Origin of the sequence: Streptomyces sp. NBC_00996, assembly GCF_045162675.1 — a bacterium.
GTDB lineage: Bacteria > Actinomycetota > Actinomycetes > Streptomycetales > Streptomycetaceae > Streptomyces.
This window is the reverse complement of the sequence record NZ_CP108723.1, coordinates 7327303-7442645: the sequence shown is the minus strand read 5'-3', so window position 1 is coordinate 7442645 and position 115343 is coordinate 7327303. Positions and strand designations below refer to the sequence as shown.

The 115343-nt window shown below is 69.6% G+C and carries 105 protein-coding genes, 1 tRNA gene and 8 pseudogenes (2 of these 114 only partly in view); 53 read left to right on the top strand and 61 right to left on the bottom strand.

Annotation, left to right across the window (positions count from 1 at the left end; genetic code table 11):
- The 4 genes from OG390_RS35020 to OG390_RS35005 all read right to left on the bottom strand — a co-directional run.
- Positions 1–1018, bottom strand: the 5' portion of a protein-coding gene (locus OG390_RS35020; RefSeq protein ID WP_406178031.1) for a homoserine dehydrogenase. Its footprint begins 281 nt before the window's first position; the window shows 1018 of its 1299 coding nt (coding positions 1–1018); it begins with the start codon at positions 1016–1018; the stop codon falls past the left edge of the window.
- Positions 1019–1240: 222 nt separating this feature from the next.
- Positions 1241–2632: a diaminopimelate decarboxylase gene (lysA, locus tag OG390_RS35015; RefSeq protein WP_406173433.1), complete on the bottom strand. Its 1392-nt coding sequence runs from the start codon at positions 2630–2632 to the stop codon at positions 1241–1243.
- Between the two features lie 7 nt (positions 2633–2639).
- The gene (gene nrtL / locus OG390_RS35010; protein WP_406173431.1) at positions 2640–3617 is read right to left on the bottom strand and encodes an ArgS-related anticodon-binding protein NrtL; all 978 of its coding nucleotides are present in this window, start codon (positions 3615–3617) and stop codon (positions 2640–2642) included.
- A 399-nt stretch (positions 3618–4016) separates the two neighbouring features.
- Entirely contained in the window at positions 4017–4508 is a 492-nt protein-coding gene (locus OG390_RS35005) for a response regulator (RefSeq protein WP_406173429.1), read from the bottom strand.
- A gap of 290 nt (positions 4509–4798) precedes the next feature.
- On the opposite strand from OG390_RS35005, the gene OG390_RS35000 reads away from it, so the two are divergent.
- A tRNA-Arg gene (locus OG390_RS35000) sits at positions 4799–4870 on the top strand.
- 345 nt (positions 4871–5215) lie between these two features.
- On the opposite strand, the gene OG390_RS34995 is transcribed toward OG390_RS35000, so the two are convergent.
- From OG390_RS34995 to OG390_RS34975, 5 genes are all read right to left on the bottom strand, one after another.
- Entirely contained in the window at positions 5216–5908 is a 693-nt protein-coding gene (locus OG390_RS34995) for a hypothetical protein (RefSeq protein WP_406173427.1), read from the bottom strand.
- 267 nt (positions 5909–6175) lie between these two features.
- Positions 6176–6727, bottom strand: coding sequence for a hypothetical protein (locus OG390_RS34990; RefSeq protein WP_406173425.1), 552 nt, complete (start codon positions 6725–6727; stop codon positions 6176–6178).
- A 359-nt stretch (positions 6728–7086) separates the two neighbouring features.
- Complete coding sequence (locus OG390_RS34985) at positions 7087–8463, bottom strand: IS1380 family transposase (RefSeq protein WP_406173423.1); 1377 nt, start codon at positions 8461–8463, stop codon at positions 7087–7089.
- Positions 8464–8998: 535 nt separating this feature from the next.
- Positions 8999–9457: a restriction endonuclease gene (locus tag OG390_RS34980; RefSeq protein ID WP_406173422.1), complete on the bottom strand. Its 459-nt coding sequence runs from the start codon at positions 9455–9457 to the stop codon at positions 8999–9001.
- Between the two features lie 189 nt (positions 9458–9646).
- A complete protein-coding gene (locus OG390_RS34975) occupies positions 9647–9946 on the bottom strand; it encodes a hypothetical protein (protein ID WP_406173420.1) in 300 nt (99 codons plus the stop codon).
- 546 nt (positions 9947–10492) lie between these two features.
- Between OG390_RS34975 and OG390_RS34970 the strand changes: the two genes are divergently transcribed.
- From OG390_RS34970 to OG390_RS34950, 5 genes are all read left to right on the top strand, one after another.
- Entirely contained in the window at positions 10493–11149 is a 657-nt protein-coding gene (locus tag OG390_RS34970; RefSeq protein ID WP_406173418.1) for a hypothetical protein, read from the top strand.
- A gap of 212 nt (positions 11150–11361) precedes the next feature.
- Positions 11362–11634, top strand: a complete 273-nt coding sequence (locus OG390_RS34965; protein ID WP_406173417.1) for a hypothetical protein — start codon at positions 11362–11364, stop codon at positions 11632–11634.
- Between the two features lie 689 nt (positions 11635–12323).
- Positions 12324–12767, top strand: coding sequence for a hypothetical protein (locus tag OG390_RS34960; RefSeq protein WP_406173415.1), 444 nt, complete (start codon positions 12324–12326; stop codon positions 12765–12767).
- 132 nt (positions 12768–12899) lie between these two features.
- The gene (locus OG390_RS34955; protein ID WP_406173413.1) at positions 12900–13532 is read left to right on the top strand and encodes a hypothetical protein; all 633 of its coding nucleotides are present in this window, start codon (positions 12900–12902) and stop codon (positions 13530–13532) included.
- A 218-nt stretch (positions 13533–13750) separates the two neighbouring features.
- Positions 13751–15217, top strand: coding sequence for an ISAs1 family transposase (locus tag OG390_RS34950; protein WP_406173411.1), 1467 nt, complete (start codon positions 13751–13753; stop codon positions 15215–15217).
- Between the two features lie 288 nt (positions 15218–15505).
- Here OG390_RS34950 and OG390_RS34945 read toward each other — a convergent pair whose 3' ends face one another.
- From OG390_RS34945 to OG390_RS34935, 3 genes are read right to left on the bottom strand one after another with little or no spacing between them, the layout of a single operon-like run.
- On the bottom strand, positions 15506–15826 hold the full coding sequence (locus OG390_RS34945) for a hypothetical protein (RefSeq protein ID WP_406173409.1): 321 nt from the start codon (positions 15824–15826) through the stop codon (positions 15506–15508).
- A gap of 4 nt (positions 15827–15830) precedes the next feature.
- On the bottom strand, positions 15831–16151 hold the full coding sequence (locus OG390_RS34940; RefSeq protein WP_406173407.1) for a hypothetical protein: 321 nt from the start codon (positions 16149–16151) through the stop codon (positions 15831–15833).
- Positions 16141–16701 (bottom strand): bifunctional DNA primase/polymerase, encoded by a 561-nt coding sequence (locus tag OG390_RS34935; protein WP_406173405.1) that lies wholly within the window; start codon positions 16699–16701, stop codon positions 16141–16143. The genes OG390_RS34940 and OG390_RS34935 overlap by 11 nt, the downstream gene beginning before the upstream one ends.
- Positions 16702–17106: 405 nt before the next feature.
- On the opposite strand from OG390_RS34935, the gene OG390_RS34930 reads away from it, so the two are divergent.
- Positions 17107–18354: a hypothetical protein gene (locus tag OG390_RS34930; protein ID WP_406173403.1), complete on the top strand. Its 1248-nt coding sequence runs from the start codon at positions 17107–17109 to the stop codon at positions 18352–18354.
- A 9-nt stretch (positions 18355–18363) separates the two neighbouring features.
- On the opposite strand, the gene OG390_RS34925 is transcribed toward OG390_RS34930, so the two are convergent.
- The 3 genes and pseudogenes from OG390_RS34925 to OG390_RS34915 all read right to left on the bottom strand — a co-directional run.
- Complete coding sequence (locus OG390_RS34925; protein ID WP_406173401.1) at positions 18364–19293, bottom strand: phosphotransferase family protein; 930 nt, start codon at positions 19291–19293, stop codon at positions 18364–18366.
- A 757-nt stretch (positions 19294–20050) separates the two neighbouring features.
- Positions 20051–20815 carry a hypothetical protein gene (locus OG390_RS34920; protein WP_406173399.1) on the bottom strand — a complete coding sequence of 255 codons (765 nt, stop codon included), beginning with the start codon at positions 20813–20815 and terminating at the stop codon, positions 20051–20053.
- A 494-nt stretch (positions 20816–21309) separates the two neighbouring features.
- Positions 21310–21405: pseudogene (locus tag OG390_RS34915) on the bottom strand (transposase); the annotation flags it as partial.
- 53 nt (positions 21406–21458) lie between these two features.
- Between OG390_RS34915 and OG390_RS34910 the strand changes: the two are divergent.
- Positions 21459–21599, top strand: a pseudogene (locus OG390_RS34910) (IS110 family transposase); the annotation flags it as partial.
- A gap of 158 nt (positions 21600–21757) precedes the next feature.
- Here the strand turns inward: OG390_RS34910 and OG390_RS34905 are convergent.
- The gene (locus OG390_RS34905) at positions 21758–21967 is read right to left on the bottom strand and encodes a hypothetical protein (protein WP_406173397.1); all 210 of its coding nucleotides are present in this window, start codon (positions 21965–21967) and stop codon (positions 21758–21760) included.
- An 811-nt stretch (positions 21968–22778) separates the two neighbouring features.
- On the opposite strand from OG390_RS34905, the gene OG390_RS34900 reads away from it, so the two are divergent.
- A complete protein-coding gene (locus OG390_RS34900; RefSeq protein WP_406173395.1) occupies positions 22779–23957 on the top strand; it encodes a CapA family protein in 1179 nt (392 codons plus the stop codon).
- Positions 23958–24437: 480 nt separating this feature from the next.
- The gene (locus tag OG390_RS34895) at positions 24438–25352 is read left to right on the top strand and encodes an epoxide hydrolase N-terminal domain-containing protein (RefSeq protein ID WP_406173393.1); all 915 of its coding nucleotides are present in this window, start codon (positions 24438–24440) and stop codon (positions 25350–25352) included.
- Positions 25353–25758: 406 nt separating this feature from the next.
- Here the strand turns inward: OG390_RS34895 and OG390_RS34890 are convergent, their stop codons facing one another.
- A complete protein-coding gene (locus tag OG390_RS34890) occupies positions 25759–27663 on the bottom strand; it encodes a glycoside hydrolase family 15 protein (protein WP_406173391.1) in 1905 nt (634 codons plus the stop codon).
- A gap of 779 nt (positions 27664–28442) precedes the next feature.
- On the opposite strand from OG390_RS34890, the pseudogene OG390_RS34885 reads away from it, so the two are divergent.
- Positions 28443–28700: pseudogene (locus OG390_RS34885) on the top strand (hypothetical protein); the annotation flags it as partial.
- Between the two features lie 115 nt (positions 28701–28815).
- Here the strand turns inward: OG390_RS34885 and OG390_RS34880 are convergent.
- A pseudogene (locus tag OG390_RS34880) lies at positions 28816–29477 on the bottom strand (MFS transporter); the annotation flags it as partial.
- Between OG390_RS34880 and OG390_RS34875 the strand changes: the two are divergent.
- Positions 29478–29684: pseudogene (locus OG390_RS34875) on the top strand (beta-ketoacyl-ACP synthase); the annotation flags it as partial.
- Between the two features lie 128 nt (positions 29685–29812).
- Here the strand turns inward: OG390_RS34875 and OG390_RS34870 are convergent.
- Positions 29813–30910, bottom strand: coding sequence for a Ku protein (locus tag OG390_RS34870; protein ID WP_406173389.1), 1098 nt, complete (start codon positions 30908–30910; stop codon positions 29813–29815).
- Positions 30911–31092: 182 nt separating this feature from the next.
- Here OG390_RS34870 and OG390_RS34865 point away from each other — a divergent pair, with 182 nt between their 5' ends.
- The 3 genes from OG390_RS34865 to ligD are packed head-to-tail and all read left to right on the top strand — an operon-like array spanning position 31093 to position 32590.
- A complete protein-coding gene (locus OG390_RS34865) occupies positions 31093–31584 on the top strand; it encodes an SgcJ/EcaC family oxidoreductase (protein ID WP_406173387.1) in 492 nt (163 codons plus the stop codon).
- Positions 31585–31586: 2 nt separating this feature from the next.
- The gene (locus OG390_RS34860; RefSeq protein WP_406173385.1) at positions 31587–31712 is read left to right on the top strand and encodes a hypothetical protein; all 126 of its coding nucleotides are present in this window, start codon (positions 31587–31589) and stop codon (positions 31710–31712) included.
- Positions 31709–32590, top strand: coding sequence for a non-homologous end-joining DNA ligase (gene ligD / locus OG390_RS34855; RefSeq protein ID WP_406173383.1), 882 nt, complete (start codon positions 31709–31711; stop codon positions 32588–32590). Before OG390_RS34860 ends, ligD begins: the two co-directional genes overlap by 4 nt.
- A gap of 157 nt (positions 32591–32747) precedes the next feature.
- Here the strand turns inward: ligD and OG390_RS34850 are convergent, their stop codons facing one another.
- Positions 32748–33551 (bottom strand): NERD domain-containing protein, encoded by an 804-nt coding sequence (locus tag OG390_RS34850; RefSeq protein ID WP_406173381.1) that lies wholly within the window; start codon positions 33549–33551, stop codon positions 32748–32750.
- A gap of 105 nt (positions 33552–33656) precedes the next feature.
- Between OG390_RS34850 and OG390_RS34845 the strand changes: the two genes are divergently transcribed.
- The 8 genes and pseudogenes from OG390_RS34845 (at position 33657) to OG390_RS34810 (ending at position 40712) form a co-directional block, all read left to right on the top strand.
- A complete protein-coding gene (locus OG390_RS34845) occupies positions 33657–34166 on the top strand; it encodes a dual specificity protein phosphatase family protein (protein ID WP_406173379.1) in 510 nt (169 codons plus the stop codon).
- Positions 34167–34246: 80 nt separating this feature from the next.
- A pseudogene (locus tag OG390_RS34840) lies at positions 34247–34393 on the top strand (class F sortase); the annotation flags it as partial.
- A 39-nt stretch (positions 34394–34432) separates the two neighbouring features.
- Positions 34433–35191, top strand: coding sequence for a hypothetical protein (locus tag OG390_RS34835; RefSeq protein ID WP_406173377.1), 759 nt, complete (start codon positions 34433–34435; stop codon positions 35189–35191).
- Positions 35188–36468, top strand: a complete 1281-nt coding sequence (locus OG390_RS34830) for an ATP-binding protein (RefSeq protein ID WP_406173376.1) — start codon at positions 35188–35190, stop codon at positions 36466–36468. The genes OG390_RS34835 and OG390_RS34830 overlap by 4 nt, the downstream gene beginning before the upstream one ends.
- A 165-nt stretch (positions 36469–36633) precedes the next feature.
- A complete protein-coding gene (locus tag OG390_RS34825; protein ID WP_406173374.1) occupies positions 36634–37092 on the top strand; it encodes an SH3 domain-containing protein in 459 nt (152 codons plus the stop codon).
- A gap of 95 nt (positions 37093–37187) precedes the next feature.
- Positions 37188–38555: an FtsW/RodA/SpoVE family cell cycle protein gene (locus OG390_RS34820; protein WP_406173372.1), complete on the top strand. Its 1368-nt coding sequence runs from the start codon at positions 37188–37190 to the stop codon at positions 38553–38555.
- Between the two features lie 19 nt (positions 38556–38574).
- Positions 38575–40032 (top strand): penicillin-binding transpeptidase domain-containing protein, encoded by a 1458-nt coding sequence (locus tag OG390_RS34815; RefSeq protein ID WP_406173370.1) that lies wholly within the window; start codon positions 38575–38577, stop codon positions 40030–40032.
- A 215-nt stretch (positions 40033–40247) separates the two neighbouring features.
- Positions 40248–40712 carry a DUF3291 domain-containing protein gene (locus OG390_RS34810; protein WP_406173368.1) on the top strand — a complete coding sequence of 155 codons (465 nt, stop codon included), beginning with the start codon at positions 40248–40250 and terminating at the stop codon, positions 40710–40712.
- Positions 40713–41103: 391 nt separating this feature from the next.
- Here OG390_RS34810 and OG390_RS34805 read toward each other — a convergent pair whose 3' ends face one another.
- The gene (locus tag OG390_RS34805; protein ID WP_406173367.1) at positions 41104–42213 is read right to left on the bottom strand and encodes a ferritin-like domain-containing protein; all 1110 of its coding nucleotides are present in this window, start codon (positions 42211–42213) and stop codon (positions 41104–41106) included.
- 138 nt (positions 42214–42351) lie between these two features.
- Between OG390_RS34805 and OG390_RS34800 the strand changes: the two genes are divergently transcribed.
- The 5 genes from OG390_RS34800 (at position 42352) to OG390_RS34780 (ending at position 46563) form a co-directional block, all read left to right on the top strand.
- Positions 42352–43287, top strand: coding sequence for a diiron oxygenase (locus OG390_RS34800; RefSeq protein ID WP_406173365.1), 936 nt, complete (start codon positions 42352–42354; stop codon positions 43285–43287).
- A gap of 192 nt (positions 43288–43479) precedes the next feature.
- A complete protein-coding gene (locus tag OG390_RS34795; RefSeq protein ID WP_406173363.1) occupies positions 43480–44205 on the top strand; it encodes a TetR/AcrR family transcriptional regulator in 726 nt (241 codons plus the stop codon).
- 34 nt (positions 44206–44239) lie between these two features.
- Entirely contained in the window at positions 44240–44557 is a 318-nt protein-coding gene (locus OG390_RS34790) for a hypothetical protein (RefSeq protein WP_406173361.1), read from the top strand.
- Positions 44558–44659: 102 nt separating this feature from the next.
- Entirely contained in the window at positions 44660–45811 is a 1152-nt protein-coding gene (locus OG390_RS34785) for a C40 family peptidase (RefSeq protein ID WP_406173359.1), read from the top strand.
- 116 nt (positions 45812–45927) lie between these two features.
- A complete protein-coding gene (locus tag OG390_RS34780; RefSeq protein ID WP_406173358.1) occupies positions 45928–46563 on the top strand; it encodes a DUF1345 domain-containing protein in 636 nt (211 codons plus the stop codon).
- A 31-nt stretch (positions 46564–46594) separates the two neighbouring features.
- Here OG390_RS34780 and OG390_RS34775 read toward each other — a convergent pair whose 3' ends face one another.
- From OG390_RS34775 to OG390_RS34750, 6 genes are all read right to left on the bottom strand, one after another.
- Complete coding sequence (locus OG390_RS34775; protein WP_406173356.1) at positions 46595–47530, bottom strand: Dyp-type peroxidase; 936 nt, start codon at positions 47528–47530, stop codon at positions 46595–46597.
- Positions 47531–47738: 208 nt separating this feature from the next.
- On the bottom strand, positions 47739–48992 hold the full coding sequence (locus OG390_RS34770; protein ID WP_406173354.1) for a styrene monooxygenase/indole monooxygenase family protein: 1254 nt from the start codon (positions 48990–48992) through the stop codon (positions 47739–47741).
- Between the two features lie 24 nt (positions 48993–49016).
- A complete protein-coding gene (locus OG390_RS34765; protein WP_406173352.1) occupies positions 49017–49655 on the bottom strand; it encodes a GTP-binding protein in 639 nt (212 codons plus the stop codon).
- Positions 49636–50040 carry a DUF742 domain-containing protein gene (locus OG390_RS34760; protein WP_406173350.1) on the bottom strand — a complete coding sequence of 135 codons (405 nt, stop codon included), beginning with the start codon at positions 50038–50040 and terminating at the stop codon, positions 49636–49638. Before OG390_RS34760 ends, OG390_RS34765 begins: the two co-directional genes overlap by 20 nt.
- The gene (locus tag OG390_RS34755) at positions 50037–50540 is read right to left on the bottom strand and encodes a roadblock/LC7 domain-containing protein (protein WP_399081734.1); all 504 of its coding nucleotides are present in this window, start codon (positions 50538–50540) and stop codon (positions 50037–50039) included. The genes OG390_RS34760 and OG390_RS34755 overlap by 4 nt, the downstream gene beginning before the upstream one ends.
- Positions 50537–53515 carry a nitrate- and nitrite sensing domain-containing protein gene (locus OG390_RS34750; protein WP_406173349.1) on the bottom strand — a complete coding sequence of 993 codons (2979 nt, stop codon included), beginning with the start codon at positions 53513–53515 and terminating at the stop codon, positions 50537–50539. The genes OG390_RS34755 and OG390_RS34750 overlap by 4 nt, the downstream gene beginning before the upstream one ends.
- 371 nt (positions 53516–53886) lie before the next feature.
- Here OG390_RS34750 and OG390_RS34745 point away from each other — a divergent pair, with 371 nt between their 5' ends.
- Positions 53887–54675, top strand: coding sequence for a protein phosphatase 2C domain-containing protein (locus OG390_RS34745; protein ID WP_406173347.1), 789 nt, complete (start codon positions 53887–53889; stop codon positions 54673–54675).
- A 46-nt stretch (positions 54676–54721) separates the two neighbouring features.
- Here OG390_RS34745 and OG390_RS34740 read toward each other — a convergent pair.
- Both OG390_RS34740 and OG390_RS34735 read right to left on the bottom strand, forming a co-directional pair.
- Positions 54722–54835: pseudogene (locus OG390_RS34740) on the bottom strand (IS481 family transposase); the annotation flags it as partial.
- A gap of 98 nt (positions 54836–54933) precedes the next feature.
- Positions 54934–55431 (bottom strand): MarR family winged helix-turn-helix transcriptional regulator, encoded by a 498-nt coding sequence (locus tag OG390_RS34735; protein ID WP_399081740.1) that lies wholly within the window; start codon positions 55429–55431, stop codon positions 54934–54936.
- Between the two features lie 282 nt (positions 55432–55713).
- Here OG390_RS34735 and OG390_RS34730 point away from each other — a divergent pair, with 282 nt between their 5' ends.
- The gene (locus tag OG390_RS34730) at positions 55714–56538 is read left to right on the top strand and encodes a lysozyme (protein ID WP_406173345.1); all 825 of its coding nucleotides are present in this window, start codon (positions 55714–55716) and stop codon (positions 56536–56538) included.
- Positions 56539–56624: 86 nt separating this feature from the next.
- Here OG390_RS34730 and lon read toward each other — a convergent pair whose 3' ends face one another.
- Positions 56625–59042, bottom strand: a complete 2418-nt coding sequence (gene lon / locus OG390_RS34725; RefSeq protein WP_406173343.1) for an endopeptidase La — start codon at positions 59040–59042, stop codon at positions 56625–56627.
- 221 nt (positions 59043–59263) lie between these two features.
- Between lon and OG390_RS34720 the strand changes: the two genes are divergently transcribed.
- The gene (locus tag OG390_RS34720) at positions 59264–60160 is read left to right on the top strand and encodes a hypothetical protein (RefSeq protein ID WP_406173341.1); all 897 of its coding nucleotides are present in this window, start codon (positions 59264–59266) and stop codon (positions 60158–60160) included.
- Between the two features lie 658 nt (positions 60161–60818).
- On the opposite strand, the gene OG390_RS34715 is transcribed toward OG390_RS34720, so the two are convergent.
- Both OG390_RS34715 and OG390_RS34710 read right to left on the bottom strand, forming a co-directional pair.
- The gene (locus OG390_RS34715) at positions 60819–61913 is read right to left on the bottom strand and encodes a rhomboid-like protein (protein WP_406173340.1); all 1095 of its coding nucleotides are present in this window, start codon (positions 61911–61913) and stop codon (positions 60819–60821) included.
- Between the two features lie 81 nt (positions 61914–61994).
- The gene (locus OG390_RS34710) at positions 61995–62432 is read right to left on the bottom strand and encodes a hypothetical protein (RefSeq protein WP_406173338.1); all 438 of its coding nucleotides are present in this window, start codon (positions 62430–62432) and stop codon (positions 61995–61997) included.
- A 47-nt stretch (positions 62433–62479) separates the two neighbouring features.
- On the opposite strand from OG390_RS34710, the gene OG390_RS34705 reads away from it, so the two are divergent.
- The 4 genes from OG390_RS34705 to OG390_RS34690 all read left to right on the top strand — a co-directional run bounded on the left by OG390_RS34705 (position 62480) and on the right by OG390_RS34690 (position 69264).
- A complete protein-coding gene (locus tag OG390_RS34705; RefSeq protein ID WP_406178029.1) occupies positions 62480–63157 on the top strand; it encodes a spermidine synthase in 678 nt (225 codons plus the stop codon).
- A 113-nt stretch (positions 63158–63270) separates the two neighbouring features.
- Complete coding sequence (locus tag OG390_RS34700; RefSeq protein ID WP_054236710.1) at positions 63271–64008, top strand: response regulator transcription factor; 738 nt, start codon at positions 63271–63273, stop codon at positions 64006–64008.
- 40 nt (positions 64009–64048) lie between these two features.
- Entirely contained in the window at positions 64049–65179 is a 1131-nt protein-coding gene (locus tag OG390_RS34695; RefSeq protein ID WP_406173335.1) for an ATP-binding protein, read from the top strand.
- A 302-nt stretch (positions 65180–65481) separates the two neighbouring features.
- Positions 65482–69264 (top strand): multifunctional oxoglutarate decarboxylase/oxoglutarate dehydrogenase thiamine pyrophosphate-binding subunit/dihydrolipoyllysine-residue succinyltransferase subunit, encoded by a 3783-nt coding sequence (locus OG390_RS34690; protein WP_406173333.1) that lies wholly within the window; start codon positions 65482–65484, stop codon positions 69262–69264.
- Positions 69265–69356: 92 nt separating this feature from the next.
- Here the strand turns inward: OG390_RS34690 and OG390_RS34685 are convergent, their stop codons facing one another.
- From OG390_RS34685 to OG390_RS34645, 9 genes are all read right to left on the bottom strand, one after another.
- Positions 69357–69863, bottom strand: coding sequence for a hypothetical protein (locus OG390_RS34685; protein ID WP_406173332.1), 507 nt, complete (start codon positions 69861–69863; stop codon positions 69357–69359).
- A gap of 19 nt (positions 69864–69882) precedes the next feature.
- Positions 69883–72894: an FxSxx-COOH system tetratricopeptide repeat protein gene (fxsT, locus tag OG390_RS34680; protein ID WP_406173330.1), complete on the bottom strand. Its 3012-nt coding sequence runs from the start codon at positions 72892–72894 to the stop codon at positions 69883–69885.
- Positions 72895–73151: 257 nt separating this feature from the next.
- Positions 73152–74987, bottom strand: a complete 1836-nt coding sequence (locus OG390_RS34675; protein ID WP_406173328.1) for an aKG-HExxH-type peptide beta-hydroxylase — start codon at positions 74985–74987, stop codon at positions 73152–73154.
- Positions 74984–76159 carry an FxsB family cyclophane-forming radical SAM/SPASM peptide maturase gene (locus OG390_RS34670; protein ID WP_406178027.1) on the bottom strand — a complete coding sequence of 392 codons (1176 nt, stop codon included), beginning with the start codon at positions 76157–76159 and terminating at the stop codon, positions 74984–74986. Before OG390_RS34670 ends, OG390_RS34675 begins: the two co-directional genes overlap by 4 nt.
- A 241-nt stretch (positions 76160–76400) precedes the next feature.
- Positions 76401–76613, bottom strand: a complete 213-nt coding sequence (fxsA, locus tag OG390_RS34665) for an FxSxx-COOH cyclophane-containing RiPP peptide (RefSeq protein WP_406173326.1) — start codon at positions 76611–76613, stop codon at positions 76401–76403.
- An 89-nt stretch (positions 76614–76702) separates the two neighbouring features.
- Positions 76703–80077 (bottom strand): SAV_2336 N-terminal domain-related protein, encoded by a 3375-nt coding sequence (locus OG390_RS34660; protein WP_406173324.1) that lies wholly within the window; start codon positions 80075–80077, stop codon positions 76703–76705.
- Positions 80078–80083: 6 nt separating this feature from the next.
- Positions 80084–81112 (bottom strand): AAA family ATPase, encoded by a 1029-nt coding sequence (locus OG390_RS34655; RefSeq protein ID WP_406173322.1) that lies wholly within the window; start codon positions 81110–81112, stop codon positions 80084–80086.
- 187 nt (positions 81113–81299) lie between these two features.
- Positions 81300–83414 (bottom strand): trypsin-like peptidase domain-containing protein, encoded by a 2115-nt coding sequence (locus OG390_RS34650; protein WP_406173320.1) that lies wholly within the window; start codon positions 83412–83414, stop codon positions 81300–81302.
- Positions 83411–83959, bottom strand: a complete 549-nt coding sequence (locus OG390_RS34645; RefSeq protein WP_406173318.1) for a CU044_2847 family protein — start codon at positions 83957–83959, stop codon at positions 83411–83413. The genes OG390_RS34650 and OG390_RS34645 overlap by 4 nt, the downstream gene beginning before the upstream one ends.
- 152 nt (positions 83960–84111) lie before the next feature.
- Here OG390_RS34645 and OG390_RS34640 point away from each other — a divergent pair, with 152 nt between their 5' ends.
- Positions 84112–84294, top strand: a complete 183-nt coding sequence (locus OG390_RS34640; protein WP_005312030.1) for a DUF6104 family protein — start codon at positions 84112–84114, stop codon at positions 84292–84294.
- Between the two features lie 181 nt (positions 84295–84475).
- Here OG390_RS34640 and OG390_RS34635 read toward each other — a convergent pair whose 3' ends face one another.
- On the bottom strand, positions 84476–85303 hold the full coding sequence (locus tag OG390_RS34635; protein WP_406173316.1) for a hypothetical protein: 828 nt from the start codon (positions 85301–85303) through the stop codon (positions 84476–84478).
- 162 nt (positions 85304–85465) lie between these two features.
- Between OG390_RS34635 and OG390_RS34630 the strand changes: the two genes are divergently transcribed.
- Entirely contained in the window at positions 85466–86413 is a 948-nt protein-coding gene (locus tag OG390_RS34630) for a DUF4097 family beta strand repeat-containing protein (protein ID WP_406173314.1), read from the top strand.
- 1 nt (position 86414) lies between these two features.
- A complete protein-coding gene (locus OG390_RS34625; RefSeq protein ID WP_406173313.1) occupies positions 86415–87485 on the top strand; it encodes a helix-turn-helix transcriptional regulator in 1071 nt (356 codons plus the stop codon).
- A gap of 127 nt (positions 87486–87612) precedes the next feature.
- Here the strand turns inward: OG390_RS34625 and OG390_RS34620 are convergent, their stop codons facing one another.
- The 4 genes from OG390_RS34620 to OG390_RS34605 form a co-directional block, all read right to left on the bottom strand.
- On the bottom strand, positions 87613–88185 hold the full coding sequence (locus tag OG390_RS34620) for a Clp protease N-terminal domain-containing protein (RefSeq protein WP_406173311.1): 573 nt from the start codon (positions 88183–88185) through the stop codon (positions 87613–87615).
- Positions 88185–88394: a helix-turn-helix domain-containing protein gene (locus tag OG390_RS34615; protein WP_406173309.1), complete on the bottom strand. Its 210-nt coding sequence runs from the start codon at positions 88392–88394 to the stop codon at positions 88185–88187. The genes OG390_RS34620 and OG390_RS34615 overlap by 1 nt, the downstream gene beginning before the upstream one ends.
- Before the next feature lie 125 nt (positions 88395–88519).
- Positions 88520–89485, bottom strand: a complete 966-nt coding sequence (locus OG390_RS34610) for a zinc-binding dehydrogenase (RefSeq protein ID WP_406173307.1) — start codon at positions 89483–89485, stop codon at positions 88520–88522.
- 336 nt (positions 89486–89821) lie between these two features.
- A complete protein-coding gene (locus OG390_RS34605) occupies positions 89822–91045 on the bottom strand; it encodes an NADP-dependent malic enzyme (protein WP_406173305.1) in 1224 nt (407 codons plus the stop codon).
- Positions 91046–91583: 538 nt separating this feature from the next.
- Here OG390_RS34605 and OG390_RS34600 point away from each other — a divergent pair.
- Genes OG390_RS34600 through OG390_RS34590 form a run of 3 tightly spaced genes read left to right on the top strand, consistent with a single transcriptional unit; the run spans position 91584 to position 94308 of the window.
- Positions 91584–92540, top strand: a complete 957-nt coding sequence (locus OG390_RS34600) for an ABC transporter substrate-binding protein (RefSeq protein WP_406173303.1) — start codon at positions 91584–91586, stop codon at positions 92538–92540.
- A gap of 38 nt (positions 92541–92578) precedes the next feature.
- On the top strand, positions 92579–93517 hold the full coding sequence (locus tag OG390_RS34595) for an amino acid ABC transporter permease (RefSeq protein WP_406173301.1): 939 nt from the start codon (positions 92579–92581) through the stop codon (positions 93515–93517).
- Between the two features lie 38 nt (positions 93518–93555).
- Positions 93556–94308, top strand: a complete 753-nt coding sequence (locus OG390_RS34590) for an amino acid ABC transporter ATP-binding protein (RefSeq protein WP_406178025.1) — start codon at positions 93556–93558, stop codon at positions 94306–94308.
- Between the two features lie 69 nt (positions 94309–94377).
- Here the strand turns inward: OG390_RS34590 and OG390_RS34585 are convergent, their stop codons facing one another.
- The 3 genes and pseudogenes from OG390_RS34585 to OG390_RS34575 all read right to left on the bottom strand — a co-directional run bounded on the left by OG390_RS34585 (position 94378) and on the right by OG390_RS34575 (position 96868).
- The gene (locus tag OG390_RS34585; RefSeq protein WP_406173299.1) at positions 94378–94887 is read right to left on the bottom strand and encodes a hypothetical protein; all 510 of its coding nucleotides are present in this window, start codon (positions 94885–94887) and stop codon (positions 94378–94380) included.
- 86 nt (positions 94888–94973) lie between these two features.
- A pseudogene (locus tag OG390_RS34580) lies at positions 94974–95093 on the bottom strand (amino acid ABC transporter permease); the annotation flags it as partial.
- An 83-nt stretch (positions 95094–95176) separates the two neighbouring features.
- Entirely contained in the window at positions 95177–96868 is a 1692-nt protein-coding gene (locus OG390_RS34575; RefSeq protein WP_406173297.1) for a recombinase family protein, read from the bottom strand.
- A 175-nt stretch (positions 96869–97043) separates the two neighbouring features.
- On the opposite strand from OG390_RS34575, the gene OG390_RS34570 reads away from it, so the two are divergent.
- Complete coding sequence (locus OG390_RS34570) at positions 97044–97673, top strand: CGNR zinc finger domain-containing protein (RefSeq protein WP_406173295.1); 630 nt, start codon at positions 97044–97046, stop codon at positions 97671–97673.
- Here OG390_RS34570 and sodX read toward each other — a convergent pair.
- Positions 97577–98011: a nickel-type superoxide dismutase maturation protease gene (gene sodX / locus OG390_RS34565; protein ID WP_399081917.1), complete on the bottom strand. Its 435-nt coding sequence runs from the start codon at positions 98009–98011 to the stop codon at positions 97577–97579. The genes OG390_RS34570 and sodX overlap by 97 nt on opposite strands.
- Before the next feature lie 145 nt (positions 98012–98156).
- On the opposite strand from sodX, the gene sodN reads away from it, so the two are divergent.
- Positions 98157–98552, top strand: coding sequence for a superoxide dismutase, Ni (gene sodN, locus OG390_RS34560; protein WP_037937753.1), 396 nt, complete (start codon positions 98157–98159; stop codon positions 98550–98552).
- A gap of 176 nt (positions 98553–98728) precedes the next feature.
- Here the strand turns inward: sodN and OG390_RS34555 are convergent, their stop codons facing one another.
- Positions 98729–99004 (bottom strand): hypothetical protein, encoded by a 276-nt coding sequence (locus tag OG390_RS34555; protein ID WP_406173293.1) that lies wholly within the window; start codon positions 99002–99004, stop codon positions 98729–98731.
- Complete coding sequence (locus tag OG390_RS34550; protein ID WP_406173291.1) at positions 98974–99237, bottom strand: hypothetical protein; 264 nt, start codon at positions 99235–99237, stop codon at positions 98974–98976. The genes OG390_RS34555 and OG390_RS34550 overlap by 31 nt, the downstream gene beginning before the upstream one ends.
- Positions 99238–99342: 105 nt before the next feature.
- Between OG390_RS34550 and OG390_RS34545 the strand changes: the two genes are divergently transcribed.
- The 6 genes from OG390_RS34545 (at position 99343) to OG390_RS34520 (ending at position 102603) form a co-directional block, all read left to right on the top strand.
- Entirely contained in the window at positions 99343–99768 is a 426-nt protein-coding gene (locus OG390_RS34545) for a helix-turn-helix transcriptional regulator (protein WP_406173289.1), read from the top strand.
- Between the two features lie 272 nt (positions 99769–100040).
- Entirely contained in the window at positions 100041–100457 is a 417-nt protein-coding gene (locus OG390_RS34540; RefSeq protein WP_399081803.1) for a VOC family protein, read from the top strand.
- The gene (locus OG390_RS34535; RefSeq protein ID WP_406173287.1) at positions 100450–100686 is read left to right on the top strand and encodes a hypothetical protein; all 237 of its coding nucleotides are present in this window, start codon (positions 100450–100452) and stop codon (positions 100684–100686) included. The genes OG390_RS34540 and OG390_RS34535 overlap by 8 nt, the downstream gene beginning before the upstream one ends.
- Positions 100670–100945, top strand: a complete 276-nt coding sequence (locus tag OG390_RS34530; RefSeq protein ID WP_406173285.1) for a hypothetical protein — start codon at positions 100670–100672, stop codon at positions 100943–100945. The genes OG390_RS34535 and OG390_RS34530 overlap by 17 nt, the downstream gene beginning before the upstream one ends.
- A 21-nt stretch (positions 100946–100966) precedes the next feature.
- Complete coding sequence (locus tag OG390_RS34525) at positions 100967–101839, top strand: hypothetical protein (RefSeq protein ID WP_406173283.1); 873 nt, start codon at positions 100967–100969, stop codon at positions 101837–101839.
- Positions 101836–102603 carry a VOC family protein gene (locus OG390_RS34520; protein ID WP_406173281.1) on the top strand — a complete coding sequence of 256 codons (768 nt, stop codon included), beginning with the start codon at positions 101836–101838 and terminating at the stop codon, positions 102601–102603. The genes OG390_RS34525 and OG390_RS34520 overlap by 4 nt, the downstream gene beginning before the upstream one ends.
- Here the strand turns inward: OG390_RS34520 and OG390_RS34515 are convergent.
- From OG390_RS34515 to OG390_RS34500, 4 genes are all read right to left on the bottom strand, one after another.
- The gene (locus OG390_RS34515; RefSeq protein ID WP_406173279.1) at positions 102543–102839 is read right to left on the bottom strand and encodes a hypothetical protein; all 297 of its coding nucleotides are present in this window, start codon (positions 102837–102839) and stop codon (positions 102543–102545) included. The two genes, OG390_RS34520 and OG390_RS34515, sit on opposite strands and share 61 nt — an antisense overlap.
- 72 nt (positions 102840–102911) lie before the next feature.
- Positions 102912–104138 carry an RNA polymerase sigma factor gene (locus OG390_RS34510; protein WP_406173277.1) on the bottom strand — a complete coding sequence of 409 codons (1227 nt, stop codon included), beginning with the start codon at positions 104136–104138 and terminating at the stop codon, positions 102912–102914.
- A gap of 5 nt (positions 104139–104143) precedes the next feature.
- Positions 104144–104557, bottom strand: coding sequence for a YciI family protein (locus OG390_RS34505; protein WP_399081815.1), 414 nt, complete (start codon positions 104555–104557; stop codon positions 104144–104146).
- Between the two features lie 320 nt (positions 104558–104877).
- Complete coding sequence (locus OG390_RS34500) at positions 104878–105465, bottom strand: dihydrofolate reductase family protein (RefSeq protein ID WP_406173275.1); 588 nt, start codon at positions 105463–105465, stop codon at positions 104878–104880.
- A gap of 100 nt (positions 105466–105565) precedes the next feature.
- Here OG390_RS34500 and OG390_RS34495 point away from each other — a divergent pair, with 100 nt between their 5' ends.
- Entirely contained in the window at positions 105566–106156 is a 591-nt protein-coding gene (locus OG390_RS34495) for a TetR/AcrR family transcriptional regulator (RefSeq protein WP_406173274.1), read from the top strand.
- Between the two features lie 18 nt (positions 106157–106174).
- Here OG390_RS34495 and OG390_RS34490 read toward each other — a convergent pair whose 3' ends face one another.
- From OG390_RS34490 to OG390_RS34475, 4 genes are all read right to left on the bottom strand, one after another.
- Positions 106175–106777: a GNAT family N-acetyltransferase gene (locus OG390_RS34490; protein WP_406173272.1), complete on the bottom strand. Its 603-nt coding sequence runs from the start codon at positions 106775–106777 to the stop codon at positions 106175–106177.
- Between the two features lie 738 nt (positions 106778–107515).
- A complete protein-coding gene (locus OG390_RS34485) occupies positions 107516–107833 on the bottom strand; it encodes a hypothetical protein (RefSeq protein ID WP_406173270.1) in 318 nt (105 codons plus the stop codon).
- 914 nt (positions 107834–108747) lie between these two features.
- Entirely contained in the window at positions 108748–109857 is a 1110-nt protein-coding gene (locus OG390_RS34480) for a family 2 encapsulin nanocompartment cargo protein polyprenyl transferase (RefSeq protein WP_406173269.1), read from the bottom strand.
- A gap of 153 nt (positions 109858–110010) precedes the next feature.
- Complete coding sequence (locus tag OG390_RS34475; RefSeq protein WP_406173267.1) at positions 110011–111417, bottom strand: family 2B encapsulin nanocompartment shell protein; 1407 nt, start codon at positions 111415–111417, stop codon at positions 110011–110013.
- 189 nt (positions 111418–111606) lie between these two features.
- On the opposite strand from OG390_RS34475, the gene OG390_RS34470 reads away from it, so the two are divergent.
- The 3 genes from OG390_RS34470 to OG390_RS34460 all read left to right on the top strand — a co-directional run bounded on the left by OG390_RS34470 (position 111607) and on the right by OG390_RS34460 (position 113558).
- Positions 111607–111840, top strand: coding sequence for a hypothetical protein (locus tag OG390_RS34470; protein WP_406173265.1), 234 nt, complete (start codon positions 111607–111609; stop codon positions 111838–111840).
- Positions 111841–111977: 137 nt separating this feature from the next.
- The gene (locus tag OG390_RS34465) at positions 111978–112568 is read left to right on the top strand and encodes an N-acetylmuramoyl-L-alanine amidase (protein WP_406173264.1); all 591 of its coding nucleotides are present in this window, start codon (positions 111978–111980) and stop codon (positions 112566–112568) included.
- A 36-nt stretch (positions 112569–112604) separates the two neighbouring features.
- The gene (locus tag OG390_RS34460) at positions 112605–113558 is read left to right on the top strand and encodes a 1-aminocyclopropane-1-carboxylate deaminase/D-cysteine desulfhydrase (RefSeq protein WP_406173262.1); all 954 of its coding nucleotides are present in this window, start codon (positions 112605–112607) and stop codon (positions 113556–113558) included.
- A 313-nt stretch (positions 113559–113871) separates the two neighbouring features.
- Here OG390_RS34460 and OG390_RS34455 read toward each other — a convergent pair whose 3' ends face one another.
- Positions 113872–115343: the 3' portion of a Na+/H+ antiporter gene (locus OG390_RS34455; protein ID WP_406173260.1), read on the bottom strand. The gene runs 124 nt beyond the window's last position; only the last 1472 of its 1596 coding nucleotides appear in the window; the start codon falls outside the window, past its right edge; its stop codon occupies positions 113872–113874.

The window sequence follows — 115343 nt, the reverse complement described above, 5'->3', positions numbered from 1 at the left end:
GCAGCTGGGTGTACGCGGAGTCGCCGGGCCCGGTCGCACCGCTGAGCTTGTTGCGGCAGACGGCGACGAGGTCGCCGAGGACGGCGGAGGCCGTCGGGGAGCCGCCGGCGCCCGGCCCGTAGAACATGAGCTGCCCGGCGGCATCCGACTCCACGAACACGGCGTTGTACGCGCCGCGCACAGAGGCGAGCGGGTGGCTCAGCGGAATCATCGCCGGGTGCACGCGCGCCGTGACCGAGCCCCCGTCGGCGGCCCGCTCACAGATGGCGAGCAGCTTGATGGTGCAGCCCATCTCCTTCGCCGAGGCGAAGTCGGCGGAGGTGACCTCGCTCATGCCCTCGCGGTAGACGTCGTCGAGGCGCACGCGTGTGTGGAAGGCCATTCCGGCCAGGATCGCGGCCTTGGCGGCGGCGTCGAAGCCTTCGACGTCGGCGGTCGGGTCGGCCTCGGCGTATCCCAGGGCGGTGGCCTCGTCGAGGGCCTCCTGATAGCCGGCCCCCGTGGAGTCCATCTTGTCCAGGATGAAGTTCGTCGTCCCGTTGACGATGCCCATCACGCGGTTGATCTTGTCGCCCGCCAGGGATTCGCGCAGCGGCCTGAGCAGCGGGATGGCACCGGCGACGGCGGCCTCGTAGTAGAGGTCCTTGTCGTTCTCCACCGCTGCCGCGTGCAGCGCGGCCCCGTCCTGGGCGAGCAGCGCCTTGTTGGCGGAGACCACGGAGGCGCCGTGCTCGAAGGCGGTGGTGATGAGGGAGCGGGCGGGCTCGATGCCGCCGATGACCTCGATGACGACGTCGATGTCGCCGCGTTTGACGAGGGCGGTGGCGTCGGTGGTGATGAGGTCGGCCGGAATGCCCTCGCGGACCCTGGAGGGCCGCCGGACGGCGACACCGGCCAGCTCGACGGGGGCTCCGATGCGCGCGGCGAGGTCATCGGCGTGCGTCGTCATGATGCGCGCCACCTCTGAGCCGACAACCCCACAGCCCAGCAGCGCCACCTTCAGCGGACGCGTACGCATCATCCGACCTCGTTTCCTCATACCGTCTTCGGTTGGACCAGTCTCACTCACCGGACGGGAGTTTCTATGCCTCGTCCGGATCGTGAGATGTCTATTTCATTTTTCCAGGGGAGACGCGCAGGAGATCTTTCGTCGCCCCTGGGGCTTCTTCGAGCCCGCGTCGGGGGCTTGTTCGAGCCCGCCTCCGGGGGGCTGCTTCCAGCCCCCCGCAAAGGGCTTGTTTCAGCCGACGTCGAGACGCAGGAGATCCTCCTCCGTCTCACGGCGGACGATGACCCGGGCCTCGCCGTCGTTGACGGCGACGACGGGCGGACGCAGCGCGTGGTTGTAGTTGCTGGCCATCGAGCGGCAGTACGCACCGGTCGCCGGAACCGCGATGAGGTCGCCGGCGGCCAGGTCGGCGGGCAGGAAGGCGTCCTTCACCACGATGTCGCCGCTCTCGCAGTGCTTGCCGACGACGCGGACGAGCATGGGCTCGGCATCGGACGTACGCGACACCAGGGCGACGCTGTACTCGGCGTCGTACAGAGCGGTACGGATGTTGTCCGACATGCCGCCGTCCACGGAGACGTACGTGCGCAGCCCGTCGAGCGGCTTGATGGTGCCGACTTCGTACAGGGTGAAGGCGGTCGGGCCCACGATGGCGCGCCCGGGCTCCACGGAGATCCGAGGCGTCCCCAGCTTGGCGGCTTCGCACTCACGCGTGACGATCTCGCTGAGGGCCTTGGCGATCTCGTGCGGCTCACGCGGATCGTCGTCACTCGTGTACGCGATGCCCAGACCGCCGCCGAGGTCGATCTCGGGCAGCTCGACACCGTGCTCGTCACGGATGGCGGCGAGCAATGACACCACACGCCGGGCGGCGACCTCGAAGCCGGCCATGTCGAAGATCTGCGACCCGATGTGCGAGTGAATCCCCACGAGCTCCAGCCCGTCGAGGGCGAGCGCCCGCCGTACGGCCTCCGCGGCCTGGCCGTCGGCCAGCGCGATCCCGAACTTCTGGTCTTCGTGGGCGGTGGCGATGAACTCGTGCGTGTGAGCCTCGACGCCGACGGTCACACGGATCTGCACGCGCTGCCGCTTGCCCAGGGACTGGGCGATGTGGGCGACGCGGACGATCTCCTGGAAGGAGTCGAGCACGATGCGCCCGACGCCCACCTCGATGGCCGTACGAATCTCGACTTCGGACTTGTTGTTGCCGTGGAAGGCGATGCGGTCGGCGGGCATCCCGGCGGACAGGGCGGTGGCGAGCTCACCACCGGAACACACATCCAGGTTGAGGCCTTCGTCGTGCAGCCAGCGCACGATGGCGCGCGACAGGAACGCCTTGCCGGCGTAGAAGACGTCGGCGTCGTGCCCGAAGGCGGTACGCCAGGCGCGCGCCCGGGCACGGAAGTCGGCCTCGTCGACGAAGTAGGCGGGAGTGCCGAACTCCTCGGCGAGCCGGGTGACTTCAATCCCTCCGACACTGACCACACCGTCCTGGTCACGGGTGACGGTGTGCGCCCAGACCTTCGGGTCGAGGGCGTTGAGGTCGGCGGGCGGGGCAGTGTAGTGGCCCTCCGGGAGGACGTCGGCGTGACGGGGCCCGGCGGGGTGTGCGGAACGGCTCATTCTTCTCTCACAGATAGTCAGGGGCACTGATGCCGAGCAGGGACAGGCCGCCGGCCAGCACCGTCCCGGCGGCTTCGGCGAGCGCGAGCCGGGCGCGGTGGGCGGCCGAGGGTTTCTCGTCGCCGAGCGGCAGCACGGTGTGCTGGTGGGCGAGGAAGGCGTCGGCGGTGACGACCAGGTGCCGGGCGAGCCGGTCGGGCGTGCGCTGGGTGGCGGCGACGCGCAGGGCGTGCGGGTACTCGGCGAGGGCGCCGACGAGATCGAGGGGCTCGCTCTCATGGCGTACGTCACTGGGGTCGCCGACGTATCCGAGCGCGTCGGCATTGCGGCGCAGGGCCCGGGTGCGGGCGTGGGCGTACCGGATGCGGAAGAGAGGATTGCTCTCGCGCTGAACGAGGTGGTCGGCGCTGATCCGGGGCCGGTCGTGGGGTGCGGGGTGCAGCAGAGCCCAGCGGGCGGCGTCGGGCCCGAGCGGCGCGGGGTCCTCCGGCGCCGGCACGGGCCGCAGATTCACCGGCTCGGCGTGCCGCACCTCGGCGCGGCCGCCCTGGCCGGCGACGATCCGCACCAGGGTGTCGGCGACGACCTCGGCCCGGGTGTCGTACGGCACACGCAGCTCGACGACCTGCCCGGCGAGCGCGTCACCGTGCCCGTACGACGGCCCCTGCCGCAGGACGTCTGCCACAAGGGCGGCGGACGCCCCGCCGCCGAGGCGGATGTTCAAGAACCCGGATCCGGTGATCGCGACGTCCGCAACACCGGGGGCGCCGCTGATGTGCGGCCGCAGGATCTCGGCGACCTGCAGGGGCGACCGCCCGGCCGGACGCGCCAGCTGAAGGGCGATGTTCGTGGCGTAATCCCCACACCCACCCGGCCCCGGCAACGTGACCACGGCCCGTGCAGGCACGGGAACACTCAGCTCCCCCGCGTCGACAGCACGACGCACCGCGCACAGCACGGTACGGGAGAGCTCGACGGGGGTCACGGGACAAGCGTAGGGGAGGAGGGGGGTGGGTAGGCGACTCGGTTTGGGGGACGGTCCGGGATACGGACGGGCCGGAACCGCCGGGTGGTGACACACCGGCGTGTGCGCTCTGTGACGGGCGGGGGGGGCGGGGCGGGGGTGGTGCGGGGGGTGGTGCGGGGGGGGTGGTGGGGTGCGGGGCTGAGCGGTGGGTGTATCGCTCGGCGCGTGGTGGGCGCCGCTCGGCGCTGGGGCCGGTGCGGGGTCGGTGACCGTTGTATCCGTTCTGGATGGCCGTACTGGATGGTCGTGCTCGTCCGCGCCGGTCATTCGCACCCGTCAGGGAGCGTCGGCGGCGCCGGTCATACACGCCTGTCGGGGATACGGGCCGTCCCCGACAGCGACAGTCATGCGCGCCCGTCAGTTACCGGCGCGTCCGGCGCGCTCGGTTTCCTCGACTCCGGCGGTGGCCCCGAAGGCGTCCTCGAACGACGGCGAGCCGTCCTCACCACCGCCCCCCGCACTACCCCCACGCCCCCGCCGCTCCAACAACTGGCGTACGAGCCGTACGAGTTCGGCAGGTTCGAAAGGCTTGGCGAGAAAGGCGTCGACACCCACGCCCAGCCCGCTCTCGACCTCGTGCTGAGTGCAGGCACTCACGATCGCGAGGGGAAGATTTCGGGTAAGGGGATCGGCACGGAGCCGAGCGGCGGTCCGCAGCCCGTCCAGCCGAGGCATCACCACATCGAGGGTCACGACATCGGGCCGCACCTGATGCACGATGTCCAGGCACTCGGCACCGTCGGCCGCGGTCACGACCTCGAGACCCTCCAGTTCGAGGTTGACCCTGATCAGCTGCCGGATGACCTTGTTGTCGTCCACAACAAGCACCCGACCGGACGCGCCTGGCACAACTCGAGAGTAGGTCCGCGCCCACCGCCGCGTCCGGGTTTTCCCCACTTCCGCCCCGTGCGGGGGTCAGGTTCCCACCCGCGTGGGGGGCACGTACTGGCTCGGCCCGCGCCGCCATCACCACCCCACCCGCGCCCCGCCACCACTCCGCCCGGACCAGGCCCTCACCCCGCGAACAGACCCACCGTCCCCTCCCGAGAACCCCACCCCGCCCCACCAAAACCCGTGGCAATCACCCCCGAAAGAGCTGGTAGGGTTCTACCCGTCGCCGCGAACACCGCGCCCGACACGCCCCCGTAGCTCAGGGGATAGAGCAACGGCCTCCGGAGCCGTGTGCGCAGGTTCGAATCCTGCCGGGGGCACTTCGCCTCAACCAGCACAATGATGCGGTTGACCAGCGCAGATGCCTAACACGAAGAGCGGGACCCAGTCTCACTGGGTCCCGCTCTTTCTCGTTGTTGCGCACTGGTCGCGTGTGAGTGGCGTGTGAGCCAACAGACGATGCGTGCAAGCTGCTCGACGGCGGGCCGCCGCCGACCATGCCGTTGAGTGCCGCCCTGAGATCCCAGCCTGCTGGCCGACGCCGACAACGGTTTCAGCTACCAGCCACCCGCCGCCTCTGTCTGCCAGACGGCTCCATCTTCCACCCCACCGGTCGCGGAACCTGCTACTGGCAACGGGGCATGTCCAACTGACGCGATCCCCAATCAGTCGGCCTGGCCCCGCCACTCCGCTTCCCTTACGTAGCAGCCTGAATATTCACTGGAGGACATAGCCTTGGGCATGTCATTGCGCCAATAAAAGATGTCCTCCCGACTTGCTCCGCCGCGGATTTCATCAACGGCTTTCTTCGAAATAATCAGGCAGAAATTCTTGGTCAGCGAGCTGTGATTCCCTGATCGACTCAGTTGAAGTGATCCCTCATACCGGCCGGGCTGGAAGCTCCAGCCGTCGGCCTGGAACAAGAAGGTCGGCTGCTGAGGTTTGTCCTGACTGACGAGGAATGGGGCGGGATCACCAGACCATCTATACGAGATCCATTCAGCAGCGGGGTCGAAGTTCCATGTGCCGACCTCTTTCCAGTAGAAAACCGGTCTTTTCGAAGAGGAAATCGAGCCGACGGGAGTCAGCTGGAAACGCGCGTCACGGATAACCTCGACATCCTGGGTCTTGACTCTGGTGGACACTGTCGGCTGAAGATAGAAATGGGTGTCCTTGCCCACCAGTCCAATGCGCATGAGATGAGGCAGCGCCGCATCGATTTCAGATTTCTTTTGAAGTTCTGCGAAGTTATACAGTGAAAAGGCTAGGGCTGCTACACCCGCGGCTGTAGCAGCCCATTTGTGCACGGCGTCGAAACGACTCCTCCGGGACGTCGTCGCGTCATCGCTGTCGACCATGCTCTTACCTTGGCCAAGATCGCAGCCCTCAACCCGTTGCACTGCTCCATATGGCCAGCAAAATCAACACCGGCCAGTGCGTTCACTCGTCCTGCAACGCGGTACATGCTGCCAGCACCGCCGCAAGGTGCTGCGCCTGCGCACCTCAGTCGCAGGGAGCGCCCCGAGGGTCCCGCCCGTCACGACGGGCGGGGCAGGGGGTGGCGTCGTCAGATCAGACCTGCCCCACCTCAAGCGGCGTCGGTGCCAGCAGAGCGATCGGACGGGTTAGGCCATCCATCCCATAGCCATCTCGATCCTCCTGTTGTTCTCAGCCTCGCTGTCGTCGATGCAGCCCGCGTATCGGCGGTGGATGACCTCCGGTGAGTTGCCGGCGCGCCGGGCCACTTCAGCCACCGGGAGGCCTGCGCGGAGCCAGTTCGTGATGCACGTGGCGCGCAGGTCGTAGGGTTTCCGGCCCACGTGCGAGTCCACCTTGTTCGGCGGAAGCGCCAGCGGTCTTGCTTCCTGCCACACTCGCCAGTAGCTGGACGTACCGAGCAGATCTCCCCGTTCGTTGGGGAAGAGCCGCCCGTCCTTAGCCGTACCGAACTTCTTTAGGTGCGCTTGGATCATCGCCACCAGGACGGGCGGAATCGGTACCGGCGGGTCCGTGCCAGGCTCCCGTGACTTCAGCCCCCGCTTATCGTGGCGCTCACCTGAGTCGGTCCATTTCTTGCCGGAGATAGGACGCGTCTCCCAGAGTGTGAGGGTCCCCCATCCCTTTTCAGGGAGATGGCAGTCAGACAGCCGGAGCCCGACCACTTCGGCCGGACGCATCGCTGCGTACAGGATGCAGCCGAAGAAAGCGCCAGACGCCTCCCCCGGTTACGGTGCACCGAGCCGACATATGAGACGGCCGTAAGGAGTTGCCTCCCCTGCACTTCGTTGACCAGAACCCGCGGGTTCACGGCATCGCTCCCACTGGAGGTGGGCCGTTTCAACCCGGCGAGCGGATTTGCGTCTAGCCTCGATCATTCATGAGGGTCCGTCAGCTTGCTGACGGACCCTTTGTGGTGAGTGTCGGTGGGGATTTTCGGAGTCTGGGTAGGTTGAGTGCCCGGCTGTCGCGTCGGGTGGGCGCCGGGTTCCACGGCTCCGGTGGGCTGGTGCCGCTCGCAGGGATGGGAAAGTGCTGGTCAGCCGGGGTTCGGGAGGGCGTGGAGCCGGTCCAGGGCGTCGTTGATCACGTCGGTCCAGGGCCAGTGCCTGGCGAGGCGGAGGTATCGGCGGCGGCCGGTGGTGACGAGCTGGGCGGCGGTGGAGAACAACCGAAGCCGCAGGCGGCGGGGCTCCCAGAGCCGGGCGGTGCTGGTGAGGGCGAGCAGGGGCATCCAGGCCAGCAGGTCGAGGGCGATCTGCACGATCTCCAGCCAGATCTGGTTCTGCGCGGCGTCGTGGAGGGGGAGGTTGCGCAGGCCGGTGGCTCGGGCGGCACGGATGCGGTCCTCGGCCCGGGCGCGCTGGCGGTGGCGCAGTTCGAGGGCGGCGATCGCACCGTCGGCCGTGTTGGTGGCGAAGCAGGTCAACCGCATGCCGTCGGCGTCGGTGAAGCGCAACTGGGCGCCGGGGTGCGGGCGTTCCTTGCGCACGATCAGCCGCAGCCCGTTCGGCCAGCCCGTCAGGCAGTCGCCGGCGAGTTCGGCGACCCAGGCGCCGTCGCGGATGTCGCCGTCGGGCTCGACGGCAGGCGTCCAGGCCGAGGCCGGGACCTTCAAGACGGCCTGGTGGATGGCGTCGGTGATGGTCATCCCGACCGAGTACGACAGCCACCGCCCGCGCCGGGTGAGCCAGGCGACGAACTCGTGGGTGCCGCCGCCGGAGTCGGTGCGGATCAGCGTCTGGCGCCCCCGTCGGAGGTGTTTCGGCAGCTGGGCCAGGGCCAGTTTCGTGGCCTCGATGTGGTCGGCGGCGGTGTTGGAGCCTGCGTTGCCGGGCCGCAGCAGGCCCACGACCGGCTCGCCGGACCCGCCGCGGCCGTGGTCGACGAACCCCATCAGCGGATGGTGCCCGAAGGTCTTCTTCCAGGTCGCGGCGGCGTCCTGCTTCTCGGAGTGCGCGATGACGAGGACGCCGTCGATGTCCACGATCACCTGGCCGCCCGCGTCCGGCGCCGCCTGGCCGGCCAACTTCCAGACGTGTTCGCGTACTTCGGCGCGGGCCGTGCGCAGTGCGGTCAGGGCCCGCTTCCCGCCCCGGGCGAGCGTGTCGATGAGTCGGGAGACCGTCGGGTCGGAGGCTACCGGCCCGAACACAGCGGGCTCCGCCCGCAGCATGCCCGCATCGGCCAGGCAGTCCCCGCCCAGCGCGACCGCGAGGGCGACGTCCAGGAGGACCTTCCCCGGGTCGTGGACGGCCCGCTGCTTGCGCCACGGGGCGAGTGCCGCCGATATCGCCACATCCAGGCCGGTCTTGCGGACCGTCTCGACCAGCAGCACCGCACCGGCCTGCGAAACCACTCCGCGACCGCCGCCCTCGACGCGGACCCGCGGGTAGGACCCGATACGCTTCTTCACCTGGAAAGTGCCTCCGACGGTGGCGGGAACAAGGACCTCAGCAATCCTCATTCTCGCTGGTCAGAGGCACTTTCTGCTTTCGCGATCACCAGTCGGACAGCCCACCTCATGAAAGCGCGAGGCTAGTACTACAGCCGGACTTCGCGCGGGCCGTCGCCGACAGCACTCGCGTTCCGAGTCGGCGGGCCGGGATTCTGCCTGGTGAGCGTCGCGAGAGTGACCTCGCAGCTGACGAATGGTCAGTTCTGAATGCCTTCGGTGACGCCGCTGGCCTGAGGGAACGCGGAAGTCCGGCTGTAGTACTAGGAGGCGTCAGACGTGGCTGAGGCCGGTGGGGGCGCAGCAAGGCACACGCGTTCATGATCGGTTGGCGCCCCTACCGTCGTGACTGACCGTCGTCGGCTGAGGTACAGACGAGCCCCGGGGTCTGGTCTGGAGCAATGACTGTGCCAGCCGGCGAACGGACAACAAGCTGATGGCGGGGAGTGCTGCCGCCTGCTCTTGATGTCGTCCGACCCGGCAAGATGCAGAGTGCTCAGTCCGACTCAGAGAAGATCTTGGAGACGGGCAGGAAACAGTGCCCTGTCTCGCTCACGTGCCGCTTCTTGCGGCGCATGAGCTCGTCCAGGCGGATGCGTTGGTCAAGTACAGCCATGAAGTCGCCCCCATCCATCGTGATGAACGGCGTGCTGAGGCTGTAGACCGCCAGGGCGTCCGAGGTGAAGCCGCTCATGCTGATATATAGGCCGAGAGCGTTCTTGCCCTTGCGCTCGATGTTGCTCTTGAAGACGTCCAGCTCCCGACGGCCGATGGCCTCTTTCCACCACTTGGCTTCGAGGACGTAGTGGTCAGTGTCGAAAGAGAACGCACCATCGATCTGCTCATGGTCCAAGCTGTATGCCGCCCGTGGCTCCAGGTCATACAGGGCGAACATCTGATTGATGAAGCCCTCGAAGTCCCTCCCCCGCTGCTGCGGGTTGGCAGCCGAGTGCATCACAATGAACAGCTGCTTCAGCTCCTCATGAGCCTGAGCAAACGCTCGGCCGTCCTGGGCCTGCTTGGCGCTCTCCGCGATGGCGACGGCGTGTGCCTCATGCTCCGCAATGACCTCACGCTGCTTGGCAGTCCAACGCCTTAACTCTGCAACAGCCGCGGTCGCTTTGGCTATCTTCTCCTCCCCATCCTACTGGGAAGTCAGATTAGGAAAGGTCTCCATGTCTGCGATATCGAGCATGAGTGCGACCGTCAGGTCGAGGTACCGTGCTTCATTGGCCTGCAGCAGGTTGACCAACTGGCCTGATACTTCCCGCTTGGTGGACGACGGGAAGCTCAGCTGCGCCAAGAGCTCGCTGTGATCCTTCAGCATTGCTCGGACGTACAGCTCAAAAGGGTCTTTGTTCCAGTAGATCGTGGTCAGCGCCTCGACCAGCGCTGTGTATGCGGCCGGACGGATGGCCTTACTACGAGAGTTGGGCTGCGGCACCGTTCCCCTCCCCCTTACGCACGATGACCGACCTATCACAGTACCGCGCGATCAGTCGATGACCAGCCTGTATGACAGGACTTGATCCCAGAGGACCTTCGATCCTGCGCCGACGCCGTGACGATCTTGGTCCAGGTGACATCCACAGGTGACATCAACGGCACCGGATGTAGGCGCCCATGCGCGGCTCAACATGTACCCACGATCGAGCAAGGACCCTCTCGGGTCACGCTCGGATCGAACTCCTAAAGCGGTGCTCCCACTCTGTGAACGATCGTCAGCAACGGGTCCCGCCACAGCCGGAGCCCAACCAACTCGGCAAGTGACCGCCGCATCCGACAGGACATGACCCAGCGTTGCATTGAAAGCCGGTGTCCATATAGGGAGTCCATGACTTCGCAGTAGTGGCTGCGAAGCCTCTCAACCACTTTGCACCTTCCTCAAGTTGTGCTCAGATAAGAGATCATCTACTTGAGGCGTACATGGCTAGCCCATAGTGTTCAGGAATCCGGCCACCCGCCAGGGGGTCGTCACAAGGGGGAACACATGGGCATCGGCATGCGCCGAACCGCCATCGCGTCCAGCTCAGCCCTTCTGCTCTGTCTCGGAGCGGTCGGGACGGCGAGTGCGGACCAAGAAGTACCCGCGTCGTCCATCAGCGGCCCTGACCAGGCCGCGGACGCCATCGCCGCAGAGAACACCGTCGAAGTCAATGACCGAGACACCTGGGAAGACGGCGATGAGACAACCGTGGTCCGGCCGAGAATCTGCGACGGGCCTCAAACGTGGATCGAAATAACGTCGAAGAAGAACTACCACATTCCGTCGTGGTGGAACGGCACGAAATACAAGGACGGACCCGGCGGCACCATGGCCGTCAGCGTGACCAAGTCTGGGACCATCTCGGCCGAGGTTACGGGCACTGTGGAAACCGAGGCCAAGGCCATCGTCTGGGCAGCCAAGGCTTCGGTCAGTGTCAAGGTCGGCACCAGCGTGACGATCACGACCGGCCACACCTACACACACAACATCGCCCGCGGTAAGTACGGCCACCTACAGTACGGTTCATGGGGCTACAAGGTGTCGTGGAAGAAGTATCGACGCGTCGGAAACGGTTGCGGCCACGGGACCGAGATCGACAGCGGCAACGCAACGCTTCCCACATCCGAGACTGGCTGGAAGTACTGGGAAACCTCCACATGACCCCTCACCGCGGGCCCCGAGTCTGGTTCCTTGGTTACGTCCTGGCCCCGGCCCTGCTCCTCACGGCCTGCACCTCGGATCATGATTCCGAGACCAGCCCCACGGCTTCCGCTTCTGCATCTCCCACCGCCCGCAACACGGCGAAACAGGCCGAGAAGAAGCTCGCAGCGGAAGCTCAGTCAGCGCTCGACGCCACTACTGAGCATGGCTCGATGATCGAGTCAGGGGTGGAACGCCTGACCGAGGGGATCCACACACAACCCGCTCTGGACAAGGAAACCACCTACCGACTCACCGTCGTGTGCGCCGGCAAGGGAGAAGCGGAGATCGTGTTCACTCCGACCAGCGCGGGCTCGAAGGAGCCGGTCCCCTGTGACGGCTCTACTGTCTTCGAGCGATTCACAGCCAAGGATTCGCTCCGCCTCGATGTCCAAGGAAAGCCCGATGCGACGGGCATGATCGCCTGGCGGATCAACAAGATGTGAACCAGCACTTGGTGTCCTCCCGCTCCTCAGGGAGCGGGAGGACACCAAGCCGTGCAGCAGGAACCATCCCGACAACTGGCCACCGCAATGATTGCTCAGGGCTCCGGGAAGGGCGGCACCTCGTCCATCACCCGCAGTAACTTCCGGGCAGGGGCCACCTCCTCTGGCCGCACGGACGAGGCGAGCTCTTCGATCAGGCTCCATCCCAGTTCCCGTCTCATTCGATCCCGTTCACCGTCGTTCAGGCGGGACCTGGAGGCGTCCACACCCCTGGTCTGACGTCCGTGAACGCAGGTGAACCGCCCTGGACGACACCCACCACGCCACCAACACAGTTGGAAATCGTGTTGGCGGTGCAGAGCTGCAGTCGGCGTCCGGTCGTAGCAGGCCTGGTTTGATGCGCCGGACTCCGGTACAGACCGCCAGCGTGGCGTCCTCCTGATCGAGAACCACGGTGGCGCGTCCCGCGAGTGGTGTAGGGGTAATCGTCGTGAAGTCGCAGGCCGTAGCCCGCATGACCTTCAGTGACCGATCTCTGCAGGGCTACTGATCTGAAGATCAAAAAGCAGCGTGATGCAGAGCCCTGGGTGACAGCTCGAAGGTGGTCGCGAATTGCTGGTGATTCTCTGCCCTCATCCGGGAATGCACAGCGTGACCCGTGGTGGTCGGCAGCTAGGGGGAGGGATCCGATGGCTCAGCGTCGGAACAGCAATGGGCGCAGTGAGTACCAGCGGCAGCAGCAGGCGATGCAGCGCGCACAGCGTCAGCAAGAACAGCAGGCTGAGCGGGCACGCAAGGCCGCCGAGGCGGATCGTAAACGACGGGAGCGGGAGCAGAAGGTCGCGTACGAGCAGCGGCAGGCGGAACTCGCGCAGGCTCGAACCATCGGTGTCGAGCATGAAGCAGAGCAGTTACGACAGTTGCTGCGGGACGCCCTGGTAGGAGACGCGCCGACCTCCTTCGAGCGGTTGCGTCGCGTTCACACGCCGACGGCGTTCGATGAACGTCCCTGGTCTCGCCCGGAGCTCGCGCCACGGTGGGAAGAATTCGCCCCACCGGAGCCGGGGAAGCTGTCAGCGCTGCTCGGGCTGGGCAAGAAGAGATATGACACCGAACTGGCAGCTTCTCAATAACGCTTCCGTGAGGCACAGGAGCACCACCGGCGCGCGGAGGAGAAACGGCGCACCACGCTGGAGCGGAAGCGGGTCGCGCACGACCTGCGGGAGGTCCACGCGGCGCGGGAGGCGCAGGAGTTCAACGAGGCTTTGGACCAGCGGCGTGAGAGATACCGCGCTGGGGAAGCTGAGGCAGTCGAGTGGTTTCTGGGGGAGGTGCTGGACGCCTCCACATATCCAGCAGGATTCCCACGAGGACATCGCATCGCGTTCCGCGCAGCAACCGGTGACGTACTGATCGAGATTCAGCTGCCCTTGGAGGAGTGCGTTCCGTCCGCGCGAGGCTACAAGTACATCAAGTCTCGCGACGAAACGACGGCGGTGCCACGTACGGAGAGGGAGCGCAAGGAGACGTACGCATCGGTACTCGCCCAAATAGCGCTGCGCACCGTGCACGAGGTCCTGGCCAGTGACACGGACAAGGTCATCACCGGTGTAACGCTCAATGGTCACGTGAAGACTGTCGACCGCGCTACTGGGCAAGAGGTATCCCCCTGCCTGATTACGCTCAGCACGAGCAGGGATCATTTCGCGACGCTGAGACTGAGCCAGGTCGACCCGGTCCACTGTCTGAAGCACCTCAACGCGCTGGTGTCGCCGAATCCGTACGATCTGGAGCCCGTCCGGCCCATCATCGAGTTCGACCTTTCGAAGTACAGGCTGATGGACAGCATGGACGTCGTCGCGGCAGGGCCCCGGCAAAGTTGTTCTGTAGCCCTGTGACGTGGGATTTTGCGGGTGGAAGAGGTGCACGGGCGTGGTCCAGTCCGGTTGGATGGAGGTTCCTACGCCTTACCGTCCGACCAGGGGATCACGCCCGCGCCATGCCATCGTCCCTCATCCCTGCGCCTGTTCGCACGCCTGCCCCGGATCATGAGCTCCTCGTCCAGCTGCTTGCCGGGATACCTGATCCGCGCCGTCGGCGCGGTGTCCGGCACCCGGTGGGTGCTCTGATCGCGGTGGCGGTGTGCGCGGTGGTGGCCGGAGCCCGGGGGTTCACCGCGATCGGGGAGTGGGCCCGGGACGCGGGAAGTGCCGCGCTGCAACGGCTGGGCCTGGAGCGGGGCGGGGTGGACGAATCAACGCTGCGGCGCCTGTTCGCCCGCCTCGACGCGGACCGTCTCGATGCGGTGCTGGGAGCCTGGGCCCTGACCAGGACCGCACGTGTCGCGGGCCGCAGGGTGATCGCCATCGACGGCAAGACGGTCCGAGGAGCACGCGGCGGCGGCTCCGCGGCCCCGCACCTGGTCGCCGCCCTCGCGCACGGGTCCGGGGCGGTGCTCGGCCAGGTCGCGGTGAGCGAGAAGAGCAACGAGATCCCCGCCGCCCGGGAACTGCTTCAACTCCTCGATCTGGACGGCGTGGTCGTCACGATGGACGCACTGCACACTCAGCACGACACCGCGACCCTGGTGACCAGGGCCGGGGGAGACTACGTCCTGACCGTGAAGGCGAATCAGAAGTCGCTGTACGCACAGCTCAAGGCGCTCCCCTGGGCTTCGATCCCCGCTGTCACCAGGACGGACCGAGGACATGGGCGCCGCGCCACTCGCACGATCAAGGCCGTCGACGTGCCGGCATGGGTCGGGTTCGCCGGGGCCGGGCAGGTCGCCCAACTGCGGCGCACCGTCACCCGCAAGGGCCGACGGACCATCGAGATCGTCTACCTGATCACCAGCGCGGACGCCCGCACCGCGCCGCCCGCCGTCCTGGCAGCATGGACGCAGTCGCACTGGGAGATCGAGAACCGCCTGCACTGGGTCCGCGACGTCACCTTCGACGAAGACCGCTCCCAGATCCGCACCGGCAACGCACCCCGCGTCATGGCGGGCCCTGCGCAACACCGCGATCACGCTGCTGCGCTTGGACGGACACCAGAACATCGCCGCCGCCCTACGGCATCACGCACGCGCCACCGACCGCCCCATCAACCTGCTCCTGACAGCGTGATCAACAACTTTGCCGGAGCCCTGGTCGTCGCGGGCCTCGACAGCAGGCCAGTACTTGTGCAGTTGTCGCCGACTGAGTTCGAGCACCTGATCCGCCAGCTCTTCGAGGCAATCGGTATGGAGGCGTGGAACACTCAGGCGTCGAAGGACGAAGGCGTCGACGCCGTAGCCGTCAGCAAGGACCCCGTCTTCAACGGTGAGTGCATCATCCAGGCCAAGCGCTACAGCAAGCTCGTCGGAGTTGAATCCGTCCAGGCCCTTGCCGGGGTTGTGGAACACAAGCGAGCCGCGAAGGGTGTCCTGATCACCACGTCGTGGTTCGGCAGGGCAAGCCACGAATTCGCCCGGCAGCACGGCCGCCTTCAGCTCATCGAAGGTCCCGAACTGAAGTACCTCATCAAAGAGCATCTCGGAAAGGACGTGATTCCAGGGCCGGTTCCGCCCAAGCGTCGCGCCTGACCACGAGCTCCAGGGCAGCGAATCCTGACGGCATGTGCTGGCCGATGCCTCGTCCGTGGACGGCTGCTGCATCCCAACCGCACCAGATCGAGCGGGGAACATTGGGGAACCACGGTGAGATCAACCGAGAACCAGCGAGGCTATGTTCGGCCGTTCACCCAGGTCAGCCCCGAACCGCTCCCAAATGCTCGCAGCTTCCAAGCTGATGGCCCTGTCGTTCGTCCGGGCTGCGGCGCTGGGGCGCCGGTCCCGGCCGAGCGGCAAGGCAACCGACCGCCGGGGAGCACTTCAGGCCGCAGGGGCTTCCCGAGGAGGGAGCAGAGAGCCGTCCGTCGTCGCGTCATGCGATTCCGCGGCCAGTCCGGCCATAATCAGCGTCGCCAGCAGCTCAGCCGCTTCGGGGCGAACGGTCCCGAGCTGCACCAGTCCGTCACCGAAAACGTTCACATCGGCCACCAGGCCTGGGAAGTCGGAGTCCAGCCCGAGGAGCACGAGCTGATCAGCCAGTATGCCGGCGCTTCGTCGTGCGCGGTTCCAGCCGCGTACGTAGGGCACATCGGGCCACAGGTTCTCCGCTCGTTTGGCTACCACTCCGCGCCGGTCGGTCATGTCGTCAGGCCCTTCCCTTGTGTTCTTCGGCGATGGTCGGCCCGTGATCGTCGTCGCTATGGTCTCGGCCGAAGCCGCTTGCCAGGGCCAGGTGCAGGAGCTCTGCGAGACGCTCGGCCGTGGCGGGGGACACTCGGCCCAGTTCGACGAGGCCGTGCCCGAAGGCGTTCAAGTCCGCGCGCAGGTAGGGAAAGTCCTTCTCCAGCCCGGCGCGCACGAGGACGTCTCGCAATGCAGTGGTCGCGTTTCGGGCCGCGTACCAGCCGTCGCTGTCGAGGGGCGACCACGCGGCAGCGTCGCGTCCGTCGGTCGGCTCATCCGGCATCCGTGCTCGTCTCCTCGGGAAGAGCAGCGACCGCCGCGTACGGCGTCGGGTACTGCTCGTCGAAGCGGTCGATCCTTGCTAGGAGTTCAGCGGAGGCGACCAGCGCAGTCGCGAGGGCGACAGGGCGCAACGGATTGGCTTCCGGTCGGCGTGTAGGTGCGCGAAGCCACTGATAGCGGTCATCGGACAGCGGGATGGGACCCGGGACGACGACGGCGCAGTTGTGGCTCAGGTACCGGTACGGCGGTGGCGAGGCCGTCTCGCGGTCGAGGTAGTGCGTGAAGGTCTCGCGGCTCTGCGAGCAGAGGAAGAACCCGACTCGCTGTGCCTTGCGGTCGACGACCGTCGGTCCGAACGGCATCGCGCTTCGTAGGAGGCGGTCGAACATCTCCATCCCGAGGCGCTGTTCCACGCTCACCACGTCGAAGTAGCGGCCGGTCGGTAGCAGACAGGGCATCCTGGGATCGTCCGCCCAAACCTGCCGGCACTCGGTGGGGTTGTCCGCTGCCGCCGACAGCCATTCCATGCCCCTTCTGGTCATCCTCTGCACGTCAACTCACCTCGGTCGAGACTCGGTTGCGGCCGCAATGCCGCCCTGTATCCAGGCTCGGGGTCGCCACCCTGGCTAGGGCAGATGACGAGAGGTGATGGGGGATGACGGGTCATGCGTGGACGCGTCATCCCCCATCATGGAACAACAGCCCACGATCTCCGGTTACTTGCAGCGCGCAGTGAAGAACAGCGCGTACATTCGGTTGTAGGGCCAAAGAGTTGTGCGCCCCAGAAGTCGCACCCGTGCTGAGGTGGGGAGGGAACGGTCACGTCTTCGCTGGAGCCAATCAGCGTTCACTTACGACAAGCCCGTGTGGGCCGCGGCTGGAGTCAGCCGCGGTTGGTGCGCGAATTGCGTCAGGTTGCGCTCCGTCGCGGCCACCAACTCCCGTCGGATGCCAGCGTGAAGCGCCGTATCGCCAGTTGGGAGAACGGCCACAGCACGCCGGACGACTTCTACGGCCCGTTGTTGTGTGAGGCGTACGACCTCAGCGCCGCCGAGTTGGGGCTGAACCACGAGGGCGAGCGGGACACAGGAGTCTTGGACGCCAGTTATCCGGCGAGTCCCGAAGGGGCGATCGACGCAGTCGGTCAGCTGTGGCGCGCTGATCTCAACCGGTACGAGCCCCTGTTGCAGGCTGAGCCGTCCGAGCCCGCATGGAACGAGGCCTCGCTCCGTTGGCTGGTCGCACCCGAGCCGGACATTCCTCGGCAGCGTCAGAACGGAATGCGAGTCGGTTTCGGAGACGTTGCCGCCATCAAGACCACCGCGGACATGTTCGCCGAGTTGGACGACCGGTTCGGCGGCGACCACGCGCGGCACGCAGCTGTGCAGTACCTCAGCACCGAAGTGACGCCGCTTCTGCGCGGGCAGTACACCGAACAGGTTGGGCGAGCCCTGTTTTCCACCGTGGCAGAGGCGACCCTCCTGGCCGGCTGGATGTCCTACGACGCGTGCCGTCACGGCCTGGCACAGCGGTACTTCCTCCAAGCTCTCCGGTTGGCGCAGGACGCCAACGACCGTCGGCTCGCCGGAAGCATCCTGTCCGCTATGAGCCATCAGGCGACGTTCCTCGGTCGCTACACGCAGGCCGCGACCCTTGCCCGTGCGGCACTCATGGGCATCTCCCCCGTGGCCACGCCGACACTGCGCGCCCAGTTCCATGCCATGGAGGCCCGCGCACTTGCCCGCACCGGCGACGTACGGGCCTGCGAAGCCGCACTGACCGCCGCCACGAAAGCTCTGGAGGGCAGGAACAGCGACGACGAGCCCGAATGGATCAGCTACTTCGACGAAGCTGAACTTGCTGCTGAGGCGGCCCACTGCTTCCGCGACGTCAACAGCGCCCGAAAGGCCGTCGCCCACGCCGAGAACGCCATGAGCGGCAGCCATGTACGGAGCGACTTTTTCGCGACCATGGTGTTGGCCGATGCCCACCTACGCGCCGGCGATGTCGAGGAAGCCTGCCGTGTAGCCCTCGATGCGCTCGACCTGGGCGAGCAGCTCAAGTCGGCTCGCTGCATCAGCTACCTTGCCGAGTTCCGGCAGAACCTTGCAGGTGTCGGTAGCAACAAGGACGTACAGACCTTCACCGATCAGGTCAGAGACCACAGGTTGTGGCTCGCCTCTGGCCATCACGTCGGTTCCTGAAGCGCCCGGTCAGAACGGGCCCCATGCGTCTCGGCCCTCACCAGTGCGAAGGGACCCCACTCGCCGAGCGAATTCGGCGGCAGCCCGGTCACTGCTCGTGACCTGGTGGCCGAGCCAGGCGACCATCATCAGTTCGCGCAGGTCCGCGAGGGTCTCGTACCCGGGCCAGTTCATCAGGTCGAAGCCGTATCGGTGCACGAACTCTGCGTACTCCGCCTTGGTGTGCCAGGCGTACCGCTCGTAGAACATCGCTGTCTGGACCAGGTCCCACTCGCGTGGAGCGAGAGCGAAGCCGTCCAAGTCGATGAGCACCGCGTGCCCGTCGCGATGGCGGAGGATGTTCCCGATGCTCGCGTCGCCGTGGATCATGCCGAAGGGAAGGATGAAGTCCAGTCGGTCGTAGTCCTTACCGAGGGCCGATGCTCGTTCCTCCAGGAACGTCCGGTCGTCCGCCGAGATACCGTCCAGCCCCTCAAGGGACGCCGCTACCTTGGCCAGCGGGTCAAAGTACGGCAGGCGCAGCGACTCAGGTTCTTCGAGCCAGTGCAGGCGGCGGAGAAGATCGGCAAGTTCCCCGACCGTCCCGTACTCCTCGCGCTCTTGGACGCTCTCCCAGAAGGTCACCACGAGGCCGTCGACGACGAGCGGTTGGGTGACCGAAGCCGGCACGCGCATGGCCGGGAAGTCCTGTGTCTCAAGCCATCTGGTGACGCGCACGGCCCGTTCCATCTCGCCGAGCACCACCGGATCACGCGCGATGCGGACGATGATCGGTAACGACGGTAGGCGATAGACCGCGTTCGAGCCGAGACGCAGCAACTCGGCGCCAAGGGGGTCGAGTTGGACCGTCGCGCACGCCTTCCGGAGGACCGGTTCCAGGCCCTCCGCCGTGAACTCCGTGCCGCCGCCGTCAGGTGCCCCGCTGCTGCCCGAGATCATGCCTCGACCATACGGGCCAGGCCGACCACTCGACAGGCCGCCCACGTAATGGAGGCGTAATGACCTTGGTCAACCAAGATCGAGAGCACTCCTCCCCTGCAGGTCAGCGACCCAGAAGGGCAACGGTCTCTGATGGGCTCCGGAGCCGTGTGCGCAGGTTCGAATCCTGCCGGGGGCACTCGCCTAGGAACAGCAGAGATCAAGCGCTGACCAGGGCGGATGCCGAGAGAAGAGGGCGGGAGTCAGTCTCACTGACTCCCGCCCTCTCTCGTTGTCTCTCACTATTCGCGCACTATCTGCGATACAGGCGACACACCTCCGACACGCGAGAGACCCACCCCTGAGTCAGGGCGCGACCGTGGATCAGACCTGGAATGCCGGGAGCAGGGATCAGCATTGCCAGCGCGGCGCTAGGCGTCATGGGGGTTACGCCAGCGGCAGGGCGCAGGCTCGCGGCACGGTCACGCCAGTACACCCACGACGTCGAACACGTCCGACCCTGTACGGCCGGGACAGCCTTAAGGACCGTGGTCGTCGTCGCCTCATCGAGATCCGGCCCTGCCCACCAGAGCGGTGACCGGCCTCATGGTCCGCACGGCGCGCTGGCTTACGTTGCGCTGAGGCCCGCGCACGGCCGCTCGCGGTCGGCCAGGACGCAAGGTGTCGGGTCCGCCGCGATCGCGGCGGACCCGACACCTTGACCGTCGCAGCCGTTACCGCCGGCTCGGCCCCCACCAGCCCGCCAGGACCGCGGACATCACTTCACCACGACGTTGTCCCCAGACGACGTCGACGGCCCGGTGGTGGTGTTGCCGTAGTACACCCAGCGCCACGTACCCGTCTTGGAGGCCTTCACGGTCGTCCTGAGATCACCCGAGCCGTTCGCGTACACCTTCTTCACCGTGGTGTAGGAGGTGGTGCCGGCAGGCTTGAACTGCAGGCTCACCAGGCGGCCTCCGTAGGAGGCGTACTTCCTGGTCTCCCAGTTGGCCCGCGTGACCTTTCCGGTCACGGTGATGGTCCTGTCCTTGGACACCGGTTCGGGCGAGGCGTTGACGGTCAGGCGGGAGTTGCGCTTGACGTGGACGGTCAGACCCTCGTCGTCGGTGTCACCACCGCCGCCCTCGAAGTACACCTCGGCCCCGACCTTCCAGGCCCCGGCCTCGCTGTTACGCATGTCCCACACGCTCGGGTCGAAGTACATCGTCTCGTTGAAGTCGCAGACGCCCGAGCTCACCTTGATGCAGTCGCTCGTCTCGACGGCGTGCCACAGCCGATCACCCGCACCACTGCGGTACAGGAACACCGCTGGCCACTTCCACTTGTGAGTGGTCGCCATCCGGAAGGAGGCGGGCGCCGCGACCTCGTTCGACACCCCGATCACAATCGGCTTGCCGCCGTTCACCTGGACACGGGTGAACGAGACCCCACCCTCGGCCGCCCCGGCCGGCACCGCAGCCACGGCCGTGAACACCGCCGCCGCACCACCGGCCACGACGACTCTCCAGACCTGCTTCCCCACCTGATCCCCAATCTCCTTACGGAAAGGCACCGAAGGCTCATCCCTCCAGCGCCTTACAGACAGCCGGGATCCACACGGGGTTGTACACCCGCGTATCACAATGGGGCATCAAACAATCCCCGCCTCCCGCGAGTCGGAGAGGTCGGTGCGGTGCGGCGGGCGAAGCACGCACTCCTAAGGCTTGTCCCGCAATGATCTTTGGGGGTCGCCCCTGGGCTTTTCCGTCAGCGTGGCTGTGCGGTTCCCGAGCGTGCGGCCTTCCTCAGAGGTCCGGGAACGGTGGCGCCTCGTCCATCGTCAGCAGCAGTTTCCGTGCCGGTTCACTCTCTTCCGGCCGCATGGATGAGGCGAGGCCCTCGATGACCAGTCGGCCTGCGTGCACGACTTCCCTGGCGGCTGCTTCCCAGGCAGGCTGCTCCCGGAAGCTCGTGCGCTTCGGGCCGCCGGGCCCGCGAGACCCAGCTGTGCAGCGTCCCGGGATGGATACCCAGATCCTCGGTCACCTCCGGAATCGGCTTCCCGGTCTCCGTCACGAACCGCACCGCCCCCTCACGGAACTCGGCGTCGTAGATGCGCTTCCTGGATGCCATGACCCCCAACTATCCCTCCGGTCACGGTCTCCACAGTAGGAGGGGAGGTGCACTACTACGAGCGGAAGAAGGCGGAGGGGAAACGGCACAAGCAGGCCCTGCTGTGTCTCGCCCGCCGCCGCGTCGACGTCCTGTTCGCCATGCTCCGCGACGGCACCTTCTTCGAACCACACGCCGTCCCCCAAACCACCTGAACCACAACAGATCAACCGACCCGCCCCTTGACGAAGGAGATAGGGGCACCCCCCAACGCATGAGCGCCCTCCCCGGCCGTCTGTTGGGGCCGTGGAAGGGCGCTCCATTGTGAGCAACGTCGACAACTGCCGACAGCTCAGCAGCGGGAGGCTACCGATCAGAAGGAGACGAAGACGCCGGCCTGGTGGTACTGGCTGCCGGCGCCCAGGGCCTCGCTCTTGACTGCGTCGACCTGAGCCAGAATGTCCGAGTCGCTGACCGCCGTGGGTCCGGCGATGACGCCGACGTGCGGGCTCAGGCCGCCGGAGACGTTGTCGAGCTCGGCATCGGAGATCTCAACGGTCTGAACCTGGGGAGCGGAGTTCATGGTGGGACTTCCCTTCGTATGAATGTTCTGCAAGGGGGGAGCGGCCCATGTGGGGACGAACGGCGAGCCGCAGCCGCAGGCGCGTGACGTCTGGTTCCGGGAACCTTCGTACGGCCCTGGCGGCGCAAAGGATCAAATCACGGAGCACGCCGAGCATCCAGTCAAACGGCATCCTCGCCAGGGCAGTTGAACGCGCGGGCTACGCATTCGTGCAGACCTGAACACGAATTGAGGGCAGCTTCTCTACAAACTGCATGGGTCGGAGGATGACTGGTATCCCCGCGGCGTTTCCGACTTGACACTCCGCACCGACCGAGCGCCATCCGGCATGCTCTTGTGCAGATCCAACGCCCCCCGTGTAGCGGTTGCGTATTCGATGTTCAGATTCAGGGCGTGGGCGTTCGGGATGCGCCGCATGTCCTGTCGCGTCGGCGAAGGGCAAAGGCCCCCAGGTCGCCACGGGCCAATGACCACCCAGACCGTGAGGTGATCGAGTGCAGCGGCCGGAGAGACAGCGGACTGCAGAACGCCGACACCCACGACGGACGTGCCGGACACGTGCCAGGTCGTGCGGGGAACCACGGGAGCGCGTACTCCCACACTCGCCAGTAGCCAGTAGGTGGAAGAGCCGACCACTCCCCCGCGTTCGTTGCCGAACACGTGCCCTCCTTGGCGGTCCCGAACTCCTTCAGATGGGTCCGGTGCCACGAGGCGGCCCGGACGGCGTCGAGCGCGAACGGGAACGGCGTCGGGAACACGCCGGTCGATGACCCTGCGTGAAGGATGGGTGCCTGCTTCGTAGCATGAGCCGGTGATCACGTCCGGCGGGCAGCGTCCTCAGCAGCGGCGCGAGCGGCAGAAGGCGGTGCGCCGTCACCGCCTGTTCGCCCTCGGCCTGGTCGGGACCGGTGTGGTGGTCGTTGCGACGTTCGTGTCCCGTGTCGGCTCCGAGGGCGCAATCTCCATCGGCTCCGCCCAGGCCCCCCTACGGACGACCGGGATCACGGCGTCCGGTGCGCCGGCGCCGCCGCGTCCTGCCGGCAATGTGCGGATCGCTGCCGTGGGGGACGTCGTGATGGGTTCGCTGCCGGACGACCTGCCGCCGGATGGCGGCGCCTCATTCTTCGACCCTGTCGACGACCTGCTCGCCGGCGATGTGGTGCTCGGGAACCTGGAGGGCACACTCACCACCGGCGGCTCCAGCAAGTGCGACGACATCGAGGGCCCCAACTGCTTCGCGTTCCGCGCCCCGCCGTCCTACGCCCGCTGGTTCAAGAAGGCCGGGTTCACGGTCATGAACACGGCGAACAATCACATCGACGACTTCGGCGCGGAGGGGCGGCGCGAGACGTTCGCCGCTCTGCGCTCCGTGAACCTGCCGTTCACCGGCCGCCTGGGCCAGATCACCGTCCAGCGGGTCCACGGCATCCGGGTCGCGCTGATCGGGTTCGCTCCCGACCAAGGGGCGAGCGACCTCACGAACATCCCCGCCGCAAAACGACTCACCGCCCGCGCCGCAAAGATGGCGGACCTCGTGATCGTCACGATGCACGCCGGCGCGGAGGGCTCGGACCGCACCCACGTGGAGCCCGGCACCGAGTACTTCCTCGGCGAGAACCGCGGCGACAGCTACCGTTTCAGCCGTGCGGTGATCGACGCCGGCGCCGACCTCGTCGTGGGCAGCGGCCCGCACGTGATACGGGGAATGGAGTTCTACAAGGGCCGACTGATCGCCTACAGCCTGGGCAACTTCACCGGCTACAAGGTGCTCAGCCTCGGCGGCACACTCTCAACCAGCGGCGTGCTGCAAGTCACCCTCCGCGCCGACGGCACCTACGTGTCCGGGCGCCTGCGCCCGACCCAGATCGTGGAGCCAGGCACGCCGGAGCCGGGCGGCGAGGCAATCGACCTCGTCTCCAGCGTGTCGGAGGAGGACTTCGGCTCGCACGCCGCCCACATCTCGGCGGACGGGACGATCCGGCACCGGTAGTTGGGCGCCGTAGACGGCTGTCTCGCCGAGACCGTCCTGAGCATCAGACCCGCATGAGGCCTGAGCATCAGACCCGCATGACCTGCGTGACACCACGATTTCAACCTCAGTAACAGACCCGGTCGCCCTGTTGAAGGTCACGGGTGTGCCCGCGCACGGGGCGCGCCGCCCATGTCGCGCGTGAGCCGGGGTATCCGCCGATTTCAGGGCGAAGGCGATACCCCGGGATGCGACCCCGGGATGCGACCCCGGGGGCAATCCCCGGGGGTTTCCCTGGGCCGACGGCGCGCGGGCTCAGCGATGGTGGACGAGTCGCGAGGGGATCGGCGGATTGCCGCCACGGATTCGGTCGCCGGGCCGCACGAGCGCTTCGGTGAGATGCAGCTCTCGAACGCCGTACCGATCCCGGGGTCCTCCCGCAAGAAATGCGCCGGCGCATGCCGCCGGCGGGTAAGAAAACAGATAGCAAGGAGACACAACATGTCTGTCGCCCCCCAGAATCCGGCGATCCGTCCGTTCACGTTCGAGTTCCCGGAGGCGGAACTCGAGGATCTGCGCGCGCGCATTGTGGCGACGCGGTGGCCTGAGAAGGAGACCGTCGCGGATCAGTCGCAGGGCACGCAGCTGGAGACGATGAAGGAGCTCGCGCGGTACTGGGCGTCGGAGTACGACTGGCGCAAGGCCGAGGCGAAGCTGAAAGCTCTGCCGCAATTCGTCACCGAGATCGACGGGCTGGACATTCACTTCATCCACGTCCGCTCGAAGCACGAGAACGCGCTGCCGCTGATCGTGACGCACGGATGGCCGGGCTCGATCATCGAACAGCTGAAGATCATCGAGCCGCTCACCAACACCAGCGGCCTTCCCGAGCAGGACTTCCGGGCAACCTTCCCCACGGTCCGGGCAGGCGCCGTCCTCGCTCCGGACGCCTCCGGCATGCCGGCCCTGCTGGAGTCCGTGCGCCATCCCGAGAAGGACACCTGCGCCGAGGCCCGCACCGAGCTCAAGCTGCACCTGCTGGGCCCCTCCGACCCGCCGTCCGTCGTCCGTCGTCCGCTTCAACGAGGCGGCCCGTGCGCTGAGCGTGGCGGCCGACGAGCACCGGGCGGGTATGGCGGTGCGAGCGCTCGCGGCAATCCCGAGTCAGCGAGACGCCGGGGCAACGCTGGACAACGAGCGCGTCAGGGGCTGAGTCCGCAGGGCATGTCCGCCGGTGTCCCCGGAGCAGTCGGCATCCGCACCGACTCTTGCGGCGAGGGCGGGTTCGACCGCGAATCGGCGGGTGACCGCCACGGCGATCCCGTCGGTGCGTGTTCCGTGGGACATCCGGTTCCGCGGTGCGCAGCGATGGACCGGGGATCGGACACCGATCAACGCGGCGCCTGCCGCTGTTGAGTGCGGCAGGACCGGAAACATGGTCCGCCCCGGCCGCGCCAGTGACGGGCACGGCCGGGGCGCGGCTCTTGGAGCACCACAGGTCGGCAGGGCAACGAGTCCTGGATACCCAAGCTTCCCAGGCCGAGAGCGCGCGTTCGCTTCTCGTCACCCGCTCCACGGGCATAGCTGCGTCAGGCCCGGTGCCTCTCGGGTAATCTCCCCGCCGGGACGGCCAGGGGGCGGGGAGAACCGTGCGCGCAGAGGATCTGACTCCGGTGGAGCGGCGGGTCTGGGACGCGTTCTCGCGGGGCGAGAAGCTGGATCTGCGCGTCGGTGATCCGCCTCACCCAGTGGGTCGGCTACGTGCTGACCGGCTGCGGATGGATTCCGGCAACGACGATCGTCACCGGCGTCACCCGCTCTCTCAGCCGGCGGTTCGGCCGGTCCGGCTCTCGGGAGGCACCGTGTAGCGGTAGCGGACGGGCGTCGGGCGGCCGTGATCCGGCCCTGTCTCCGCCTTGCCCAGTTGCTCGTCCAGTGCCATGGCGGCCGTGATCAGGGCGAGATGGGTGAACGCCTGGGGGAAGTTCCCGAGCTGTTCGCCCGAAGGGCCGATCTCCTCGGCGAAGAGGCCGACGGGGTTGGCGTACGTGAGCATCTTGTCGAAGGCGTACCGGGCCTGGTTGAGCCGACCGGCGCGGGCCAGGGCCTCCACGTACAGGAAGCTGCACAGGTTGAACGTCCCCTCGGAGCCGCGCAGTCCGTCGGGCGAGGCCGCTGGGTCGTACCGGTAGACCAGGCTGTCGCTCACCAGTTCCTCGTCCATCGCGTCGAGGGTGCTGAGCCAGTCCGGGTCCCGCGGTGCGAGGAAACCGACCCGGGGCATCAGCAGCAGCGAGGCGTCCAGGACATCGGTGTCGAAGTGCTGGACGAAGGCTTGTCGCTTCTCGTGCCAGCCCCGCTCGATGATCTGCTGGAAGACCGCGTCGCGGGCCTCGGTCCAGCGGTCGATGTCGGCGGGACGGGAGAAGGCGGTGGCCGCGTGGACACCGCGCTGGAACGCCACCCAGGTCATCAGCCGGCTGTACGTGAAGTTCTGTCGGCCCCCGCGGGTCTCCCAGATGCCCTCGTCGGGCCGGTCCCAGTGATCGGTGAGCCAGTCGAGCACATCGCGCAGCGACTTCCAGCCGCGGATCGCACCCACGTCACCGGTCACGACGAGCGCGTCGGAGGCCTCGCCGTAGATGTCGAGCTGGAGCTGACCGGCCGCCCCGTTGCCCGCACGCACCGGCCTCGAGCCCATGTAGCCCTCCAGGTGGTCGAGCTTCTCCTCGGCCAGATGCGGGTCGCCGTCGACGCGGTACATGATCTGCAGCGGGTCGCCCGAGGCAGTGCCGCCGGCTTCCATGCGGTGGTGCAGCCAACGGCGGAAGGCGGTCGCCTCCGACTCGAAGCCGAGGTCGATCAGGGCCCTCACGGACAGCGAGGCGTCACGGATCCAGGTGTACCGGTAGTCCCAGTTGCGTTCGCCGCCGACCTGCTCGGGCAGCCCCATGGTGGCCGCGGCGACGGGCGCCCCCGTGGGCGCGTACGTGAGCAGCTTGAGCGTGATCGCGGAGCGGTTCACCATGTCCTGCCAGCGTCCGCGGTACGTGCACGAACGCAGCCACGAGTGCCAGAAGACCCGGCACGCCTCCAGCGCCTGAGCGATGCCGTCCAGCGTCGGCGGGGCCGGAGCGGTACCGCCGCTCGCGGTGCTGGTCAGCACGATGGCGGCTGCCTGACCGGCGTCGAGGGTGAAGTGGGCGGTGAGGTCGTCGCCGTCGGCCCGGAGGGCGACACCGGTGGTGGACTGCACCTGCAGATCCGTCCCGGGGCCGTGGAAGACGGCGGAGTGATCGTCGCCCCGGGTGAGCGTGTGCGAGGCGCGTCCGTAGTCGAAACGCGGACGGCAGTCGAAGGCGAAGGACAGACCGCCCCGTACGACGCGGGCGACCCGGACCAGACGGTGCCGGTCGGTGGGCGTCGGGGAATCGATCGGCTCCATGAAGTCGGCGACCTCGCCGACGCCTCCCGGTCCCATGAACCGGGTGATGAGGACGGCCGTGTCGGACAGGTACAGCTGCCGGACCGTCATCCCGTTCCCGTCCGCCTCGGCGGCGAGACGGCAGTGGCCTCCCCGTTCGCTGTCCAGGAGCGAGGCGAAGACGCTGGGCGAGTCGAAGCGGGGGGTGCACCACCAGTCGACCGTTCCGCCGGACGACACCAGGGCCGCCGTCTGGAGATCGCCGACCATTCCGTGCTCCGCGATGGGCGGGTACTGGTTCACGAGCCCTCCTCCGACACACGGACGCGCCCGTCACCACGGCGAGCGCGTGTGACCGAACGGCACTGGACCAGCGTTCGCCCGAGCCGTCGCCGTGGCATCACCCGCCGCGGGTGAAACCGACTGGAGTCGCCACGGTGGAGCGCCCGCCCGGCGCCCTCCGCAGCCCACGGCACTGCAACCACGGCACTGCGCAGACGCTTGCACGAGCCGGCGAGCCGCCCGGGGAGCGCCCGACGCCCGCGTCGGGCCCGCCGGGGGGGCAGACCGCGGTCGGTGACGAGGGGACGCCCGTCGGCACGGCGCTTGCCCGCAGTGCGTAGAGCGCGCCGCGCGCGACGGCGCCGCCCCGGCACGTCGTACAGAGCCGCCCCGGCACGTCGCGGATCCCGGGCTGACTACGGAACGGCGCGGCCGACGGAGGCCAGGCCCTCGCCGGCCTCCCAACGTGTGTGGGCTGTTCCGCCGATCCGGATGCCGTGCTGGATGAGGGGTCGGAATCCGGCCAATTCGATCGAACGGCGCGGCATCACTTGTCCTCTTGCTTCACAACTCTTCACAGAATTACCGCACGTTGGGGTCTGCGGGCGCCATGGGGAGGTCCTCGCGCGTTCCGGTGCTCGCAGGGCGCTTTCTTGCCATGTCCTCGACCAGATCTTGTCGGCTGTGCTCATGTCATGGCCAGAGTGACCAGGCCCGGAGGGTTAGTCCAGACCAGACAACTCCAGGGTTCGACCATGCACGGGGGGAACGTCCCACAGCGCCGGGACCAGGCGCGATGGGACACCGAACGGTTCCTGGCCGCCGGCGGCGCGGACTGCGGCATCGTCAACGGCAACATCGCTACGTCGGGCGCGGAGATCGGCGGTGCGTTCGGCGGCGAGAAGGAGATCGGCGGTGCGTTCGGCGGCGAGAAGGAGACCGGCGGCGGCCGCGAGTCCGGCTCCGACGCCTGGCGCGCGTACATGCGCCGGGCGACCAACACCGTGAACTACTCGGGGCGGGTGGCGTTGGCGCGGGGGGTGGACTTCTCGCGGTAGCGGCAAGGGCCTGCCGGGAGTGAGGGGGAATCGAACGGCTGTCGACCGGCGAAAGCGGTCAGGGGCGATCCCCCGTGGACCGCCCCTGACCGCGCTGGAAGCGAGCGTCAGCAGGTCACGCCTTCGCCGCCGACGCCGCCGACGCGGCGTCCGATACGACGCCGGGCTCCGACTGCCCGTCGGCCGCGGTGCGGACGGGGATGAGGGAGGCGACGGCCGCGGCCACGAGACCCACGCCGCAGCCGATCAGCATGGCGACGCGGAAGCCGTTCTCGGACGGCAGGGAGTGGACGCCGAACTTGGTGGTCATCTGCGCCAGGACCACGCCGATCACGGCGGCGGACACGGAGCTGCCGATGGAGCGCATCAGCGTGTTGAAGCTGTTGGCCGAGGCGGTCTCCGACCGGGGCACCGCGCTCATGATGAGAGCGGGCATCGCACCGTAGGCGAAGCCGACACCCGAGCTGCCGACGACGGTCACGAGCAGCAGGCCCCACGGGGAGCCGGAGCTGATCAGTGGCAGGGAGACGCCGTAGCCGAGGGCGATGACAAGGGCGCCGACGATCAGGGTGACCTTCGGGCCCTTCGCGGCCGACAGCTTGGCGCCGACCGGCGAGATCAGCATCATCATCAGGCCCGCCGGGGCCATCCACAGGCCCATGGCCAGCATGGACTCGCCCAGCCCGTAGCCGGTGGCCTCGGGCAGCCGGAGCAGTTGCAAACGACCAGCGACTGGGCGTACATCGCGAAGCCGACCAGGATCGAGGCCGCGTTCGTGGCGGTGTGGAGGCCGTCGCCACCGTGCTCACGCTGCACCACGGGCTGATTCCGCCGACCATCGGCTGCGAGGTCCAGGACGACGCCATCGAGCTGGACGTGGTGACCAAGAGCCCCCGCGCGCTGCCGCCGCTGGGCGATCTCACCCTCAGCAACTCGTTCGGGTTCGGCGGGCACAATGCGGTGCCGGCGTTGCGGCGTACTGGGCGACCTCGGGGGGCCGACGTCCGGCCTGAGGGTTTTCGCCCCCTCCGCCCCTCCCCGTCCCGTCCCTGGGGGCTGCGCCTCCAGGCCCCCGCCAAAAGACTGCGCAGTTCCCCGCGACGTCGCACGGCTCAGGCCGATGCCCGTTTCCGTGGTGCGGCCTTCTTCGCGGCAGTCTTCTTCGCGGCAGTCTTCTTCGCGGCGGTCTTCTTGGTCGCCGTCTGCTTGGTGGCCGTACCGGCAGCCTCCTTGGTGGCTGTCTTGGTGGTCGACTTCTTCGCGGTGGTCTTCTTCGACGTCGTCTTCTTGGCCGCCGTCTTCTTCGCCGCGGACGTCGACTTCTTGCCGCCGACCTCCTTGGGGGCCGCACGAGCGGACTTTCGGGCGGCCGTACGGCGGGCCGGAAGGGGCGTGACCTCGCCGGGCTCGCCCGCTTCCTCGCCGCGCGACTCCTTGGCCGCGCGCACGCTCTTCTCCAGGGCGGCCATCAGGTCGAGCACCTTGCCACCGGGGCGCTCCCCCGCGGGGGCGGCGGGCGCCTCGACGCCGGAAGCCTTGGCGGCGATGAGCTCCTCGACGGCTTCGCGGTAGTCGTCGTGCAGGTCTTCGAGGTCGACCTCGCCGAGGGTGTCCATCAGGGCATCCGCCAGGTCCAGTTCCTGCTCGCGAACGGTGACGCTCGTGTCCGGGGCGACCTCGTCGGTGGCGCGGATCTCGTCCGGCCAGAGCAGCCCGTGCATGGCGATCACGTCGTCGACCACGCGCAACATGCCGAGCCGCTCCCGCCCGCGCAGCGCGAACTTCGCGACGGCGACCTTCTGGCTGCGCTTCAGGGCCTCGCGCAGAAGGACGTACGGCTTGGCGGCGGGCACGCCGTTCGCGGACAGGTAGTACGCCGTCTCCATCTGGAGCGGGTCGATCCGCTCGGCCGGTACGAAGGCCACAATCTCGATCGTTCTGGCGGTCGGGATCGGCAGCGAGGCCAGGTCCTCATCCATGATCGGGATCAGCGTGCCGTCCGCGTCCTCGTACGCCTTGCCGATCTCCGGGGTCGAGACCTCGCGGTCCTCCAGTTCGCAGACCTTGCGGTAGCGGATGCGGCCGCCGTCGTCGAGGTGGATCTGGCGGAAGGAGATCGAGTGGCTCTCCGTGGCGTTCACGAGCTTGATGGGGATGCTGACCAGGCCGAAGGAGATGGCGCCGTTCCATATGGATCGCACGTGCAGCACCTTCCTGACATCGATTCGAGAGGTGCGTGTGAAGCCAAGAAATTCAGGCTGAAGCCAGGCTAAACGGACGTTCGCGACGGCACATCCGCAGGCGCCCTCCCCCGGTGCCGCGCGCCCCGATTCCTTTCGGCGACACGGCTGGTCTGCATGACCGAACGCCGGAACAACGAAAGGGAAAGACCATGACCAGCACCGACACCGCCCCCGTCCAGGCCGCACAGGACGTCGCCGAGCGGGCCGTACTCGCCGTTCTCGACGGCGTCTACACCGCCTGGGCGGCGAACGACCCGGACGCGTTCGTCGCGGACTACGCGGCCGACGCGACCGCGCTGCTGCCGGGCACCTGTCTGCGGGACAAGGAGGAGATCCGCACCGCCATGGCGGCCGCCTTCGCCGGGCCGCTCAGGGACTCCCGGGCCGTCCACGACGTGCAGAGCGTGCGGTTCCCCGGGCCGCGGACGGCCCTCGTGATCAGCAAGGGCGCCATCCTCCTGGCGGGCGAGACCGAGCCGCGGAACGAGAACCGGGCGCTGGACAGCTGGGTGCTCTCCGAGCAGGACGGGGCCTGGCGTGTCCGGGGCTTCCACAACTGCCCGGAGCACACGGCCCGAGCCGCACGACACGAGAGGGGACCAACACGACACGAGAGGGGACCAGGGGGACAGGAGACGTAGACATGGCCAGTACGCAGTCGGGCGCTGTGGCCAAGCCGTACAAGACATGGCTGGGCGCCCCGGCCGAGGACGACAACGTCCGGGACCAGTCTTTTTCGATCCGTTTTCATGGGATTCTCGATCCATGACGCCGATCACGGAGGTGGAGGGACACAGGCTCGCGCTCAGCAACCTGGAGAAGGTGCTGTACCCCGCGTCCGGCTTCACCAAGGGCGAGGTGTTGCATTACTACGCGACCGTCGCGGACGCGCTCCTCGCTCACCTCCACAACCGGCCGCTCTCCTTCCTCCGCTACCCCGACGGGCCGGACGGGCAGGTCTTCTTCGCCAAGAACGTGCCGCCCGGTACGCCCAAGTGGGTCAGGACCGCCCACGTCCCCCGCTCGGAGGGCCCTGCCCGTATGGTCCTGATCCAGGACCTGGCCTCGCTCATGTGGGCGGCGAACCTCGTCACCGAGTTCCACACGCCGCAATGGCAGGTGGACACCCCCGGCGAGGCCGACCGGCTCGTGTTCGACCTCGACCCGGGGGCGCCCGCGACGATCGTCGAGTGCTGCGAGGTCGCGCTGTGGCTGCGGGAGCGGCTGGCCACGGACGGAATCGCGGCGTACGCGAAGACCTCCGGGTCGAAGGGGCTGCATCTGCTGGCGGCGCTGGAACCGACGCCGTCCAAGGAGGTCACCGCGTACGCGAAGGAGCTCGCCGTCGAGGCCGAGCGTGTGCTGCAGGGGCGTGTCACCCACCGGATGACGAAGAACCTGCGGGGCGGCAAGGTGTTCGTCGACTGGAGCCAGAACGCTGCGCGGAAGACGACGGCGACCCCGTACACCCTCCGAGCCCGGGCCGAGCCCACCGTGTCGGCTCCGGTGACCTGGGAGGAGGTCACCCAGTGCACCACCGCGAACCGACTGGCCTTCCGCGCGCCGGACGTCCCCCCTCGCCTCCAGCGGTACGGCGATCTCCTCGCGCCGCTCCTGAATCCCCGTCACGCCGGGCCGCTGCCCTGAGCCGGCGTGGGCGCCTGCGTGGGTTTTCACCCCTTCCGCCCCTACCCGTCCCGTACCTGGGGCTGCCGCCCCCAGACCCCCGCTCAAAAGATCGCGCAGTTCCCCGCACCCTTGAAAGGGGTGTGGGGGCGCAGCCCCAGGTCGGCCGACAGCCGCATCACACCCGCGACCACGTATAGCGGTCGCGGGCCATCGCGTGGAGGGCCTCCACGTCCGCGGGTTTCAGGACGCCGCCCAGGCGGACCAGGGAGGCGAGGTCGGTGTCCTGGAGGATGCGGACCTCGCGTGGGGGTGCCATGACGTCCAGGTCGGCGGGGCCGGACACGGCGAGGACGGGGTGGACCTCGGCGGTGAGGGCGTAGGAGGCGCGGTCGGCGTCCGCACGGACTCGGCGCAGCAGCGGGTGCGACTCGTGGCGGCCCACGGTGACCATGGGATCGGCGATCAGCACGCGTTGCTTGCGGCCGTAGAGGGTGCGGAGGCAGAAGAGGCCGCCTGGACCGATGAGCAGGTGGTGGATGCGGTCGCCACCGGGAAGCGGGATCGAGTGGAGGGTGTGCCAGCCCGCGCCCTCCAGCTGGTCCAGGGCCTCGCCGACAGCCTGCTCGGCGGCCAGCGCACGGCGCCGTGGATCGGGACGCAGCCGGTGCGCCGGGCCGGGATCCCGGTCGAGTGCGATCACCAGCGCCTCGCCGGGCCGGTTCGGCGCGAGGTCGTCGTCCGGGTGGAGGGTCAGCCGGGCCAGCTCCGCCGGGGTCGGGACCGGCGGCGGCCCCACCGTCACCGGGCCGCTCAGGAAGGGGCCCAGCACATCGAGCACGTCCTCGCGCCGGTCCTCGCTGAGCAGGTTGACCCGGGCCGCCTCACGGTCGTACCAGGCGACGTTCCTCCCGTCCGCCAGACAGACGTACAGCCGCTCCTGACCGTGCCGCCAGGACGGTATGACGCGCAGTCCGCTCATGCACCATCACCCCATGACCATGGGAACAGGCGGGGTGCTCCAGGGGCAAGAACCCGGTTACCTTTGGGAGGAGTTGGGGGAGTTGGGATTCGGTGGGAGGTGCCGTTGCGGACTCGCAGAAGGCAACCCGATGTGCCCGCTCCGGACAGCCCCTGGAGCGAGATCGTGCCCGGCCTGTGGATGGGCGGACACGCGTTCTCGGGCCGTTCCGGTGAGCCGGAATTCGCTGTCGTACGAGATGAGTTCGACCTGGTCCTGACGCTGTTGCGACTGCCGGGGCACGGCCCGGATCCCGGCGTCGAGCACCATGTGTGGCCCATTCCGGACGGACCCCTCGACGGTACGCAAATCGCGGGTGTGATGCGACTCGCGCGGGCCGCGGACGACGCGCTGGAGGACGGGCGCCGGGTTCTGGTGCGCTGCTATCACGGGTACAACCGTTCGGGACTGGTCGTCGCGCACGCGCTCGTCCTCGCCGGGCACACTTCCGAGGACGCGATACGGCTCATACGTGCCCGGCGCTCGCCGTGGGCGCTGCACAACGATCTGTTCGTGGAGTACCTGCGGGCGGGGCTGGCCACGGCCCGCCTCCTCGAGGAACTCGCGGAGCCGTGACGCAACGGCGCATGAGCAGCACCAGCGCCATACAGCGTCACGAGCACCGCACGGCCGTCGTGGCGCCCTACAACCACCGGCAGGTGAACAAAAAGGACTTCCCTACGAATAAGGTGTACGGGGCGATCGGCCGTCCGGAGCTGCGCCTGATCACCTGTGGTGGGCGGCCCCTCGTGGACGGCCACCGCGCCGACAACATCATTCTCTACGCCGACCTCGCGCAGTAGCGCCCTGTGGGGCGAGGACGACCCGAACGCAGGAGTGCAGTGACCCCCAGCCGCCCCAGCCGCCTCGCGCGGGCAGCCGGAAGGCCCACGCGTGCGGTCCTCGGTGCCGCCGTCGCCGCCGTACTCGTGGCGACCCTGGCGGGCTGCGGCGACTCCGGCGACCTGCGGGCCGCGGGGGCCACTCTCACCGCCGTCGGCCCGACCAAGCTGTGGCCCGAGGTGCCGCCCGCCTCGACGCCCGCCCTCGACTACGGCGAGGCGGACACGGAGACGGTCAAGGGCATCACGGCACCGGGCGACGACATCCACCGGGTGGATCCGGTCGCCGTGGTGCGCGCCGAGGTCGCCGCGCACCCGGACGAGTACACCGGGCCGCATGCCGTGTACGCACAGACCGTCGACCAGCTGAAGGACTGCGGCAAGAAGGGCGCACAGGGCAGGAAGTGCCCCATCCTCCAGGCGTACTACCGCGATCTCACCGGCGACGGGAAGGACGACCTGGTACTCGGCATCCGCTTCCCCAAGGACCAGCTGGGGGTGCGTGTGTACACCTTCATGCACCACAGGCTGGTGCAGGTCATGGGCACCGCGGACAGCGTGGTCAGCGTGGAGCTGGCGGGCCGTGACGTGATCATCCGCTCGCCGTCGACACTGCCCGGATACGAGTTCCGTACGGTATGGGCCTGGGACCCGCACCAGAACGCGATGCTGGCGACGCGCGACGAGATCCTGCGGGTGGGAACCACCCCGCCGAAGACGCCGACCCCCACGCTCTCGCCCTCCGCGAGCGCCTCATGAGACAGACCCTTCAGCGCCTCCCCCAGTGGACCGCCACCCTGACCTGGAAGGCGGCCGCCTTCATCACCGTGATGTGCTGTGGCCTCGCCGCGCTCCTCGGCATCCTCGTGCACGTCTCGGTGACCGACCAGACCGTCGGCGAGGCCCGCGGCCGCGCGCTCGACCGGCTCACCGACGTGACCACGCGGTACGAGGCGGGAGACCGGCTGCCGCCGGACGCGGGCGTCGACCTTCCCGGGCTGCCGACCGCGCTGCGCGAGCTCGCGGGGGACGGGAAACGCGGCACGATGGTCGGCGACCAGGACGGGCACCCCACCATGTGGGCGGCCGGGCCCGCGGACGGCGCACGCGCGCTCGCTGTCCAGTACGACTACGCGCAGGGCGCCCACACCATCGACGCCCTGGCCCGGGCGATCGTGTGGTCCTCGGCGCTGGCGATCGGCGCGACGCTGCTGGTGGGCTCGTTCGCGGTGACCCGGGTGACCCGTCGGCTGCACGCGACGGCACAGGTGGCGCGGCGGATCAGCGGGGGCGACCTGGACGCGCGCGTCAACGACGCGCGTACGCAGGATCCGACGCGCCCCCCGGACGAGGTGGGCGCGGTCGCCGGGGCCCTCGACACGATGGCGTCCTCGCTGCAGAGCAAGCTGCTGAGCGAGCAGCGGTTCACCGCGGACGTGGCGCACGAGCTGCGCACCCCGCTGACCGGGCTGCACGCGGCGGCCGAACTGCTGCCTCCGGGGCGCCCGACCGAGCTGGTGCGCGACCGGGTGGCCGCGCTGCGCACCCTGACCGAGGACCTGCTGGAGATCTCCCGCCTCGACGCCCGGAGCGAGCGGCTGGAGCTGGACTCGGAACCGCTGGCTCCGCTGGCCGAGCGGGTAGTGCGGGCCTCGGGAACCGACACCGAGGTCCGGGTCGTACGGGATGTGCGCGTGGAGACCGACCGGCGCCGGCTGGAGCGGGTGCTGGGGAATCTGGTGGCGAACGCGCACAAGCACGGCGCCGGGCCGGTGGTGCTGACGGTCGACGGGCCGGTCGTCACCGTGCGGGACCACGGCCGCGGCTATCCGGACTACCTCGTGGCACACGGGCCGCAGCGCTTCCGTACGGAGGGCGGTTCGAAGGGGCACGGGCTCGGGCTGACGATCGCGCTCGGCCAGACGGAGGTACTCGGCGCGCGGCTGACGTTCGGCAACCCGCCCGAGGGAGGCGCGCTGGCGACCCTGACGCTCCCTCAGTCCGACCTCTCCGAACAACTTTCCGGAGCATCCTGAACGACCTGCCGGAGCAAGCCCACGTCCTTCGGGAGCGGCCCGAAGGGCCGTCCGGAGGACCCTGGGTGCCTCGGCATCCCCGATGGCGCAGTGTGACCTGCGCCTGCCCACACCCGCTCCTAATGTGGCGATTAGTCAGGTTCGCCCCCTCTTGGAGGAGCTTCCATGTTCCAGCGATCCACGTACGCACGTCTCGCCATAGCTCTCGCCGCGGGCAGCCTCGTCGCCCTTGCCGGCGCCACCCCCGCCGTCGCCGACGTGGGCCTGGACCCCGGGAGCGCCGACAGCCTCGAGTGGGACGACGGAGTGGTCAGTGGTGTCGACTTCTCCGGCGCCGACGTCGACGGACTCGACCCCTTCGCCGATGGGGTCGCCGGACTCGATATCGGCCCCACGACCAGGGGCAGGGTCGACATGAACGGCGGGCTGGCCCTGCAAAGCTCCCCGTTCGACGGCCAGCTGGTCCGTGTCGCACAGAACGGCGAGTTCGTCCGCATCGTCTGCAAGACCCGGGGCCTGCCGGTCAGCGGCGACACCCTCTGGTATCTGATCGACGGCAACGGCGTCTGGTCCTGGGGCCCCGCGCGCTTCATCCGCACCGCCGACTCTCCTCCCCGGTGCTGATCCGCCGACGCCGGCATCCCCGGCAGATACACTGGAACAGCCTGTTTGTCATCACATAACGGGACATCAGGCTCCTTGCTTGCTACGTTCCGGTCATGAATCAGCCCGGAACGACAGCGACAGCGGCCCCGCCCGCACCCGCTGTACGCCTGCCCAGGCGCCGCGGCATCGAGTTCACCCTCATCGTCGTCGCCGTCCTGCTCTGTGTGTACGGCTACTGCGCTGTCGGTTTCGCGAAGAACGGCACCGTCCCGCCCGGCGCCGCCGGTTACGGCGCCGGGCTCGGCGTGCTCGCGCTGCTCGCGCACCTGGCGGTGCGGTTGCGGGCGCCGTACGCCGATCCCCTGCTGCTCCCCATCGCCGTGCTCCTCAACGGCCTGGGCGTGGTACTGATCTACCGGCTCGATCTGGAGACCCCGGGCGACCGCGCGGCTCCCATCCAGCTCAGCTGGTCGACACTCGGTGTCGCGCTCTTCATCGCGGCCGTGTTCTTCCTGCGCGACCACCGCGTCCTTCGGCGCTACACGTACGTCTCCGTCGTCAGCGCGCTGGCGCTGCTGATCCTGCCGATCCTCTTCCCTGCCGTGAACGGCGCCCGCATCTGGATCCGGATCGCCGGATTCTCCATCCAGCCGGGCGAGTTCGCAAAGGTGCTCCTCGCGATCTTCTTCGCCGGATATCTGGCCGCCAACCGCAACGCGCTCGCGTACACCGGCCGCCAGATCTGGAAGTTCAAGCGACTCCAGCTGCCCACCGGCCGCGTACTCGGTCCGATCGTCGCGATCTGGCTGCTGAGCGTGCTGGTGCTGGTACTGGAGCGGGACCTGGGCACCTCGTTGCTGTTCTTCGGCCTGTTCGTGATCCTGCTGTACGTCGCCACCGGCCGCACCGGCTGGATCGCGGTCGGGCTGCTGCTGGCCTGCGTGGGCGCGGCGGCCGTCGGCTGGCTCGAACCGCACGTCCACAGCCGGGTGCAGGACTGGCTGCACCCCTTCGCCTCGATCGAAGCGGGCCAGGGGCCCAACCAACTCGCCCAGTCCCTCTTCGCGTTCGCCGCCGGCGGGATGCTCGGCACCGGTCTCGGGCTCGGCCACTCGATCCTCATCGGCTTCGCCGCCAAGTCGGACTTCATCCTGGCGACCGCGGGCGAGGAGCTGGGCCTGGTCGGCCTGTCGGGGATCTTCCTCCTCTACGCCCTCCTCGTGGAGCGCGGCCACCGGGCGGGTCTCGCCCTGCGCGACCCCTTCGGACGGCTCCTCGCGATCGGCCTCGCGTCGATCGTGGCGCTCCAGGTCTTCGTGATCGCGGGCGGGGTGACCGGTCTGATCCCGCTCACCGGGATGGCGATGCCGTTCCTCGCGCAGGGCGGCTCCTCGGTCGTCACCAACTGGATCATCGTGGCGCTGCTGATCCGGATCAGCGACTCGGCCCGCAGTCAGTACGACGGGACGGCGGCGCCGTGAGTGTTCGGGAGGTCTCACCATGACCAAGTACATCCGACGGGCCGCGGTCCTGTGCGCCCTGCTGTTGGTGGCCCTCCTGCTCAACGCCACCCGCATCCAGGTCTTCCAGGCGCGGTCGTACGACGACAACCCCGCCAACCGCCGTCGCACGATCGCCCGTTACGACCAGCCGCGCGGCGACATCGTCGTCGGCGGCAGCACGGTCACCGGCTCCAAGGACACGGGTGAGCAGCTCCGCCATGAACGGACGTACCGGAACGGTCCGTTGTACGCACCCGTGACCGGCTTCGCCTCGCAGCTGTACGGGACGACGTTCCTGGAGAACGCCGAGGACGGCATCCTCGCCGGCACCGACCCGATGCTCGCCCCGCTCCCTCTGTGGAACGACATCACCCGCGCCCACTACCCGGCCGGCAAGGTGGTCACGACACTCAACCCGGCCGCGCAGCAGGCGGCGTACAAGGGACTCGGCTCGCGGCGGGGCGCGGTCGCCGCGATCGAGCCGTCCACCGGCCGCATCCTGGCGCTGGTCTCCACACCGTCGTACGACCCCGGGGAGCTGTCCGGGACCGGCTCGGCGGTGACAGGGGCGTGGGCGCGGCTGAACGGGGACGCCGGCAAGCCGATGCTCAACCGGGCGATCCGGCAGACGTATCCGCCGGGCTCGACGTTCAAGGTGGTGACGGCCGCGGCCGCCCTGGACGCGGGTGTGGTGACCGATCTCGACGCGCCGACGGCATCGCCGGACCCGTACCGGCTGCCCGGCACGACGACGAGGCTCACGAACGAGATCCGGGGCTGCGAGGACGCGTCTTTGCGGGAAGCATTCGAGTGGTCCTGCAATACGGTCTTCGCGAAGCTCGGTGTGGACGTGGGCCTCGACGACATGACGCACACGGCGGCGAACTTCGGCTTCAACGACCGGATGCTGAAGGTCCCGTTCTCGGTCGTGCCCAGCAACTTCGACACGCAGCTCGACAACGCGCAGCTGGCCCTCTCCTCCATCGGGCAGTTCGACACCCGCGCCACTCCCCTGCAGATGGCGATGGTCTCGGCGGCCGTGGCGGACGGGGGATCCGTCAAGTCCCCCTACCTGGTGGAGAGGACCACCACGAAGGGCGGTGCCACGGTGTCCACGAACGGCCCGAGGCCCCTCCACCAGGCGATGAATCCGACGACCGCGCTGCTCATGCGCGAGCTGATGACCGACGTCGTGACGGAGGGCACCGGCACGAGCGCCGCCATCCCCGGCGCCACCGTCGGGGGCAAGACCGGCACCGCCCAGCACGGCGTCGGCAACTCCGGCCTGCCGTACGCCTGGTTCATCTCCTGGGCGCAGGCCGACGACGCCATGGAGCCCGCGGTGGCCGTCGCGGTCGTCGTCGAGGACGCGGCGGCCAATCGCGGGGACATCAGCGGGGGCGGGGACGCCGCGCCGATCGCGAAGGCGGTGATGAAGGCGGTGCTCGGGTTCTGAGGCCCGGGGGTGGGGCGCGTGGTGGCCCTGGGCGTGGGGCGGCTAATGGCCCTGGGGGTGGGGCGGCTGGTGGCCCTGGATGCTGGGGGCTGCTGGTGAAGTGGGGTGGCGCAACGACTGGTGACATGGGTGGTGGAGCGGGACCGGTGGCCCTCGGTGCCCGCTTCGTGAGACGGGGGGTGCTGTGCGGTGGACGCGTGACCTACCGTTCGGTCATGACGCAGCCGGTAGCCAGGTACGAACTCGCCCAGGTCAACATCGCCCGTCTCCAAGCCCCGTTGGACTCTCCCCAGCTGAAGGACTTCGTCGAAGCCCTCGACCCCGTGAACGCCGTCGCGGACGCGGCCGACGGATTCGTCTGGCGCCTCCAGAGCGACTCCGGCAACGCGACCGATGTCCCCGTCTTCGGGGACGACTGGCTGATCGTCAACATGTCCACCTGGCGTGACACGAACGCGCTGACGGCCTTCATGTACCAGGGGCAGCACCGGGAACTGCTGGCCCGCCGTCGCGAGTGGTTCGAACGCCTGGAGGAGGCGATGGCGGTCCTCTGGTGGGTTCCGTCGGGCCACCGCCCGACAGTGGCCGAGGCCGAGTCCCGCCTCCTCCACCTGCGCGAACACGGCCCCACCCAGCACGCATTCACCCTGCGGACGTCTTTCCCGGCCGGGGGTGCCTAGTGCCGCGTCAGCCAAGGTTCGCCCCGTCGCGACGCCCGGCACGCTCCCCCACTGCCTCAAGGGCGTGGGAGGTGCCCCCACTCGCCGCACCGGCCGAAAGCCCAAGTACATCCAGTACGAGGACTTCCGGCCGGCACTCCCCCAGCCTTCGGCCGGGGGGACCCCCGGAGCACGCACCGGACGCCGCTCCTCAACGGGCAAACCCTGGCTGACCCGGCACTAGAGGTTTCCTCGGCCCGGCCGCGCCTGCCGCCCCCGCCGCCCCTGCCCACCCCCGTACCGGCCTTTCGGATGCGGGCCGGTGGTGGCTTGTCGCGCGGTTCCCCGCGCCTCTTCAAGGGGCGCGGGGAACCGCGCAGTCTCTTGACGGGGGGCTCACGTGACTGAGCGGTCAGAGTTCGGTGCCGCCGGTTTCGATCGCGTCCTGTACCTCCGCGACCCGCTCCCGTTCCTCCGCCGCGAACCGTTCCGCGTCCAGCTGCTCCGCGATCTCCTCGTCCTGGGCCATGAGTTGGTCGAGGTTCGCGTTGCCCATCTCGAAGACGCCCATGTCGACGTAGGCCTGCTGGAGACGCTTGCCCCACAGGCCGATGTCCTTGACGCAGGGGACGATCCGGGAGAACAGCAACCGGCGGAACAGGGCGAGGAATTCGGACTGTTCGCTGTATTCCTCGGCCTCGGCCTTCGGAATGCCGAAGTTCTCCAGTACCTCGACACCGCGCAGGCGATCACGCATCAAGTAGCAGCCCTCGATGACGAATTCCTCGCGTTCGCGGAGTTCGGCGTCGGAGAGTTGTTTGTAGTAGTCGCGGAGCGCCATCCTGCCGAAGGCGACATGCCTCGCCTCGTCCTGCATCACGTACGCCAGGATCTGTTTCGGCAGAGGCTTGTCGGTCGTGTCCCTGATCATTCCGAAGGCCGCCAGGGCCAGGCCCTCGATCAGGACCTGCATGCCCAGGTACGGCATGTCCCAGCGAGAGTCACGGAGGGTGTCGCCGAGGAGGGACTGCAGGTTGTCGTTGATCGGGTAGAGCATCCCGATCTTCTCGTGCAGGAAGCGGCCGTAGATCTCGGCGTGCCGGGCCTCGTCCATGGTCTGGGTCGCCGAGTAGAACTTGGCGTCCAGGTCGGGGACCGATTCGACGATGCGCGCCGCACAGATCATCGCGCCCTGCTCGCCGTGCAGGAACTGGCTGAACTGCCAGGAGGCGTAGTGCTTGCGCAGTTCACCCTTGTCCCGGTCGGTCATCTTCGTCCAGTACGGGGTCCCGTACAGCGTCATCGCCTCGTCGGGGGTGCCGAGCGGGTCGTACGGGTCCACTTCGAGGTCCCAGTCGATCCGCCTCTGGCCGTCCCACTGCTTGTCCTTGCCCTTCTGGTACAGGGCGAGCAGCCGGTCACGACCGTCGTCGTACTCCCAGCTGAAACGTGCTGCCCCGGAGGCCGGTACCTGCCAGAGCGGGTCTCCCGAGTCCTTGGCGTACAGCTCATGCGTCGGCATACATCGCAGGCTCACACGGGGTAGACGCGTCGTCAACAAGTCGGACGCAGGGGATTGACGAGCTTGCTGACAAGCAGTCTCATAAGTCGTGACCGCCGGTAACCCCTGCAGATCCCGTACAACGAGGTGGGAACAGTCATGACGACGGTGACGGAAGACGGACTCGATGGTCTCCGCGACGCGCTCGGTCTGCTCAAGGACCGGGAGCAGGTGGCCGAGCGGTTGCTCGACTCTTCCGCCAAGCACTCCTTCGATCCGGACAAGGAGCTGGACTGGGACGCGCCCTTCGAGGAGGGCAAGTGGTTCTGGCCGCCGGAGCTGGTGTCGCTGTACGACACCCCGATGTGGCGGCGGATGAGCGAGGAGCAGCGGATCGCGCTGTCCCAGCACGAGGCCGCCGCGCTCGCGTCCCTGGGCATCTGGTTCGAGATCATCCTGATGCAGCTGCTGGTGCGGCACATCTACGACAAGCCGGCCACGAGCGCGCATGTGCGGTACGCGCTGACCGAGATCGAGGACGAGTGCCGGCACTCCAAGATGTTCGCCCGGCTGATCTCGCACGGCGGGACGCCGTACTACCCGGTGAGCCGGGCCCACCTGAACCTCGGGCGGCTCTTCAAGACCATCTCGACCACACCGGGGTCCTTCACGGCGACGCTGCTCGGCGAGGAGATCCTCGACTGGATGCAGCGGCTGACGTTCCCGGACGAGCGGGTCCAGACGCTCATCCGGGGGGTCACGCGCATCCATGTCGTAGAAGAGGCGCGGCATGTGCGGTACGCGCGGGAGGAGCTGCGTCGGCAGATGGTGACGGCGCCGCGCTGGTCCCAGGAGTTCACCCGGGTCACCTCCGGGGAGTTCGCGCGCGTCTTCTCGGTCGCGTTCATCAATCCCGAGGTCTACACGAATGTCGGGCTCGACAAGCGTGAGGCCATGACGCAGGTCAAGGCGAGTGGGCACCGGCGAGAGGTGATGCAGACCGGGGCGAAGCGGTTGACGGACTTCCTGGACGACATCGGGGTGCTGCGGGGGGCCGGGCGCCGCCTGTGGAAGTCGTCGGGATTGCTGGCGTGAGGTCTTCGCCCCCTCCGCCCCTGCCCGTCCCCTGACGGGGGCTCTGCCCCCCAGCCCCCCTGGCTGTTTTTGGGTGCGGGTGGGCCGGGGCTTGTCGCGCAGTCCCTCGCGGCCCTGACGGGGCGCTGTTGCCCCCGTCAGGGACAGAATCGGTAGGGGCGGCGGGGGCGAATCCATGGATACGCTGCCGACATGACCTCCGAGACTCCCACCCGCGCGTACCGACGGCTGAGTGTCGAGGAGCGGCGCAGTCAGCTGCTCGAGGCGGCGCTGTCCCTCTTCGCGCACCGCGCGCCCGAGGAGGTCTCGCTGGACGACGTGGCGGAGGCGGCCGGTGTGTCGCGGCCGCTGGTGTACCGGTACTTCCCGGGCGGCAAGCAGCAGCTGTACGAGGCCGCCCTGCGGTCCGCGGCCGAGGAACTGGAGCACTGTTTCTCGGAGCCCCCGCAGGGACCGCTCACCCAGCGGCTGTCCCGGGCGCTCGACCGCTATCTCGCGTTCGTGGACCAGCACGACGCCGGGTTCAGCGCCTTGCTGCAGGGCGGAAGCGTCGTCGAGACGTCCCGGACCACGGCCATAGTGGACGGGGTGCGGCGCGCCGCCGCCGAGCACATTCTCGATCATCTGGCGGTCGCCGAACCCGGGCCACGGTTGCGGATGACCGTACGGATGTGGATCACCGCCGTGGAGGCCGCCTCGCTGATCTGGCTCGACGAGGACAAGGAGCCGCCGCTCGACGAACTGCGGGACTGGCTCGTCGAACAGTTCGTGGTGGCGCTCGCGGCGACCGCGGGCCGGGATCCGCAGGCCGCGGGGGTGGTGAAGGCCGCGCTCGCGCTGGAGCCGGCGGACGGGGCCGTGGGAGCGATGGCCCGCCGGCTGCTCCCGGTGATCGAGGACGCGGCACACCTGCTGTGACCGCGGTGACCGTGGCGTTTGTGACACTGGTTGCGTGAAGAGCGAAGACACTCCCTTTGTGGGCGGCCCGCTGGACGGCCGCGTGTTGCCCGTCCTGCTCGGCCCCACCGGACATCCGCCGAAGACCTACCGCGTTCCGGTGCCGGACGCGAACGGCGGGCCGCCCACCGTGCTCGTCTACCGGCGCGTCCAGGCGAGCCGCAGCAAGCGGCTCGGGCTGCACCAAGGGTGGAAGTACGAGTACGACCCCGAGGGGAAGCGGGGGCGCGGCCTGAAGTGGCCCTGGTCGAAGACCGACGCCCAGGCCGATGGGCAGAGCGATGCCACGCCGGACCCCCACGCCGACGAGTGATCTTCTTGGGCTGAACCGACCAGCCCGCGCGCACTCGGAATGCGAGCACCCGATCCTGCCGGTGCGAGGTGGACGTACCACCCCCGCACCGGAGGTGACGATATGTCAGGAAGACTTCTGCGTCTGGTCTGTACGGCGGCGGTGACGGCCGGGGCGCTGCTCGCGCCCGCGCCCGCCATGGCCGCCCCGGCTCCCGGCCCGGCGACGGGCACAGCAGTCGATGAGCCCGGACAGCGGTCCGTCGCCGCATTGCTGACGGACCTTCAGCGGCTGTACCGGGATGCCGAGCGGGCCACCGAGACGTACAACGCGACCGCGGAGAAGCTGAAGAAGCAGCGCGCCGAGGCCGCCCGGCTCGACGCCGGCCTCGCCAAGGCCCGCCTCTCGCTGCACGACAGCCGTGGCGCCGCGGGGCGGCTCGCCCGGCAGCAGTACCAGAACAGCGGCGAGTTCTCCTCGTACGTACGACTGCTCCTCGCCCGCGATCCGCAGCACGCCCTCGACGAGGGGCACCTGATCGGGCAGTTGTCGCAGGAACGGGTCGAGACCGCGAAACGGGTGGCCGGGAGCGAGCGGAGGGCCGATGCGCTCGCGCGTGCGGCCCGGAAGACGCTCGACGGTCAACTCACCCTCGCCGTACAGAAGAAGAAGGAGCGCGACAACGTACAAAAGCGGCTCAAGGACGTCGAGCAAGTGCTCGCCTCACTGACCGTCGATCAGGTCGCCGACCTGGACAAATCCGAGAAGTCGGGGGCGGTCGGGGCGCAGAAGAAGTTCATGGCCTCGAGGGCGCTCAGCAGCGAGCGGCGCCCCTCGCAGGAGGGCGAGGAAGCACTGCGGTACGCCGTGCGCCAGATCGGAAAGCCGTACCAGTGGGGTGCGCAGGGCCCGAAGTCGTACGACTGCTCGGGGCTGACCTCACAGGCGTGGCAGCGCGCCGGGCAGCCCATCCCCCGCACCAGCCAGGAGCAGTGGGCCCAGCTCCCGAGAATCCCGCTGAGCAAACTGCGCCCCGGCGACCTGGTGATCTACTTCCCCGAGGCCACGCATGTGGCGATGTACCTCGGCGGCGGCATGGTCGTACAGGCACCGCGACCCGGAACGAAGATCAAGGTCTCACCGATCGCCGCCAATCCACTGCTGGGCGCGGTCCGCCCCGACCCCCTCGGGGAGCCCGTGCGGCGCTACACGCCGCCGAAGCTCCCCGAGGCGGCCACGAGCGGATCGAACGCGGGCTACAGAAGCGACCGGTAAGGGGCACGGGGGTCGTGACATCACTCCGCCCCGTGGGCGCGACCGTCTCGCTCTGTTCGGCGACACCCGGACCACTCCCCCTACGAATTCAACGTCCGGTTGTACCGTTATCGCCCATGAACACCCGGTTGCCGCTGTCCGCCGTGCCTCGACTTGCCGGTGCAGTGGTCGTCGGAGTGGCCACTGGCGCGACCGTAGGATTTCTGGTCGACGCCCTGCTGGGAATTCTCGCCGGCATCGCTGCCACGGAGACGTTTTTCGTCGTGACGGGCTTGAAGGTGTTGTGGCCGATGGACGCAACCACCACTCACCGAAATGCCCGGCGTGAGAACTTCCGCCCTCTGGCCGAGGAAACCATCGTTGTCACGGCGGCTCTGTTCGCGCTGGTCAGCATTGTTGCCCTGCTCCTGCGCGGTAAATCCGCGGACAGTCACGCGGCAGCTGGGGCAGCGCTCGCGGGCGTGTTCATGGGCTGGGCATCACTGCACCTGATGTACTCCACCCGCTACGCGTATCTCTTCTACGCGAAGCCGACAGGTGGTATCGACTTCAACTCCGAACACCCGCCCGCCTACGCCGACTTCCTTTATTTCAGTTACAACCTCGGGATGACCTACCAGGTCTCCGACACCAGCGTCTCGAGTACACAAATCCGCACCGTAGTGCTCCGCCACTGCCTGCTGTCCTACGTCTTCGGCACCAGCATCCTGGCCACCACGATCAACCTTGTGACCGGAATCGTCACCAACTGACCCCCGTCCGCTCGAACATCTCGGAAACAGCCTAGCCGCGCGGTGACGGGGGAAGATTGTCGAGGAAATCCACGGTCGGTACATAAAAAAGGCAGCCGGTGGTGGCCTTCGAGTAGTCGAGGATCCGGTCGTGGATCCCGGGACGGTCGCCGAGAAACATGTTCCGCAGCATCCGTTCGGTTACCTCAGGCGTGCGCGAATAGCCGATGAAATAGGTGCCGAATTCCCTCTTTCCGATCGTCCCGAACGGCATGTTCTCCCGCACGATCTTCTGCTCGTTGCCGTCCTTGTCCGTGATGGTGTTGAGGGCGACATGAGAATCCGGGGGCTTCACGTCGTCGGGCATTTCGATGTTGGCCGACTTGCTTCGGCCGATGACGTTCTCCTGCTCCTGTGTGGTCAACGCGTTCCAGGCCGCGAGATCGTGGAGGTACTTCTGGACGATCACGTAGCTGCCGCCCATGAAGTCCTCGTCCTCGGCACCGACGAACACCGCGTCGGCGGCCGCCCGGTCTCCGGGACTCTCGCTGCCATCGACGAAACCCAGCAGGTCGCGCTCGTCGAAGTACTTGAAGGCGTGCACCTCGTCGACCATCGTGACCGCTCCGACGAGGCGTGCGGCGATCAACCGGGCCAGTTCGAAGCAGAGGTCCATCTCGTGGGCGCGCAGATGGAAGAGGACGTCCCCCGGCGTCGACGGAGCCTTGTGGCCGGCCCCCTCCAAGGACACGAAGGGATGCAGGTCACGGGGGCGCGGACCGGCGAAGAGCCGGTCCCAGGCGTGGGAACCGACCCCGACGACACAGCTGAGTTCGGCATACGGGGCGCGATAGCCCACCGACCGGAGCAGACCTGCCACATCTTCGAGCAGCTCACGGACGGTGGCCTCGCCGCCGGGGGCGATCGTCGCCACGAGGAACATGGCGGTCTTGGCCGGCGGAGCGATCACACGCTGCGACTCGAACACGAAGCCTGCCTCCTGCCTATCGCGATAACGACGCTACGCCCTGTCGGCCGATCTCGCGCTCCGCAGCCGCCTGATCACAGCGGAAGAGCAGGTCGGGGCCGACCAAGCCGGTGTGACAAAGATGTGGCCGTCCGTGTTCCGTCCGAGGACGCAACACAGACGGCCACTACGACCAGGAAGAACGGTCGGGCTGCTGGTCAGGGGGTTGTCAGGCCCCGGTCACCGAGGCCAGGTACGCCTCGGTCTTCGCCGGCTCGAAGAAGAAGTTCTCGAAGTCGGCCGGGTCGTTGAACCCGTTGGCGAACCGATCCGCCACAGGGGGGAGCTGCCCCGCGGCACCGATCAGGTTGAGCACGTGCTCCGGAGGAACGCCGAGCATCGCGTTCGTCCACTTGGTCACGTGCTGCGCCGTGTCCCAGTACCGGTCGAACGCGGCCTGCATCCACTCCTCGTCGAAGGGCTTGTCGCCCTGTTCGAGGATCGAGGCGAGGTACGCGGCCGCACACTTGGAGGCCGAGTTGGAGCCCTGCCCGGTGATCGGGTCGTTCGCGACGACCACGTCGGCGACGCCCAGGACCAGACCGCCGCCGGGGAGGCGACCGACCGGGTTGCGGACGGTGGGGGCGTACCGTCCCGACAACGTGCCGTTCGCGTCGGTCAGTTCCACCTTCGTGGCCCGCGCGTACTCCCACGGCGTGAACCGCTCCATGAGTTCCAGGGTCAGGGAGAGGTGTTCGGCCGGGTCCTTGACGCCGTTGAAGACGTCGAGCGGGCCGCCGGGTATGCCCTCCCAGAAGAGGATGTCCGCGCGCCCCGAGGTGGTGAGCGTCGGCATGACGAAGAGCTCGCCGACACCGGGGACCAGGTTGCAGCGGACCGCGTCGTGGTCCGGGTGTTCCGGGCGCGGGCCCAGACCGTGGACGTACGCGACCGCCAGCGCCCGCTGCGGCTCGCTGTACGGCGAACGGGAGGCGTCCCGGCCGAACATGGACACGAGTTCGCCCTTGCCGGCCGACACCAGCACCAGGTCGTAGGTACGGGAGAAGTAGTCGAGGTCGGAGACCGCGGCACCGTGGATGACCAGCTGGCCGCCGCGCTGCGCGAACGTCTCCATCCAGCCGGCCATCTTCACCCGCTGGTCGACCGACTGCGCGTACCCGTCGAGCCTGCCCAGCCAGTCGATCGCCCGCTGGGTCGGACCGGGGTCGTGCGAGCCCGGTGCCGCGACCGAGACGCCGAGTCCTTCGATCTTCGGGGCCTGGGACTCCCAGAAGTTCAGCTGGAGATCGCGCTCGTGCTGGAGTGCCGTGTCGAACATGCACTGCGTCGACATGACGCGGCCGGTACGGATCTCGTCCGCCGTCCGGTTCGACATCAGGGTGACCTCGTACCCGTGCGACTGGAGGCCGAGGGCGAGCTGGAGTCCGGACTGGCCGGCTCCGACGACGAGTATCTTCCGCATGCGCGTCCTAACTCTGCGTACGTCTTATTCGGGGCTCACGTCGAGCGCGTGCCCCACCAGCGCGAGCAGGGTCTCGACAACCGAGATCCGGCGCCTGGCATCCATGATCATGACAGGTATGTGCGGGGGCACCGTGAGGGCCTCGCGTACGTCCTGGGGCTCGAACCGCTCGCTGCCGTCGAAGTGGTTGACGGCGACGACGTACGGCAGTCCGCAGCTCTCGAAGTAGTCGAGCGCCGGGAAGCAGTCCGACAGGCGGCGGGTGTCGGCGAGGACCACCGCGCCGATCGCGCCGCGCACCAGGTCGTCCCACATGAACCAGAACCGCTGCTGGCCCGGCGTACCGAAGAGGTAGAGCACCAGGTCGTCGTCGAGCGTGATGCGGCCGAAGTCCATGGCCACCGTGGTGGTCAGCTTGTCCGGCGTGCCGGTGAGGTCGTCGGTGTCCTCGCTGGCCTGGGTCATCAGCGCCTCCGTCTGGAGGGGCGTGATCTCGGAGACCGCGGTGACCAGCGTGGTCTTGCCCACGCCGAAACCACCCGCCACAACGATCTTGGTGGCTATCGGCGCGCGGCTGCGATCCGTCTGCCAGGCCTGCAGATTCTCCTCTTCGTCGAGGAGGGGGGCGACGCCAGGCGCGGCGTCAGAGACGACGGAGTCCACTCAGCACCCTTTCCAGCAGAGCGCGGTCCGGCTGTCCCGGGCCGTGACCTGTTCCGTACACACGGATCTTTCCCTGGTCCGCCAGGTCGCTCAGGAGCACGCGGACCACGCCGAGCGGCATCCTGAGGAGGGCGGCGATCTCGGCCACCGTACGCATCCGGCGGCAGAGCTCGACGATGGCCCGCATCTCGGGCATCACCCGGTGGGAGAGCGGGCTTCCCCCGGTCAGCTCCTTGCGCTCCTCGGGGGCTTCGAGCGCCGCCACGAACGTCTCCACCAGGAGGACGTGCCCGAAGCGGGTACGGCCGCCGGTGAGCGAGTAGGGGCGTACCCGGGCGGGTTTGCGGTCGCCGCCGCGGACCGGCAGCTTGTTGGGGGTACTCATCGGGTGCTCCCCATTGACTCGGTCTCCAGGGATTTTCGGAGCTCACTGCGCAGTTCGGGGGTCAGGACGTGTCCGGCGCGGCCGACGAAGAGCGCCATGTGGTACGCCACCACGCTCATGTCGCAGTCCGGGGAGCCGTGCACGCCGAGCAGCGAGCCGTCGCTGATCGACATGACGAAGAGGCTGCCCTCGTCCATCGCGACCATCGTCTGCTTGACGTTGCCGCCGTCCATCAGCTTGGCGGCGCCGATGGTGAGGCTGCCGATGCCGGAGACGATGGTGGCGAGGTCGGCGGAGGAGCCCTTGGGGCCCGTCGGCCGGTCCGTCTCGGCCGTCCTCGCCTCCGCGTTTCTGCCCGGGTCGGAGGAGAGCAGCAGCAGGCCGTCGGAGGAGACGACCGCGACCGACAGGAGGCCCGGCACCTCCTCGACGAGATTCGTCAGCAGCCAGTGCAGATTGCGGGCTTCACTGCTCAGACCGAAGGTACTGGGCGCGGTCAACTGCTTGCCTCCTCGACTGTGCCCCCCGATGCTTCTACGTCCTGTGCGTGCGCGTTGGACGTGGGTCCTGCGGGCGCGTGCGCTGCCGGCCCCTGTGCCGCGGGTGCGTTCATCTCGGCCGTCTGTTCGGCGATCTCCGCCTCCACATCGCGGCGGCCCTCCATCGCGCCCCGGTGGAAACCGCCGAGCCTGCGGCGCAGGGCCTCGGCGTCCACACCGCCCGTGCGCGGCCTCGGGACCGGCGGGGGCGCGGAGATCTTGGGCGTCCGCTTGGGCAGGCCCTTGTCGGTGAGCCGCGGGCCCTCGTCCGGGACACGCTCGTGGGTGTCGGGACCGATGGCGTACGGATCAGTGGTGGTCTGGGCGGGGATGCGGACTTCCGGAGCGGGCTGCACCGGGGCCGCTTCCGGGGCACGTTCGGGAGCGGGCGCTTCCGCCCGGGGCTCCGGGAGCAGAAGCTCCATCGTGGTCTCGGGAGCGAGTTCCGGCTCGGGCGCGGGCTCCGGCTCGGACGCCAACTCCGGCTCGCGCGTGGGCTCCGGCTCGGGCGTGGGTTCGTACGACGCCTCGGATTCGGCAGTCGCCGCTTCCGCGCCGGGCTCCTGGGCGTCCTCGCGCACCGCTTCTTCGTCCGCGGAGGCCGCCCGTGCGGCCTCTTCCGCCGCAGAAGGCTCCCGTACCGCCTCTTCGTCCGCGGAAGCCTCCCGTACGGCCTCTTCCGCCGCGGCGATCAGGGGGTCCTCGTCGCCGGCGGGTTCCGATGCCGCCAACACCGAACGACCCCGCAGGACATTGGAGTTGGCCTCCGCGTCGGCGCCCGGCAGCGACACCGAGGACGCGCTGCCGACCAGCTGGGTGGCCGTGGGGGTGGTGATCGCGGGCGCGGCGGCGAACATCGCCTTCGGCAGGACGACCACGACGGCGACACCGCCCTGCTTCTGCTCGCGCAACTGCACCCGCACGCCGTGCCGGTGGGCGAGCCGGGCGACCACGTACAGGCCGAGCCCGAGACCGTCGCCGCCCTCCAGGTCGTACGCGTCCTCCGGGTCGAAGTCCGAGAGGCGGGAGTTGAGCTGGCTCATCCGCTCGGCGGTCATGCCGATGCCCTCGTCCTGGACGGAGAGCATCACCTCGCCGCTCTCCAGGAGCCAGCCGGAGATCTCGACGGCCAGGTCGGGCGGCGAGAACGACGAGGCGTTCTCCAGGAGTTCGGCCACGAGGTGACTGATGTCGTCGGCGGCGAAGCCGGCGAGGTGCGCGTGCGGCGGCAGCGCGGCGATACGGACCCGCTCGTACCGCTCGATCTCACTCACCGCGGCGCGCACGACGTCGACGAGCGGGACGGGACCCGCGTGGTGCTGGACGTGCTCGGCGCCCGCGAGGACGAGCAGGTTCTCACTGTGCCGCCGCATGACGGTGGCGAAGTGGTCGAGCTTGAAGAGCGTGGCGAGGCGGTCCGGGTCCTGTTCGCGCTCCTCCAGTCCCTCGATGACGCCGAGCTGGCGCTCCACGAGGCCGAGGGTGCGCAGCGCGAGGTTGACGAAGGTGCCGTGGATGGTGCCGCGCACCTGCTCCAAGTGGGCAGCCGCGTCCGCGAGCTCGGCACGCAGCCGATCGCGCTCGTCGGCCATCAGCTGACGCTGCCCGATGAGGTGCTTGCGGTCGCCTTCGAGCGTCGCGAGCCGCTCGTGGAGTGCGGCGGCGTGCGCGTGCAGCGCGTTGACGGAGCGGACGACCTGCGCGAACTCGTCGTTGCGGCCGGTGAACTTGACCGGTTCCTGGGCGCCCGGGTCGGCGGCCAGGCGAGCCGAGCCGAGCCGCAGTACGGCCAGCGGGCGGGTGAGGCTGCGGGCCATGGCCATCGAGACGCCGACCGCGACCAGCAGCAGCGTGCCGATGAGGGCGATCCGGATCTCCAGCGCGGTGACGTCGTCGTCCCGCAGCCGTTCGAGGTCCTTGGTGCGGTGGTCGTTGAGGGAAGCCTCGGCGCCGCGCATCAGCTCGACACGGGCCGACAGGGCCGCGTCCAGCTTCTTGGTGCTGGTGTCGAGTTCGGCGTCGGAGAGCGTCGGCTGGTCGGTGAGGCTCGCGAGGTACTTGTCGGCACTGCCGACGTCGGGCCCGGTGAGCGTGGAGTCGTACGAGGACGCGGCGGCCTTGGGCGCCGTCTCACGGAAGTCGGCGAGGGCCGCGTCCGAGCGGAGCCGGGCCTGCTGGGCCGCGGCACTCAACGCGTCGCGCTGCTTGGTGTCGGCGGCCGAGGAGACGCTCGTGGTGGTCGGCAGACCGGTGACCGGGTTGATGGTGGTCTGGGTGGTGCGCGGGATGCTGAGGGCCGCCAGGAGCAGTCCGCGGGCGGCGGCGGACTGCTGGACCGCGGAGTCCAGCTCGGCGAGGCCGTGTGCGCCGGAGCCCGCGCGGGGCGGCAACTGGTCGGCCAGGTCCTCGGCGAGGGCGTGGAGTTCGCTGATGGCGCCGGAGTACGCCTGATGCGCTTCGAGAGCGGAGCTCTTTCCGGTGAGCGCCGCTCTGCGCAGGGAGGCGATGGAGTCGAGGTCCTTGAGCAGCGGTGCGGGGGCGTCCTCGTCCGCCCGCAACTCCTCGACCTGCCGGTCGACGCGGGCGCCGCGCTGCTCGGAGGGCGCTTTGGCCTTGGGCCTCCCGGCGGCGATGTACGAGGTGACCTCGTCCCGTTCGTCGGCCAGCGAGTGCGCCAGGGTCAGCGCCTGCTGGGTCCGCTGCGCGAGCGTCACCAGGTTCTGGGAGTCGTTCAGTTGCCCCGAGGCGGCCAGCACCGTGGGGGCTCCGGCACCGGCGATGGCGGCCGCGACGACCGCCACGGCAACGATCAGCCGGTTGCGTACGTGGGCGGGTCGGCCCCTGCCCGGGGAGTCGGCGGTGTCGCCGGTGGCACCGCCCCCGGTTGAGCTGGAGGCCGTCTGCTTGCCTGTGCGCCTCGGCCGCGTCTTCTGCACCGGTGCTCGCATTCCTGACTCGTGTACCCATGGGCCCGGGTGATGACGTCCTGTCAATGGGGGCGTCCGCCCGGTACGGCTCCCGACCCTCCCAGTGCCGGTGGGCAGTGGTCCCGCATCATCTGGCCCGCCACCCGAAGGAGTGAACCTCGGACGGGAGTTGGCGGGCAAGTTCCTCCGGCGTGTTCGACGGCCTTGACCGGCGGGCCGGTTGGACGTCGGCGACGCGCTTTGGCAATATTCGCCGCCACGCTTCACCGGAGTCGATCATTCCATGCCAAACCCGGCGCCTGAGCTGGTGGTCCGCACCTGTTCGGCAATGGATGCCAGCCTTTTGTGGACCTTGTGAAGGGCTCGTGCAAACTGGCCGGATGCGCACTGAACTCGTCTCGGAGCCCGGCGACCCGGACCGCCCCAATGAGGACTTCGCATCGGTCGGCCTTCCGGCCTCAGGACAGGGGGGTTCGCTGGTCGCCCTGGACGGCGTGACGCCCCCTCGGGGCGACTACGGCTGTCTGCATTCCGTCGCCTGGTTCTCCGCACGCCTCGGCGGAGCCCTGACCGAACTGTCCCTTTCCCGCCGGGATCTGACCCTGCCGGAGGTCCTGTCCCGGGCCATAAGCCGGGTGGCCGACACCCACGCCGACACCTGTGACCTTTCTCACCCACGGACACCTCAGGCAACCGTGGTCCTCGCCAGATGGTCCGCCGCCGAGGTCGAGTACCTGGTCCTCTCGGACTCCGCCCTGCTGGTGGAGTCCCCTTCGGGCGAGGTGACCGCACTCCTGGACGACCGCCTCTCCCGGCTCCCCCGCGCCTCCCTCGCCACGGACGCCGTCGCCGACACGACCGTTCGCAACAAGGAGGGCGGCTTTTTCACGGCGGCGGCGGATCCCTCGGTGGCCTCCCGCGCGGTGACCGGCACGCTGCCCCGCACGTCCGTCCGCACTCTGACCGCCCTCACGGACGGCGCCACCCGCTGGGTGGAGAAGTTCCACGAGGGCGACTGGGCCGCCCTGTTCACCCTCGTACGGAAGGAGGGCGCACAGGCGCTCGTCAACCGCGTACGCGCACTGGAGACCGCGGACGCGGAGGAGAGGGTGCATTTGCGACGGAGCAAGACGCATGACGATACGACGGTGGTGTTCGTGGAGCTGTGAGCCGACGGGCCCGGCCGCCCGGACGGGGAAGCATGCGCCGGACCGGGGCGGCCCGGCGCAGGGTCCAGCCGTCCTCGACCACGCAGCGGGCCAGACGCAGGCGGCCGGTCTCGGTCAAGGGTGCATTACGGGGGCACGAGGGCCTTTCTGGTTGGTGCAGACGTCGCAATCCACACCGAACCGGAAGGCCCTCACCCGTTTCAAGATCCCTCAGCCGAGACCTGGCTCACCTGTCCACAACCTCCCCGGAGAGAACACCTAGCGCTGCTGTTCCATCCCCGTGTTGAGCTGGTGCAGCAGCCTGGCCAGTTCCGCGACCTCGCGGGGGTCCCAGCCCGCGAGCTGTCGGACATAGCGGGCCCGGCGGGCCTGCCGGACCTTCCGGAAGCGCTCCCGGCCCTCCTCCGTGAGGTGGACGAGCCAGGCGCGGCCGTCGGCGGGGTCGGGCTCGCGGGCCACCAGGCCGAGGTCTTCGAGGGCTCGGAGCTGACGGGACATCGTGGCCTTGCCGACGCCGATGTAGGCGGCGAGCTCCGTGGCGCGCTGCCGGCCGCACTCCTCCAGCCGGAAGAGGAGCCCGTACGCGGAGGACTCCAGGTCGGGATGGACCTCGCGGGCCATCTCGCCGGAGGAGGCGCGGGCGCGCCGCAGGAACACGGTCAACTCGCGTTCCAGCGCCGGGAATTCCTGGTCCACACCACTTCCCGACGCCGCGGATTCGACACGCTGCCCGCCGTCGTTTCCGTTGTCGTGCACGTCAGCACCCCTGACCCGGTTTCCCGATACTGAAAGTTTCCGCCAAAATCCGCCATTGCCGCAGCTCCGCCAGTATTTCGCAGGCGTAGACCAACGGCAGCCTCCGGGCCCTCTTCCCACGCCGTCTTCTACGTGCGTAGCTTCTTTATCAGGCAATCAGTGGCATGCGCACGCCATCAACAGGTCGACGCGGACCTGACCCCCCACCCGAGCGTGCGCGTGCCGTCAGCGTTCCCCCCACCGAGCACCACCGTGCACCACCGATCTCTTCGGAGGCACGACATGCCCGTGCACAGACACAGACCCGCAACAACCCACCGCCTGCGCCCGCTCGCGGTAGGAATCCTGCTCACCGCCCTCTCTCTCCTGTTCACCCTCCCCTCCTCCGCGGCCGACACCCCCGCCCGGGGCTCCGCCCGCATGGGCATGGGCGTCGTCGCACATGACGGTCAGGACGGCACACCGAGCAGCTCGGACGCCACGCAGACGGAAGGCGTGGACGTCTCCGGCTACCAGGGCAACGTCGCCTGGTCGACCCTGTGGAGCAGCGGGGTCAGGTGGGCCTACACCAAGGCGACCGAGGGCACGTACTACACGAACCCGTACTTCGCCCAGCAGTACAACGGCTCGTACAACGTCGGCATGATCCGCGGCGCGTACCACTTCGCGACCCCCGACACCACGACCGGCGCCACGCAGGCGAACTACTTCGTGGACCACGGCGGCGGCTGGTCGAAGGACGGCAAGACGCTGCCGGGCACACTCGACATCGAATGGAACCCGTACGGGGCCGCCTGCTACGGCAAGACGCAGAGCGCCATGGTCAGCTGGATCAGCAGCTTCCTCGCCCAGTACAGGGCGCGCACCGGGCGCGACGCGGTGATCTACACGGCCACCAGCTGGTGGACCCAGTGCACGGGCAACTACGGCGGCTTCGCCTCCGCCAACCCGCTGTGGATCGCGCGCTACGCCTCCGACGCGGGGACGCTGCCGGCGGGGTGGAGTTACTACACCATGTGGCAGTACACGTCGTCAGGACCGACCGTCGGCGACCACGACAAGTTCAACGGGGCACTCGACCGGGTCGTGGCATTGGCCAACGGCTGACACAACCGCGCGCGGACACCGCGCGCACGGTGAAGGCCCGGGCCTCCCTCACGGGACCCGGGCCTTACCTTTCCGGTCGCGTCCCGTCACGCCGCCACCGGAACCTCCGGCGTCGCGCCGTTCGTCGCCGGCGTCAGCGCCAGCTCCAAGACCTGTCGGACGTCCGTGACGGCGTGGACGTCGAGCTTCTCCAGGACCTCGGCAGGGACGTCGTCCAGGTCGGGCTCGTTGCGCTTCGGGATGATGACCGTCGTGACACCCGCGCGGTGCGCGGCGAGCAGCTTCTGCTTCACCCCGCCGATGGGCAGGACACGACCGGTCAGCGAGACCTCACCCGTCATCGCCACGTCGGTGCGGACCGGGCGGCCGGACAGGAGCGAGGCCAGCGCCGTCGTCATGGTGACGCCCGCGCTCGGTCCGTCCTTGGGGACCGCGCCCGCCGGGAAGTGGATGTGCACGCCCCGGTCCTTCAGGTCGCCGACCGGCAGTTCGAGCTCGGCGCCGTGCGACCTGAGGAAGCTCAGCGCGATCTGCGCCGACTCCTTCATCACGTCGCCCAGCTGACCCGTCAGGGTCAGGCCCGCCGCGCCCGTCTCCGGGTCGGCCAGCGACGCCTCGACGTAGAGCACGTCTCCGCCGGCGCCCGTGACGGCCAGACCGGTGGCGACACCGGGCACCGCGGTGCGGCGCTCGGCCGGGTCCTGAGCGGACTCGGGCACATGGTGCGGCCGGCCGATCAGACCGCGCAGATCCGCGTCCGTGACCGTGAACGGCAGCTTCCGCTCGCCCAGTTCGTGCTGGGCCGCCACCTTGCGCAGCAGCCGTGCGACGGCCCGCTCCAGGTTTCGTACACCCGCTTCCCGCGTGTACTCGCCGGCGAGCTTGCGCAGTGCGCCCTCGTCCAGTGTGATCTCGTCGGACTGCAGACCGGCCCGCTCCAGCTGGCGCGGCAGCAGGTGGTCCCGGGCGATGACGACCTTCTCGTCCTCGGTGTAGCCGTCCAGGCGGACCAGCTCCATACGGTCGAGCAGGGCCTCCGGGATGGCCTCCAGGACGTTCGCCGTCGCGAGGAACACGACGTCGCTCAGGTCGAGTTCGACCTCCAGGTAGTGGTCGCGGAAGGTGTGGTTCTGCGCCGGGTCGAGGACTTCGAGCAGGGCCGCGGCCGGGTCGCCGCGGAAGTCGGAGCCGACCTTGTCGATCTCGTCCAGCAGGACCACCGGGTTCATGGACCCGGCCTCCTTGATGGCGCGGACGACACGGCCGGGCAGTGCGCCCACGTACGTACGCCGGTGGCCGCGGATCTCGGCCTCGTCCCGTACGCCACCGAGGGCGACGCGGACGAACTTGCGGCCCATGGCGTGCGCGACGGACTCGCCGAGCGAGGTCTTGCCGACACCGGGCGGGCCGACCAGCGCGAGCACGGCACCGCCGCGCCGCCCGCCGACCACGCCGAGCCCGCGCTCGGAGCGCCGCTTGCGCACCGCGAGGTACTCGGTGATCCGCTCCTTCACGTCCTCCAGACCGGCGTGTTCGGCGTCCAGGATCGCCTTGGCGCCCTGGATGTCGTACTCGTCCTCGGTCCGCTCGTTCCACGGCAGTTCGAGCACGGTGTCGAGCCAAGTCCGGATCCAGCTGCCCTCGGGCGACTGGTCGCTGGACCGCTCCAGCTTGTCGACCTCCTTGAGCGCGGACTCGCGGACCTTCTCGGGGAGGTCGGCGGCCTCGACGCGGGCGCGGTAGTCGTCGGACTCCTCCGCGTCCGAGGACTCGCCGTTCAGCTCGCGCAGCTCCTTGCGGACGGCTTCGAGCTGGCGCCGCAGCAGGAACTCGCGCTGCTGCTTGTCGACGCCTTCCTGGACGTCCTTGGCGATGGACTCGGCGACATCCTGCTCGGCGAGGTGCTCACGGAGCTGTTCGGTGGCGAGCTTCAGCCGGGCGACCGGGTCGGCGGTCTCCAGCAGCTCCACCTTCTGTTCGAGGGACAGGAACGGAGAGTAACCGGAATTGTCGGCAAGGGCGGAAACGTCATCGATCTGCGCCACGCGGTCCACGACCTGCCAGGCGCCGCGCTTGCGCAGCCAGCTGGTGGCGAGCGCCTTGTACTCCTTGACCAGGTCGGCGACCCGGCCGGGCAGCGGGTCGGGCACGGTCTCGTCGACCCGGGTGCCCTCCACCCACAGTGCGGCACCGGGACCCGTGGTCCCCGCGCCGACCTTCACGCGCCCACGGCCGCGGATCAGCGCGCCCGGGTCGCCGTCGGCCAGGCGGCCGACCTGCTCGACGGTGCCGAGCACACCGGTGCCCGCGTACGTCCCGTCGATGCGTGGCACCAGCAGCACCTGCGGCTTGCCCGGCGTCGAACGGGCGGCGGCCTGGGCGGCCTCCACCGCTGCGCGTACATCGGTGTCGTTCAGGTCCAGCGGAACCACCATCCCGGGCAGGACGACCTCATCGTCGAGCGGCAGCACGGGCAGGGTGAGCGGTGTGGACGTCGAAGCCATGATCTCCCCTTCGGCAGTCAAGTTGAGTTACACGGACTCAATGCATGTGCGCCTTGGATTGTTCCCCGGGGGTTGTTCGCTGTCAGCGATCACCGCTGCGATCACCTCTCCACACGCCCGGACGCGGCTCGCGCTCGGGAATGAACGTCCCGCACGGCCCGGGCGTCACAGGTGCGGCGTCGGATTCGGCTCCACTCCACCGTCTGCCTCCGGAGGGCATCATGCGGTCCGTCAAACTGCTGGTCGTACTCGGCCTGGTCGCCGCCGCAGCCGTCGGATGCGGCGACGAAACGACACCCGGCGGGGGCGACAAGGTCCGTGACGGCGGCACCGCCGCCGGCTCGGAGCGCGCCCGCCGGGTCGCCGCCGCCTGGGAGGGTTCCGAGGCGGCGCGGGTGTGGCAGCGGGGCTACTACCCGCTCGGCGATGCCGTGCAGTTGCCCGAAGGGGCGTTCCACAACGACGCCGACAAGCGCGCTTACCTCACCCAGAACTTCGAACTGCGCGGCTCTCTTCCCGACGCGCCGAAGAAGAAGGGAGAGATCCGGTGGCGCGACGGCGCATCGCTCGCCCTCCCGGTCACCTCGGCGCGAGCGGCGTACGAGAAGCTCGACCGGGGCGGGAACTCCGGTCCCGCCCTCACGGTGACCGGTGCCCGGCTCGGCGACATGACGCTGCTGACCAGCCGGGGGGCGGCGACGGTGCCCTCCTGGCACTTCACGATCAAGGGCTACGACACTGCGCTCAAGCGCGTCGCGGTCACCCCCGCGAAACTCCCCCGGCCCCCGATCGGGCCCGTGCGGCGGCAGACGGCCGAGCTGGGGCCGCTCGCCGGGCTGGACACGATCGCGGAGGACGGCCGGGCGGTCACCCTGCGCGCCGAGCACGGAGCGTGTGACGACGGCCCCGCCGTCGACGTACTGGAGACCGCGGACAGCGTGGTGTTCTCGGCCTCGGTCCGCGGCGTCTCCGACGGCCCCTGCACGTCCGAACTGCGCATCGAGAAGGTGACGGTGAAACTGGACCGCCCGGTCGGCGACCGCATGCTCCTCGACGCGTTCACGGGAAGGCCCGTGCCCCACGAGCAGCCCCGCTCCACCTCGCCGACCTGGAGCTGACTCCGCCCGGAGGGCACAGGGCGAGCCGGGCACCGCCACGCCTTCGCAAGGGCACCGCCACACCACCGCAACGGCGTTCCTCGGATACCCGCAGCCGGTCCCGGATCGCCACCCCCGCGGGGCCGGGCACCACGAACGGCGCCGCCAACGCCCGCAGCCCGCCCATCCCTTCACCCCCACCCGGCGTCGAAGACCCCCTCACCGCCTCCAACGAGCACCCTCCTCAAAAATCACCCCGACATAAGAACTCTCGTTCCCACTCCAGAAGGCGTGGGCGCACGCCGCATCCAGATCACCGACGCTCACTCATGCACGCCAGAACACACTCGCACCCAGTCAAGTCGCAGCAGTTCCCAACCCCTGCACAGTGCAAGCTCATTCACAGCCAACGGGGACCGCACGACGGGGGCGAAGGCACCACGGGGGACGAAATGCGCGAGGAGCGTCCGGGTCGGCGCGGGGTGATCGCCGGAGCCGGGGCGGTGGTGGCGGGGGTCGGCGCGGTGGCGGTCCGGGCGGCGGCAGGTGGAGACGGGGCCGGGGGGAAGCCTCTGGTGGCGCCTACGGCCTCGCCGGTCGTCGGCCGGGTCGCGCACCGGCGACAGCGCGGCGGTGGTCTTCCGCGAGTACTACGACCTGCGCCGCGACCCCTCCCAGCTCACGAACGAGCTCCACGGGGCGAGCGCCGCTCGGGGGCGCCGGCTCGGCATCCCGGAGCCGGCACGACGCCTCGCGGCAGTCCGGAACGGCTGACCGACGAGGGCATGCGTGCCGTCCGCCGGCGCCGCACCAGCGGCCACGTCGAAATGCCGATCGTCAGGGACATCAGGTGCCCCCAGTCGGTCATCGGGTCGGTGAAGGCGAGGAGATCGCCGACGAGCATCGCGGCGAAGCCGATCAGTACCGGCCAGCGCAGCCAGGGCGACAGCAGTCCCGCGAGCGCGCCGACGCTCGCGGCGACGCCGAAGCTGATGCCGTAGTCGAGGCGGTGCAGGGAACTGTCGGGCAGATGGCCGGCCAGCACCGAGAGCCCGACGGGCACTTCGGTGGCCAGCGTGGCGACCACATGCCCGAGCAGGAAGACAGCGGCCGTCCGCGACCCGCCTGTCCGCCGCTCCAGCGCGGTCAGGACGACCAGGAACGCCACCGCGTACGGCGAGGTGATCCCGCCGACGATCCACAGCGCGCTCGCGACCAACACCAGCACCGGGTGCCGCACGAGGTGCGCGACGTCCGTGCTGGATGCCTGGTGCAGCGCGTGCACGAGCGTGGGGTCCGCGTGCTCGGTGACGACCGAGGTGACGGCGAGGACAGCCGCGTACCCGAAGGTGAAGGGCGTCCCGAGGGGAGTGGGGAACAGCCGCCAGGGGCGGAGGGCCCGGAGCCGCCCGGCGAGCGCACCCAGGGCGGACACACGGCCGGCAGCCGGCGCGGCCGTCGCGGCCGGAACCGGTGCCCCCGGGCCCGGTGCGGGCGTCGCGATGGAAACCGCTGCCGCCATGCCCGGTGCGGGCCTCGCGATGGAAACCGCTGCCGCCATGCCCGGTGCGGGCCTCGCGACCGGAACCGTTGCCCCCGTGACCGGTCCGGGCGTCGCGACCGGAACCGGTGCCTGCGCGGCCGCGTGGGAAGGCGGGGTGACCGTGCCGCCGCGCTGACGGGGCATCCCGTCCAGAAGATCGTCGAGGAGAGACGCGCCCGTCTCGGGGTCGGTCTGCACGGCATCAGCCCGTGCGGTGGTGCTCCGGTCCACGGTGAGGCGCTCCTTCCGTCGCGCCCCACCCTTCGTGTCCCACGCGTCGCTGTCTATGACCGACGCCACGCGAGAGCCGATTCACAGCAACTTCCAAGGCGTGTCAGGCATCCGCCGGCAGGCCGCCCCGTCGACCGCGCGGTGCTGCGCCTGCGCACCCCGTACGAGAAGCGCCCCGGGGTCTTCGAGTCCTTCTTCCGCTCCGGTTCGCCGGCCTTCCCCGAGGACGAGCTGAAGGAGGTCCTGCGGCTCCTGGAGACGGTGCCGACGCTGGTGTGCGTCAACCTCGAACGACCCGCCGTACTCCCGGAGATCGCCGAGAAGGCTGCCGCCCTGGTCGTCGACCATGGCGCCTCGGACGCCGCCCTGCTCGACGTCGCCCTTCGGGCGGGCAGAGGCCGAGGGGCGCCTGCCGTTCGAACTGCCGCGCTCCATGGCGGCGGTGGCGGCGTCCCGTCCGGACGTGCCCGACAACACCCTGGACCCGGTGTTCCGGTACGGGCACGGGATCGCGCTCAAGGGTCAATTCGGTTGCCCGCTCTGGTGAAACTGCCAGGATGGGAGCCATGCCTGCCTCGTACGACACCCCTGTGGTCATCGACCGTCGCCAGGGCCCGTACGGCGAGGTCGTGCTGCGGCGGCACGGCGCGCTGCTGCAGATCATCGCCAACGGGTGCTTCCTGATGGACACCTCCGACGGCCGCTCGGAGCGGTTGCTCGTGGACACCGCGTACGACGCGCTGGACGGGCGCGCGCAGCCGAGTGTGCTGATCGGAGGTCTCGGCGTCGGGTTCTCCCTCGCGCACGCCGCCGCCGATCCGCGCTGGGGGCGCATCACGGTCGTCGAACGCGAGCCGGCCGTCATCGACTGGCACCTCCGGGGACCGCTCTCCGCGATCTCCGCCGAGGCCCTCGCCGACCCGCGCACGGAAATCGTCGATAAGGATCTGGTCGCCTACGTCAATGAGATGTCCGCCACGTACGACGCGCTCTGTCTCGACATCGACAACGGGCCCGGCTGGACGGTCACCGAGGGCAACGACGGCCTGTACTCGAAGGCCGGACTGGCAAGCTGCGCAAGGGCGTTGAGGCCCGGCGGGGTGCTCGCCGTATGGTCGGCACAGCCCTCTCCGGAATTTGAAGGATCCCTATGGAATGCCGGGTTCCAGCGGGTGCGTACCGAAGAGATCCCCGTTGCCCGGGGCGTTCCGGACGTCGTGCACCTCGCGGTCAGGGCTGGATAGCCGAGGCACGGTGACTGCCCGTACTCTGCTTCCCTGACGCCGATCATTCAAGCGTCAAGCGCAGTCATGGGATCACCCCACGGATTCCGGAAAGCACACTTCAGGGGCGGGCGATGGAGCAGACACACACCTCCCACAACGGCACGGCGGCGACCCCGGGCGCTCAACGCCGGGTGTTGGTGGTCGAGGACGACCCGACGATCGTCGACGCCATCGCGGCCCGCCTGCGTGCCGAGGGATTCCTGGTGCAAACCGCGGGCGACGGCCCTGCCGCCGTCGACACCGCCGAGGCCTGGCAGCCCGACCTGCTGATCCTCGACATCATGCTGCCCGGCTTCGACGGCCTGGAGGTCTGCCGCCGCGTGCAGGCCCAGCGCCCGGTGCCGGTGCTGATGCTCACCGCGCGCGACGACGAGACCGACATGCTGGTCGGGCTCGGCGTCGGCGCCGACGACTACATGACGAAGCCGTTCTCGATGCGCGAGCTGGCCGCCCGCGTGCACGTCCTGCTGCGCCGGGTCGAGCGCGCCGTCGTGGCCGCCTCGACGCCGCGCAGCGGAATCCTGCGCCTCGGCGAGCTGGAGATCGACCACGCGCAGCGCCGGGTGCGGGTGCGCTCGGAGGACGTCCATCTGACGCCCACCGAGTTCGACCTGCTGGTGTGCCTCGCGAACACCCCCCGTGCCGTACTCTCGCGCGAACAGCTGCTCGCCGAGGTGTGGGACTGGGCGGATGCCTCCGGTACCCGGACCGTGGACAGCCACATCAAGGCGCTGCGCCGGAAGATCGGCGCCGAGCGGATCCGCACGGTCCACGGCGTGGGCTATGCGCTGGAGACCCCGACTCCCTGAGCCGGGCCTTCGTCGGGAGCTTCTTGAGGGGGCTGATGTGATGAGCGGGCTCGGGCAGCGCGGGGCCGACGCGCCTGGTTTCGGGGAGCGCGGGAGCGCGGGTCCCTGGGGCGGCGTACGGCCCTTCTCCATCAAGACGAAGCTCGGCACGCTGGTCGTCGTCTCGGTCTTCATCACCACCGGTCTGCTGATGATCGCGGTGCGCACCGAGACCGAGCTGCGCTTCATCACGGTCTTCTCGGTGATCGCCACACTGTTGATAACGCAGTTCGTGGCGCATTCGCTCACCGCACCGCTGGACGAGATGAACGCGGTGGCCCGGTCCATCTCGCACGGCGACTACACACGCCGGGTGAGCGACAGCCGCCGCGACGAGCTGGGCGACCTGGCCGAGACGATCAACCTCATGGCCGACGAGCTGGAGGCCCAGGACCGTCAGCGCAAGGAACTCGTGGCGAATGTCTCGCACGAGCTGCGCACGCCCATCGCGGGCTTGCGCGCGGTCCTGGAGAACGTCGTGGACGGCGTCTCCGCCGCAGACCCCGAGACGATGCGTACGGCGCTGAAGCAGACGGAGCGCCTCGGCCGGCTGGTCGAGACGCTGCTGGACCTGTCGAGGCTGGACAACGGCGTCGTAGCGCTGCGCAAGCGGCGTTTCGAGGTCTGGCCGTACCTGTCGGGCGTGCTCAAGGAGGCCAATATGGTCGCCTCCGCGCGCGCGGGCATCGCCTCGGGCTCCGGCAGCCACACCCGCACCGACGTCCATCTGCACCTCGATGTGTCCCCGCCGGAGCTGACCGCGCACGCGGACCCGGAGCGGATCCACCAGGTCATGGCGAATCTCATCGACAACGCGGTCAAGCACAGCCCGCCGCACGGCCGCGTGACCGTGAAGGCCAGGCGGGGCGACCTCCCGGAGTCGCTGGCCCTGGAGGTCCTGGACGAGGGGCCCGGCATTCCGAAGTCGGAGTGGCACCGGGTCTTCGAGCGGTTCAACCGCGGCGGGGTCCCCTCGCCGCACGGCCCCGGCAGCGACGGCGGTACGGGGCTCGGCCTGGCCATCGCGCGGTGGGCGGTCGATCTGCACGGCGGCCGGATCGGTGTGGCCGAATCCCAGCGGGGTTGCCGGATCCAGGTCACCCTTCCGGGACTTCCATCTCTGCCAAGTTGACGTAAAGTTCGAACCGGAGTCGCAAGATCCATCGGTGTCCGCACTGGCGGACACGTGTGATCAGGCACAGGGGCCGCGTGAGTCGTACCGCGACCCGGAGTCGACGTACCCGGACGTGTCCATTCAGCACCGGAACCACGCTTGTTTCCCGCCATTTCCACAGCCGAAACACGGTTTCCGAGGCGACGCGATGTGACTTGCACGACGTTGGACCGGCCCGACCTGACCTTCTCGGCCATGGGGGCGTAGCCTTTATTTCCGCTGTCCATCACCTTGTGAAGCGGAAGAGGGCGGTTGCCGCCGTGTCGCCACAGTCCCCCAGTAACTCGAGCATCTCGACCGATGACCAAGCCGGGAAGAACCCCGCCGCTGCGTTCGGTCCCAATGAGTGGCTCGTCGACGAGATCTATCAGCAGTACCTCCAGGACCCGAATTCGGTAGACCGAGCCTGGTGGGACTTCTTCGCCGATTACAAGCCGGGCGCCGCTGCCGCCTCGGCTCCGGCGGGTACTGCGGCCGCGGGGGCCGCAGGGACCACCACGGCGGCTCCGGCCGCTCCCGCAGCCCCTGCGGCGCCCGTGACGCCCCCGGCTCCGGTTCAGGCCGCTCCGGCGGCCGCTCCCGCGGCACCGAAGCCCGCTGCCGCCGCCCCGGCTCCCGCGAAGGCCGCTCCGGCCCCCGCGAAGCCGCAGGCCGCCCCGGCGGCGGAGGCTCCCGAGGGCCCCGAGTTCGTCACGCTGCGCGGCCCCGCGGCCGCGGTCGCGAAGAACATGAACGCCTCGATCGAGGTCCCCACGGCCACGTCCGTGCGCGCGGTCCCGGTCAAGCTGCTCTTCGACAACCGCATCGTGATCAACAACCACCTGAAGCGCGCCCGGGGCGGGAAGATCTCCTTCACCCACCTCATCGGGTACGCGATGGTGCAGGCCATCAAGGCCATGCCGTCGATGAACCACTCCTTCCAGGAGAAGGACGGCAAGCCGACCCTGGTCAAGCCCGAGCACATCAACTTCGGCCTCGCCATCGACCTGGTGAAGCCGAACGGGGACCGCCAGCTGGTCGTCGCGGGCATCAAGAAGGCCGAGACGCTGAACTTCTTCGAGTTCTGGCAGGCCTACGAGGACATCGTCCGCCGCGCCCGTGACGGCAAGCTGACGATGGACGACTTCACCGGTGTCACGGTCTCCCTGACCAACCCCGGCGGCCTCGGCACCGTCCACTCGGTCCCGCGTCTGATGCCCGGCCAGTCGGTCATCATGGGTGTCGGCTCCATGGACTACCCGGCCGAGTTCCAGGGCACCTCCCAGGACACCCTCAACAAGCTCGGCATCTCGAAGGTCATGACGCTCACGTCGACCTACGACCACCGGGTGATCCAGGGCGCCGCCTCCGGCGAGTTCCTGCGGATCGTCGCGAACCTCCTCCTCGGCGAGAACGGCTTCTTCGACGAGATCTTCGAGGCCCTGCGCATCCCCTACGAGCCGGTCCGCTGGCTCAAGGACATCGACGCCTCGCACGACGACGACGTCACCAAGGCCGCCCGTGTCTTCGAGCTGATCCACTCCTACCGGGTCCGCGGCCACGTCATGGCCGACACCGACCCGCTGGAGTACCGCCAGCGCAAGCACCCCGACCTGGACATCACCGAGCACGGCCTCACGCTGTGGGACCTGGAGCGCGAGTTCGCCGTCGGCGGCTTCTCCGGCAAGTCCCTGATGAAGCTGCGCGACATCCTCGGCGTGCTGCGCGACTCGTACTGCCGCACCACCGGCATCGAGTTCATGCACATCCAGGACCCGAAGCAGCGCAAGTGGATCCAGGACCGCATCGAGCGCCCGCACTCCAAGCCGGAGCGCGAGGAGCAGCTGCGCATCCTGCGCCGGCTGAACGCGGCGGAGGCCTTCGAGACCTTCCTGCAGACGAAGTACGTCGGCCAGAAGCGCTTCTCCCTGGAGGGCGGCGAGTCCGTCATCCCGCTGCTCGACGCGGTGATCGACTCCGCCGCCGAGTCGCGCCTGGACGAGGTCGTCATCGGCATGGCCCACCGCGGCCGCCTGAACGTGCTCGCGAACATCGTCGGCAAGTCGTACGCGCAGATCTTCCGCGAGTTCGAGGGCAACCTCGACCCGAAGTCGATGCACGGCTCCGGCGACGTGAAGTACCACCTGGGCGCCCAGGGCACCTTCACCGGCCTGGACGGCGAGCAGATCAAGGTCTCGCTGGCCGCCAACCCGTCCCACCTGGAGACGGTCGACCCGGTCATCGAGGGCATCGTCCGCGCCAAGCAGGACATCATCAACAAGGGCGGCACGGACTTCACGGTCCTGCCGGTCGCCCTGCACGGTGACGCGGCCTTCGCGGGCCAGGGCGTGGTGGCCGAGACCCTGAACATGTCGCAGCTGCGCGGCTACCGCACCGGCGGCACGGTCCACATCGTCATCAACAACCAGGTCGGCTTCACGGCGGCGCCCGAGTCCTCGCGTTCTTCGATGTACGCGACCGACGTGGCCCGCATGATCGAGGCCCCGATCTTCCACGTGAACGGTGACGACCCCGAGGCCGTCGTCCGCGTCGCGCGTCTGGCCTTCGAGTTCCGCCAGGCGTTCAACAAGGACGTCGTCATCGACCTGATCTGCTACCGCCGCCGCGGACACAACGAGTCCGACAATCCGGCGTTCACGCAGCCGCTGATGTACGACCTGATCGACAAGAAGCGCTCGGTGCGCAAGCTGTACACCGAGTCCCTGATCGGCCGCGGCGACATCACGCTCGAAGAGGCCGAGCAGGCGCTGCAGGACTTCCAGGGCCAGCTGGAGAAGGTCTTCACCGAGGTCCGCGAGGCCGTCTCACAGGCGCCCGAGGCCCCTGCCCCGGACACACAGGCCCAGTTCCCGGTCGCCGTGTCCACCGCGGTCTCCCAGGAGGTCGTGAAGCGGATCGCCGAGTCCCAGGTCAACATCCCCGACCACGTCACCGTGCACCCGCGTCTGCTCCCGCAGCTGCAGCGCCGGGCGGCGATGATCGAGGACGCCACGATCGACTGGGGCATGGGCGAGACCCTCGCCATCGGCTCGCTGCTCCTCGAAGGCACTCCTGTCCGCCTCTCCGGCCAGGACTCCCGCCGCGGCACCTTCGGCCAGCGTCACGCGGTGCTGATCGACCGGGTCACGGGCGAGGACTTCACCCCGCTCCAGTACCTCTCGGACGACCAGGCGCGCCTGAACGTCTACGACTCCCTGCTCTCCGAGTACGCGGTCATGGGCTTCGAGTACGGCTACTCGCTGGCCCGCCCCGACGCGCTGGTGATGTGGGAGGCGCAGTTCGGCGACTTCGTCAACGGCGCTCAGACGGTCGTGGACGAGTACATCTCGGCCGCCGAGCAGAAGTGGGGCCAGACGTCCGGCGTCACCCTGCTCCTCCCGCACGGCTACGAGGGCCAGGGCCCGGACCACTCCTCGGCCCGTATCGAGCGCTTCCTCCAGCTGTGCGCGCAGAACAACATGACGGTCGCCCAGCCGACGCTTCCGTCGAACTACTTCCACCTCCTGCGGTGGCAGGTGCACAACCCGCACCACAAGCCGCTGGTGGTCTTCACCCCGAAGTCGATGCTGCGCCTCAAGGCCGCCGCGTCGAAGACGGAGGAGTTCATCACGGGCGCCTTCCGCCCCGTCATCGGCGACGACTCGGTCGACGCCGCGGCGGTCACCAAGGTCGTCTTCTGCGCCGGCAAGCTGTACTACGACCTCGAGGCCGAGCGGAAGAAGCGCGGCAGCACGGACACGGCCATCATCCGCATCGAGCGCCTGTACCCGCTGCCGGGTGCCGAGCTCCAGGCGGAGGTCAACAAGTACCCGAACGCCGAGAAGTACCTGTGGGCCCAGGAAGAGCCGGCGAACCAGGGCGCCTGGCCCTTCATCGCCCTCAACCTGATCGACCACCTCGACCTGGCGGTCGGCGCCGACGTCCCGCACGGCGAGCGCCTGCGCCGCATCTCGCGCCCGCACTCCTCGTCCCCCGCCGTGGGTTCCGCCAAGCGGCACCAGGCGGAGCAGGAGCAGTTGGTGCGGGAGGTGTTCGAGGCGTAGGTCTCGGCACGCGGTCGATTACGACCGTTTCCTGTACTGCGGCGGAGGCCCGGTTTCCTTTCGAGGGGCCGGGCCTTCGGCGTGTGCGGAGGTCAGGTGGTCCGGGGTTCGAAGTCCCAGTAGGGGCGCTCGCGGTGTCGGGCGGCGCGGGTGCGGGGGTGATCGGTGCCGAGCGTCGCCGCCAGGTTATTGAGGGCGACCTCTTCCAGCCGCTCGGCCTCTCTGCGTTCGCCAGTGGCCCGCAGGTCGGCGACGAGAGCGATGCGCGCCGACAGCGTCAAGGGGTGTGCGGGGCCGAGGACTTCGTGGGCCCCCTCCCTGGCCGTCGTGTCCAGGCTCGTCGCGAGGGCTCTCTCGCGTTCACCGGCGAGGGCAGCCGCCGCGGCGGCATTGAGGGCACAGCCGAGCGCCCAGGGGTGGCCGGGCCCCACCGCCCGCTCCATCTCGGCACGGGCTCGGTCGGCGAAGAAGCAGGATTCCTCCCGTGCGCCGACGGCACACAGGATCGGGGCATGATTGGCGTGGACGCCGGCGACGTATGGACGGCCCTCCCGCCGGAGAACTTGGTCATTCCCCGGCGCGCGGAGGGTTGTGCGCACCGGGGCGAGCGTCTCAGGGTCAGGTCGACAGAGGTTCGAAGTCCCAGTAGGGCCGGTTGCGAGAACGGGCCGAGATGGTGTGGACGTGCTGGGCACCCAGGGTGGCGACCAGGTCGGAGAGGGCCTCCTGCTCGATCTTCTCGGCCTGTTGACGGTCTCTCAGGCCGCGCAGGTCGGCGGCGAGGGCGATGCGGGCGGACAGGGTCAGCGGGTGGGTGCGGCCGAGTGCCTCAGTGGCCCGGGTGACCGTCTGCCGGCTGAGCGCGGCGGCCCCCTCGGGGTCACCGACGAGGTTGCGCAGGGCGGCGGCGTTGATGGCGCAGCCCAGGGTCCAAGGGTGGTTCTCGCCCACCGCCTCGGTCATGTCGGTCAGCGACTGTTCGACGAGGACATGGGCGTGGTCCCGCTCGCCGACACTGCGCAGCACCAAGGCGTGGTTGGCCCGGACCCCGGCGACGTAGGGATGTCCCTCGGCGAGCATCACCTCGTAGCGGGCGACGACGGACTCGCCGAGTTCCCGGGCCTGGTCGATATCGCCGTGCTCTCGCAGGAAGCAGCTGGTGGTGGCGGCGAACCTCAGGGTCTGCGGGTCGGTCTCGCCCAGGACGCGCTCACACCGCTCCAGCACACGGGTGAGCAGCGTGCCCGCCGCGGCACGGTCTCCGCTGCGGTACTGGCACAGGGCGAGATTGTGTTCGGCCTCCAGGGTCGGCGGTGTGTCGGCCCCCATGACGAGACGGTACTCACGCACGTTCTTGGTCTGGATCGACTCGGCCTCGGTGTAACGGCCGAGGAGGCGCAGATCCGTCGCGTAGGACCACTCGGAACTCAGCGCCCACGGGTGGCGTGCCCGCAGCAATAGCCTGCGTGCCTCCAGAGTCCGCCGGTCGATGTCCAGCGCCCGCTCGTAGCGGCCGAGCAACCGCAGCGACACCGCCAGGTTGTTCTGGGCCCCGAGGGTCCGCGAGTCCTGTTCGCCCAGGAGGTCGCGGTACATCACCACGAGCCGCTGGGACAGTTCCAGCGCCTCGTCGTAGCGGGCGAGGCCGCGCAGGTCCGCGCCCAGACCGCTGACCGCGCGCAGGTGGTCGAGGTCCTGCTCCCCCCGCTGTTCGCGCAGATGGTCGACGGCTGCGCGCTCGATCGTCTCGGTGCGCTGGTAGTCGCCGACAGCACGCAGCAGGTTGGAGTAGTGGTGCGTCAGCTCCCAGATCCTCGGATGGTTCTCGCCGAGCAGCGTCCGCCATGCCTTCAGGGCGCGTTCGCCGAGTTTGATGCCCGCCCGGTACTCGCCCGAAATGTACATGTACCGAAGGCAGTTGAAGACCAGCGTCTGCACCGCCGGGTCCTTGCTCTTCAGCACGTCCGCGTACTTCAGGTGCGGGACGATCTCCGCGTAACCGGGCCACAGCCGGGTGTCGGTGGGGCGGCGCGGATCAGCGGCGGCCAGTGCCCGGCGTACGACGTCGATGAACTCGCCGCGGTCCGCGTCCGGCATGTCCTTGTGGACGATCTGGTGGACCATCCGGTGGAGGTACAGGGACTCGCCGGAGGACGCGGCCTCGTCGGTGGCCGCCTCGTGGGACTCCAGACGGACGACGGAGTACTGGCGGAGCTGGTTGATCGCCTTGTTCCACAGCAGCGGGTCGTTGAGGAGGCCGGCGATCTGTTCGGGCAGTTCGTCGTGCGGCATCTCCTTCAGGAGACGTACAGGGATGAAGCCCGGCGCGAAGAAGGTGCACAGGCGGAGCAGGTCGACGGACTCCGGGACGGTGTCGCGGAGCTTGTTCAGCAGTATTGACCAGGCGGTCTGGAAGGCGACCGGGAAGTCGGCGGAGATCTTGACGACGTCCTGGTCGATGCCGCCTTCCAGGAGGGCGATGTACTCCTGGACGGAGAGGTCGGAGTCGTTGAGCCAGCCCGCCGTCTGATCCAGCAGGAGGGGCAGGTCCTCCAGCGCCTCGGCGAGTTGGTCGGCCTCGGGCTCGCTGAGGCGGGGCGCCCGGCGGCGGATGAAGGCGACCGACTCGTCGCGGCCGTAGACCGGCACCTCCAGCAGCTTGCTGTTGTGCTCGCTCCACTCGGGGTTGCGCGAGGTGATCAGGACATGACCGGGACCGTTGGGGACGAGGTCGTAGATCTGGTCCGGCTCGTCCGCGCCGTCCAGGATCAGCAGCCAGCGGGCGTACGGGTCGCCGCGGCGCAGCGAGTCCCGCACGGCACGCAGCCGCTCGCCGTACTCCGCGCCGGTCGACAGCCCCAACTGCGGTGCCAGTTCGGCCAGTCGGCGCCGGTAGGTGACCCGTTTCTCGGCGTTGACCCACCACACCACGTCGTACTCGGAGCCGAAGCGGTACGCATACTCCGCCGCGAGCTGTGTCTTGCCCACGCCCGACATGCCGTGCAGGGTGACCACGCCGGCGCCCGACTCGGCGCCCTGGAGGAGGTGGTAGGCGTCGTTCAGCAGCGGCTCACGGCCGGTGAAGCGGGTGTTGCGGCGGGGCACGCCGCCCCACACCTCGGGCATGGCCGCAGGGAAGCGCGGGCCCCGGCGGGCACCCTCGACGGACTCCGGCAGGGGGTCGGCGGGCAGGTCGAGTCGGTCCAGGACGCGACGCTCGGCCTCGTCGGCACCCATGTTGTTGAGCTCGACCGCACCGAGTACGGCGGCGGCGGTCGGCACCGGGCTGGTGGTGACGGAGACGGCCGCGAAACGGGCCGGGTCGGGGGCGACGACCGCGCGCAGCGCGGTGTTCCACTCGTCGTGGGTGCGCGGGCCCAGCTGGAAATACCACTCACTGACGATGATCAGAATCCGGCCCTGGGCGAGCATCAGGTCGCGCAGCAGGTCCACGAGCGGTACTTCGGCCGGGGAATCCCAGCGCTGGTACACGACGCGATGGCCACGCCGCTCCAGTCGGTCCCCGATCCAGGCCGCCCAGGCCCGGTTGAAACCGGCGAAGCTGATCGTGACGGTCTGCTTCGCGGCCCCCCTCTCGGTTGGCCCGACCGGCGTACGAGCTCCAGACATGCAGCGGCCTCCCCGCGCGAAATTTTAGAACCGCTGCGAGGTCCGGCGATAGGCACTGACGGATACCAGTCGCTTGCTTCACGGTTCCTTTTCCATCCTTGTCCAGCGACGATCTTGGCGCACTGATCGTCCCGCGTCCGGGAACCCGTGGCTTTCGGCGAGGATGGCTCAATCGAGCCGGTGGCGCGGCGCGTTCGGCGGGTGTGCGACGCGTCCGTTGCGCGCCGCGCACGGCTGGTTCACCCCCCGCTCCCGGCTCATTCGCCCGGCGCGTGGCGCTGCGTCCACAGCGCGCGGGCCGCCCGTATGTACGCCTTCGCGCGCGCCGTCTGTCCGCGCGGCGCGGGATGCTCGGCGAGCCGTTCGTAGACCGCGATCATCTGGTCCACGAACCGGCGCCCCTGTGCGGTGAGGTCCCCCGACCCGACGAGGGTCGGCAGTACGGCCCCGACCTGCTCCCGGTAGCGGGCGTGCTGGGCCCACGCGGAGTCCCGGTGGGCGGGGTGGGTGGTGACGAGCGCGGTGCGCTGGAAGAACTCCGCCAGCGCGAGGTGGGAGTACGCGCCCTGCAGCAGGCCGTCGTACGGGCGCGGGTCGGGCCGCCAGGGCGCGAAGTAACGTGCCTGCGGCCCCGCGTGGTGAAGCGTCAGCATGTCGCTGAGTGCCGCCAGTTTGGTGTGCTGCAGTTCGTGCACCAGCGTGGCCGCGAAGGTCATGGGGGTCGGTGGGGTGCTGCTGAGGAGGGCACCGAAGGCTTCGCGCCGGGTGCCGCTGCAGCTGCCGGTGGTCCGTCCGCCGGCCGTCGAGCCGGGCGGCGCGGACAGCGGGACCAGACAGCGCAGCAGGGCGACGGCCTCCGTGACGCGGTGCTCGCCACCGAGCCGGAGCACGGACGCGATGCCCGACCACGACTGCAGCCAGCGCTTGCGCTCGGCGTCGTCGAGGGCGACCGGTCCGCTGAGCTCCTGGTGCTGGGGGCCGCCGCGCGCGGTGCGGTACGGGTCGAGGTCGTCCAGGGGTACGGGGTCCGAGCCGGGCAGCAGACCGGGCAGCGCGTACGCGGGTGCCCACGCGGCCGCCTCGGACCAGGCGCCGAAGCCGTCGCTCTGCAAGCGCACGACGATGTCCTTCTCGCCACGCCGGCGCAGCGTCAGACTCCCCCGGCGGTGCACGACGTCGACCGGGACGTCCCCGGCCGCGGCCGTGCGCAGCGCGCCGAGGGACGGCAGGGTCAACACGCCGTCGCGCGCGGTCAGCCGTACCGCGTAGCACACCCCCGCGCGGGCGGCGACGACTGCGGCGAGCGCCCCGAAGTAGGCCAGATCACGGCCGAGTTCGCGCGCGTCCCGCCCCGTTCGCGGCCCGGCTCCCGCGCCGAGCCCGCGCAGACAGTACCGGGCCCACGGTCCGACGAAGGGGTGCAGGAGCTGGGTGCGGACCGGTGAGAGCGCGACTCCGGCGAGGGCGCGTCCGCCCCGGGCCGTGGACACCGGGCCGACCTTGGCGCCGCCCTCGGACACCGGGCCGACCTGGGCGCCGCCCTCGGACACCGGCGCCCCGACGGCTCGGTGCGCCATTGGCGCCGGGCCGCCGACGCGGGAATCGCCGTTCGACGCCGCCGCCTCCACGTCCGGGTACGCGTACGCACCCGGCCCTTCCGGGTCCGGAGACGCACCCGGCCCTGGAGCGACACGGGGGCCGCCCCCGGGCGCCGCCGTCTCCACGTGCCCGTACGCGGCCGACGCCGGGCCGGCCCCGGGGCGATCGTCAGGCGCCCGCGTCTCCGCGCCGGCAGCCCCCGCACCGGTCCAGGACCCGGTGCGGCTCATGGGTGTGGCATCCCAACCGCCCCGCCGGACCGGCGCCTCCACCCGGTCCGCCTCCTCCAGCAGCCTCCAGTCCTCCCGCAGCCGCGTCCGGGCGTCGGCGGAGCAGACCCCGGGGTCGGCCGCCTCCACCGCGTCGAGCACCGCGCGCAGCAGCAACAACCGGCGCGTGTACTGGTCGCGTACGAGCAGGCCCAGGGTCTCGAGGCCGCCCTCGGTGCGGCCGAGTTCGGTCAGGGCCCGGTCCGGGACCACCGGCAGGATCACGGGGTGCCTCCTTCGAGAGAGGCGGTGACGGGCGTGGCGGCCCCGGCGAGCCGTCCCGCCACATGACGGATGAAGCGCTGGAGGTCGGCGCAGTAGACGGAGGGGTTGGCGAAGCCGTGTCCGGCCCGGTAGCGGTGGGCGTAGTGGCCGCCGCCGCAGACGGAGAGCAGCGGGCAGGCACGGCAGCGCGCGGCGAGCGAGGCGGCGCCCGCCTGTCGGGCCGCGACGCCGGGGTGGCGCAGGGCCTCGTCGAAGCTGTGCCGGAAGACGTCGAGGCCGGTCTCCGCCGCTCCCTCGTAGCAGGACTTCAGGGAGTCGACCTGCTCGATCGACCCGTCCGTCTCCACGACGACGGCGTCGAACGGGGCCAGCCCCAGTGACTCGGTGGCGGCGGGCAGCCCGAACAGCAGCGCCAGGCACTCCTCGAAGAGCCGCACGCGCGTCTCCCGTCGCCCGGCCCCCCACCAGCGGTCGAAGACGGCACACAGCCAGTCCCCGTACGCGGCATCGGCGCCGTCCCCATGCGGCGGCGGCGCCGACCAGTTGCCGTGCGGCAGCAGCAGGTCCAGGGCCGGTGGCCGCAGGGCGAGGAGCGACTCGTACAACTCGACCGCGTCCGTCGTGGGGTCCACGACGGTGAGGATCCCGGCGTACGCCTCGGGAAAGCGGTCGGCGATCAGGCGGGCGCCGCGCGAGGCGGCGGGCCAGGACGGGCGCCCCGCGCGGTCGGTGCGCAGCCTGTTGTGCGTGGGCAGGCCGCCGTCGAGACTGATGCCGACGCGGATGCCGTGCCCGGCCAGCACGGCGAGCCGCCGCTCGGTGAGCAGGGTGGCGTTGGTCTGGACGGTGGTGTGCACGGTGCAGGAGTCGGGAACCCGGTCGCGTACGAGATCGGTGAAGCGGGCGAGTGTGTCCGCGCCGACGAGCAGCGGCTCGCCGCCGTGCAGGACGAGGGAGAGTGCCGTCATGCCGTGGGCGCGCGCGTGTTCGCCGATCCGCAGCGCGGTCCGGGCCAGCACCTCGGGCGGGGCGGCGGCGGGGCGGGCGCGCCAGGTGTGATCGGGGCCCTCATAGAGGTAGCAGTAGCGGCAGGCCAGGTTGCAGCGGCCGTGTGCCTTCACGATGAACTGCCGGAAGGGGAACGGCGGTTCGAGCGCGCGGACCGCTGTGATCGAGGTCGCGGAGGTCACCTCGTCAGACACTCCGGCACCCCCATGCTCCACGGCCCGCGATCCCACAATACGGTCCGCGTCACGGCCCCCTGCCCGTACGGGGCGGCATTCCCTGGCGGGGGTCGGACGCAAACGCGACACGATCGAACTTGTCCGGTTCAACCACAGAGCCGACCGGAACTGATGCCTCGTGAACGAAGATTGACCGTTTCTACGTTCACCTCGACTTTCAGAGCACCCCTCAGAACGCGTTGTTGAACCCCCAGAGCATCTCGCTCGGCTGCCCGGCCCGCTCCCTCAGCTCCTCCAACACCTCGGTCAGGACCGGGTGTTGAATCGTCCTGAGGTCCGCGAGGTCCAGCTCCAGCAGGTCCGGCAGAATCTGCGGGTCCGGCAGATCCCGCAGCTGCTCCCCGGCGACATCGCAATCCAGTGCGTCGTCCCGTGCACCCATGTCCTCCCCCTTTTCCCTCACTCCGCTCCGGCACCAGCCGGGCAGGCGTTCCCTCACCCCGCCCCGGCGGCCGCCGGGCAGGCGCTCCCTCACTCCAGCTCGGCCAGCCGCTGTGCCGTCTGCCGGGCCGTCGGCTCACCCGTACCGACGGCGCCGTCCGGCAGCCTGGACCACTCGGCCCGGGCAGCCCGGTAGGCCTCGCGTGCGGCACGCGGGCGCGCCGCCGCCTCGTAGGACATACCCCGCCAGTGATGCGCCTGCGCACCCAGCCCCACGGCCTCCTCGCGGCGACGGTCCGTCGCCGCCTCCTCCTCGGCGTCACGCGCCGACTCGGCCGCGGCGCGGAAGGCGTCGACCGCCTCGTCGAGCCGGGCGGGCCTGCCCAGGCTCTGGTAGGCCTCGAACTGCGCCTGCCCGAGCTCCAGCCAGCAGCGCGCGGCCGTCAGCGGTTCGCCGGCCTCCAGCGCCGCGAGCCCGAAGAGGTGCTCGGCCTCGCGCAGATCCACCCGGTCGCCCCGGGCCCGGTAGCGCAGCATCAGGGCGCGGCCGAGCAGCAACAGGCGGTGAGCGAGCTCCCCGCTGCCCGCGGGGGTTTCGGTACGGCAGTCGCGCAGCACCCGGATGGCCTGGGACAGCGACTCGCGCGTACCGGGGCCGCCCGCGGGAACCGCCCGGCGCAGCAGCACTTCGCCCCATTCGGCGAGGACGTCCGCGTGCGCGGGGGCGTCCCGTGGCACGCCCCGGGAGGCCTGCTCGAACCGTTCGGCGGCGTCCTGGAGCTCGCGCGGGTCGCCCGACTCGGCGTATCGCGCCACCTTGATACGCCCCGAGCGCACCAACAGCGCCGCGCGCAGGCCCTGTTCGCGGGTCAGGCCGAGCGCCTCGTCGACGTGCGCCTGGGCGTCGTCCAGCACGCCGCCCGACTTCAGGATCGCGTCGACGAGGTCGAGGAGGATGCGCACCCGGGACGGCTCACCGGTGGCCGGCAGCCCGGGCTCGGAGCCGGGTTCCAGGGCGGCGCGCAAGGAGTGCGCGCCCTGTTCCGCGTACAGCCGGGCCTGTTCGTGGTCGGCGGTGGCGCCGGACAGGCGCAGCAGGACGCGGCCGTGCGCCAGCGGCAGTTCGGGCGGGCGATGGCGCCGGTCGGGCCAGGCGTCGGCGAACGCCTCCAGCATGCCGACCGCGCCCTGGAGCAGCGCGCTGTCGCCGCCGAGGCGCCACTGGGCCTCCAGCGCGCGCACCCGCTCCAGCGTGAGCCGCAGGGCTTCCCCGGCGTCCAGGTCGGGCGCGGCGCAGGCCACCGCGTACTCACGGTCGGCGCGTTGCAGCAGATCAAGCGCGCCGCGCCGGTCGCCGCGGCGCCTGCGGTCGATGGCGGCGGCGTGCAACACCCGTGCCAGTACGGCCCGTTCCCGCAGCGCACGCGGGTGTGCGACGGCTCGCTCGGCGGCCGCCTCCGCCTCGCGCAGCAGCTCCGCGCCGCCCTGCACCTCCCACAGCCGCAGCACACAGTTGGCGTACTCGGCCCACAGCTCCGGGTCGGCGCCCGCGGGCAGTTCGTGCTCGGTGGCACCGCGCAGCAGCTGTACGGCGTCGATGAGGTCCTGCACCATGCCGTCGGTGTCGAACTGCCCGACCAGGGAGCGGGCCCGGATCACCGCCGCGTGGGTGGGCCGCTCGTCGGGCAGATCGTCGCGCCCCCGGCCCCCGTACAGCGCGAACTGCTCCGGCAGCGGCATGAAGCGCTCCAGGACCCGCGCGGCGACCTCGGCGAAGGGCTGCGGGACCAGGGTGGCGCCGCCGTTGTCGCCGTTCTCGCCCGGATATCCGGCGCCCGGCGCGTACGGCCGGCCGCCGCCACCCTCGCCGAGCTGCGCGAGCGCGAGTGCCGGGAAGTTGGGGCCGCCCTTGCCGAAGCGGTACTCGATGTACTCCGAGCAGTGCTTGAGCACCAGCATGGCCTCGTCGCGGCCCAGCGGCGACAGGAGCGCCTCCTGCACGCCGGGCGCGAACTCGTACCACTGGGCGCCGTCCGCGCCGAAGCCCTCCGTCTTGGCGCGTGACACCAGGCCGCTGAGCAGGACCTCGGCCAGTTCCGACGGTCCGGAGTCGGGCAGCATGGTGCGCTGCACGAGCTGCATCACGGGGAGGCTGAGGGGCGCCGCCGCCAGATAGCCGGCCAGGCGTCCTGCCGTCTTCGAGGCGTTGGAGCGGAACCGGCTCACCAGTTCGAGCGCGGACAGCCGGCGCCCGGCGCGGGCGGCCCGCGCGGGCGGATGGTCGTGGCGCACCCAGCCGACAGCACCGGCCACGGGTCCCGCACCGGTCCCGGACAGCAGCCGCGCCCATGCGCCCAGCGCGGCGGGCTCCGGCGGCAGTACCGGCACGGGAAGCGCACCGGCGCGGGCCTCCGGCGGGGCGCCGGTCGGCAGCCGGACCTTCAGGGTGGCCGCGCCCGCGAGCGCCTCGCCGCGCGTCAACTCACCGTACGACACCGGGAGTCGGGTGCGGTTCCACATGCGCTGCGGCAGCGGCTGGAGTACGGCGGCGGGGCCGAGGCGGGACAGGTGGTGCAGCAGCCGGTGGGCGTGGCCGCTGTGCCACAGCGGGCCCGCGCAGTCGCTGACGAGGAGGGTGATCCGGCGGCCCGTGGGATCGCTCAGCCGGTCGGCGGAGTGCAGCGGGGCCGCGCCGGGCTCGGGACTGCGGCTGACGGCGGGCTCGCCGTCCGGGCCCTGGTGCAGATGGCTGACCTCGATGTCCCAGAAGGCGCCCAACTGGCCGAAGACCTGCTCCAGCTCGGCGAACATCCGGTCCCACACCCGCATCGACGACGAGGCGTCCATCACCAGCTGGAGTGCCGCGTCGGCCCGCGTCACCCCACGGAACACCGGCAGGACCAGACCGCCCGCCCGGGCGCTCAGTTCCGCGGTCGCCGTCTCGTCGAGGACCGTGCGCAGGGGCGGTGCGGCGGTCCGGTAGCCCTGCAACGGCCGTAATGCGCGCTGGAGTTCGAGCGGGGCGGGGAACGCGGCCGCGGCAGGCACCCCGATCGGCAGCACCGTCACCCGGCCCTGCCCGTGCCCCTGCGGCGCGCCGTCCCGCGGCACGGGATACAAAGCGACACGCCGGTCCCCTCCCCCGTCCTGCGGCGGCGGTTCACCGCCGCCGCCGGGCGGCTCCGCAGCGGTGGCGGAGAAGTCCGTGCGCTCCGGGACCGGGGCGCACCCGGCACCGGACAGCGAGCCGGGCGCCGGGGCGCCGCCCTCGGCCGGCTCGAGCACATCCGTCGGGCGCGCCCAGCGGGCCAGCCAGAGACTGTCGCACAGCTGCTGGGCGTCGGGGTCGAGTCCGATCTGCCGCATCCGGACGATGAGTTCGGCGATCAGGTCGCCGCCGTGCAGGACGGCGTCTCCCGGGTCACCGGGAGTGTCGGGACCGTGGCGCGCCGCGGCGTCAGGCATCGGGCCTCACCTCGGGCGGTCGAGTCGCTGGATGAGCAGGTCCGCGAGACGGTCGCGACTGGGCGGGGCGGCCGCGTCGGTGAGGTAGATGGCGTTCAACAGCTGGTCGGCCGCGACCAGTTCGCTGCGCGAGCGCTCCAGGAAGTGGGTGATGAGATCGTCCCCGGCCCGCGCGGCCTCGTCGCCGAGATGGGCGCGTACGAAGGTGGCAAGCCGCTTGTGGTCCGGGCGCCCCAGTTCCAGGTGGATGCAGCGGCGCATGAGAGGGGCGGGGAAATCGCGCTCGCCGTTGCTGGTGAGCACCACGAAGGGGAAGGAGCGGCAGCGCACCCGGCCGTCGCGCACCCGCGCCTTGGTGCCGTCGGCGGTGAGCACCTCGGCCTCGCCGCCGGGCAGCCGGTCGGCGACGCGCTCCAGCTCGGGAACGGCGAACTCGCCCTCTTCGAGCACGTTGAGCAGGTCGTTGGGCAGATCGATGTCGCTCTTGTCCAGCTCGTCGATGAGCAGCACGCGCGGGGTGTCGGACGGCAGCAGCGCGGTGCCGAGGGGGCCGAGCCGGATATAGCTGCCGATGCCTTCGACGGATCCGGGAGCCCCGGGAGTGGCCGGATCGGTGCCCTGCGGGGCGGCGATCTGCACGTCCTGGAGCCGGGCGATCGCGTCGTAGTGGTACAGGCCGTCCTGCAGTGTGGACCGGCTGACGATCGGCCAGCGCAGCACATTGCCCAGCCCGAGTTCGTACGCCACCGAGTGCGCGAGCGTGCTCTTGCCCGCGCCCGGGCTGCCGGTGACCAGCAGGGGACGGCGCAGATAGAGCGCCGCGTTGATCATTTCGAGTTCCTCGGCGCCCGGCCGGTGCAGCTCGGCCAGATGCCGGTGTGCGCCCAGCCTGCGGTCCTCGGAACCGTCGCCGTTCCTCCCGGCCGCGTCCCGGCTCGCGAAGTCGCGCCAGGGGGGTGGGGCCGGGAGACGGTCTATGCCGTCGTGGGGTTCACCGGCGCCTCGGTAGATGAGCCACTCGCTGGATTCGGTCATTGCCCAGTCCTCGTCGTCACTCGTCCACCATGGCCGCCGTCGAACATGCGGGAGCGTGCCTCACCGTATCGACCCTCGGGGGGCCTCGAAAGGGCCCGGTACAGGCTCGTAACGGCCCAATTCAGTGCCGTACCAGCCGAGTTCGACTTCGCGGGCGTTCGGTAGGGCAGAGCGCCGGGTGCCGCGGTCATGGCGCCTCCAACAGGTCACCGGCCCCGGGCAGAGGCCGGCTCGGATCGTCGTAGAACAGGGCGATGCCGTCGGCCCAAAAAGTCTCCCGCAAACCCGCGCGCAGCCCCACCCGCAGCGCGTGGACGACTTCGGGAAGCCGCTCGGCGCTGCCCGCTTCCGCGATGGTGTCGCCCACCCGCCGGTGGAACTCCCCGCAGACGGCCTCCGGCTGGTCCGGCCGACGCCGCCACAGCGCGACGCTGTAGCCGCCGTGCACGATCCGCAACAGCGCGAGCGGGTCGTCCTCGAAGCGGTGGTCGCCGTAACGGCACAGCACCGGGACCGTGGTGTGGGGCAGTCCGCGCAACGACTCCGCGGGCGGTACGGGTACCCGTCGCCCGTCCTCGCAGTCCAGGACTTCGGTCTTCGCGCCGTACGCGTGGATCCGCCGCCAGCGGGCCGCGCGCTCGTACTGCTCCTCGTCGGCGGACATCTGCCGGTCGACAAAGTCGCCCTCGTCCGGCAGCTGCTCCCGGTCGGCGCAGCGCACGACGACCGGCCGGTGGGCGCCGAGCGGCGGCGTGTCCGGCGCGAACCGCCAGGCGTCGACGTCCAGGCCGAGCAGCTGATGGGGCAGCGCCACTTGGAGAACCGCGGGCCGCCAGGGCTGGTCACACTGTCGGAAGGCTTCCGCCAAGGGCGCCGCGAGGCTGCCGGTGAGTTCGGCGAGCGGAATGCGCTCGGCCTCGCCCACCCGCACCACCTCCCCGTCGGGACGGCCCACGGAGACCCGCCAGTCGCAGCGGTCCGGTTCCCAGCCCCGCTGCTCCAGTTCGAGCAGGGCGTAGGGGCGGGGCGCACCCTCGGCGACATGCGCCAGGGCGCGCGCCCTCTGTGCCTCCGCCTGATGCTCCGCACGGTTCAGCAAAGGCCGGAGGCTCTCGACCGGCTGCTGAGCAAGTTGGCGGCGGTACCTGACGCCAAGGCCCTCCGCGGCCCGCCACGCCCACCGCCACAAGGCCCGCTCCGCGCTCTCGGTATCGGCGTCGCCGAAGGGGCGCTCGGCGCTCATGACCCGCACCACATAGTCGATGACCAGTTCCAACGCGCCGTCCTGGCGCGAGCTCTCGTACAGCGCCCCGAGGCCGTCGCGCCAGGCGCGCGGCGCCGGGTGCGGGATCGCCGCATGGCTGCCCAGCAGGGATTCAAGGATGCCGAACAGCTCGCCGGTACTGGCTGGAGGCGGCAGATCGGCGAGCCTGCCGAGCAACCGGGTCCGCTCGAACGGGCTGAAGGCGCGGCCGGGCCGCGCGCCGAGCTGGCCCTGCACGTCGGCCCAGGTGTTGCCGTCGTAGTCGGGATGGCGCTGCCGGTCGCGGTGATAGCGGTCGTGGGCACGGAAGACGGCCTGGTACAGATCTTCGTGCTCGCCGCGCACGTCACCCGTCGGCACCGGCAGGGACCGTAACTGCTCCACCCCCGTGCAGGTACCACCGAGCCCCCGGTCCGCCTGCGACTTCAGGACGCCGACGATCTCACCCCGTACGGGATCGACGACGGGCCCTCCCGAGACGCCGGGCGGCAGCACATCGCCGCCCAGCCGGATCTGCTCGTCCTCGGACCAGCCGCCGAGGGTGCCCTGCACCGTGCAGGTCCCGTTCAACCGGCGCAGCTCACCGCCGACCACGGACCATCCCGAGTACAGGACCTTCGCCTCTTCGTAGTACACCACCGGGCGCTCGGTGACATAGGCGCAGTCGTGGTCGACGGGCTCGCACAGCCGGACGAGCGCGAGGTCGGGGGCCGGCCAACTGCCGCGCACGACACCCTCGACATGCTGCGGGAGCGTCGTCGCCACCTCGCCCGCGACGGCGGACCTACCGCGGCCCGGCCCCGTCTCATAGACCACGGCCACCTCGCCCCCCTCCCCGCTCCGAGCCACATGCGCGCAGGTCAGAACCCAGTTCGGAGCGACGAAAAAGCCACTCCCGAGGAACGTGCCGGGCTCGTCCAGGGCATACCCGGACCCCGCGCGATGGATGCGCACCGTCGCCGCCGTGACGAGATCACGCAGCGCACGGTGAGCGTTTCCGGGGCCGCCCGGTGCGCCCGGGGCGTGCCCGTCCGTCACGCCCCGCCCCCGACGGAGGCGTCACCGGAGCCGCCGTGCGCCGGGGCGCCGGGGGACGCGCCCGCTTGCGGGTCGGCCGGTGGGTTCGCCTGTGTGTTTCGGCCTGTCGGGCCCGGCTGCGTGTGTCCGCCGGTGACGGTCGGGTGGGTGTGGTCGGTGGTGCTGGACCGCGCGTTCTCGTCGGTCGCTCCGAGGTCCGGTGGGCCGCCGTTCCAGGTGAGCGTCACCGTGATGCCGGCCTTGGCCTCGCCGTCCGCGAGGAGGCCGACCACCTTGCCTGCCTTGGCCGTCAGCTCGATCCCGAACTCGACGCTGACCTCGTCGGGCCGCACCGCCCGCAGGGGCGCGGCCAGCGAACGAGCGACGCTGGTGATCACCGACTGCAGGCTCTCGACCTGCGCCTCCACCCGGTCGCCGAACCCTGTGTCCGTGTACGACAGCCCGCCGGACGGTTCCTCCAGCTCCTCGGCCCCCGAGATCCGGGCCCAGACCGGCGTCCCGTCCGGCATCTCGATCCGTGCGATCCGGGTCGCTGCGTCACCCATGGCATCCCCCGTTCCCCCACGCCCCCGTGGTACCGCCGACCTCGCAGGCTAGCCGCAGGGGGGCGGCCACGACAGAGGACCTCCGCGCGCAGCCCACCCCACCTATCCTTTTCCCAGCGTTCCACTTCACTTTCACCGACGGAGCACCATCCATGTACTTCACCGACCGTGGCATCGAGGAACTTGAGAAGCGGCGGGGCGAGGAAGAGGTCACCTTCGAGTGGCTCGCCGAGCAGCTGCGGACGTTCGTCGACCTCAACCCGGACTTCGAGGTGCCGGTGGAGCGACTGGCGACGTGGCTGGCGCGGCTGGACGACGAGGACGACGAGGAGTAGGGCACCCTTCGGGGCTTCGTACGCGTTGGACGTCACCTCTGGGGGCTTCGCACGCGTTCGACGTCACCCTTCGGGCCTGCGTACGCGTGGGCGTCACCTCCGGGGACGTCGTGCTCGTCGGCTCGTCCCTCGGGTCTCACGTCTCGTGCTCGCGGGCGCTGTCGTAGGCGCGCAGGTGACGTCAGTCGAAGGCGCGCAGGTGGCTGTATGCCAGGCCCAGGGCGCCGTGGATCACCAGGAGCGTGCCGGCGGCGATCCAGCCGGCACTGCGGCGCCGTACGCCCCAGGCAGTGAGCGGGAGCCCGGCGGCCAGCTCGGCGGTGGCGAGGTCACGGGCCTTCGAGCCGCGGAACCAGGACCCCAGGCTGCCGCCTTCCACCACGTCGAGTTCCGCGCGGACGGCGGCGCGCCACCCCGACCACTCGATCTGCTCGGCGCCGGGCTGGATCCGGGCCACCTCACGGAGCCGGTCGGTCGGTTCGCCCGGGCTGATACCGGCCGGAAGCACCATCCCCGCGCGCGTGAGGACGGCGAGCAGAGCCCGCACGCGCGTGCGGGCATCCGCACCGGGGTCGGGCTTCGTCAACTGCTCCAGGGACTGCATGTCCAGCACCGGATCGAGACCGAGCCGCGCGGCCAAGGTGCGCATCGCCTCGTCCTCGCCGACCGGGGTGCCGTTCGCCAGCCATTCGTAGCCGACGGTGCGACGGAAGCCCGAGGCGAGAGTGCAGCCGCTGTGGTCGGCGTCCCACCACAGGGCCAGTACGGGCCAGGGGGCGCCGACGGCGAGGGCCGCCGCCCAGCCGGAGAGCACACGGTCGACGGGTTCCGCGCCGTGCTGCCAGGGCTTGCCCTCGGGAACCAGCACGCTCCACTCGGGACCGGCCCCGGTGAGCAGCATCCGCTCGCGCAACAGCTGGGCGGCGGGACTGACGGACTCGGGGTGCGCCCGGCACAGGAGCAGGGCGCCGGGGGCCGTGGCCGAGGACTCGCCGGGCGCAGTCGACATGGCCCCACTTTAGGACGTTTTACCCCAGCATCCCGCTCATGATCCCCAGAACAGGCGTCTTGACTTTCCGTAACCGCGATATATCGTGAATGACGGAAGACGCGATATGGCGCGTCGAGTCCGGACTCGGCGGGGTCCGGTCCGGTCGAGGAGGTCTGCACCATGTCCGAGTGGTCCGTCACAGAGCCGAGGAAGCTCACCTTCGACGACCCCGTGACGGCGCTGCATGTACGCGTCGTCGATGGAACTGTCAACGTCGTGGGCACCGACGAGGGTTCCGCCCGGCTCGAGGTGTCCGAAGTCGAGGGCCCGCCGCTGCGGGTGACCCAGAGGGACGGCACCCTCACCGTGGCGTACGAGGACCTGCCCTGGAAGGGCTTCCTCAAGTGGCTCGACAGCAAGGGCTGGCGCCGCCATGTGGTGGTCTCACTGGCCGTCCCCACCGGCACCCGGGTCGAGGTCGGCGTGGTCGGCGCCGCCGCCGTGGTCTCCGGGGTGGACGCACGCGTGGAGGTCAAGGGCGTCACGGGCGACACGACACTCGTCCGTATCGCGGGTCCCGTACGGGTGGGCACGGTGTCCGGAAGCCTGGAGGCCCAGGCCGTCACCGGCGACCTCCGGTTCAACTCCGTCTCCGGCGACCTGACCGTCGTCGAGGGCTCGGGCTCCTCCGTGCGGGCCGACTCGGTGAGCGGCTCGATGATCGTCGACCTCGACGCCGCGGGCACCCCGACCGACGTCCAACTGACCAACGTCTCGGGCGAGATCGCCATCCGGCTTCCACATCCGGCGGACGCGGAGGTCGAGGCGAACACCGCGAGCGGCACCGTCTCCAGCGCCTTCGAGGACCTCCGGGTCAGTGGGCAGTGGGGCGCCAAGAAGATCACCGGCCGGCTGGGCGCGGGCAACGGCAGGCTGAAGGCGATGACCGCCTCCGGCTCCATCGCACTGCTCCGCAGGCCACCGACGGAGGACGGGCCGTACGACGACGATCCGGCACCCCAGGACGCGGCCCCGGCCGACGGCCCGATCGGCGACTCGACGAACACTCCGACCGACGACTCGACGAACACCCCGACCGATGGCCCGACCGACAAGAAGGTGCTCTGAAATGCCCCCCGTCTTCGCTCATGGCCGCCTTCGCCTCTACCTCCTCAAGCTGTTGGACGAGGCGCCGCGCCACGGGTACGAGGTGATCCGGCTCCTGGAGGAGCGCTTCCAGGGCCTGTACGCGCCCTCGGCGGGCACCGTCTACCCCCGGCTGGCGAAGCTGGAGGCCGAGGGACTCGTCACGCACACCACCGAGGGCGGCCGGAAGGTCTACGCGATCACGGACGCCGGCCGCGCCGAACTGGCCGACCGCAGTGGCGAACTGGCCGATCTGGAGCTGGAGATCCGCGAGTCCGTGGCGGAGCTCGCGGCCGAGATCCGGGCCGATGTACGGGGCGCGGCGGGCGATCTGCGCCGCGAGATGCGGGCGGCTGCCACAGAGGCCCGGAGGGGCCCCAAGGGCGGCACCGGGGCCAAGGAACACGACGCGGAGCCGGGCGACTTCGGGGGCATCGGCGACTACCAGGACAAGGAGTCGTGGCGGGCGGCGAAGGAGGAGATGCGGCGCGTCCGGCAGGAGTGGAAGGAACAGGCCCGCCGCGCGAAGGACGAGAGCCGCCGCGCCCGCGACGAGGCCCAGCGCGCCCGCCGCCAGGCCAAGGAGGCCCAGGAGCGAGCCCGCGCCCAGGCCCAGGAGGAGATGCAGCGGATGGCCAAGCGCGTCCAGGAGCAGGTCCAGGACCACTTCGCGCGGGGCGACTGGCCGACCGGCATGCGCGAGGGACTGACCGAACTGGCCAAGGAATTGGGCGACTTCGGCAAGAACTTCGGAAAGGACCTGGGCAAGGACTTCGGCTTCGGCCGCACGGACACGAAGGCCGGTTCGACCGCGGAACCGGAGTACACGGTCACCCGCGAGGACTTCCCCGCCGACTACGAACCCTCCTGGGCCCACGAGGACTCCACCGGCAATCCCGCCCGCGACCTCGACCGCCTCCTGGACCGCTTCCGCGACGGCATCCGCGACGCGGCCCGCGACCACGGCGTGACGGAGGACCAACTACGGGAGACCCGCCGCCACTTGTCGACGGCGGCGGCACATATCGGGGCGGCGCTGCGCAAGCGTGTGTAGCCCGTCCGGCGGATGAGGACGAGCGCGAAGCGCGATACGGGGGCGGTCTGGGGGCGGAGCCCCCGGAGACGGGAAGGGTAGGGGCGAAGGGGCGACAAACACACCCCACGCCCCACCCCGCGCACGTTCACCCCGCCTCGGCCACCCCGCCCCCGCCGCCGTACAGCACCCGCGTCACCGCCTCGTGCGTAACCCCGTGATCGGCAAGCACCTCCGCCAGAACCCCGGGCCGCACGGTGAGCGCCATGAGCAGATGCTCGTCACCGATGTGCCGCTCACGCCGAGCGAGAGCGATCCGCAGGGACTGCGTCAGCACCTCCTTCGCCCCCTGGGCGAAGGGCCGCCGCCGGGCCCACCGGCCACCCCCACTCCCCTTCCCCGACTCCAATGCCCCTTCCCCGTGCGCCTCTTCGACCCGGGAGACGATCTCCGACAGGTCGATGCCCAGCCCGGAGAGGGCGTCCGCATCGGCCCGGGAGAGACCACCGCGCCGCCGCGCCTCGGCGAGGTCCCGCTCCACCGAGTCCCGCCGACCGGCCATCCCGAGCGACGCCAGGGCGAACGATCCCCGGCTCCCCTCCCGATCGAGGAGGGCGAACAGCATGTGCTCCGCCTCCACTGTCCCGGCCCCCGCCCGCTCGGCCTGGAGCACCGCCCCCTCGACGACAGCACGCGCATCCTTGGTGAACCGCTCGAACATCACTGCCTCCCGTACTTCTTGTGCACGGCCTGCCTGCTCACTCCGAGTTCCGCGGCGATCTCCTGCCACGACCAGCCCTGATCGCGCGCACTGCGCACCTGCACCGCTTCCAGCTGCTCCAGCAGCCTCCGCAGCGCGGAGACGGCCCGCAGCCCGACCCGCGGATCGCGATCACCCGCGCGCTCGGCAAGATCCGTTGCTTCGGTCATGATGTCAACTTACGTTGACGCTCCACGCCTGTCAACCACGATTGACGCGCGACAACGGCCGGTCCGGAAACACGACAACGGCCGGCCCGGAAAACCGGACCGGCCGTTGTCGGCAGAGAAACCCGCTAGGAGTTCGTCAGCACGATCTTCCCGAACTGATCGCCCGCCTCCAGCCGTTCGAACCCTTCGCGGGCCCGGTCGAGCGGCAGCACCTCGTCGATGACGGGGCGTACGCCGGTGGCGGCGCAGAAGGACAGCAGGTCCTCCAGCTCGTCCTTGGTGCCCATCGTGGAGCCGACGATCTTCAGCTCCAGGAAGAAGACCCGGGTCAGTTCGGCGTGCGAGGGCCGGTCGCCGCTGGTCGCCCCCGAAATGACCACGGTGCCGCCGGGCCGCAGCGACTTGATGGAGTGCGACCAGGTGGCGGCACCCACCGTCTCGATGACGGCGTCGACCCGCTGCGGCAACCGCGCCCCGGACTCGAGCGCCTCCACGGCCCCCAGCTCGACGGCCCGCTTCCGCTTGGCCTCGTCGCGACTGGTGGCGAACACTCGAAGCCCGGCGGCCTTCCCCAGCACGATCGCGGCGGTGGCCACCCCGCCGCCCGCGCCCTGCACGAGGACGGAGTCACCGGGCCGGACCCCGGCATTGGTGAACAGCATCCGGTACGCCGTCAGCCAGGCCGTGGGCAGACAGGCGGCCTCTTCGAAGGACAGTTCCTCGGGCTTGGGGAGGATGTTCCACGTCGGTACGCACACCCGCTCGGCGAAGGTGCCCTGGTAGCGCTCGGTGAGGATGGACCGCGGCTCCTTGGGGCCGACCCCGTGGCCGGTCTGGCCGATGACGGAGTGCAGCACCACCTCGTTGCCGTCCTCGTCGATGCCGGCGGCGTCGCAGCCGAGGATCATCGGGAGCTTGTCCTCGGCCAGGCCGACTCCGCGGAGGGACCACAGGTCGTGGTGGTTGAGCGAGGCGGCGCGTACGTTCACGGTCGTCCAGCCCGGCCTCTTCTCAGGGGTCGGGCGCTCCCCCAATTCCAGGCCGTTCAGCGGCTGGTCACGGTCGATTCGGGCGGCATAGGCAGCGAACATGACCTTGACGATAGGCTCCGCCCCCGGCCGGGGGAACCATGTCCCCCTGTGACACACGTCCCGCCTCCCTGGCACGGGGGTGAGCCCAGGGGATGTTGTTCCGTCTCCTCCGCCCGACCCGACCCGCACCCGCGGACCACGCCCCGTCAGGGGCGCGGGGAACTGCGCGACAAGCCCCCACCGTCGCGCACCAGAAGAACCACCCAGCGGGGTCTGGGGCGCAGCCCCAGGTACCGGACGGGCAGGGGCGGAGGGGGCGAAAAACCACCCGCCTGGACGCCTCCACGCAAAAATGGCCCCGCCGGGAAACCCGGCGGGGCCATCACGCACACCGCGTCAGCGGCGAGCAACACCCTCGGCCCGAGCAGCCGCGGCCACCGCCGCAGTCACCGCCGGAGCCACCCGCTCATCAAAGGGCGAGGGAATCACATAGTCCGCCGCAAGATCGTCCCCGACGACCGAGGCCAACGCATCGGCCGCCGCGATCTTCATGCCCTCGGTGATCCGGGACGCCCGCACCTGCAGCGCCCCCGCGAAGATCCCGGGGAACGCCAGCACGTTGTTGATCTGGTTCGGGAAGTCGGACCGCCCGGTCGCGACGACGGCCGCGTACTTGTGGGCGATGTCGGGGTGCACCTCGGGGGTCGGGTTTGCCATCGCGAAGACGAAGGCCCCCTCCGCCATCGATGCCACCGCCGGCTCCGGCACCGTACCGCCGGAGACGCCGATAAAGACGTCGGCGCCCGCGAGCGCGGACTCCAGCGACCCCGTCAGACCGGCCTTGTTGGTGATCTCCGCGAGCTCACGCTTGACGTCCGTCAGGTCGTCCCGGTCCTTGGACACGACGCCCTTGCGGTCCGCGACGGCGACATCCCCGAGCCCCGCCTCCAGCAGGAACTTGGCGATGGCGACCCCAGCCGCACCCGCGCCGGAGATGACCGCGCGCAGGTCGCCCAGCGACCGCCCGGTCAGCTTCGCGGCGTTGCGAAGCGCCGCCAGCGTCACGACCGCGGTCCCGTGCTGGTCGTCATGGAAGACGGGAATGTCCAGCCGCTCCTGGAGCTTCCGCTCGATCTCGAAGCACCGCGGCGCCGAGATGTCCTCCAGGTTGACGCCGCCGAAGGACGGCGCGAGCCGGGCCACGGTCTCGACGATCTCGTCGACGCCCGTGCAGTCGAGCGCGATCGGCACCGCGTCCACGCCGCCGAACTGCTTGAACAGAATCGCCTTGCCCTCCATGACGGGGAGCGAGGCCTCCGGGCCGATGTCGCCGAGGCCGAGGACCGCCGTCCCGTCCGTCACCACAGCGACGACGGACGACTTCCACGTGTAGTCGTGGACGAGCTCGGGCTGCTCGGCGATCGCGCTGCACACCTTCGCGACGCCGGGCGTGTACGCCAGGGACAGGTCGTCCTTGTCACGGACGGGCACGGTGGCCTGCACGGCCATCTTGCCGCCACGATGCAGCGCGAATGCCGGGTCGAAGGAATCGAGGGGCTCGGCCCCGCCTTCCTGATCCGTACTGCTGTCGCTGCGAGGATTGACGATCTCCGCTGCCACTTTGTTTTACCCCTTAAGTCTTCATTGTTTGAGGGTGACCACTCCTGGTTGAGGGGTGGGCGGGCACCGCACAAGCCCAGCCGCCGTGGTTGCGTACGGGCGTTTGCGCGACGGGCGCGCCGCACACGCGCCCTGAGCCCCGGATGAGGGGTGTAAAGAACCTTCTTACCCGACGGATGGTGTCGAGGACGAGTCCATAACGCGAAGGTCACACGCCGGTGACATGACTCATACCTGAATATGTGGACAAGTCCACGACTTGCCCCCATCTCGTCATGAGTGCCGCGTAGCGGCCGCCCGCATCCTGAGAGGCACCGAAGATCTTCCGGCCGGAAGGACCGATTCCCGCATAAGGTCCGGCCTTGATGTACCGGCGAGTAGCGGTTCGGGGGTCACCCGTTATCCGATTTTGACATAGCGAGTCCCCTGAATGGCGCAGTCCAAATGGCAGGATGCCGTCATCACACGAGGTCGCGGCACCCGATGGTGTGTGTTCTCGTCGACCTATCGGCTCCCTCATCCGCCGGAGGAACCCAACATGACCGCAAGCTCCACCCGTCGTACGACCGCCATGCGCTCCCGGACAGCCGCGGTCGGTGCGATCGCGGTCGCCGGCGCCCTGATCCTCACCGGTTGCGGTGACCAGACGAAGGACAACTCGGGCAGCTCGACCGCGAGCACGAGCTCCGCGCCGCTGGCCGACAAGCTGCCCAAGGCGATCCGTGACGCGGGCGTCATCAAGGTCGGCTCGGACATCGCGTACGCGCCGGTCGAGTTCAAGGACAGCTCCGGCAAGACGGTCGGCATCGACCCCGACCTGGCAGACGCGATGGGCAAGCAACTCGGAGTGAAGTTCGAGTTCCAGAACGGCACCTTCGACACCCTGATCACGGGCCTGCGCTCCAAGCGGTACGACATCGCGATGTCCGCGATGACGGACACCAAGGACCGCCAGGAGGGCATCGACTCCGACACCGGCAAGAAGGTCGGCGAGGGCGTCGACTTCGTCGACTACTTCACCGCCGGTGTCTCGATCTACACTCCCAAGGGCAAGACCCAGAACATCAAGACCTGGGCCGACCTGTGCGGCAAGAAGATCGTGGTGCAGCGCGGCACGGTCTCCGAGGACCTCGCCAAGGCCGAGTCCAAGAAGTGCACCGGCGGCAAGAAGATCGCCATCGAGTCGTACGACAACGACCAGCAGGCCCAGACCCGGCTGCGCGGCGGTGGCGCCGACGCCGGCTCCTCGGACTTCCCGGTCGCCGCGTACGCGGTGAAGACCTCCGGCGGCGGCAAGGACTTCGAGCTCGTCGGCGAGCAGGTCGAGGCCGCGCCGTACGGCATCGCGGTCGGCAAGTCCAGCACCCAGCTGCGGGACGCCCTCCAGGCCGCGCTGGACGCCATCATCAAGAACGGCGAGTACGACAAGGTCATCTCCAAGTGGGGCGTCGAGGCCGGTGCCGTCAAGACGGCCACGGTCAACGGCGGCAAGTGACCGCGGATCCGAGCGGGCACTGAAAGGCAACAACACCCGTGACTGTTGACATCGACAAGACGGCGGGCCCGGAGGACACTCCCCCGGCCGGACCGGAAGCCATCAAGGCGATCCCGGTCCGGCACTACGGGCGGTATGTCTCCGCGGTCGTCGCGATCGCGCTCCTGGTCGCCGTGGTCTACGCGTTCTCCCAGGGCAAGATCAACTGGGGTGCGATCCCCGACTACTTCTTCGACCACCGCATCATCAACGGCGTACTCAAGACGCTGCTGCTGACGGTGCTCTCGATGCTGATCGGCGTCGTCGGCGGCGTGCTCCTCGCCGTCATGCGACTGTCGAAAAACCCGGTGACCTCGTCCATCGCGTGGTTCTACATCTGGTTCTTCCGCGGCACGCCCGTCCTCGTGCAGTTGGTGGTCTGGTTCAACCTGGGCCTGGTCTTCACGTACATCAACCTCGGTCCGATCTACAAGGACTACTGGTCCAACTTCATGACGCCGCTGCTGACGGCGCTGCTGGGCCTGGGCCTGAACGAGGCCGCGTACATGGCCGAGATCTGCCGGGCAGGTCTGCTCTCGGTCGACGAGGGCCAGACCGAGGCGAGCCACGCGCTGGGCATGAGCCACAGCAAGACCCTGCGCCGGATCGTGATCCCGCAGGCGATGCGCGTGATCGTGCCTCCCACGGGCAACGAAGTCATCAACATGCTGAAGACGACCTCGCTGGTCGCCGTGATTCAGTACTCCGAGCTGTTCCGCGTCGCCCAGGACATCGGCCAGACGTCCGGCGCCCCGGCGGAGATGCTCTTCCTGGCCGCGGCCTGGTACCTGCTGCTGACCTCGGTGTTCAGCGTCGGCCAGTACTACCTGGAGCGGTACTACGCTCGGGGTAGTAGCCGCACCCTCCCGGCCACCCCGTTCCAGAAGATCAAGGCCAGCCTGCTGTCGCTGGGCCGTCCGAGGGGAGGCACGGCATGACCGCCAATGTGACCAAGGCGGACTCCGCCACCACGACGATGGTCAAGTCCGAAGGCGTGCACAAGTCCTTCGGCCCCGTCGAGGTCCTCAAGGGCATCGACCTGGAGGTGAAGTCCGGCGAGGTCTTCTGCCTCATCGGCCCCTCCGGCTCCGGCAAGTCGACCTTCCTCAGGTGCATCAACCACCTCGAGAAGATCAACGCCGGTCGTCTGTACGTCGACGGTGAGCTGGTCGGCTACCGGCAGCACGGCGACAAGCTGTACGAGCTGCGCGACCGCGAGGTCGCGATGAAGCGCCGGGACATCGGCATGGTCTTCCAGCGCTTCAACCTGTTCCCGCACATGACGGCGCTCGAGAACGTCATGGAGGCGCCGGTCCAGGTCAAGGGCGTCAGCAAGTCCCAGGCCCGGGATCGCGCGGGCCAGCTCCTGGAGCGCGTGGGCCTGGCCGACAAGGCGAAGAACTACCCATCGCAGCTCTCCGGCGGCCAGCAGCAGCGCGTGGCCATCGCCCGCGCGCTGGCGATGGAACCGAAGCTGATGCTCTTCGACGAGCCGACCTCGGCACTCGACCCGGAGCTGGTCGGTGACGTCCTCGACGTCATGCGCGACCTCGCCGAGTCCGGTATGACGATGGTCGTCGTCACCCACGAGATGGGCTTCGCCCGCGAGGTCGGCGACAGCCTGGTCTTCATGGACGGCGGTGTGGTGGTCGAGTCCGGCCACCCGCAGGACGTCCTGACCAACCCCCAGCACGAGCGGACGCAGTCGTTCCTGTCCAAGGTGCTCTGAGGGCTTCAGCCCCCACACGGCCGGATGCCGCCCACCCCTTCCCGGATGGGCGGCATTCGGCGCTTCGGGTCAATGCAGGTTCAGCCAAGGGCTGCGCGGCGACAGGTTGCCCTCGGTCTTGACGGGCACCAGCTGGACCCAGGTGATGAACTGCCCCTTGCCGTGGAAGTCGTTGCCGGCGTACGTCTTGTTGACCACCTTGCCCTTCGGGCAGGCATAGGTCTTCTTGGAAACGATCTTCTCCCCGGTGGTGAGGACCCGGATCACGATCGAGCACTTGGCGTGCTTGGCGCCCATGCTCACGACCGCGTAGGGGTGTCCCACGCGTGTGGCCTTCTTGCTGATGCAGGACTGCCAGATCATCACGGTGCTGTCATTGGGGTACGTGTCCACGTTCGAGTACCGGTAGCACCCACCGCTACCTTCTGCGTACGCCGAGGGCGCCGCGGTCAGTCCGGCGACCGCCATGGACGCGCACATCCCCGCAATGAGAACCGGCTTCTTGAGCTGCACGAAGGACCCTTTCCCCGCTCCTGTGTCCGCCCCGAGGGCGGCCTGGTCGTCGGGAATGATGATCAATGCGGCTGCCCGGTTGCCCAGCCCTCACGTGACGGCGAACACGCTCGGTGCAGCGCGAGCAGCAGCGTGTCCGACGGCGAGCACCAGATCCGACGCAGCGTCTTGGCGCAGCTCACACCCAGCGTCTGGGGCGCGTCGGTCTGGCCCACGTCGACTGCGAGCAGGCCGGCGCGGCAGATCTCTGCCATGTACGCGGCCCCGGTCAGGCAAGCAGGACGGCGCCCCACCATTCCGCCGACTCGTCCGGAAAGCTGGATAGCCGATCGTCCACCTGCTCCCCTGGCCGGCGTCAGCCGCTCGGATCCGTTGCCCCCGCAAGCCCACCCCAGGCCACACCCAGCGCAGTCTCCAGCCAGTTCCCCGGCCACCCGAATCGCGGATCCTCCCAGCCCAACCGCTGTCGCTGCTCGGGAGTCCAGTGTTCATATCCGATCCGGTCAGGAAGCATCTCCTTGAGATGCGCTCCAGGAGCGACGTTCCCACCTTTCAGCAGTCGGTCCGCCCCCTGCCACTGAACCGATACGCAGCGCGGGTCGAATCTGTTCTTCGCCTGTGGCTCGATCACGATCTTCGAGAAGGCTGCCCGGAACGCCTCCCTCCTCTGGTAGGGGGTGAGTTCGGGCCACGCTTCGACGATCTTGGCGTCAAGCGTCGTGGCACGCTTCGCCTCCGAGACCAGCCGTTCCAGTGTCTCTTCGGCACGGATTCTCTGCTCGTTCCAGCGACGAGTGAACCGGTTGTACTCGCCCGGACCGATCTGACCGGCCTCGGCAGCGCGTCGCCATTCCTCGATCTTGCTCTCCGCCTCACGCTTGAGCCGCAGGGCTTCGTCCGGAACCGGCACGTCTCCTTCTGACAGGTCGCCAGGACCTTGCCTCGCCAACCGCAGGAAGAGCAACAGCGTCACATACATGTCGAGTTGGCGAACAGAACGGGACACGTGATGACTGCTGCACACGTAGATCTCCTGCGTGTACCCTCGTCGACCCTTGTGAACGTTCCGTGTGCCTCGCACAGGCTCACCGCAGATTCCACAGAGAGCAAAGCGAGTCAGCGCGTACCTGACCGATGCCGGTCGGCCCGACTGCTGCGACCGCAGCCGTGCCCGCGCGACGTGAAACGCCTCGTCATCGACGAGCCGTGGCCATCGAGCACGAGCGGTGACCACTCCCCTGCCCTCGCCAGAAGCGTTCACGAGATGCCGCTCCACCTGCCCGATGTACGCGACGTTGAAGGCCATGTCCCGGATGCTCTGACGGCTCCAGGAGCCCGTCGCTCCGCTGCGCCCGCCGGGCGTTGGCACCCCCCGTTCATCCAGATCGCTCTTGATGCGGTTGACGGGATCACCGACGGTGATACGCGCGATCACCTCGCGCACGATCATGCAAGGCGTATCTCCGGCGGGGGTCACAGGGGTGTCATCCAGGACCCAAGTGGGACGGTTGTCCTCATCGGGATCGCCCTTCCTCAGTCCGTACGGAGGCCTCCCGTGCGGGCGCCCCTCCCCCGCAGCGGAATCGAGCCCTCGCCGCACGCGTCGTGACACGCACTCGGCCTCCCTCTCCGCGGCTTCTCCATCGGCAGTGGCCCGTCTGAGGTCGTCCGGGACGCGAGGATCGATGACCTGGCCGGAGTACCACAAGCGGACACCAGCCTTCGCGCAGGCGTCGAGCAGTTCAAGCCAGTCGGCGGTCACGCGCTCGAACCTGCTCACCTCCCACGCTGCGACCAGAGTCACCTTGCCCTCCTGAACCAGACGCTTGAGCGTCCCGAACGCCTCTCGATCCCCGAGCGCGAACCGACTTGCCGAGCAGTCGTCGTCCTTGAGTTCCGCCACCACTCGCCATCGCTGAGTATTCGCTGTTCGCCGGAGTTCCTTGAGTTGCTGATCCGTTGAGCGAGTATCCGACACCGAGAGGGACACCCCCTGCTTCACGTGACTCACCCTCGCGTACAGCACCACTTCTTCGATCGAGCGCACCGATCACCTCCGCGCCGCCAAGCACCCAAAGCGACCATCACGCTACTTTACGGGTGTGCCGCCAGGAGTGCCATTCTGGAATTCACACATGCCGATCCGACCACCACCCCGCAGTAATACCCTCTAGGAGCAACACCTCTTACGGGGGCATTCGCTCCGGAAGCCGAAGGACCTCATGGAACTGGCCTATTACTCGGATTACGCCGTCCGTCTCGTCAACAGCGAGGAGCCGGCCCGGGGCAAGGACTCGCTGACCTCGGTCGAGGCCGTCCGCGACCTCTTCGAGGGCAACTCCTCGGCGGCCCGCCGCGCCACGGACGCGGACGTCACGCGCTTCCGCTCCGTACGGGCCCGGCTGCGCGCGGTCTTCGAAGCGGCCGACGGCGGCAACGAGACCCTCGCCGTGGACCTGCTGAACTCACTCCTCCTGGAGTTCCCGGTGAGCCCGCAGATCTCCGGCCACGACTACCGGGACGACGACGGGCGCCCCCTGTGGCACATGCATCTGGCGGACCACCCGTCGAACGCGACGGCGGGCTACGCGGCCATCGCGGCGATGGGCCTGGCCTTCCACCTGACGGAGTACGGCGTCGACCGCCTCGGCCTGTGCGAGGCGTCCCCCTGCCGCAACGCCTACCTGGACACCTCGACCAACCGCTCCCGGCGCTACTGCTCGGACCGCTGTGCGACCCGCGCCAACGTGGCGGCCTACCGCGCCCGCAAGCGCCTGGAAGCGGACCGGTCGGACAGCACAGGCCTGGCGGCCCCTGCCACCCAGCGGACGACGGCGACCGGCGACCGCTGACCGCCCTTCAGGGGCCGGTACCGGAACCGCACCTTCCCGAGGACGAGTTCCTCGGGAACGGTCCCGTAATCAGTGCTGTCGCCCCCGGCGAACGCGTTGTCCCCGAGCACCCACCAGCCCCCCTCCCGGCGTTCCGCGATCCGCTTGACGACCAGCAGATCCTGCTGGAACGGATGACGCAGGACGACGACGTCACCGGGCCTGACCCGCGCCCCCCACTGCACGACGAGCCGATCCCCGTGCTGAAGCGTGGGAACCATGGACGGTCCCGTCACCTCGGCCGCCCCGAACGGCAGCACGGCCCTCCCGCGCTCGGTCTCCTGCGACAGCTCCGGCATCACCGGCACCTCCCCGGTCCTATCCTCCACCAGTCCCAGTTTCACCCTGGACTTTTGTCCTAAGCCCATGGGGGCACTCGCGAAAACCCGTCCCTCACGGAGTAATGTCCCACCTGAGAAGACGATCACGAGGAAGGACAGCTCAATGCTCTCCCGCCTGTTTGCCCCCAAGGTCAAGGTCAGCGCGCACTGCGACCTGCCCTGCGGTGTGTACGACCCGGCCCAGGCCCGCATCGAGGCGGAGTCGGTGAAGGCCGTCCAGGAAAAGATGGCCGGCAACGACGACCCGCACTACCAGGCTCGCGCCACCGTCATCAAGGAGCAGCGCGCCGAGCTCGCCAAGCACCACGTGTCGGTGCTCTGGAGCGACTACTTCAAGCCCCCGCACTTCGAGAAGTACCCGGAGCTGCACCAGCTGGTCAACGACACCCTGAAGGCCCTCTCGGCCGCCAAGGCGTCCACGGACCCGGCGACGGGCCAGAAGGCGCTGGACTACATCGCCCAGATCGACAAGATCTTCTGGGAGACCAAGAAGGCCTGACCCAGGGCCCGTTACCGGTTCGCCTTGACCGGCGAGCGGTGCACCCTCGCAGGTCAGCGAGTCTCCTGAAGGGGCTCGGTCGAACCCTCGGCCGGGCCCCTTCGGCGTTCCTCGGAGGGGCGGTTTCACGCCGCGCGGGCTCCCCCCATGAAACCGCCACTCAGGCCGTCGGCCCGCTAGTGGGCCCGCTCCCGCAACAGCTCCAGCGCCGCACCCCGCAACTCCTCGCCCTCCAGGGCGGCATACGCCGACACCGCGTCGTCGTACGCCGCCCGGTCGGCGCGTCCGGCCGCCTCCCCGAGCGGGCCGAGGACATCGTCGGCCGGAAGCCGCGCAGGCAGCGGAAGCGCGAGCAGGACGGCGGAGCTGTCCACCTGTGTCTCGTCCAGCGTGAGGGGGTAGCCCGTGGCGGTGCCGGCGATCAGCTCGGCACCTGGTGCCCCAGCAGGCAACGTTCGCCCCGTCGCGACGCTAGGTGGGAACGGGCCCGCGAGACAAGGACCTGCAACGCCTTCGTCGGATTCTCCGGCTGCTCCTCGGGCCACAGCCCGTCGACCAGCCGGGCCGTGCTGCACCCGGTGCGCAGATCGTCCGCGAGCAGGGCGAGCAGGCCACGCAGCCGGGGTCCGGCGACCTCCCGGTCGTGACAGGACACCCGCGAGAGGAAGGTCAGCTCGGCGGTCATCCGAGTAGGTCAGCGAGCGCGGGTGCCGGGGGGCGCGGGACGTGGGCTCCCTCCGGTCTCAGCCCTCCGGGCCATCGTGTCGGCGCCGGATGTCATCCTGGTGTGGTGACCGTCGAGGACTTGGTCCGGCTGCGCCGGGCCCGCGACCGGATGGACCGTGAGTACGCGGAGCCGCTGGACATCGCCACGCTCGCGCGCAGCGCGCTGATGTCACCCGGCCACTTCCAGCGGAGCTTTCGCGCGGCCTTCGGCGAGACGCCGTACACGTATCTCATGACCCGCAGGATCGAGCGCGCCAAGGCCCTGCTGCGCCGCGGCGACATGACGGTCACGGAGGTGTGCTTCGCCGTGGGCTGCACCTCGCTCGGCTCCTTCAGCTCCCGCTTCACGGAGCTGGTCGGCGAGACGCCGAGCGCGTACCGGGCCCGCCCGCACGACCACGGCGCCCCCATCCCGTCCTGCGTGACCCGGCGCCTGACCCGCCCGGCCCGCCACCCGAACCCGGAGGCGGAACCGGGCTCGCGCCTCTAGGCCCGGACTTCGCAGGTCACCCGATCGTGAAGATCAACAGGTCGGGTTCGATCGTCCGGCGGGCGGGATCGGCCGCGAGCCGCCGACGAAGGGCTGCCCCGGTCACTCGCGGACGCTGAGAGGCTGCTGCGTCGAACCTTTTCAGCGACCTGCGAAGTCCGGATCTAGGGCCTGATCCGAACGACAGGCCCTGGAGTCCGTGCCGCGGTCCGGGCCGACGGGCCCCAGGTTCTGCACGGCAGATCGGGGCAGCAGGCCCTAGCGTGAGGCGTATGGACCTGAAACTCTCCCAATGCTTCATCGCCGTGGACGACCACGACAAGGCGCTCGCCTTCTACCGGGACGTGCTGGGCCTGGAGGTCCGCAACGACGTGGGGTTCGAGGGCATGCGCTGGGTGACGGTCGGCTCGCCGCTCCAGCCGGACGTGGAGATCGTCCTGGAGCCCCCCGCGGCGAGCCCCGACACCTCCCCCGCGGACAAGCAGGCCATGGCCGAGCTGCTGGCCAAGGGCGTCCTGCGCGGTGTCATCTTCTCCACGGCCGACTGCGACGCCCTCTACGAACGCGTCCACGCCTCCGGCGCCGAAGTCCTCCAGGAACCCATGGACCAGCCCTACGGCCTCCGCGACTGCGCCTTCCGCGACCCGGCGGGCAACGTCCTCCGCTTCACCGAACGCTCCGATGCCTGACCAGGACTACCGCTACATCGGCCCCGGAGACCTCTTCACCACCGGCTCCCCGGGGCGCGCCATCACTGCGCCGTCCGACCTCGTCACCTGGCTCGCGGAGCGCCCCGCGGAAGAGCGGGCCGAGCCCTGCACCTTCGTCGTGGACCTGCGGGGCACCCTCCGCCTCGCCCCGCGCCCGCAGCGAGCACGTGGCCTGTGCCGGGGGCGAGCGGGTGCCGGCAGCCGGTGAGATCGGATTCGGGCGGGAGGGCGAGGTCTGGGTGGTGGACGAGGTCAGCAATCAGTCGACCGGACACTGCCCCGACGTGACGTCCTGGACGGCCGTCTCCGCCACCCTGCGCCGGGCGGGGCTCGAGCACCCGCCGGCCTTCACCCACGCAGTGGTCTTCAGGCGCTCTACGGGGTGCCGGGAGGTCGGAATCGTGCGGGAGGGAGACTACGTCTGTGTGTTCTGCGGGTGCGATCTGCCCGTGGAGTGGAACGTCTGAGGAATGTCCGAGGAGTCACCCATGCCGTCCGCCCGCCCCCGTGTCCTGTACGTCAGCGATCTGGCCTATCCGGCCAAGGGGCGCCGTTACTGCGACGAGGACATCCTTCTCACCTCGCGGCTGCGCGAGGAGTTCGACGTCGCCGTGTGTCATCCGCTGGACGCGGCCGGCTTGATGGACGGCTTCGACGTCGTGGTCGTGCGGAACAGCGGGCCGGTTCTGAACTACCAGGCGGAGTACGACGCGTTCCGGGAGCGGGCGGTCGCGGACGGTGTGCGCGTGTACAACGAGCTGTCGGGGAAGGGGGACATGGCGGGGAAGGGGTACCTGCTGGAGCTGACCTCGGCCGGGTACCCGGTCATCCCCACCATCGACCACGCACAGGACCTGGGGCGGCTGCCCGACGTCGACACGTACGTGGTGAAGCCGAAGGTGGGGGCCGACTCCATAGGGCTGGAGTTCGTGACGCGCGAGCGGCTCCCCGAGCTGGCGTACGGCGACGTCCTCGTCCAGCCGCGCATCGACTTCCGCTACGAGGTCTCCTTCTACTTCGTCGACCGCGCCTTCCAGTACGCCCTGTTCGCGCCCCGCCCGGACCGGCGCTGGGCCCTGGAACCGTACGAACCGACCGTGCAGGACCTGGAGTTCGCTCAGCGGTTCGTCGACTGGAACGACATCGAGCACGGGATCCAGCGCGTGGACGCCTGCCGGGCCCCCGGCGGCGAGCTGCTTCTCGTCGAGCTGGAGGACCTCAATCCGTACCTGTCCCTGGACGTCCTCGCCCCCGACGTCCAGGACGCCTTCGTCGCGAGCATGAAAACCTCGTTGCGCGCGCTGATCGGGCGGGAGACGGTACGAGCCGTACCGACCGTCCGACAGGGAGCGCCCCGATGACCGCACCATTGATCCGGTGGACCTACGCCTTCGTCGACCGGCCCATGAAGGAGTTCGGACGGGCCACCGATTTCTGGACCGCGGTCACCGGGACACGGCTGTCGCAACCCCGCGGCGACCAGGGCGAGTTTCTCACTCTGCTGCACGAAGGCGCCGACGCGTGTGTGAAGGCGCAGGGTGTCGAGTCGGGTGACGGCGGCGCGCATCTCGACCTCGCCGTCGAGGACGTACCGGCGCTGGTGGAGGCGGCGCTGCGGCGGGGCGCGACACTCGTCGCCGAGCACGACGGGTGGGCCGTACTGCGTTCCCCCGGCGGGCAGTTGTTCTGTGCGGTGCCGTGGCACGGGGAGTCGGCCCGGCCGCCCGTGGTCGAGGGACCGAGCGGCGCGACCAGCCGGCTCGACCAGATGTGCGTCGACCTGGCTCCGTCCGCGTACGGCGCCGAGATCACCTTCTGGAGCGAGCTCACCGGCTGGGACTCCCACCCCGGCGCCCTCCCGGAGTTCCACCTGGTCAAGCCCCCCGCCGCCCTCCCCTTCCGCATCCTCCTGCAACGCCTGGACAGCGACCGCCCCACCTCCGCCCACCTCGACATCGCCTGCTCGGACATCGAGGCGGTGCGGGCCCGGCACGAAGCTCTTGGCGCCACCCTGGTCGACCGCGGCGCGCTCTGGGCGGTGATGCGGGACCCGGTCGGCGGCACCTACTGCCTGACACCCCGCGATCCCGGAACGGGCAGCCTCCGCCGGCCAAAGGTCCCGTAAGCGCAGATGCCGTCCTCCCCGTCCTCGGCGCGCGGACAGGACGAGGGCAGGTCGTCGTAGCGAAGGAGCGGGGCCGGGACCTCCCGGTGGTCCTTGTTCTGCTCCCAGACGCGCGGTCGCGGCGGCTCCGCCGAGTCCTGGAGCCACAGCGTGAGGCCGCCGCCCACGACCACGGCCACCGTCCACACCACCGCCACCCATCGCCACACCCGGCGCCGTCGCCCCGCTGTCGTCACGCCGGCGTCACCTCGCCCTGGTGCCACGAGCGCTCTGTCAGGTGCGGAAGAGGTTCGGCCATGCCGCAAACGCTACGGCTTGAGGCGTGCGGACCGCGCGTGCAGATAGCGCTGTTCGGGAAGGCTGAGGGACTTGCGGGCCGCTGACTCGTACGCGGCACGGGCCGCCGCCGGGTCGCCCGCGCGTTCCAACAGGTGGCCGCGGACCGCGTCCAGCCGGTGACCGGCCGCCAACTCGTCCTCCAGCGCGTCGAGTTCGGCCAGGCCCGCCCGCGGCCCGTGCACCATGGCCACCGCCACCGCCCGGTTCAGGCGCTCGACGGGGCCCGGAACCCGACGGATCAGCACGTCGTACAGGCCGAGGATCTCGCGCCAGTCCGTCGCCTCCGGGGACGGCGCCTCGTCGTGCACCGCGGCGATGGCGGCCCGGAGCTGATAGGGCCCCGCCCGCCCTCGCGACGACGACAGCGCCTGCGTCACCAGGGCCACGCCCTCTTCGATCGCCGCCTTGTCCCACAGATCGCGGTCCTGCTCGTCGAGGGGCACCAGCTCGCCGTGCGGGCCCGTCCGGGCGGCGCGGCGGGCGTCGGTCAGCAGCATCAGCGCCAGCAGCCCCGTCACCTCGTGGTCCTCGGGCAGCAGCCGGTGCACGGTTCGCGTCAACCGGATGGCCTCGCCGGCGAGCTCGGCCCGCCGGAGCACCGTTCCGGACGTCGCCGTATAACCCTCGTTGAAGATCAGGTACAGGGTGTGGAGGACGGCCGGCAGTCGCTCCTCCCACCGGTCCGGGCGCCCGAATCGGACCCCCTTCACCTGCTGCTTGGCCCTGCTGATCCGCTGGGCCATCGTCGCCTCGGGCACGAGGTACGCCCGCGCGATCTCCGCCGTGGTCAGACCGCCGACGGCCCGCAGGGTGAGCGCGATCTGCGCGGGCGCGGTCAGATCGGGGTGGCAGCAGAGGAAGAGGAGCGAGAGCGTGTCGTCCTCGCTCGGCGCCCGGTCCACCGTCGGTGGCGGTGCCGTGAAGGCGTCCCGGGGAGTCAGCGCCGCCGCCCTCTCCTCCCGCAGCCGCCGCGCCTCCTCACTGCGCAGGGCATCCGTCAGCCGCCGCGAGGCCACCTTGATCAGCCAGCCGCGCGGATTGTCGGGCACGCCCTTGTCGGCCCACTGCCCGGCCGCCGCGAGCAACGCCTCCTGCACGGCGTCCTCGGCGGCGTCGAAATGCCCGTACCGGCGGACGAGCGCGCCGAGGACCTGCGGCGCGTGCCGGCGCAGCAGATCCTCGACCTCGATGCTCATGCCGGTCAGATGTCCCCGGCGCCGTCCATGATGGGCCGGATGACGACCGGGTAGTCGGTGGCACCCTCCGGGCAGGGGCACCGCGTGACGCGCTCGGCGATCTCGGTGACCCGCTCCAGGCTCGCGCACTCCAGGACCCAGTAGCCGGCCATCAGCTCCTTGGTCTCGCTGTACGGGCCATCGGTGATCACGGCCTTGCCGTCCTTGCCCAGGGCGACCAGACGGGTCTGCGCCGGCTCGGCCAGCCCCTGCCCGTCGATCAGCTCCCCGGTCTCGGACAGGTCATCGTTGATCGCGCCCATGTACGCGTACATGGCCTGCAGTTCCTGCTCGCTCCAGGCCGGGGCCTGCGCGGATGCCTTGCCACGCATGGCCTCGTAGTCGGCCTGCGTGCCCTGCACCATCACCAGGTACTTCATGAGTCCGCTCCTTAGGCTCCCGCCGCCCACGGTGGGCGGCTCTCGCAGGAGACGTCGGAGCCGACCCTCGATTCTCTACACGGTCGCGCGATTCGGTCAGGATTTCTCCGTGACCGGCTCCTCCGGCTCGCCTGGGGGCTCCTGCGCGGACTCGCCGACGTACGCCGCGCACTTCGGATTCCGGCAGGGCCCGGGCCGCCAGAGGGGAACCCACGCACCCAGCGTCTTGTGACGCCGTACTACCGTGGCGACCGGCTGCCCGCATTCGGGACATACATACTCATCGGTGCCCATGCCTTCAGGGTAGGACTGCGGGGCCTTCAGCGCTTCCTGCTGTACGTCCGCACGAGCACCCCGTTCTTGAACACCCGCACCCCGTCGAGCGCGAACTCGGCGACGTCGAACCCGGAGCCGAACATCGGAATGCCGGAGCCCAGGACCACCGGGTAGGTCTTGATGACGAGCTCGTCCACCTCGTCGATCAGCGCGCCCGCGAGCTGCGAGCCGCCGCACAGATAGATGCCGAACGCGCCGTCCTCCGCCTTGAGTTCGCGCACCTTGCCGAGGACGTCGTCCGCGACGATCTCCATATGCGGGTCGGGCGACTCCTTGAGGCTGCGCGAGGCGACGTACTCGCACAGATGGGCGTAGGGGCTGGTGACGCCGGCCTCCAGCGCCAGGTCGTAGCTGGCGCGGCCCTGGATGATCGTGTCGAAGTGCCGGTTCTCCAGATCGTCGATGCCGAGCGGGCGGCGGCCGTGGGTCGCCAGTGTCTCCGGGTACTCCGCCTTGAGGAAGTCCTCCAGGAACTCCTCGTCGACGAACGGCATGAAGAACTGCGCGTCGCCGTCCGGGGCTCCGATGAAGCCGTCGATCGAGCAGGCGATGAAGTACGTGAGCTTGCGCAAGCGGGTCTCTTCTCGTCAGTCGTCAGTCAGTCGGCTCACAACCACTTCAGTTATAGTGCTTCACCTGTAGTGGTTACAAGGGACTTATGGAGGTTGCGCGATGGCAAGGAATCCCGAGCGCAGAGCGGCGCTCGTCGACGCGGCCGTGGAGGTCCTGGCCCGCGAGGGAGCGCGCGGGCTGACGTTCCGCGCCGTGGACGCCGAGGCCGCCGTCCCGGTGGGCACCTCGTCGAACTACTTCACCGACCGCGACGACCTGCTGAGCCAGGTCGACACCCACCTCCACCTGCGCCTCGCCCCCGACCCCGCCGTGCTCGCCGAGTTGCTGAAGGGGCCGAAGGACCGTTTGCTGGTGCTGGAGTTCATGCGCGACCTGCTGGCCCGCGCGACGCGTGACCGCACGGGCTATCTCGCCCTCTTCGAGATGCGCCTGGAGGCCACCCGCCGCCCCGCCCTGCGCGCCTCGTACACCCAGTCGGTACGCGGCGACCTGGAGCAGGGCATGGAGTTCCACCGGGACTCCGGGCTGCCCGGCGGCGACGAGACCGTGACGGTGCTCTATCTCGCCGTACTCGGGCTGCTCCTGGAGCACCTGACCCTGCCCGGGGTACTGGACGGCGTACTGCCGGGAGTCGCCGTCCCGGACGATCTGCTCGAACGGATCGTGACGACGATCGTCCCGGCGAGCTGAGCGGCTCCCCGGGGTCGCTCAGCCCTCCTGCCCGGGCCGCGGCTCGCGCCACATGGGCCACATCTGCGGACCGTCCGGCAGATCGAGGGGACGCCCGACAAGGTCGAATCCGAGACGCTCGTACAGCGCCCGGCTGCGGGCGTTGCTCGCCTCCAGATACGCGGGCAGGCCCTCGCGGTCGCAGCGGGCGAGAACCGACTGGATGAGTGCGGTGCCCAGACCCTCACCCTGCCGCTCCGGCGCCACGGCGATCATCCACAGATACTCGTGGTCGCGGCCCGCGGGGTGGACGTCCGCTGTCAGCCGCCCGATCAGCTCGACGCGCTCGTTGTCCGGGTCGACCGCCTCGCGCAGCTGTACGGCACCGTCCTCGTCCCCATGCTCTTCGGCGGGAACCGGCAGCCAAAGGGCACACGCCACACCGTCCTCCGCCAGATCGACCCGCCCCTCGGCGAGCACGACATCAAGAAACGCGGCCATCAACTTGTGGTGCGTCGCCCGCCGGTGCGCCTCGTCCGGAAACACCCAGCCGCTCACCGGATCATCCAGGAAGGCCGCATCGAGCAACCGGACGACCAGTTCCCGGTCCCCCTCGCCCGCCGTACGGATCGCCACGCCCATGTGCCCGCCCCTTCGCCCCAACTGACGTTGATCGTATGGCGGTTGAAGCGTAACCGCTGGGGCCGACCACTTCAGCTCCGACAGGCACCCTCAGCCCGTCCAGCACATGAGCACGAGCCGGCAAGCCGCCCTCACCCCACCGCCCTTTCCACCCCGGCCGGCTCTTCCAGCCCGTCCGGCGTTCGAGGACGAGGCTGTTCAGGCCGAAGCGGGGGCTGGGGGGCGGCAGCCCAATGCAGTTGGCTTGACGTCCCGGCCACGTAGTACCCATTGCGACGAGCGCGCCGCATGTCCGTGAGTGGGGGTGGCACGAAGGGGATGCGGGCGCTGAGGTCATGGGTCCAGCCGAGCGGACCTTGGACAGTCGACTCGCCTCGGAAGCTGTGCCAGATCTGCTGATCTGTGACGTTCTGTGACAGGTGGCAGAGTCGTTCGATCGTCGCCCGGGCCGACTCCGCCTACAGCGGAACCCTCATCGACTGGGCTCACTCCTACCTGGGCCTCACCCTCACGGCTCGCCGCCTCAGCCGGCCTCCCCGCACACCACCACACGCCGTCGAACCGGCCAAGACGAATACCGACAGGCCCAAGCCCATACGCCTCCGGAAGCGGACGCGCACCATCCGCCTCGCCCCCACCGCTCTGCGATGACGCACACAGCCGTTCCGGTGGCACGAGGGATGACCGGGTACGGCACCGCCCGAGCGATCCGAGGCCGGCCACGCTGTACAGCCGTCGTCAGCCGGGCATCGGGATCGGCGAGTCCGTGCGGCCGCTCGCTGGTGCCGTCGCCCCGGCGGCCTCCCGCACACCGCCCGCGAGCACCGCGCACGTGAACGCGATCACAGGGCCCTTCCAGTCCCAGGAGGCGAACGCAATCACCGGAAGGACGAACATCGAATGGACGGCGGAGACAGCAAACGCCGCCCGCGCCCAACCTCCGCCGATCACCGGCCGACGTACGGTCGCCCAGTGGCGCCACCACAGTCCGGCAGCCACCGCCGCGATGACGGCCATCACAGCAGCGCCCAGCCGGGCCAGATCAGCATCGGTCACACTGTCAGGGTCCAGTGCCGTCGAGCCAGTCGTGTGCACGCTCAGCGCAACCGCAGTCCATCCGAGGGCCGCCGCACCCAGCAAGGAAGCCAGAACTGCTGCGCGTCGCCGGTCCCAACTCATCCCAGAATGCGTCAAGTTCGATTTCATGCCTCATCCTAGTGCCGCGTCGGCCAGGGTTTGCCCGTTGAGGAGCGGCGTCCGGTGCGTGCTCTGGGGGTCCCCAGGGCCGAGGGCTGGGGGGAGTGCCGGCCGGAAGTCCTCGTACTGGATGTACTTGGGCTTTCGGCCGGTGCGGCGAGTGGGGGCACCTCCCACGCCCTTGAGGCAGTGGGGGAGCGTGCCGGGCGTCGCGACGGGGCGAACCTTGGCCGACGCGGCACTAGGGGCAGTGTTGCTGGTTCTCAGTAGGCACCGTCGACCGAGCGAAGAGACCCAGGGCTGGGGCCTGTCCGGCGGATCATGTCGGAGACGCGGGTCCTGGTGCGCCCATCTGCGCTGATGAGACGCCGCAGTTCCGCTCCGACCCGATCCGCCGGACAGGCCCTGGGACGAAGCACCCGACCGGCCGTGCCGGCAGGAGTCGGCGGCACCGCTCGGCGCGGTCGTGTTCGGCTGTCGCCGCGTCGACCAGCTCAGCGATGAACACGTTTGTCAGGATCACGATCCGCACCCGCTGGCCCGCACCCCGCCCCGCCACACGCAGGCCAACGATCTCCGCAGCTCAAAAGCAACCGCATCGGGGCGTCCCCCCCCAGGTACGGGACGGGCAGGGGCGGAGGGGGCGAAAAGGACGGGCCCCGCACACCGTGGGGATGTGCGGGACCCGCCCGGCCGGAGCCCGGCGCCGTACGGAGGTCAGGTGCCGTACGGAACCGGAGGCTCCGGGGTCTTCGGCCGGCGCACCGGCCCGATCAGTTGCTCCGCCGTGTCACGAACTCCGCCAGCGCGAGGAGCCCACCCGCCGCCTCCGGATCGGGCACCGCCCGGGACAGCTCATGCATCGCCCCGGACATCCGGTCGGTCGCCTGAGCCTGCGCCCAGTCGCGACCACCCGCCCGCTCGACGGCGAGGGCCGTACGCTCCAACTCCCCTTCTTCGTGGGGAACTCCGTACAGTTCGGCCAGTTCGTCGGCCGCCGGCGTGCCCGAGGCGAGCGCGGCGACCACGGGCAGCGACTTCTTGCGGGCGATGAGATCCGACCCGGCCGGCTTGCCGGTACGGCTCGGATCCCCCCAGATCCCGATCACGTCGTCGATCAGCTGGAACGCAAGCCCGGCCTCCCTGCCGAACGCGTCCAACGCCTCGACGTCCTTCTCGTCCGCCCCCGCGTACAGCGCCCCGAGCGCACAGGCACAGCCGAGCAGGGCGCCCGTCTTCGCCTCGGCCATGGCGAGGCAGTCGTCGAGGGTGACCTCGTCGGGGCCGCGCATCTCCATGGCCGTGTCCGCGTGCTGTCCCGCGCACAGCTCGACCACGCAGGACGCGAGCCGGGCGGCGGCCGCCGCCGACGCTGGGTGCGGATCCTCGGCGAGCAGTCGCTGGGCGAGCGCCTGCAGAGCGTCCCCGGCGAGGATCGCGTCGGCGTCGCCGAACACGGTCCAGGCGGTGGGGCGGTGCCTGCGAGTGGTGTCCCGGTCCATGACGTCGCCGTGCAGCAGGGTGAAGTTGTGGATCAGCTCCACGGCTGCGGCCGCCCGCACGGCCGTCGTGTGCTGTCCGCCGAGCGCCCGGACCGAGGTCAGCACGAGCGCGGGCCGGATCGCCTTGCCCGCGTTGCCCGCCGCCGGAGTGCCGTCCGCGTGCTCCCAGCCGAAGTGGTAGAGCGCGATCCGGCGCATCGAGCCGGGCAGCGATTCGATGGCACCGCGCAACTCGGGGTCGACCGACGCCCGGGCGCGCTCCAGAATGCCCGCCGCCTCCTGCCCATCGAGCGGGCTCGGTGGCCCCTTCCTGTCCATGGGCCTCCCGATGGGGCTCCGCCTGTGCAGGATTTCGGTCGGGCTCTGCGTCGTCTCCGTCATGAACTCACCCGTGAACTCCCCCTGCACACCTCACCCGTGGAATCGCCCCGGAGAGTCCTCGGACGGTGGCGCTTCCGCGGCCGCTGGGCGCGTACCCCCTCGATGTACCCGCCCCGAGGGGCGGGAACACGGCGACCGCCGGCTCGCGGAAGGTCACCGCCAGCGGCCGATCTCGACGTTCTCCAGGATGCCGAGAGCGTCCGGCACGAGCACCGCGGCCGAGTAGTACGCCGTCACCAGGTAGGAGACGATCGCCTGCTCGTTGATGCCCATGAAGCGCACCGACAGGCTCGGCTCGATCTCGTCCGGGATGCCCGCCTGCTGGAGCCCGATCACGCCCTGCTCTGCCTCGCCGGTACGCATGGCGATGATCGAGGTCGTACGGGTGTCGCTGACCGGGATCTTGTTGCACGGGAAGAGCGGCACGCCGCGCCAGGTCGGGATGCGGTTGCCCGCGATCTCGACGCTCTCGGGGACGAGTCCGCGCTTGTTGCACTCGCGGCCGAACGCGGAGATCGCGCGTGGGTGGGCGAGGAACAGCTTGGTGCCGCGCCTGCGGCTGAGCAGTTCGTCGAGGTCGTCGGGGCCGGGAACGCCGTCGTGAGGTTGCAGCCGCTGGTCGTACTCGCAGTTGTTGAGCAGCCCGAACTCCCGGTTGTTGATGAGCTCGTGCTCCTGGCGCTCCTTCAACGCCTCGACGGTGAGCCTCAGCTGCTGCTCGGTCTGGTTCATGGGCTGGTTGTAGAGGTCGGCCACGCGCGTGTGCAGGCGCAGTACGGTTTGGGCGATGCTCAGTTCGTACTCGCGCGGCGCGGCCTCGTAGTCGACGAAGGTGCCGGGGATGTCCGGCTCTCCGGTGTGGCCGGCCGAGAGGTCGATCTCCTTCTCGCCGTACTTGTTGGCGCGCTGCTCCGGGATCGCGCGCAGCTCCTGGAGGTGGGTGCGCAGGGACTCCGCGCGCTCCGCGACCTGTTCGAGATCCTGGCGGGACAGCGTGAGCACGGTGACCGCGGTGACGGCGCGGGCCGTGTACTCCCAGATGGCGTCCGGGTCGATGAGCGCCTGCTCCCCGAAGTACGCGCCGTCGGCGAGGACACCGAGCACCGCGTCGTCCCCGTAGGGGCCGGTGCCGATCTTCTCGACCTTGCCGTGCGCCAGCAGGAACACCTCGTCGGCCTGGCTGCCGAACGAGGCGAGCACCTCCCCCGGCGCGAACTCCCGCTGCCGACAGCGCTGGGCGAGCTCGCCGAGCACCTCCTGATCCTCGTACGACCGCAGTACGGACAGCTCACCGAGCTCCGCGGGGATGACCTGGACGCGGTCACCGGTCTTCACGAACGTCACGCGGCCGTCGCCCACGGAGTAGCTGAGCCGCCGGTTCACGCGGTACGTGCCACCCTGCACGTTCACCCACGGCAGCATGCGCAGCAGCCACCGTGAGCTGATCTCCTGCATCTGGGGTGCGGACTTGGTGGTGGTGGCCAGGTTCCGCGCGGCGGATGTGCCGAGACTCTGCTGCGGCCTGCCCTGGTCCGCGCGGACCTCTTCGCCTACCGACATGAAAATTGCCCTCCCGGTCGTGCACTGATCTGCGGGGACAAGCCTTCCATCACGGAACGTGGCGGTGCTATTACACGAATGAGCGGGAATGGATCACCGGGACTTGGGCACGCGGCGGACTTCTGTCCAGGGAACTCCAAGATCCGGCCAACCGTTTGCCCCTTTGACGGACAACGACAGGAGACGGCAGTGGCAGGCTTCCTGGACCGTGCGAAAGAACAGGCACAGCGCGGCCTCACGCAGGGCAAGCAGAAGATCGACGAAGTGCAGGCGCAGCGGGCCGGCGGCGACCTCCTCAAGAAACTGGGCGCGGCGTACTACGCGGAGCGGCGCGGCAGCGGCTCCCCCGAGGCGACACAACAGGCCCTGCAGGCCCTGGAAAGCCACATAACGACGCACGGGGACGCGTTCCTGCGCGCGTGAGGGGCCCCTTGCCCGCCTGACCGGATCGGCTCGCACGCTGTGCGAACGAGTAGGCCCGGCCGCCCGATCACGGGTACAAGCTGCGGTACGAGACGGCCGCGACAGGGTGGCCGGCGTGCAGCGCGAAGGAGGCGGCCATGGCCCCACCCATGTCCGCGGGCAGTTTCCTGGACCGGCTCAGAGAGGCAGGAGTCACCGTCGTCGAGGTCGGCGACTGGGAGCATCACAACCGCAACCACAAGGGCCCGTGGGGTCCGGTGTACGGCGTGATGATCCACCACACGGTGACCTCGGGCAGCGAGCGCACCGTCGAGATCTGCCGCGAGGGCTACCAGGGGCTGCCCGGGCCGCTGTGCCACGGCGTCATCACCAAGGACGGCGTCCTCCACCTCGTCGGCTACGGCAGGGCCAACCACGCGGGCCTGGGCGACGACGACGTCCTGCGCGCGGTGATCGCGGAGAAGGCGCTTCCGCACGACAACGAGGCGAACACCGACGGCAACCGCCACTTCTACGGCTTCGAGTGCGAGAACCTCGGCGACGGAAAGGACCCCTGGCCCGACGCACAGCTGGACACCATCGAGAAGGTCTCCGCGGCGATCTGCCGCCACCACGGCTGGACCGAGCGCTCGGTCATCGGCCACCTCGAGTGGCAGCCCGGAAAGGTGGACCCCAGAGGATTCACGATGGCCCACCAGCGGGAGCGCATCCGCGACCGCCTGAAGTGACGAGCGGGCACGGGTGGCCGCCCCGCCCCCGGACAGATGTCCGACAATGGCGGGGTGACCAGCCCTGACGTCCCCGACGCTGCCGAAGAGTTCGGCCCGACGGCCCTGCGGCCGCGACTCCCGTCGCCGCTGCGCGAGGCCGCGGACGAGCGCTTCGCCCGCCATGGCGTCCGGCTGCTGCTCAAGCGGGACGATCTGATCCACCCGGAGCTGATCGGCAACAAGTGGCGGAAGCTGGCCCCGAACCTGGAGGCGGCGGCGGGCCGCACGGTGGTCACCTTCGGCGGGGCGTACTCGAACCATCTGCGCGCCACAGCTGCCGCGGGCCGCCTCCTGGGCCTGCCCACCCTGGGCGTGATCCGCGGCCAGGAACTGGCCGACCGTCCCTTCAACCCCTCGCTCGCCCGGTGCGCGGCCGACGGCATGCGGCTGCACTTCATCGACAGATCGACATACCGCCGCAAAGCGGAGCCGGAGACGCTGACCGCCATCCTGCGCACAGTGGGCGCCGAGGACGCGTACGTCGTGCCCGAGGGCGGCAGCAACTCCCTCGCCGTGCGCGGTTGCCGGGCGCTCGGCGAGGAACTGCGCGACCACGGCGGTGTCGACGTGGCCGCCCTCGCCTGCGGCACCGGCGGCACCCTCGCGGGCGTGGCCGCCGGACTCGGCCCCGACCAACGGGCCCTTGGCTTCCCCGTCCTCAAGGGCGGTTTCCTCAGCGCCGACATACAGGCCCTCCAGCGGGCCTCGTTCGGCACCCGCCGCGGCATCTGGTCCCTCGATGACCGCTTCCACTTCGGCGGTTACGCCCGCACCACCCCCGAACTCGACGCCTTCGCCGAGGACTTCGAGGACCGCCACAGTCTGCCTGTCGAACGTCTCTATGTCGCTAAGGTGCTGTATGGGCTTGCCGTCCTGGCCCAGGAGGGCGCTTTCGCGCGGGGGACGACGGTAGCGGCCGTGATCACGGGAGCACCGTTCCAGGCGTGACGGACCAAGCGGGGAGAACGCGTCGGCTTCAGAGATGATCAGGCCTTCGGCAACCTCTTCGCGGCGGAGCCGGCTCGCCCTCGGGCAGGGTGGCGAACCCTCACCTGGGACGCCTTGATCATCGGCAGCCGGGCGCGGGACTTCGTCACCCGGACCGGCGATGTGCTGCTGGCGGACACCCGCCAGGCGGCCGAGCCGCACTTCGCCGGTATCGGAGAATCATTCGACGCGCTGCTCCTCGGCATCGCGGAAGCACAGGCCGGACCGGCCCGGGGTTCCCGGGCTCCGGGACTCCGGGACTCCGGAGCAGTGCTCACGCCGCCTCCCGATAGGCCGCCGCCTCCTCCAGGTCCAGTCGGCGCAGCAGGGTCCGCAGCATCTCGTCGTCGATGTAGCGCAGGTCCCGGAGCTTCACGAAGACCTCGCGTTCGGCGCCGATCATCTCGCCGGACAGCCGGCGGTAGGTGTCGTCGGCGGTCTCGCCGGTGATCGGGTTGACCGCGCCGAGGCGCTCCCAGACGGCGTTGCGCCGCCGTTCCAGGACGCTGCGCAGGCGGTCGGCGAGGGGCTGAGGCAGGGCGTTGCGCTCGTCGGCGAGAAGTTCGTCGAGGCGTTGTTCCGCGGCCCGGGAGGCCTGCGCCTGGGCGTTGGCCTCGGCGAGTGTCTCGGCCTGCGGGTCGCGCCCCGGCAGCTTCAGGAGGCGGATCAGCGGGGGCAGCGTCAGCCCCTGCACGACCAGGGTCCCGATGACGGTCGTGAAGGTCAGGAAGAGGATCAGGTTGCGATCGGGAAAGGCCCCGCCGCCATGCACCGTGAGCGGGATGGAGAAGGCGATGGCGAGCGAGACCACTCCCCGCATACCGGCCCAGCCGATGATGAACGGTGCCTTCCAGGTGGGGTTCTTCTCGCGCCCCCGGATCCGCGCCGACAACAGCCGCGGCAGGAACGTCGCCGGATACACCCACACGAACCGGGACGCGACCACTACGAAGAAGAGGGCCACCGCGTACCAGGCGGCGCTGGTGCCCTCGTATTGTCCGAGTCCCTTGAGGACGACCGGCAGCTGCAGTCCGATCAGTGCGAACACCGCCGACTCCAGGATGAACGCGACCATCTTCCAGACCGCCTCCTCCTGGAGCCGGGTCGCGAAGTCGACCTCCCAGGAACGGTGTCCGAGGTAGAGAGCGACGACGACCACCGCGAGCACCCCGGAGGCGTGCACCTGCTCGGCGATCCCGTACGCGACGAAGGGGATCAGCAAGGAGAGGGTGTTCTGGAGAAGCGCCTCCTTCAGGTGGGTGCGCAGCCAGTGCAGCGGCAGCATCAGGACGAGCCCGACAGCCACGCCGCCGACCGACGCGAGCAGGAACTCGCCGACGCCGCCCGCCCACGTCGCGCCCTCGCCGACCGCGGCGGCGAGCGCCACCTTGTAGGCGGTGATCGCGGTCGCGTCGTTCACCAGGGACTCGCCCTGGAGGATGGTGGTGATCTTCGAGGGAAGGCCCACGCGGCGCGCGACCGCGGTGGCGGCGACGGCGTCCGGCGGAGCCACCACGGCCCCGAGCACCAGCGCCGCGGGCAGCGGCAGGCTGGGCACGATCAGATACGCGGCCCAGCCGACCACGAGGGTCGCGAAGAGGACGTATCCGACCGACAGCAGCGCGACCGGCCGCAGTTGCGCCCGCAGATCGAGATACGAGCTGTCGGTGGCCGCCGTATACAGCAGCGGGGGCAACAGCAGCGGGAGCACGACCTCGGGGTTGAGCTCGTAAGGGGGCACGCCCG

Coding starts and splice junctions, on each gene's coding strand:
- fxsT (WP_406173330.1), bottom strand. CDS start 72,894: ATGTCTGGAGCTCGTACGCCGGTCGGGCCAACCGAGAGGGGGGCCGCG.
- OG390_RS34525 (WP_406173283.1), top strand. CDS start 100,967: ATGCCGTCCGCCCGCCCCCGTGTCCTGTACGTCAGCGATCTGGCCTAT.
- OG390_RS34940 (WP_406173407.1), bottom strand. CDS start 16,151: ATGCCGGATGAGCCGACCGACGGACGCGACGCTGCCGCGTGGTCGCCC.
- lysA (WP_406173433.1), bottom strand. CDS start 2,632: ATGAGCCGTTCCGCACACCCCGCCGGGCCCCGTCACGCCGACGTCCTC.
- OG390_RS34495 (WP_406173274.1), top strand. CDS start 105,566: ATGGCAAGGAATCCCGAGCGCAGAGCGGCGCTCGTCGACGCGGCCGTG.
- OG390_RS34720 (WP_406173341.1), top strand. CDS start 59,264: ATGCGGTCCGTCAAACTGCTGGTCGTACTCGGCCTGGTCGCCGCCGCA.
- OG390_RS34655 (WP_406173322.1), bottom strand. CDS start 81,112: ATGACCGAATCCAGCGAGTGGCTCATCTACCGAGGCGCCGGTGAACCC.
- OG390_RS34800 (WP_406173365.1), top strand. CDS start 42,352: ATGACGACGGTGACGGAAGACGGACTCGATGGTCTCCGCGACGCGCTC.
- OG390_RS34865 (WP_406173387.1), top strand. CDS start 31,093: ATGACCAGCACCGACACCGCCCCCGTCCAGGCCGCACAGGACGTCGCC.
- OG390_RS34505 (WP_399081815.1), bottom strand. CDS start 104,557: ATGAAGTACCTGGTGATGGTGCAGGGCACGCAGGCCGACTACGAGGCC.
- OG390_RS34925 (WP_406173401.1), bottom strand. CDS start 19,293: ATGATCTCGGGCAGCAGCGGGGCACCTGACGGCGGCGGCACGGAGTTC.
- OG390_RS34570 (WP_406173295.1), top strand. CDS start 97,044: ATGGAACTGGCCTATTACTCGGATTACGCCGTCCGTCTCGTCAACAGC.
- OG390_RS34490 (WP_406173272.1), bottom strand. CDS start 106,777: ATGGGCGTGGCGATCCGTACGGCGGGCGAGGGGGACCGGGAACTGGTC.
- OG390_RS34810 (WP_406173368.1), top strand. CDS start 40,248: ATGACGCAGCCGGTAGCCAGGTACGAACTCGCCCAGGTCAACATCGCC.
- fxsA (WP_406173326.1), bottom strand. CDS start 76,613: ATGGGTGCACGGGACGACGCACTGGATTGCGATGTCGCCGGGGAGCAG.
- OG390_RS34475 (WP_406173267.1), bottom strand. CDS start 111,417: ATGTCGGTAGGCGAAGAGGTCCGCGCGGACCAGGGCAGGCCGCAGCAG.
- OG390_RS34510 (WP_406173277.1), bottom strand. CDS start 104,138: ATGAGCATCGAGGTCGAGGATCTGCTGCGCCGGCACGCGCCGCAGGTC.
- OG390_RS34535 (WP_406173287.1), top strand. CDS start 100,450: ATGCCTGACCAGGACTACCGCTACATCGGCCCCGGAGACCTCTTCACC.
- OG390_RS34980 (WP_406173422.1), bottom strand. CDS start 9,457: ATGCACTCGGCTGCCAACCCGCAGCAGCGGGGGAGGGACTTCGAGGGC.
- OG390_RS34805 (WP_406173367.1), bottom strand. CDS start 42,213: ATGCCGACGCATGAGCTGTACGCCAAGGACTCGGGAGACCCGCTCTGG.
- OG390_RS34830 (WP_406173376.1), top strand. CDS start 35,188: ATGAGACAGACCCTTCAGCGCCTCCCCCAGTGGACCGCCACCCTGACC.
- OG390_RS34895 (WP_406173393.1), top strand. CDS start 24,438: ATGTCTGTCGCCCCCCAGAATCCGGCGATCCGTCCGTTCACGTTCGAG.
- OG390_RS34460 (WP_406173262.1), top strand. CDS start 112,605: ATGTCCGACAATGGCGGGGTGACCAGCCCTGACGTCCCCGACGCTGCC.
- OG390_RS34550 (WP_406173291.1), bottom strand. CDS start 99,237: ATGACCGCCGAGCTGACCTTCCTCTCGCGGGTGTCCTGTCACGACCGG.
- OG390_RS34600 (WP_406173303.1), top strand. CDS start 91,584: ATGACCGCAAGCTCCACCCGTCGTACGACCGCCATGCGCTCCCGGACA.
- OG390_RS34780 (WP_406173358.1), top strand. CDS start 45,928: ATGAACACCCGGTTGCCGCTGTCCGCCGTGCCTCGACTTGCCGGTGCA.
- OG390_RS34760 (WP_406173350.1), bottom strand. CDS start 50,040: ATGAGTACCCCCAACAAGCTGCCGGTCCGCGGCGGCGACCGCAAACCC.
- OG390_RS34860 (WP_406173385.1), top strand. CDS start 31,587: ATGGCCAGTACGCAGTCGGGCGCTGTGGCCAAGCCGTACAAGACATGG.
- OG390_RS34960 (WP_406173415.1), top strand. CDS start 12,324: ATGGCTCAGCGTCGGAACAGCAATGGGCGCAGTGAGTACCAGCGGCAG.
- OG390_RS34480 (WP_406173269.1), bottom strand. CDS start 109,857: ATGACGGAGACGACGCAGAGCCCGACCGAAATCCTGCACAGGCGGAGC.
- OG390_RS34795 (WP_406173363.1), top strand. CDS start 43,480: ATGACCTCCGAGACTCCCACCCGCGCGTACCGACGGCTGAGTGTCGAG.
- OG390_RS34905 (WP_406173397.1), bottom strand. CDS start 21,967: ATGAACTCCGCTCCCCAGGTTCAGACCGTTGAGATCTCCGATGCCGAG.
- ligD (WP_406173383.1), top strand. CDS start 31,709: ATGACGCCGATCACGGAGGTGGAGGGACACAGGCTCGCGCTCAGCAAC.
- OG390_RS34700 (WP_054236710.1), top strand. CDS start 63,271: ATGGAGCAGACACACACCTCCCACAACGGCACGGCGGCGACCCCGGGC.
- OG390_RS34540 (WP_399081803.1), top strand. CDS start 100,041: ATGGACCTGAAACTCTCCCAATGCTTCATCGCCGTGGACGACCACGAC.
- OG390_RS34640 (WP_005312030.1), top strand. CDS start 84,112: ATGTACTTCACCGACCGTGGCATCGAGGAACTTGAGAAGCGGCGGGGC.
- OG390_RS34745 (WP_406173347.1), top strand. CDS start 53,887: ATGCGCACTGAACTCGTCTCGGAGCCCGGCGACCCGGACCGCCCCAAT.
- OG390_RS34520 (WP_406173281.1), top strand. CDS start 101,836: ATGACCGCACCATTGATCCGGTGGACCTACGCCTTCGTCGACCGGCCC.
- OG390_RS34660 (WP_406173324.1), bottom strand. CDS start 80,077: ATGCCTGACGCCGCGGCGCGCCACGGTCCCGACACTCCCGGTGACCCG.
- OG390_RS34730 (WP_406173345.1), top strand. CDS start 55,714: ATGCCCGTGCACAGACACAGACCCGCAACAACCCACCGCCTGCGCCCG.
- OG390_RS34695 (WP_406173335.1), top strand. CDS start 64,049: ATGAGCGGGCTCGGGCAGCGCGGGGCCGACGCGCCTGGTTTCGGGGAG.
- OG390_RS34645 (WP_406173318.1), bottom strand. CDS start 83,959: ATGGGTGACGCAGCGACCCGGATCGCACGGATCGAGATGCCGGACGGG.
- OG390_RS34970 (WP_406173418.1), top strand. CDS start 10,493: ATGGGCATCGGCATGCGCCGAACCGCCATCGCGTCCAGCTCAGCCCTT.
- OG390_RS34850 (WP_406173381.1), bottom strand. CDS start 33,551: ATGAGCGGACTGCGCGTCATACCGTCCTGGCGGCACGGTCAGGAGCGG.
- OG390_RS34610 (WP_406173307.1), bottom strand. CDS start 89,485: ATGTTCGCTGCCTATGCCGCCCGAATCGACCGTGACCAGCCGCTGAAC.
- OG390_RS34945 (WP_406173409.1), bottom strand. CDS start 15,826: ATGACCGACCGGCGCGGAGTGGTAGCCAAACGAGCGGAGAACCTGTGG.
- OG390_RS34785 (WP_406173359.1), top strand. CDS start 44,660: ATGTCAGGAAGACTTCTGCGTCTGGTCTGTACGGCGGCGGTGACGGCC.
- OG390_RS34625 (WP_406173313.1), top strand. CDS start 86,415: ATGCCCCCCGTCTTCGCTCATGGCCGCCTTCGCCTCTACCTCCTCAAG.
- sodX (WP_399081917.1), bottom strand. CDS start 98,011: ATGCCGGAGCTGTCGCAGGAGACCGAGCGCGGGAGGGCCGTGCTGCCG.
- OG390_RS34635 (WP_406173316.1), bottom strand. CDS start 85,303: ATGTCGACTGCGCCCGGCGAGTCCTCGGCCACGGCCCCCGGCGCCCTG.
- OG390_RS34630 (WP_406173314.1), top strand. CDS start 85,466: ATGTCCGAGTGGTCCGTCACAGAGCCGAGGAAGCTCACCTTCGACGAC.
- OG390_RS34825 (WP_406173374.1), top strand. CDS start 36,634: ATGTTCCAGCGATCCACGTACGCACGTCTCGCCATAGCTCTCGCCGCG.
- OG390_RS34590 (WP_406178025.1), top strand. CDS start 93,556: ATGGTCAAGTCCGAAGGCGTGCACAAGTCCTTCGGCCCCGTCGAGGTC.
- OG390_RS34995 (WP_406173427.1), bottom strand. CDS start 5,908: ATGGTCGACAGCGATGACGCGACGACGTCCCGGAGGAGTCGTTTCGAC.
- OG390_RS34465 (WP_406173264.1), top strand. CDS start 111,978: ATGGCCCCACCCATGTCCGCGGGCAGTTTCCTGGACCGGCTCAGAGAG.
- OG390_RS34815 (WP_406173370.1), top strand. CDS start 38,575: ATGACCAAGTACATCCGACGGGCCGCGGTCCTGTGCGCCCTGCTGTTG.
- OG390_RS34770 (WP_406173354.1), bottom strand. CDS start 48,992: ATGCGGAAGATACTCGTCGTCGGAGCCGGCCAGTCCGGACTCCAGCTC.
- OG390_RS34965 (WP_406173417.1), top strand. CDS start 11,362: ATGATCGAGTCAGGGGTGGAACGCCTGACCGAGGGGATCCACACACAA.
- OG390_RS34990 (WP_406173425.1), bottom strand. CDS start 6,727: ATGCGTCCGGCCGAAGTGGTCGGGCTCCGGCTGTCTGACTGCCATCTC.
- OG390_RS34820 (WP_406173372.1), top strand. CDS start 37,188: ATGAATCAGCCCGGAACGACAGCGACAGCGGCCCCGCCCGCACCCGCT.
- sodN (WP_037937753.1), top strand. CDS start 98,157: ATGCTCTCCCGCCTGTTTGCCCCCAAGGTCAAGGTCAGCGCGCACTGC.
- OG390_RS34705 (WP_406178029.1), top strand. CDS start 62,480: ATGCCTGCCTCGTACGACACCCCTGTGGTCATCGACCGTCGCCAGGGC.
- OG390_RS34620 (WP_406173311.1), bottom strand. CDS start 88,185: ATGTTCGAGCGGTTCACCAAGGATGCGCGTGCTGTCGTCGAGGGGGCG.
- lon (WP_406173343.1), bottom strand. CDS start 59,042: ATGGCTTCGACGTCCACACCGCTCACCCTGCCCGTGCTGCCGCTCGAC.
- OG390_RS34615 (WP_406173309.1), bottom strand. CDS start 88,394: ATGACCGAAGCAACGGATCTTGCCGAGCGCGCGGGTGATCGCGATCCG.